This is a genomic window from Shewanella sp. M-Br (assembly GCF_036245925.1).
In the GTDB taxonomy this organism is placed as follows: Bacteria; Pseudomonadota; Gammaproteobacteria; order Enterobacterales; family Shewanellaceae; genus Shewanella; species Shewanella oncorhynchi.
Genome location: NZ_BJBV01000019.1, coordinates 1 through 112,327 on the forward strand (window position 1 = coordinate 1; position 112,327 = coordinate 112,327).

The 112,327-nt window shown below is 44.5% G+C and carries 91 protein-coding genes and 1 pseudogene; 39 read left to right on the forward strand and 53 right to left on the reverse strand.

All coding sequences use genetic code 11. The features are described from left to right. From AAA952_RS15720 to tagH, 22 genes are all read right to left on the reverse strand, one after another. Positions 1–2,771: DUF6531 domain-containing protein (locus tag AAA952_RS15720; RefSeq protein ID WP_338258374.1), on the reverse strand; the 2,771-nt coding region annotated here is incomplete at its 3' end. A 6-nt stretch (positions 2,772–2,777) separates the two neighbouring features. After that, the gene (locus tag AAA952_RS15725) at positions 2,778–3,773 is read right to left on the reverse strand and encodes a hypothetical protein (RefSeq protein WP_338258376.1); all 996 of its coding nucleotides are present in this window, start codon (positions 3,771–3,773) and stop codon (positions 2,778–2,780) included. Further along, entirely contained in the window at positions 3,758–4,789 is a 1,032-nt protein-coding gene (locus AAA952_RS15730; protein WP_338258378.1) for a hypothetical protein, read from the reverse strand. The genes AAA952_RS15725 and AAA952_RS15730 overlap by 16 nt, the downstream gene beginning before the upstream one ends. Positions 4,790–4,809: 20 nt before the next feature. After that, positions 4,810–5,100, reverse strand: coding sequence for a PAAR domain-containing protein (locus tag AAA952_RS15735; protein ID WP_113940351.1), 291 nt, complete (start codon positions 5,098–5,100; stop codon positions 4,810–4,812). A 37-nt stretch (positions 5,101–5,137) separates the two neighbouring features. Beyond that, positions 5,138–6,952, reverse strand: a complete 1,815-nt coding sequence (locus AAA952_RS15740; RefSeq protein WP_338258381.1) for a type VI secretion system Vgr family protein — start codon at positions 6,950–6,952, stop codon at positions 5,138–5,140. 75 nt (positions 6,953–7,027) lie between these two features. After that, on the reverse strand, positions 7,028–7,507 hold the full coding sequence (locus tag AAA952_RS15745) for an Hcp family type VI secretion system effector (protein ID WP_006081786.1): 480 nt from the start codon (positions 7,505–7,507) through the stop codon (positions 7,028–7,030). A 309-nt stretch (positions 7,508–7,816) separates the two neighbouring features. Next, positions 7,817–10,429 carry a type VI secretion system ATPase TssH gene (gene tssH, locus AAA952_RS15750; protein ID WP_338258384.1) on the reverse strand — a complete coding sequence of 871 codons (2,613 nt, stop codon included), beginning with the start codon at positions 10,427–10,429 and terminating at the stop codon, positions 7,817–7,819. A 19-nt stretch (positions 10,430–10,448) separates the two neighbouring features. Beyond that, the gene (gene tssG, locus AAA952_RS15755) at positions 10,449–11,447 is read right to left on the reverse strand and encodes a type VI secretion system baseplate subunit TssG (RefSeq protein WP_338258386.1); all 999 of its coding nucleotides are present in this window, start codon (positions 11,445–11,447) and stop codon (positions 10,449–10,451) included. Next, positions 11,444–13,273: a type VI secretion system baseplate subunit TssF gene (gene tssF / locus AAA952_RS15760; RefSeq protein WP_338258388.1), complete on the reverse strand. Its 1,830-nt coding sequence runs from the start codon at positions 13,271–13,273 to the stop codon at positions 11,444–11,446. Before tssF ends, tssG begins: the two co-directional genes overlap by 4 nt. Beyond that, complete coding sequence (tssE, locus tag AAA952_RS15765; protein WP_006081790.1) at positions 13,273–13,761, reverse strand: type VI secretion system baseplate subunit TssE; 489 nt, start codon at positions 13,759–13,761, stop codon at positions 13,273–13,275. The genes tssF and tssE overlap by 1 nt, the downstream gene beginning before the upstream one ends. A gap of 37 nt (positions 13,762–13,798) precedes the next feature. Continuing rightward, positions 13,799–14,596, reverse strand: a complete 798-nt coding sequence (locus AAA952_RS15770) for a type VI secretion system accessory protein TagJ (protein ID WP_263222985.1) — start codon at positions 14,594–14,596, stop codon at positions 13,799–13,801. Positions 14,597–14,611: 15 nt separating this feature from the next. Continuing rightward, on the reverse strand, positions 14,612–16,150 hold the full coding sequence (gene tssC, locus AAA952_RS15775; protein ID WP_338258393.1) for a type VI secretion system contractile sheath large subunit: 1,539 nt from the start codon (positions 16,148–16,150) through the stop codon (positions 14,612–14,614). 72 nt (positions 16,151–16,222) lie between these two features. Then, complete coding sequence (tssC, locus tag AAA952_RS15780; protein ID WP_113940345.1) at positions 16,223–17,716, reverse strand: type VI secretion system contractile sheath large subunit; 1,494 nt, start codon at positions 17,714–17,716, stop codon at positions 16,223–16,225. A 1-nt stretch (position 17,717) separates the two neighbouring features. Then, the gene (tssB, locus tag AAA952_RS15785; RefSeq protein WP_006081794.1) at positions 17,718–18,218 is read right to left on the reverse strand and encodes a type VI secretion system contractile sheath small subunit; all 501 of its coding nucleotides are present in this window, start codon (positions 18,216–18,218) and stop codon (positions 17,718–17,720) included. Between the two features lie 59 nt (positions 18,219–18,277). Then, on the reverse strand, positions 18,278–19,369 hold the full coding sequence (gene tssA / locus AAA952_RS15790; RefSeq protein ID WP_338258396.1) for a type VI secretion system protein TssA: 1,092 nt from the start codon (positions 19,367–19,369) through the stop codon (positions 18,278–18,280). Between the two features lie 46 nt (positions 19,370–19,415). Continuing rightward, positions 19,416–20,183: a PP2C family protein-serine/threonine phosphatase gene (locus AAA952_RS15795; RefSeq protein ID WP_113940343.1), complete on the reverse strand. Its 768-nt coding sequence runs from the start codon at positions 20,181–20,183 to the stop codon at positions 19,416–19,418. Between the two features lie 14 nt (positions 20,184–20,197). Beyond that, the gene (gene tagF, locus AAA952_RS15800) at positions 20,198–20,914 is read right to left on the reverse strand and encodes a type VI secretion system-associated protein TagF (protein WP_113940342.1); all 717 of its coding nucleotides are present in this window, start codon (positions 20,912–20,914) and stop codon (positions 20,198–20,200) included. Then, positions 20,896–24,432, reverse strand: coding sequence for a type VI secretion system membrane subunit TssM (gene tssM / locus AAA952_RS15805; protein ID WP_338258399.1), 3,537 nt, complete (start codon positions 24,430–24,432; stop codon positions 20,896–20,898). Before tssM ends, tagF begins: the two co-directional genes overlap by 19 nt. A gap of 24 nt (positions 24,433–24,456) precedes the next feature. Next, the gene (gene tssL, locus AAA952_RS15810; protein WP_338258401.1) at positions 24,457–25,767 is read right to left on the reverse strand and encodes a type VI secretion system protein TssL, long form; all 1,311 of its coding nucleotides are present in this window, start codon (positions 25,765–25,767) and stop codon (positions 24,457–24,459) included. Positions 25,768–25,806: 39 nt separating this feature from the next. Continuing rightward, entirely contained in the window at positions 25,807–27,135 is a 1,329-nt protein-coding gene (gene tssK / locus AAA952_RS15815) for a type VI secretion system baseplate subunit TssK (RefSeq protein ID WP_113940339.1), read from the reverse strand. A gap of 23 nt (positions 27,136–27,158) precedes the next feature. Then, positions 27,159–27,644 carry a type VI secretion system lipoprotein TssJ gene (gene tssJ, locus AAA952_RS15820; RefSeq protein ID WP_113940338.1) on the reverse strand — a complete coding sequence of 162 codons (486 nt, stop codon included), beginning with the start codon at positions 27,642–27,644 and terminating at the stop codon, positions 27,159–27,161. Positions 27,645–27,682: 38 nt separating this feature from the next. Beyond that, complete coding sequence (tagH, locus tag AAA952_RS15825; RefSeq protein WP_113940337.1) at positions 27,683–28,972, reverse strand: type VI secretion system-associated FHA domain protein TagH; 1,290 nt, start codon at positions 28,970–28,972, stop codon at positions 27,683–27,685. Between the two features lie 499 nt (positions 28,973–29,471). Between tagH and AAA952_RS15830 the strand changes: the two genes are divergently transcribed. The 9 genes from AAA952_RS15830 to AAA952_RS15870 all read left to right on the forward strand — a co-directional run bounded on the left by AAA952_RS15830 (position 29,472) and on the right by AAA952_RS15870 (position 41,244). Then, positions 29,472–31,526, forward strand: coding sequence for a serine/threonine-protein kinase (locus tag AAA952_RS15830; protein WP_338258406.1), 2,055 nt, complete (start codon positions 29,472–29,474; stop codon positions 31,524–31,526). A gap of 47 nt (positions 31,527–31,573) precedes the next feature. After that, a complete protein-coding gene (locus tag AAA952_RS15835) occupies positions 31,574–32,920 on the forward strand; it encodes a hypothetical protein (protein WP_338258408.1) in 1,347 nt (448 codons plus the stop codon). Positions 32,921–32,922: 2 nt separating this feature from the next. Beyond that, positions 32,923–33,741 carry an Imm49 family immunity protein gene (locus AAA952_RS15840; RefSeq protein WP_338258410.1) on the forward strand — a complete coding sequence of 273 codons (819 nt, stop codon included), beginning with the start codon at positions 32,923–32,925 and terminating at the stop codon, positions 33,739–33,741. Positions 33,742–33,999: 258 nt separating this feature from the next. Beyond that, positions 34,000–34,260 (forward strand): hypothetical protein, encoded by a 261-nt coding sequence (locus AAA952_RS15845; RefSeq protein WP_338258412.1) that lies wholly within the window; start codon positions 34,000–34,002, stop codon positions 34,258–34,260. 2 nt (positions 34,261–34,262) lie between these two features. Next, a complete protein-coding gene (locus tag AAA952_RS15850; RefSeq protein WP_338258414.1) occupies positions 34,263–35,081 on the forward strand; it encodes an Imm49 family immunity protein in 819 nt (272 codons plus the stop codon). 155 nt (positions 35,082–35,236) lie between these two features. Next, positions 35,237–35,557, forward strand: coding sequence for a hypothetical protein (locus AAA952_RS15855; RefSeq protein ID WP_338258416.1), 321 nt, complete (start codon positions 35,237–35,239; stop codon positions 35,555–35,557). Positions 35,558–35,582: 25 nt separating this feature from the next. After that, positions 35,583–35,993, forward strand: coding sequence for a hypothetical protein (locus AAA952_RS15860; protein WP_338258418.1), 411 nt, complete (start codon positions 35,583–35,585; stop codon positions 35,991–35,993). 867 nt (positions 35,994–36,860) lie between these two features. Then, entirely contained in the window at positions 36,861–38,522 is a 1,662-nt protein-coding gene (locus tag AAA952_RS15865; protein WP_338258420.1) for an MFS transporter, read from the forward strand. Positions 38,523–38,670: 148 nt separating this feature from the next. Further along, positions 38,671–41,244, forward strand: coding sequence for a glycoside hydrolase family 15 protein (locus tag AAA952_RS15870; protein WP_338258423.1), 2,574 nt, complete (start codon positions 38,671–38,673; stop codon positions 41,242–41,244). Between the two features lie 121 nt (positions 41,245–41,365). Here AAA952_RS15870 and AAA952_RS15875 read toward each other — a convergent pair whose 3' ends face one another. Further along, entirely contained in the window at positions 41,366–42,184 is an 819-nt protein-coding gene (locus tag AAA952_RS15875; protein ID WP_338258425.1) for an AraC family transcriptional regulator, read from the reverse strand. A gap of 80 nt (positions 42,185–42,264) precedes the next feature. Between AAA952_RS15875 and AAA952_RS15880 the strand changes: the two genes are divergently transcribed. Further along, complete coding sequence (locus AAA952_RS15880; protein ID WP_338258427.1) at positions 42,265–43,656, forward strand: SLC13 family permease; 1,392 nt, start codon at positions 42,265–42,267, stop codon at positions 43,654–43,656. Between the two features lie 115 nt (positions 43,657–43,771). Here the strand turns inward: AAA952_RS15880 and AAA952_RS15885 are convergent, their stop codons facing one another. After that, a complete protein-coding gene (locus AAA952_RS15885) occupies positions 43,772–45,646 on the reverse strand; it encodes a choice-of-anchor I family protein (RefSeq protein WP_338258429.1) in 1,875 nt (624 codons plus the stop codon). Between the two features lie 452 nt (positions 45,647–46,098). Here AAA952_RS15885 and AAA952_RS15890 point away from each other — a divergent pair, with 452 nt between their 5' ends. The 3 genes from AAA952_RS15890 (at position 46,099) to ilvN (ending at position 50,068) form a co-directional block, all read left to right on the forward strand. Further along, a complete protein-coding gene (locus AAA952_RS15890) occupies positions 46,099–47,322 on the forward strand; it encodes a multidrug effflux MFS transporter (protein WP_338258430.1) in 1,224 nt (407 codons plus the stop codon). 533 nt (positions 47,323–47,855) lie between these two features. After that, positions 47,856–49,574 carry an acetolactate synthase 3 large subunit gene (locus tag AAA952_RS15895; protein ID WP_105252618.1) on the forward strand — a complete coding sequence of 573 codons (1,719 nt, stop codon included), beginning with the start codon at positions 47,856–47,858 and terminating at the stop codon, positions 49,572–49,574. Beyond that, a complete protein-coding gene (gene ilvN, locus AAA952_RS15900; protein ID WP_028759823.1) occupies positions 49,574–50,068 on the forward strand; it encodes an acetolactate synthase small subunit in 495 nt (164 codons plus the stop codon). Before AAA952_RS15895 ends, ilvN begins: the two co-directional genes overlap by 1 nt. 100 nt (positions 50,069–50,168) lie before the next feature. Here ilvN and AAA952_RS15905 read toward each other — a convergent pair whose 3' ends face one another. The 14 genes from AAA952_RS15905 to trmJ all read right to left on the reverse strand — a co-directional run bounded on the left by AAA952_RS15905 (position 50,169) and on the right by trmJ (position 60,652). Continuing rightward, positions 50,169–50,612: an Hsp20 family protein gene (locus AAA952_RS15905; protein ID WP_028759822.1), complete on the reverse strand. Its 444-nt coding sequence runs from the start codon at positions 50,610–50,612 to the stop codon at positions 50,169–50,171. Positions 50,613–50,973: 361 nt separating this feature from the next. Further along, a complete protein-coding gene (ndk, locus tag AAA952_RS15910; RefSeq protein WP_011789197.1) occupies positions 50,974–51,405 on the reverse strand; it encodes a nucleoside-diphosphate kinase in 432 nt (143 codons plus the stop codon). Positions 51,406–51,602: 197 nt separating this feature from the next. Next, positions 51,603–51,770 (reverse strand): hypothetical protein, encoded by a 168-nt coding sequence (locus AAA952_RS15915; protein WP_006081849.1) that lies wholly within the window; start codon positions 51,768–51,770, stop codon positions 51,603–51,605. A gap of 217 nt (positions 51,771–51,987) precedes the next feature. Beyond that, on the reverse strand, positions 51,988–52,185 hold the full coding sequence (gene iscX, locus AAA952_RS15920) for a Fe-S cluster assembly protein IscX (RefSeq protein ID WP_028759821.1): 198 nt from the start codon (positions 52,183–52,185) through the stop codon (positions 51,988–51,990). 113 nt (positions 52,186–52,298) lie between these two features. Continuing rightward, entirely contained in the window at positions 52,299–53,204 is a 906-nt protein-coding gene (gene rimK / locus AAA952_RS15925) for a 30S ribosomal protein S6--L-glutamate ligase (protein ID WP_006081851.1), read from the reverse strand. A 157-nt stretch (positions 53,205–53,361) separates the two neighbouring features. After that, positions 53,362–53,700, reverse strand: coding sequence for an ISC system 2Fe-2S type ferredoxin (gene fdx / locus AAA952_RS15930; RefSeq protein WP_006081852.1), 339 nt, complete (start codon positions 53,698–53,700; stop codon positions 53,362–53,364). An 8-nt stretch (positions 53,701–53,708) separates the two neighbouring features. Further along, entirely contained in the window at positions 53,709–55,571 is a 1,863-nt protein-coding gene (gene hscA / locus AAA952_RS15935; RefSeq protein WP_338258442.1) for a Fe-S protein assembly chaperone HscA, read from the reverse strand. Positions 55,572–55,638: 67 nt separating this feature from the next. Beyond that, on the reverse strand, positions 55,639–56,163 hold the full coding sequence (hscB, locus tag AAA952_RS15940) for a co-chaperone HscB (RefSeq protein WP_263164781.1): 525 nt from the start codon (positions 56,161–56,163) through the stop codon (positions 55,639–55,641). A 16-nt stretch (positions 56,164–56,179) separates the two neighbouring features. Then, the gene (gene iscA / locus AAA952_RS15945; RefSeq protein ID WP_006081855.1) at positions 56,180–56,503 is read right to left on the reverse strand and encodes an iron-sulfur cluster assembly protein IscA; all 324 of its coding nucleotides are present in this window, start codon (positions 56,501–56,503) and stop codon (positions 56,180–56,182) included. Between the two features lie 14 nt (positions 56,504–56,517). Further along, positions 56,518–56,901 (reverse strand): Fe-S cluster assembly scaffold IscU, encoded by a 384-nt coding sequence (gene iscU, locus AAA952_RS15950; protein WP_006081856.1) that lies wholly within the window; start codon positions 56,899–56,901, stop codon positions 56,518–56,520. 37 nt (positions 56,902–56,938) lie between these two features. Then, positions 56,939–58,153, reverse strand: coding sequence for an IscS subfamily cysteine desulfurase (locus AAA952_RS15955; protein WP_338258448.1), 1,215 nt, complete (start codon positions 58,151–58,153; stop codon positions 56,939–56,941). An 80-nt stretch (positions 58,154–58,233) separates the two neighbouring features. After that, entirely contained in the window at positions 58,234–58,695 is a 462-nt protein-coding gene (iscR, locus tag AAA952_RS15960) for a Fe-S cluster assembly transcriptional regulator IscR (protein ID WP_006081858.1), read from the reverse strand. A 366-nt stretch (positions 58,696–59,061) separates the two neighbouring features. Further along, a complete protein-coding gene (gene cysE, locus AAA952_RS15965; RefSeq protein WP_028759817.1) occupies positions 59,062–59,883 on the reverse strand; it encodes a serine O-acetyltransferase in 822 nt (273 codons plus the stop codon). Between the two features lie 40 nt (positions 59,884–59,923). Next, the gene (trmJ, locus tag AAA952_RS15970) at positions 59,924–60,652 is read right to left on the reverse strand and encodes a tRNA (cytosine(32)/uridine(32)-2'-O)-methyltransferase TrmJ (protein ID WP_263205212.1); all 729 of its coding nucleotides are present in this window, start codon (positions 60,650–60,652) and stop codon (positions 59,924–59,926) included. 153 nt (positions 60,653–60,805) lie between these two features. Between trmJ and suhB the strand changes: the two genes are divergently transcribed. Further along, positions 60,806–61,609 (forward strand): inositol-1-monophosphatase, encoded by an 804-nt coding sequence (suhB, locus tag AAA952_RS15975; protein ID WP_028759815.1) that lies wholly within the window; start codon positions 60,806–60,808, stop codon positions 61,607–61,609. A gap of 276 nt (positions 61,610–61,885) precedes the next feature. Here the strand turns inward: suhB and lolE are convergent, their stop codons facing one another. The 3 genes from lolE to AAA952_RS15990 all read right to left on the reverse strand — a co-directional run bounded on the left by lolE (position 61,886) and on the right by AAA952_RS15990 (position 65,196). Further along, a complete protein-coding gene (gene lolE, locus AAA952_RS15980; protein WP_338258452.1) occupies positions 61,886–63,136 on the reverse strand; it encodes a lipoprotein-releasing ABC transporter permease subunit LolE in 1,251 nt (416 codons plus the stop codon). Beyond that, positions 63,133–63,828, reverse strand: coding sequence for a lipoprotein-releasing ABC transporter ATP-binding protein LolD (gene lolD, locus AAA952_RS15985; protein ID WP_028759813.1), 696 nt, complete (start codon positions 63,826–63,828; stop codon positions 63,133–63,135). Before lolD ends, lolE begins: the two co-directional genes overlap by 4 nt. A 135-nt stretch (positions 63,829–63,963) precedes the next feature. Then, a complete protein-coding gene (locus AAA952_RS15990) occupies positions 63,964–65,196 on the reverse strand; it encodes a lipoprotein-releasing ABC transporter permease subunit (protein ID WP_263205221.1) in 1,233 nt (410 codons plus the stop codon). Positions 65,197–65,290: 94 nt separating this feature from the next. On the opposite strand from AAA952_RS15990, the gene AAA952_RS15995 reads away from it, so the two are divergent. From AAA952_RS15995 to AAA952_RS16005, 3 genes are all read left to right on the forward strand, one after another. Beyond that, positions 65,291–65,932 carry a hypothetical protein gene (locus AAA952_RS15995; RefSeq protein WP_168827490.1) on the forward strand — a complete coding sequence of 214 codons (642 nt, stop codon included), beginning with the start codon at positions 65,291–65,293 and terminating at the stop codon, positions 65,930–65,932. Positions 65,933–66,017: 85 nt separating this feature from the next. Next, complete coding sequence (mfd, locus tag AAA952_RS16000) at positions 66,018–69,503, forward strand: transcription-repair coupling factor (RefSeq protein WP_338258505.1); 3,486 nt, start codon at positions 66,018–66,020, stop codon at positions 69,501–69,503. Further along, positions 69,503–70,504: a peptidoglycan binding protein CsiV gene (locus AAA952_RS16005; RefSeq protein ID WP_338258457.1), complete on the forward strand. Its 1,002-nt coding sequence runs from the start codon at positions 69,503–69,505 to the stop codon at positions 70,502–70,504. Before mfd ends, AAA952_RS16005 begins: the two co-directional genes overlap by 1 nt. A gap of 67 nt (positions 70,505–70,571) precedes the next feature. Here the strand turns inward: AAA952_RS16005 and AAA952_RS16010 are convergent, their stop codons facing one another. The 3 genes from AAA952_RS16010 to AAA952_RS16020 form a co-directional block, all read right to left on the reverse strand. Then, positions 70,572–70,847, reverse strand: coding sequence for an acylphosphatase (locus tag AAA952_RS16010; RefSeq protein ID WP_028759808.1), 276 nt, complete (start codon positions 70,845–70,847; stop codon positions 70,572–70,574). Positions 70,848–71,443: 596 nt separating this feature from the next. Continuing rightward, on the reverse strand, positions 71,444–73,144 hold the full coding sequence (locus AAA952_RS16015; protein WP_338258460.1) for a toxin-antitoxin system YwqK family antitoxin: 1,701 nt from the start codon (positions 73,142–73,144) through the stop codon (positions 71,444–71,446). 10 nt (positions 73,145–73,154) lie between these two features. Further along, positions 73,155–75,398, reverse strand: a complete 2,244-nt coding sequence (locus tag AAA952_RS16020; RefSeq protein WP_338258462.1) for a hypothetical protein — start codon at positions 75,396–75,398, stop codon at positions 73,155–73,157. Between the two features lie 912 nt (positions 75,399–76,310). Between AAA952_RS16020 and AAA952_RS16025 the strand changes: the two genes are divergently transcribed. Both AAA952_RS16025 and AAA952_RS16030 read left to right on the forward strand, forming a co-directional pair. Next, positions 76,311–77,048 carry a hypothetical protein gene (locus AAA952_RS16025; RefSeq protein WP_338258465.1) on the forward strand — a complete coding sequence of 246 codons (738 nt, stop codon included), beginning with the start codon at positions 76,311–76,313 and terminating at the stop codon, positions 77,046–77,048. Between the two features lie 402 nt (positions 77,049–77,450). Further along, the gene (locus tag AAA952_RS16030; protein WP_263138767.1) at positions 77,451–77,966 is read left to right on the forward strand and encodes a hypothetical protein; all 516 of its coding nucleotides are present in this window, start codon (positions 77,451–77,453) and stop codon (positions 77,964–77,966) included. 228 nt (positions 77,967–78,194) lie between these two features. Here AAA952_RS16030 and AAA952_RS16035 read toward each other — a convergent pair whose 3' ends face one another. After that, positions 78,195–78,785, reverse strand: coding sequence for a hypothetical protein (locus AAA952_RS16035; protein WP_263181315.1), 591 nt, complete (start codon positions 78,783–78,785; stop codon positions 78,195–78,197). Between the two features lie 27 nt (positions 78,786–78,812). Between AAA952_RS16035 and AAA952_RS22390 the strand changes: the two are divergent. Together AAA952_RS22390 and AAA952_RS16045 are read left to right on the forward strand one after the other, a co-directional pair. Continuing rightward, a pseudogene (locus tag AAA952_RS22390) lies at positions 78,813–79,571 on the forward strand (EAL domain-containing protein); the annotation flags it as partial. A 74-nt stretch (positions 79,572–79,645) separates the two neighbouring features. Beyond that, positions 79,646–79,828, forward strand: coding sequence for a hypothetical protein (locus AAA952_RS16045; RefSeq protein WP_338258507.1), 183 nt, complete (start codon positions 79,646–79,648; stop codon positions 79,826–79,828). 263 nt (positions 79,829–80,091) lie between these two features. Here AAA952_RS16045 and ycfP read toward each other — a convergent pair whose 3' ends face one another. Together ycfP and nagZ are read right to left on the reverse strand one after the other, a co-directional pair. Beyond that, positions 80,092–80,631, reverse strand: a complete 540-nt coding sequence (gene ycfP, locus AAA952_RS16050; protein WP_028759796.1) for an alpha/beta hydrolase YcfP — start codon at positions 80,629–80,631, stop codon at positions 80,092–80,094. A gap of 79 nt (positions 80,632–80,710) precedes the next feature. Next, positions 80,711–81,739, reverse strand: coding sequence for a beta-N-acetylhexosaminidase (gene nagZ, locus AAA952_RS16055; protein ID WP_113940581.1), 1,029 nt, complete (start codon positions 81,737–81,739; stop codon positions 80,711–80,713). A gap of 385 nt (positions 81,740–82,124) precedes the next feature. Between nagZ and AAA952_RS16060 the strand changes: the two genes are divergently transcribed. Next, positions 82,125–83,501: an L-serine ammonia-lyase gene (locus AAA952_RS16060; protein ID WP_263256204.1), complete on the forward strand. Its 1,377-nt coding sequence runs from the start codon at positions 82,125–82,127 to the stop codon at positions 83,499–83,501. Positions 83,502–83,619: 118 nt separating this feature from the next. On the opposite strand, the gene fghA is transcribed toward AAA952_RS16060, so the two are convergent. Together fghA and AAA952_RS16070 are read right to left on the reverse strand one after the other, a co-directional pair. After that, the gene (gene fghA, locus AAA952_RS16065) at positions 83,620–84,462 is read right to left on the reverse strand and encodes an S-formylglutathione hydrolase (RefSeq protein WP_263169024.1); all 843 of its coding nucleotides are present in this window, start codon (positions 84,460–84,462) and stop codon (positions 83,620–83,622) included. A 139-nt stretch (positions 84,463–84,601) separates the two neighbouring features. Further along, positions 84,602–85,741: an S-(hydroxymethyl)glutathione dehydrogenase/class III alcohol dehydrogenase gene (locus AAA952_RS16070; RefSeq protein WP_014610474.1), complete on the reverse strand. Its 1,140-nt coding sequence runs from the start codon at positions 85,739–85,741 to the stop codon at positions 84,602–84,604. A gap of 176 nt (positions 85,742–85,917) precedes the next feature. On the opposite strand from AAA952_RS16070, the gene AAA952_RS16075 reads away from it, so the two are divergent. Then, a complete protein-coding gene (locus tag AAA952_RS16075; RefSeq protein ID WP_263169021.1) occupies positions 85,918–86,796 on the forward strand; it encodes a LysR family transcriptional regulator in 879 nt (292 codons plus the stop codon). A 45-nt stretch (positions 86,797–86,841) separates the two neighbouring features. Here AAA952_RS16075 and AAA952_RS16080 read toward each other — a convergent pair whose 3' ends face one another. Next, positions 86,842–88,131: an NAD(P)/FAD-dependent oxidoreductase gene (locus AAA952_RS16080; RefSeq protein ID WP_338258474.1), complete on the reverse strand. Its 1,290-nt coding sequence runs from the start codon at positions 88,129–88,131 to the stop codon at positions 86,842–86,844. 475 nt (positions 88,132–88,606) lie between these two features. Here AAA952_RS16080 and AAA952_RS16085 point away from each other — a divergent pair, with 475 nt between their 5' ends. Further along, entirely contained in the window at positions 88,607–89,272 is a 666-nt protein-coding gene (locus AAA952_RS16085; RefSeq protein WP_338258475.1) for a DUF938 domain-containing protein, read from the forward strand. A 15-nt stretch (positions 89,273–89,287) separates the two neighbouring features. Here AAA952_RS16085 and AAA952_RS16090 read toward each other — a convergent pair whose 3' ends face one another. Continuing rightward, positions 89,288–89,866: a nuclear transport factor 2 family protein gene (locus AAA952_RS16090; RefSeq protein WP_338258477.1), complete on the reverse strand. Its 579-nt coding sequence runs from the start codon at positions 89,864–89,866 to the stop codon at positions 89,288–89,290. Positions 89,867–90,298: 432 nt separating this feature from the next. On the opposite strand from AAA952_RS16090, the gene AAA952_RS16095 reads away from it, so the two are divergent. Both AAA952_RS16095 and AAA952_RS16100 read left to right on the forward strand, forming a co-directional pair. Then, positions 90,299–92,287, forward strand: a complete 1,989-nt coding sequence (locus AAA952_RS16095; protein WP_338258479.1) for a TonB-dependent receptor domain-containing protein — start codon at positions 90,299–90,301, stop codon at positions 92,285–92,287. 534 nt (positions 92,288–92,821) lie between these two features. After that, positions 92,822–93,112, forward strand: a complete 291-nt coding sequence (locus AAA952_RS16100) for a cytochrome c3 family protein (protein WP_028759787.1) — start codon at positions 92,822–92,824, stop codon at positions 93,110–93,112. Positions 93,113–93,349: 237 nt separating this feature from the next. Here the strand turns inward: AAA952_RS16100 and AAA952_RS16105 are convergent, their stop codons facing one another. Beyond that, positions 93,350–95,359, reverse strand: a complete 2,010-nt coding sequence (locus AAA952_RS16105; protein WP_338258482.1) for an ATP-dependent DNA helicase — start codon at positions 95,357–95,359, stop codon at positions 93,350–93,352. A 444-nt stretch (positions 95,360–95,803) separates the two neighbouring features. Between AAA952_RS16105 and AAA952_RS16110 the strand changes: the two genes are divergently transcribed. The 13 genes from AAA952_RS16110 to AAA952_RS16170 all read left to right on the forward strand — a co-directional run bounded on the left by AAA952_RS16110 (position 95,804) and on the right by AAA952_RS16170 (position 111,029). Next, a complete protein-coding gene (locus AAA952_RS16110; RefSeq protein WP_338258484.1) occupies positions 95,804–96,304 on the forward strand; it encodes a GNAT family N-acetyltransferase in 501 nt (166 codons plus the stop codon). Between the two features lie 969 nt (positions 96,305–97,273). Next, the gene (gene hisG / locus AAA952_RS16115) at positions 97,274–98,173 is read left to right on the forward strand and encodes an ATP phosphoribosyltransferase (protein WP_006086295.1); all 900 of its coding nucleotides are present in this window, start codon (positions 97,274–97,276) and stop codon (positions 98,171–98,173) included. A 3-nt stretch (positions 98,174–98,176) separates the two neighbouring features. Next, positions 98,177–99,499 (forward strand): histidinol dehydrogenase, encoded by a 1,323-nt coding sequence (gene hisD, locus AAA952_RS16120; RefSeq protein WP_131525902.1) that lies wholly within the window; start codon positions 98,177–98,179, stop codon positions 99,497–99,499. Positions 99,500–99,527: 28 nt separating this feature from the next. Further along, complete coding sequence (hisC, locus tag AAA952_RS16125) at positions 99,528–100,709, forward strand: histidinol-phosphate transaminase (protein WP_131525904.1); 1,182 nt, start codon at positions 99,528–99,530, stop codon at positions 100,707–100,709. Between the two features lie 101 nt (positions 100,710–100,810). Continuing rightward, a complete protein-coding gene (gene hisB / locus AAA952_RS16130) occupies positions 100,811–101,902 on the forward strand; it encodes a bifunctional histidinol-phosphatase/imidazoleglycerol-phosphate dehydratase HisB (protein WP_338258488.1) in 1,092 nt (363 codons plus the stop codon). A gap of 31 nt (positions 101,903–101,933) precedes the next feature. Further along, positions 101,934–102,704, forward strand: a complete 771-nt coding sequence (gene hisH, locus AAA952_RS16135; RefSeq protein ID WP_338258490.1) for an imidazole glycerol phosphate synthase subunit HisH — start codon at positions 101,934–101,936, stop codon at positions 102,702–102,704. Between the two features lie 66 nt (positions 102,705–102,770). After that, positions 102,771–103,508, forward strand: a complete 738-nt coding sequence (gene hisA / locus AAA952_RS16140; protein ID WP_338258492.1) for a 1-(5-phosphoribosyl)-5-[(5-phosphoribosylamino)methylideneamino]imidazole-4-carboxamide isomerase — start codon at positions 102,771–102,773, stop codon at positions 103,506–103,508. Then, the gene (gene hisF / locus AAA952_RS16145) at positions 103,490–104,263 is read left to right on the forward strand and encodes an imidazole glycerol phosphate synthase subunit HisF (protein ID WP_006081894.1); all 774 of its coding nucleotides are present in this window, start codon (positions 103,490–103,492) and stop codon (positions 104,261–104,263) included. The genes hisA and hisF overlap by 19 nt, the downstream gene beginning before the upstream one ends. Positions 104,264–104,303: 40 nt before the next feature. Continuing rightward, positions 104,304–104,960: a bifunctional phosphoribosyl-AMP cyclohydrolase/phosphoribosyl-ATP diphosphatase HisIE gene (gene hisIE / locus AAA952_RS16150; RefSeq protein WP_338258495.1), complete on the forward strand. Its 657-nt coding sequence runs from the start codon at positions 104,304–104,306 to the stop codon at positions 104,958–104,960. Positions 104,961–105,494: 534 nt separating this feature from the next. Next, positions 105,495–106,682, forward strand: coding sequence for an aromatic amino acid transport family protein (locus AAA952_RS16155; RefSeq protein WP_338258497.1), 1,188 nt, complete (start codon positions 105,495–105,497; stop codon positions 106,680–106,682). A 305-nt stretch (positions 106,683–106,987) separates the two neighbouring features. Next, on the forward strand, positions 106,988–110,437 hold the full coding sequence (locus AAA952_RS16160; protein WP_338258499.1) for a YdbH domain-containing protein: 3,450 nt from the start codon (positions 106,988–106,990) through the stop codon (positions 110,435–110,437). A gap of 13 nt (positions 110,438–110,450) precedes the next feature. Next, on the forward strand, positions 110,451–110,669 hold the full coding sequence (locus AAA952_RS16165) for a YnbE family lipoprotein (RefSeq protein WP_028759774.1): 219 nt from the start codon (positions 110,451–110,453) through the stop codon (positions 110,667–110,669). A gap of 24 nt (positions 110,670–110,693) precedes the next feature. Then, positions 110,694–111,029: a YdbL family protein gene (locus AAA952_RS16170; RefSeq protein WP_338258501.1), complete on the forward strand. Its 336-nt coding sequence runs from the start codon at positions 110,694–110,696 to the stop codon at positions 111,027–111,029. Positions 111,030–111,167: 138 nt separating this feature from the next. Here the strand turns inward: AAA952_RS16170 and AAA952_RS16175 are convergent, their stop codons facing one another. Next, the gene (locus tag AAA952_RS16175; protein WP_338258502.1) at positions 111,168–112,091 is read right to left on the reverse strand and encodes a 5'-nucleotidase; all 924 of its coding nucleotides are present in this window, start codon (positions 112,089–112,091) and stop codon (positions 111,168–111,170) included. Positions 112,092–112,327 lie beyond the last annotated feature (236 nt).

Consider the following 112,327-nt stretch of genomic DNA (forward strand, 5'->3'; position numbering starts at 1 on the left):
AAGGTATTGTATTCATAATCCAACTGCCCCGTTTGGCTGTCATGCAACTGAACTAACTGATGGCGAGCACTGTAACTATAACTGCGTTCATGCAGCCAACTGCCCCGCTGCCATTGCTGGGCGATTAAGCGGCTAAAAACATTGTATTGCTGACTTAACACTAAGCCATTGCCATACTCGCGCTCAGTCTCCCGTCCTGCTTGATCGAACCGGCATTGCAACAGTGGGGCATTGTCCCATGCCAGTTGCGACACGAGTCCTTGTTCGTTATAGCGATAATCGAGCTGACTGCCATCGGGCAGCACAGTGGCGATTTTACGGCCTTTTTCATCATAGTGATGGGCAAGGTGCCAGTTGTCTTGCCAGAGGGAATGGACTTGTGCCTTTACTGTGCCAATACCACTTGGTAGATAACTAAAACGCAGTTTACGTTGACCATTATTGGCTCTAAGCATCCGCCCCAGTTTATCGTAATAAAAATGCTGACTCGTTAACTCTTGGCTGGCTAAATTAACCGCTTTTAGCTCTGTTGTTCGCCCTAGGGGATCACGACACCATTGAATGTAACGCTCATCACTATCTGTGATGCCAACAACTAAACCGTTAGCATCATACTCAAACTGTTGAGTACGGCCATCGAACCCCAGTAAACGGATTGGCCTCTCTTGACCATCATAATCCACTTGATAGCGGGCCCCATCACTGCGGGCGATGGCAGTTAAATTACGTTCATTATCATACTCATAATGCAAGCAACTCCCATCGGCTTGGGATAATTGCTGTGGCTGGCTTAACCCTGAGTACTGCCAACGACGCTGCTCACCTAACGCGTTAGTCGATGAGACTAAGCGGGAGGAACTATCGTATTCAAAGTGTTCTTCTTGGCTATTCTCGGCGGCATTAGCAGCATATTGACGGCGCTTGACGATTAACCCAGCAGGATTTCTGATGTATTCAGTGACGAGTCCGGCAGCATCCACTATGCCATTCACTAACCCCAATTCATCGTAACTATAGCGAGTTAGCCCTTGTGGCGATTGCTGAGCCAGTAGTTGCCCTTCTTTGTCCCACGCCAATTTAGTTTGCTGACCACAGGCATCCGTAATGCTCACTAGCTGTGATAAGTTATTGTATTCATAACGTGCTGATGCGCCATTAGGGCCGGTCTCTGCTCGGAGCAATCCCGCCGATGAAAACTCACGGCGCCACTCCTGACCTTCTGCATCAATCACACCGCTACGCTGCCCTAGAGCATTATATTGAAACTGGGTAATGCCCTCGTCGGCGGCAATCACTCGGCTTAACTGGCCGCGTCGGTTATATTCAAATGTGGTCACAGCCCCTGAGGGTTGTATTTCAGCGGTTTTCTTACCCTGTGCATTCCATTGGTATTGCCAAGTTGCGCCATCTGGAGCGATTTTTTTGATTAGTCGATTTTGTGCATCATGGTAATAATGCCAAACTTGACCTCGGCTATCTGTGCTAACGGCCAGCCGATCTGCTTCATGGTACTCAAAGTGATAATCGTAACAACCATCATCCCCCCAGTTACGGCGGCAACGGGCTAACGGTCCGGCACCATACCAAGTGAAATAATGCTTAAAGCCGCTCGCGCGTTCACGCTCAACGAGCAAGTGTCCATCATACTGATATTGCTCAGTTTGCTGAGTTCTATTTGTTGCAGTTCTGAGATCGTTTGCCTCATCATATTCATAAATAGCCAGTAAGATCCCTAAGCGTTGTAAGCCTTGATCTGTATGCCTAACCGCTTCAATACGACTGATATTACCATTGGCGTGATAGGTTAATTCAATACCCCGCTTAGCGGTATAATCGATACGGCTAAGTCTCTGATATCTATCATAGAAAAGTTGCAGAGTATGCCCAAGCTGATTAATCACTTGATGTAATACCCAGCATTGCGGCTTTTCTTTGCACGGAACAAATACCCAATGAGTATCATCAGACTTGACTAGCACTAAGCTGCCATTTGATTCGTGTCGTAGAGCGAGTCCTTCGGCAAGCTGATAGGTAATTTTCCCACGAGGAACAAAGGCAAATGGTAAGCGTCGACCTTCTTCGTCGACAAACCAAAATTGAGAATTGGCCTCGTCATCAATAATAAGATCAATATGCTGATGAAAATTACTCCGCCAACCAAAACCTAAGCCTTCATTCTGTGCACTTTGGCTTGAACGATAGGTGCGAGTCCAGATTAATGGCATAGCACCTTCTAAGCTAAAATCAGTTAACGCAAGAATTTCCTCACCACTACACATAGCCACAGGATCGCCGCAGGTGACTTTATCCTTATTGGGGGGTTCCGTTTGACCTGCTGCGTTTTGGCCCTGTTGATCATTTTGGCCATGCTCGGACGGACTTTGCGTCGGCTCAGCCCGCCCTCCAGGATTGGACGCTTTCGCTGTAGGAGCGGAACGAGACGAAGCCGGTGCCGAGGGAACCTCTACTGGCTTAGCCGGTAAAATTGCGGCAAATAGCTGTTGTTCAACTAACGCTTTTGCAAGCGTTTGTCTTAACGCCCCTGCACGAGCTTGGCTCCACGTTGTCGTAAAAGATGCTGACTGATTAAACCACGCATATACAGACACAATCGTATCGCCAGGTAAGTCCGATACAGAAAACATCGATTGCAAAAAGGCAATAGCACTCTGCTCATCACTAAAGGCCAGAGAGGTTCGCGTGGGCTTTGTCGTGCTGAATAGAATTAAGTCGCCTGAGCGCGCTTTTAAAGATAACGACTTGGCTTGCATGCTAGTTTAACTTCCTTGCTGTGATAACGAACCATTCCAGGTCCGCCAACTAAATAATCCTGCTGCTCGAAATGCCTTGGCAGAAATCTCACACTGTAAGATATTCCCCGATAACAAGCCGTTTTTAAATCCTTCAAATATATGTAAAAAGCGATACAAACCACCTGCAGCACCGATTTCACCTGTATGATAGGCGGGGAATAACAGCTGCGTATGTTGACCTATTTTGGCCGATAGTAACGGATATGCATCTAACCACTGCTGTGTGAGCGTTTCATCACCATTATCAGGAAAGTAAATCGCCTGAAGTGAATCACTAGACTCCGCACTGACCTGAGTAAATAAAGACGTTAACGCCTGTTTCGGTGTACCTTCTACATCAGCATCCATAGCCGAAAAATTAACGACTACACCCACATCAGACTTACCTAAACATAATCCCACGATCCCTTCGGATGGGCATAAACCCATGTGTTGTGCAGTGAGTAAGCGCAGCTGCTGTGCTAGCTGCAACAAAAGCTGTTTTTCTGCCAAACTATCCATGGCAATAATCCAAACCTGCTCTACTGCATCTACCGACAACAAACGGGATGCTTCAGCTAATGCCATTAGATTGCCACTACTCCCATAAGGGAAAATACGGCTTAAGCTATGCGTCAATAAATGGGGATATACCACAGCTATCTGAGCAAATAACGCGTGTAACAAATGATCTTGACCATTAAAAAGCTCTGGTAAAACGAGTAGTACACATTCATCCTCTGGACACTGCAATTGCTCAGAAAACAAACAGTCAAATAACGCCATAAACTGTTCAATCGATAACTGCCCTGAAGTATTGAATGTTAAAGACGATATGAAGTTAACTAAAATCTCTTGATTCTCACTAAGAGAAAACGCTTGCGGCTCAGGTGAGGTCATATCTAGCATCATCCCATCGATACTATTTTTAGCTCTACCAATAACAAGTCCTGATTGCAAAATCGTTATTGGAGATGCCATATCCCCCCCAATAAACGACAAGGTCTGGCTAAGGGAGTCTGCGGGTAGTGTACTTTAGCGCGATAGGCTGCAGCCTGACGCTGTCCCTGGCACTCTAACTGCCAAAACGTTTTTAACTCGATAGTGTCGATAACTTGCAGTTTAGTTAAGGATGGATACTTATTAACCACTAACTCAAGGCTCGTTTCATCAATGAGATCTAATTGCGAAAGTAATACTTCTGCCTCAACAGTACCGACTAAGGTATAAAGCACATCCATTGCGACATTTTCTGTCTCTTGCTCTTTTGTTAAGGCTAAAACCATAGGGATAAACTTGGATAGGCCACTAAAGCCGATAGCCCTAAAACTGGCTGATTTATCATTTGCTTCTGAGCAAATAAGGTTTAACAAACGGATCTTTAATGGCTCTGGCGCGCCACAAATCAATACAAAAAGATAATCCCAGTGGCTTATTTCATTCTCTATTGCACAAGAAAGTAATTCGAGTTCATCTGTCCGATCACCTAGCATATACAATGCAAGCTTTATCTCTACACTCAATCTTGGATCAGCATTCCGAATTGCGGAGTTCAGTGCCGCTTTTTTGGAAATACATCCCATACTCGCGAGATACCATAACATTGCAGAGGAAATATGTTGCTCAAGCAATTTGTCAGTATTGGGGATGGGGATATGCAGATAGCTTGCAAGAAGCCAATTAGCATACTCAGCATTGTCTTTCTGAGCTGACATGGCAATACCTGCATAATCCATATTATGCAACGCCATTTTTAGCTCAGTTAGCCATAGGGCATGGGGAGGATTAACCCCAAATGCTGAATCAAATGGGATTGGTGAACAATCTAAAACCCAATCAAGCCACCGATGCTCTGTAACGTGAACCTTGCGTCTAAGCAATTCGTTTAATCCACGCATCAATTTTTGGTCATGCATCATAAGTAGCTGTCGATTGGTATAACGACTCCGAACTAAGACATGTCTTTGTTCAAGTAGAGATGCGGTGATCTCGATCAATGACTTATCGGTTAGCATGATTAACCACCAATAAGCACCGTTGGAACACCGACCACAATTTTACCACCATGAGCAGTATCATCACCCAGACGGGCGGCATTTTTGCCATTAATAAAAACGGTAGACGAACCGCCACTGATCGTGTCAGGAGGGCCGATACAAACAAGTTTGTCGCCCTTGCGAGCGGCAGGAAGACCACAGATGGAAACATTTGGCGAGCCTTGAACAACAGGACCACCAACATGGGGAACCTGTCCCGTAAACTTAGGGCAAATATGCATTGAGCCAATCACAGAGGCAGGTTTACCCATTTCTTCTTTCTTCCTTGAATATCAATCAAATAATTAACTAGTTGATACTAACTTTACTGCCTTTAATCGTAATATTGGTGCCTTTAATGCTAATAGAACCATCACTTTTCATTGAAATTGAAGCCGAACCCGTTTTGATAGTAATAGCGTCACCAGCATCGATAACAAGTTTATTACCCACTTTTAACGTATCGCTACCATCAATCGTGCTTTTACGGTCCTTATTAACAGTGTGCGTATCATTACCTTTAATGACCGACTTTCGATCATTATCAACACTGTCTGACTGATCATTCTCTACATGCAATGTAAAGTTTTTTTCTGCATGCAGATAAACCAGTTCATTTCCTTTTTTATCATCAAAAGTCAATTCGTTGAAATTAGCCGCACTCCCCTTTTCGCTTGAACGCGTACGGATACCACTTTGAGTTTTTCCGTCTGGCAAGTTATAAGGCGGCATGTGGTCCGAGTTATAAACTGAACCGATAATAATCGGTTGATCGGGATCACCATTTAAAAATTCAACAAGTACTTCTTGATCTCGACGGGGCAGAAAATTACTTCCCCAATTCTTACCTGCCCAACTTTGGCTTACCCTTATTGGACAAGAACTTTCATGATCTTTAATTGCACTTCGATCCCAGTGAAATTTAACTGTGACGCGCCCTAAAGCATCTACCGAAATTTCCTCACCTCCTTTGCAAGTAACCGTTGCGGTTTGAACACCCGAGATCATCGGCTTGGCAGTGATAGGACGAGGACGATATGGAACACTTTTAGGTACACACATAAAAGTATTAGTGATTTGTTGACGTGAGTTTTGACTCGCACCAGTCTGATTGACAATCGCACAAGTTAAGACTAGCTGAGTTATCGCATACTGCTTACCGACTTCTGACTTATCCTCATGCTCACTAAAAGCAAAAGTTTGACCGGCAGTAAAAGTTCGACAATTACTTGAGCCTTTGCGCAATTGAATGTCACGTTGTAAGGCTTCTAATCTCGATGCAGCGACGGCCTTACCCCTTAGATGAGTGTCAGATTCAGCGTCATATGCAAACACTTCATAATCGGTATGCTTAGGTAAAAGCCCACCTTTATCATGTGTTCCCGTGGGTAATTCCTTTGGCTTTAATAAATTATATCCACGTTGAACAAATTTACCTGGCGCCATATTAATTGCAGAATGCCATTGATTAATATGAGCTTCAGCAATACTACCTGTATTAAATTTCACTTTATTTTCAATACAAGGCTCATAAGCTGTTGCTTTATCAGCCAAAACCAAAGTATGTTGCGAAGCTGTGTGCGTAAAATAATAAAAAATACCTTCTTGCTCAAGCAAGCGGTTTATAAAAAGTAAATCAGACTCTTCATATTGGACTTTAAATTCATAATCTGGATAAGATGAAGAAATCTTAGAGGCTATATCAACCTTAACACCGTGCTCTGCAGCGACTTCATTTACAATTTTAAGAACATTTTTCTTTTTAAAAATACGACTATTTACCCTATGTTGCATAAACCATGCAGCAGGCACAATAGTTAAAACGTAATCTTTATGTACTTTATCATCTGCTTCTTTCGCGACTCTTAGCCCTAACGATGTGACGTCAGAAACCATACCGTGAATAAAACGATTCTTACCACCACCTAATTTCAACGTTATGGTGACATCTTTACCAATTAACGCCTGTGAATCAATATCCTCACCATTAGTATAAACTTGCGCCTTTACATTAAAAAGTTCCGATATTGCCTCTTCAAACACAAAACGAGTCAAATAAAGCTTATCTTTCCCTAACGGAGTATCAATTTTGATACTATTCTCATCCTGAGTCGCCAACTGCATATCGAAGCCTTAATGGTAGAAACGAAATAAACAAAAAACTGATGCGGAAAAACCGCATCAGTTTGACCATTAGTCTTATAACTTTTGGCCTTTAACGCCACTGTAACCATAAACTTGTGGTGCAGATACGTTGTTTTTGTCATCTGTAGGTACAACTGTCATCATTAGCTCTGTATAACTAATAACAATTGTTTCAACTGGACGATCACCAGAAACTGACATGTGGTAGCTACTTACCATGGCGTCAGTTAGTTCAATTTTCATGATTTCTTCAATTTTATCACCTTGTTTAGTGATATGAAAAATTGCTTTCTTACCTTTACCAATAGTCGCTTCCTTGAAAAAATCAGGAGAAGATTTATCTTGCAACTTGGTAATGACAACATCGCTCAAACGAGTTGAACTAGCTTCACGATCCATAGCAGTACCAGTATGAGAAGAGATTTCACGTTGTGAACCCCAATCCATAGATAGAACAGTAATCATGTCTTTAAAAGCTTCTGCAGTTGCTTCGCCTTTAATCCCTTCGTAGTCCAAATATGTGTTAGCTTGCATTCTATATTCCTTTTACTAATTAACGGCTGTCCTTAATTGGACGTTCATATGCTCAGGTATTAATGACCCTGGTACACAAAAATACAAAGAATAAAGGAAAGCAAAATACATTAAGCATTCCTTGATTATTAGATATATTTTTGTCGGTGGACATTATACTACCAAAAGCGTTTCTCTCAATACTTGATAACGCGATTAAACATAGGTCACATCAGCAACATATCAAGCAAATCAGAGGCTTGCTGAGATCAACCAAAAAATTGGTCATCAAACTTCTCAATTTAATACTTTTGGACTAATATGATATTTTTATAAAATATCATATTTGAATTCATTACCATCAACCATTAGTCTGATATTTGATAGAGCTTTACTCTCTGCAACAAATTGTAAAATCTTGACTGACATCTCTGGCAATATTCTATTCTGAATAACGTTATGTATGGTTCTTGCACCACTATCAGCATTTTGACACTGCGAGACAATATAATTGACAACATCTTCATCATAATTGAATTCGACTTTATAATTATTCAACAACCTTCGAGTAACACGCTTGAGTTGCAAACAAATAATCTGTTTAAGTTGTTCATCTGCCAATGGCAAATAGGGAATAACATTTATCCGACCTAAAAATGCAGGTTTAAAGACTTGTAGAAGATCAGGTTTAAGTGCTTTAGCAAGTCCATTTGGCGAGGGAGATGTTGATTCATCCTCAAATAAACGCATAGTCGTATCAGTACCAACATTTGAAGTTATAATAATTATTGTATTCTTAAAATCAATATCTCTACCTTCTCCGTCCTTTATTGTTCCTTTATCAAAAACCTGATAAAAAATATCTTGAACGCCGGGATGAGCCTTTTCCATTTCATCGAGTAGAATTACGCTATAAGGTTTGCGGCGCACAGCTTCGGTTAACACACCACCTTCACCGTATCCTACATAGCCTGGCGGAGAACCGAGTAATAAGGATACTTTATGTTCCTCCTTAAACTCCGACATATTGATAATAGTGATACTATCTTCACTACCATATACTTGCTCTGCAACAGCAAGAGCGGTTTCAGTTTTACCTACACCACTTGGACCTGTGAGCAAAAAGATACCATTCGGTTTATTTTCGTCAGCAAGTTGTGCGCGTGATGTTTGTACCGTACGGGCAATTAACTCTAAGGCGTGCTCTTGACCAACAACCCTCTCTTCTAGAATTGACTTTAATGCCAGAATTGTTTTTATTTCATCAGCTTGCATTTTCCCTAAAGGAATACCAGTCCAATCTGAGACAACCTCTGCAACTAAGTTTTCTGTAACCTGCCAATGAACCATTGGATTTGGAATGGCTGACAATAATGCCTTTATTTCATTCAGTCGATGAAGTGATGCACTATTATCTTCCCCATTCTCCGTATGCAGTAATATCGCGAGTTCTTTTGCTTCTGAAACTAAACTTTTTTCATATGTCCACTGCTGCTGAACTTGTTCAAGCTTATTATTTGCATCGAGAATTTGATTAGTAAGCAAATCAATAGCAACTAAGTGGTCCGCACCTAATCTTAGTTCGCGTTGTAATAGTGCTATTTCGGCTTCAAGCTGCTGTACACGGCGCTGCTGATCTTCAAGCTGACCAGGAATAGCATCTTGACTCATTGACACTCGCGAACATGCGGTATCAAGTAAGCCAACAGCCTTATCCGGTAACTGTCGACCATTAATATAACGGTCGGATAAATGTACCGCTGCTTGCAGGGCTTTATCCGCAATATTGACACCATGATGCGTTTCCATAACAGGCAAGATTCCTCGCAACATAACAATTGCGAGTTCAGGCTTTGGCTCTTCTACTTTTACAACTTGGAAACGACGGGTTAGCGCAGCATCTTTTTCAAAATATTTTTTATATTCAGCCCAAGTTGTCGCGGCAATAGTCCGCAATTCACCACGAGCTAATGCAGGTTTTAATAAATTAGCCGCGTCATTCTGCCCAGCTTGACCACCGCTACCTATCATTGTATGCGCTTCATCGATAAACAATATTATAGGTTGAGCACTCTGGCGAACTTCCTTGATCACATTTTTCAAGCGGTTTTCAAACTCCCCTTTCATGCCTGCACCCGCCTGTAATAGCGCAAGATCAAGGACACGCAGAGAAACATTCTTTAGACGATCAGGAACATCGCCTGCTGCTATTTTAAGAGCTAAGCCCTCGACAACAGCGGTTTTCCCAACACCAGCCTCCCCCGTTAAAATGGGATTATTTTGACGACGACGGGATAAAATATCGATCATCTGTCGAATCTCGAAATCACGTCCAATTATGGGATCAATTTTTCCAACCCTAGCTTGTTTTGTTAAATCAACAGTAAACTGATCTAATGACGGGGTTTTACCTGCTGTAGTCGGTGCATCAGAAGTATTATTTGAACTTATATTTGCAGCTTGTTGTTCATGTGAATGCTGAGCCAGACTTGGCCAGACTCTTAGTATTTCAGCAGCATCAATTTTGTCGAGCTCAGTAACACGCCTACTAATTGGGGCGAGTAAAGTTTCATCCTTCAACAATGAATAGAGTAAATATGCCGTCCGAATACGCTCATCATTAAAATCAATACTTGTATTCAACCATGTTGCTTTTAACAAGTTAACAACTTGTACGGAAATAGCAGGTAAAGAATTGTTACCTGTCTTAAAGTTTTCTAATGCTTGTTGTAATTGATACTTCACCCTATCAACATCAATAGAGAATGCATTCAACAGAAGCCTAATATCTGAATCCTTCTGTTCTAAAATTGCATCCAGCCAGTGCTCAATTTCAACGCTATAGTGACTACGAGACTGACATTTAGCCGTTGCAGCCTCAAGTGCCATTTTTGATGATGGACTAAGCTTTTCAACAAGGCTCTTTAATGGGGTATTTGACATAATAGCTTCCTTTGCTTATTTAACTACGCGCTAATTTAAAACCAACTCTGTTAACTTCTTCCAACTTATGATTTCGAATACTTAATCTTCCAACCTGTCCCAACTGATTACTTCCCGCACCCAACCGAACAGCAGGGAAATCAATATAGCGGCCGACTAAAGTTACCCTCGCTTTAACTTGAGGCGCTAAATATTCCTTAACTAGTTTTTGCACTAATAAATTAAGAGATTGACTGGGTAGTAATTTTCTTAAAACTTCAGACGTAGCCTTAATATTAATGTCAATAATGGAGCTGACATCCCATACTTTCTGCCCTAACATCATGCTCTTCCCTAGCTCAGCATTGACACCTTCAGGTTTTACTCCAGATGCTAGATAGCTACATTCTGATGCATTTAACGAAATCCAATGCCCCTGCAATGATTTTATTTCAATCTCTGCGCCAAGAAAATCTGTCAGTATTTGCTTTAAAAATTGGGCACCTCTATTTTTAGCAACAAATGCACCTGCATAATAAGAGTTTAAATTTGAAGCAGAACCTACGAGTTTCAACACTACCTGACTAAATGGGTCTTGTGAAAACTGTTGACTGCCATAGTGACAAGCAAACTGATGTTTTTCCCAAGCTCTATAATACAGTGATATAAGTCTATGATTAAAAATATCGAAAAAATCTCGCATTGTACGATCTTTTAATTTCAACCTTTGTAACATTAATTCTGAATAATGTTGGGGCATAACACCTGAAGGGCCAGTCAACCCCATAAAGCTTACATGAATATTAAATGCTTGCTTATCTGCGGAAGCATAGTCTTTGCTTTCCACTTTACTGATTGCTTGCCCTGGAAAACCTAAATGCTGAACAGATTTAAATCTAATTAACTCCTGTTCAGGAAAAGCATCTCGCCCGACACTATGCCAATAGAGTTCTTGAGATGATAACTGCTTTTGCAAGAAGTATACTGCTTGATAAAAGTCAAAACTCTCGGGAGAGTCTTTCCAATCCCTAATACTCATAGCAACACCTGAGTACCGACTCTAGCCGGCCATGTATGATAAACCTGAGCCTGATCACGCAATTTAATTGAGAGTCGAGTGTAAGAATTTATTGCAGCAAACTGCGAAAAGAAAATATCTAAAATACCTGCAAAAAAATACACTCCCGTTCCTGCATAGGATGATTGGCTAAACTCAATAAGAATATCTGAGCCTGCACAAACAGCGACTCTTCCTTGCTGGTTAACTCTTGCCGTTCCATTGCTAATGGTTACTGCGGTTATTCCATCGATCAACGCTCTGGACTCTGGCGCTCCCCGAAAATCATATAACTTTAATGTTTCTTGTAACTGAGACAATGCATTTTCGCCACTGAAACTCATGAGTGTAAGGTGATTTACAAGCTGCCAGCGGGTGTTCTCTTTCAATGCGGGCCTAACTGGCGAGGTCGGAGCAATTAAACAACGGACATCTTTAATAATGTCTACATGACTACGAATACTAAAATGAGGCTCTCCACCTCCAAAAGGTAAATAGGAGGGCAAATTTCGATTGCTGCATAGTGCATTAACTTGAATGACCCAGTCTTGTTCTGCACCATCAATAGCCATACCTTTAAACTGACAGTCAATGATTGACAGATAAACTTCAGTTCCAGCCTCTGAATAACCACCGGCCCAATTCACAAATTCACGTCGACTATGCCAAAACATATTCTGCTGTTGGGAGAATGCGGGATGCCCTTGACTATAGTAAGGATTCAGGACCATCTCATTCCCAAAAGGATCATAAGCCCTAATATCTTGTATTGATATAATTTCACACACATCAGCATCTAAATAGCTTGCTGCAAGACGATATTCATATTGTGAAGACACTAACTTGATAGGCTCTAGCTTCTGCTGAAATAAGTTAATTACAGGAGTGCAGCCAAGCAAAAAACTATCGGCATTTATATGACGTTCTAATTCAGCAGCGCCTTCAGAAAGATAAAAATATAGATTAAATTCATCTTTAATCCCATGCCAATTTGGATCTAAATCAATTAGATCTATAAATAGAAATTTCTCAGGACACAAAAACTGTTCAATAAGCAATCGATAGCCTGAAAAACTTTTTTGGCTATATGGCACTACACTCTCATTGTCACCAAATCCTACTTGTTGTATATGCCGAGGTTGTAAATAACGAATACTTGCTTCATCAGAAGCAGATACCCCAATACTGATAACTTGACGATATAAAAGCTCATAGAGCGGATACACATGATGACGTTGTCCATTCAAATAAAATCGTAAACGCGTCACACCAAGCTCATGCATTTCCGTCGTATCAAATTCACATGTAAGTGTAAGTTTAACAAGCGCCTTAATAGGCTGTTTTAAGTTCGGTGTTGGAGCATTAAACGGAGCGTTTTTAAACTCTGCTTTTGTTACCTCTAAGGGAAGCACTTCCGTATCATAGCAAGATTGAAATAAACAGTTTTTAAGCCCTTCAGTTTTAGTTTCAAACTCTGTTCCCCGAGCAACTAGAACTCCAGAAGTAGAAAGATTCTGGCTCGTCAATTTAAGAATCGAGCAGGCCGGAATGGGTGCTTGATAATCTGGATATAGCTGACCCAATAATGCATCCGTTACTTCAGGAAAACTATCATCTAGTTTCTGCCTAATTTGAGCAGTGAGTAACGAAAAACCTTCGATCAATCGTGAGACATGCGGATCTTCTACATTCTCTTCCGATATACGTAAACGCCCTGCAATTTTGGGATATTGCTCAGCAAACTCTGCGCCCATGCGACGTATGAAAGTAAGCTCACGATTATAATACTTCAGGAGTTCATCATTCATTATTGATAATCCTTTATCGTTAATCCCAAGTGAACGGGCTCTATCTCTGAATCAAACATAATATGTTCAGGTTCAGGATCTGCATATAGTAACGCTTGGATTCTTAGCTTTAGCACACGGTCTATAACCTCTTCATTTTCGAGTAATGTAACTTCTACATCAATAAACCGCGGCTCAAAACGCCTTATCGTTTGTTCAACAGCTCGGCATAGCTTTTCACGCCCATGATCGGTATCTACAACCATCACTGAAAAATCAGGTAAACCATAATTCAATAAGCTTTGATTTAATTCTTGATAGCAATCAGGCCAAACATGCCACTGAACTCGGCTGTTGAGAAGATTTTCAAGATCACGCTTAACATTTGACCGCAAAGCGCGTAAATCAAAGTTACGCCGTGAACGAAGATCATCACTTTGTCCGGGAGCGTCATCGATCAACCGATCAATAAGTGACATTTGTAAAGATTGCTTATTATTAATTTTCAATTAATTAATCTCAAGATATCGCATTAAAAGAGGCTGATTAAGCTGAGCAAGATGCCATCTTTTCAAAACTACTTATCGCTGTAATTGGGAGTACTTCATCACCAACCAACCACATTTTAAGACCTGTCCCTGTGGCAACAAACTCCCCTTTTTGCAACCAATCAGTATCTTTACCTAAGCGAGAAGATTCATCCTCACTTGAAACATACGTTAATGGAAGAAATGCTTCGCCGCTGGGTCCATTTTCAATTGAAATATCAATACGTCGCCAAACACTATCGATAATTGATTCAGCCTTATGTACAGTAAAATGTTCAATTTCAGAAAACTTCGCTAAGTAAAATTTTCCATCAGTACCATATATTTCAACGTAACCCGCTAAAACATCATCTAGATCTCTAATATCATCAATAGAGTTGTTATTGACACTTGCTAATACTTTCTCTCGATCATTTTCGATTTCGAAAACTAACGATGTTGCAGCATCTATGTTGTTCTCAAGCATTGCTAAGTTGACACGTATTGTTTTCTCAAAAATATCGTCCGATTCCTGAAAGAGATTCGCAGTCATTCCGCCACGATAAAAATCTAATCGAGCTTGATCTGCGCGGATCAGTTGCCTTAAATTTACTGCACCCAATAGAAAGTCAGGATGTTGCCGAATAATCATGTCTAATTGATTATCTGCTGACTCTAAATCTCCATTGATACATAGTAACTCTACATAAATAGCGCGTAACTGAGCATTGATGGGATCCTCTCTTAACGCCTCTTTACAGTATTCGCAAGCCAAATTTAGCTTTCCTTGCTTAATTAAATAATTTAACTTTTTCATGTTATTCCTTTTCATTTAGATTGGATTTTGCTTTGGTGACAACTCAGCAACTAATCTTACAGTCGTTACCATTTGGTCCAACTGAAAATGTGGTTGCAAATGAATTATTGAATAAAACTGTCCTGGCTTACCACGTTTTTCCTTAACCTCTATCCTTGCTGCTCGCAATGGAAATCGTGCTCTAATTTCGTCGGATGCATCTTCAGTCGCAGTTGTGTATTTATGTAACCACTTTTGCATATCCTGCTCACATTCTTGTGCTGAATGATATCCACCGACCTTATCTCGCCCCATAACTTTTATATAATGGGCAAATCTCGCGACACATAAAATATACTGCAGCATTGCTGACAATCTATGATTAACATTAACGACCAATTTATTTGTTATTTTAGCCTGCTGAACAGAGGCATTATTATAAAATGCAAAAAAATCACTGTATGGAACGGCTGACAATGGAATAAATCCATTATCGGATAATTCAGCTTCAAACCGATGGCTTACAAGTAAACTTACAGACGGCTTATTAGATTTTTGATATATATCAGTTTCATACAGACATGCAGGCAACCCACTTACAAGACCAAAACTATGACTACCCGACTTAACTCCGCGTATTTGACCAAACCAACCAGATTCACAATATGCTCGTAATAATACTGTAGCAAAAGCAAAAGCCGCATTTCCCCAAAGATAATCTTTTTCTGGCCTAGATAAATTTTCTTTAAAAACAAAGCATTCTATTCTTGAACCGTCATCTTTATATGGGCTTCTCATTAGAACTTCAGGTAGCACAATACCAAGAAAGCGAGAATCGTCCATTTCTCTTAAAGCATGCCATTTTATATATTCAATTTGTTTAAATTGATTGCCAATATCTGTTACTTGTCCTAATTGGGAGAAATCATCAACGCCAAATAAAGATGGATGAGCTGAACAAATAAATGGAGAAAAAGCCGCTGCAGCCGTTCGAGTAACATCTTTTAAAATATCAAGATCATTTACAGCATGCCCTGGACGGATAATATGACTAACCTTATAATCCCCAACAATAACACCAAACGGTTCGCCACCTGGCATATCGAATTCATTGCTATATATCAGCTTAAAAAATTCACTTTGGTCAAAATCAATTGCTCTTGTAACATCCTTTGATAGCTCAGTCCAAGATAAAGAAATCAATTTTATCTTGGTCTTTTGTTCCCTATCATAGATGCCAGCTTGCTCGGTGAGATATAAAACCCCTCTCCAACTCGCTTCTAATTCTTGCAATATTGAATGATGCAATATCTCATTAAGCTGAGCGTTGATTAGCTCATCAATTGCAGAAATAGACCGGCATAGAGATGGAACGATATGTTCAATCTCTATGTTAGTCATATTTTCCACGTTCTCTAACCAATATACTATTGCTAGTGCAGGATTGTCTTCTCGTAAAAAGCGCGCAAGTACACCTCTTCGCGTAATATCAGAGTATGTGGCACGATTTTCAATCGGATCATTTGACTCAGATAGAAAAATATCTTCTGAGACAAAGTTAACCTCATTGAACATATAATCTCCCACATAAAAACAAAAAATAGGACTTAACTAAAGCTAAGTCCATATCAAACTCACAAGTGAGTGTTAGCCACCGATTTGTGGGATCTTTGCAACTAATCGTAAAGACGTTGACAATTCTTCAAGTTGAAGCCAAGGCTTTAACCATGCAACCGCGTTATATGATCCAGGACGACCAGGAATTTCTTTAACTTGTACTTTCGCATCAGCTAAAGGATAACGCGCTCTCACTTCCTGTCCGCCACCTTCTGAAGCATTCACATAGCTTAAGATCCAGCGATTTAACCAGACTTCAACATCTTCAGCTTCCATGAAGCTACCGATTTTATCTCGAGCTAAAACTTTCAAGTAGTGAGCGAAACGTGATGTCGCCATTAAGTATGGTAAGCGAGCTGAAATAGCCGCATTGGCCGTAGCTTCAGGGCTATCATACTTATGGGGTTTCTGAGCTGTTTGTGCACCAAAAAATACTGCGTAATCCGTATTTTTATAATGGCATAGCGGTAAAAATCCTAGTTTACCTAATTCAGCTTCTCGTCTATCCGTGATCCCTATTTCAGTAGGACACTTCAAATCTGGATCACCGTCATCACTCATAAAGATATGACTTGGTAAACCTTCTACTTTGCCACCACCTTCAGCGCCACGAATAGCAGTACAGAAACTATATTGAGAAAAGGCGTTAGTTAAACGGCTACCCAATACATAAGCAGCATTCATCCAGCAATAATCAGCATGATCAGCAGTTATAGCGACCTTTTTAATAGGGTCTAACTCAAACTCTTCAAAACCAAATTCTTCTACTGGACATGTCGCATTACCATATGGCAAACGACCTAATACTCGAGGCATAGTTAGTGTGACAAATCGAGAATCTTCACTCTCACGGAAAGAACGCCATTTCGTATATTCAAGAGACTCGAATATCTTCTCTAAATCACGGGGTTTAGATAATTCTGTCCACTCGTCAAATCCAAACATAGTTGGAGAAGCAGATGAAAGGAAAGGACAAAAACCTGCGGCGGCGACGTTAGACATATAGGTTAATGTCTCAATATCCTCAGGATGATTGGTAAATTCATAATCACCAATCAGCGCACCATAAGGCTCACCACCAGGAGTACCAAACTCAGCTTCATATACTTTTTTGAATGTTTGACTTTGGTCAAACTCAACAGCTTTACTTAAATCTTTATAAAGCTCTTTTTTTGTCATACTCATTAAACGAATTTTTAGCGTTGAACTCGTTTCTGAATTACTGACTAAATGATTCAAACCACGCCAAGAACCTTCCAGTTTTTGAAAAGCCTCAGTATGCATGATGGCAGATAATTGGCTAGAAATTGCTTCATCCAGCCTTTCGATTGCTTCATTAAAGGTAACCGTTAAATTTTTATTCCAAGATACAGTACCGTTAAGCGCTTCCTCCGTTAAAGTACGGATTAATTCCTCAGCACGAGTTGCTTCCGTTTGCTTGGTTGCGCCAATAGCCATCTCCAGTAAAGAGGACGTTTCCACTTGCGCATTATCGTGTTGTTCAGCTAATGCTTCCATGCTCATATTATTTATCCTCTAAACTCAGTTCCTGCGCTAACTTCTGCAGATCTTCGTTATTGTTAAGCACTCGTTCAAGAATGTTTTCAAGTTCTTCTGACCTATCAATTTTAGTCATGAGATCACGTAACTTATTACGAGTAGCCATTAACTTATCTAAAGGTGCAACTTGTCTAACAATCGCTGCAGGTTCAAAATCCTGCATCGATTTAAACTCAAGTTCTACTGCAAATTGGCTATCATCATTCGCGAGCTTATTATCAACTTTAAAATTTAATTTTGGATTCATGCGACGTAAAACGTCATCAAAATTATCCCGGTCTATTTGCACAAAACGGCGATCTTTCAATGGTTTCAAAGCCTCTGTATTATGGCCCGCAAAATCGCCCATAACACCAACAACAAACGGCAGTTCTTTTTTAACCGAAGCTCCTTCTGTTTCGACATCATAAGTTATATGAACTCTTGGCTTCCTAACTCGTGATAATTTACTGTGAATACTTTCCATTTCTTTTCTCCTATTAAACAGAATTGCCTTGGAATAACATCACCTAGGCATGATTAACATTACTTAGTTTCAGTTATGCCTGTTAGTTTAAAATACCCATTACGACTATTACTATCATCTATAAGCTCTTGCAATAACTCAGGCAAAGTTAAGCTACTCCAACGAATAACTTGCTCTAGTGAATAAGACATAGGCGAATGAGGTTCAGTTTTTCTAAAAAATTCAGCAGCCTGCTGTAAACTTCTAATAACTTGTTGCCGTGTTTGGAGCTGATTATCGACAGCACCGATTGTCTGCGTTTCGCCATCAATATTAATATCAATGCTATCATTAACTTCAGAACTAATAACTGCCAATTTATCGGCCGCAAGATATTTAACAGAATCAAGACATTTCTGTAGTGATTTGCTAATGGCTGTGGTAGGTTGCGGTTGTCCCATAACTCTATCCATATTTTTTGATAACTGTTCAAACTCATCAATAGCACTATTTAACTGTTCAACTAACTCCCCATAAAACTCTTTAGAGGATTCAGAAACAGCTCTATTAATTTGCTCGACACTTATAACACCATTATCTGTTTTTTTCCGTTGTTTATCTTCATTTTCTCTAGATAGGTCTAATGCTCGAATATATTGCCAAGTAGCACAACAACCAGAACTTGTATCTTGAGTAATCGGAATACTCATAATTGGTGTAATTAATGCACCATCACCATCATAGCCGTTAAGTCCAATTAAGGATGCAATGCGAAATTCAATATCGTCATCATCAGGACTCGGATATAAACTATCCCAAAAGTTCTCTATGATAAGGTGCGCAGTTTTAAAGCCAATCGCAAGCCCTCTGAAACCATAAACACGACACAATGCTTCGATTAACCAAGCTGCAAACTCTAGATCCTTTACCTCGTGCACAAGTGCATTTGGTATTTCATCAATAATGGGTCGCCAATCCCCAACTAAAGACTGAAAGTCATCTTCTTCTACCAGCAACTTCCGTTCATTCGCTCTAGCATTACTACGAATATCTTTTAATCGATAATACTGAGAACTCGGAGATATATCTGTGCGAGGATCGACCCCTGAAGGAGCCAACTCATTAACATTTTTTATCAGTAATGAAAAATCAATTATATCATCATAGTCCATTGTTAATTATTCCATATTAGTTTCGAAAAAGGCCAAAAGTCAGTTTTCAACGCTTAGAATACAGCGGGATCGTTTTGGCACATTCATAATCAAAATTAGAATCAAATATACTCACTAGAATGCTCGTGACATTATCCTTTGCACCTGAAACCAAGGTTGAATGGAGTAGCGCTCGATTAGCTTCATATACATTGTTATTGAGTAGATAATCACCAATTTCTCTATCTGGAATTTCTTTATTCAATCCATCGGTACATAAAAGATATATATCTCCGGGACTGCAACGACCAAATATATAGTCAACCTCTATATCAGCATCAACACCGATTGCACGCGTGATGACATTCGAAAGCTCATGATTCTCCGCATCACTCTCAGAAATTAATCCCTGTAAAATCATTTCATTAACTTGACTATGGTCCCTACTAAGCTGAATAAGATTAGCAGAACGTAACAAGTAGCATCGACTATCGCCGGCCCAAAACACGTGATATGTCTCTTTACTTATAAAAAGAACAACAACAGTTGTACCAGCAGTACTACCCTCTAATTTATCTTCACTAAAATTGCACACAGCACGATTTGCATCATACAAAGCCTGAACAATAATTTCAGAGCTAATACTTTCTTTATGTTTCAATGCAGTCTGCGTTAATACATCCATAACCAATTGACTTGCTATATCACCAGCAGCATGTCCTCCCATACCATCAGCAACAGCCCATAAGCCAAATTCCGGTAATGACAAGCAGGCATCTTCATTTATTTTGCGAACAAGTCCCTTATGTGTTTGTGCATCAGATAAAAATTGCATAATTACATCCAGTACTAAGACCTAATGGTCTTAAGTTGCCAATTCCATTTAGCCCAATTTCCAGCGATCATTCCCGCAAATTGACTAATTTGAGGTAAACCAGAAGTGACAAGCATACAGGGCTCGACCTGCTCCGATCCTGCCGTCCACCAAAGACAGTATCGTCCAAACTGCTGTACATAACTCTGGTGCAATAGTTCTAAAAATGATATGTCCTTATTTGACTCTATTACCCATGGTTGTTTTATATGTGTCTCAGTATTACCTGACGTACTTATTTTATTCACTGGCGTCCATGGGATCTCATTTTCCTGTAATTCTTTAAACCATGCAGTTAAATTAAAATCATCGTCTAAGCTTTGCAAAATTCTATTTTCTAATTCAAAAAACCAACTCTTTTGCTCCCATGCTTGAGCTGGCGAGATATCAATAGCTGCCGCTAATGTAAATGGAAAGTTTCGCCCAACTGCATCAACACTCGGAATAACAGTACCTATAATTGGAGACTCACCACAAACATTTGCAGAAAGAGCAAAGTGCCAAATTGGGCTTGTAAGGTACATAGGCAGCCAGGACTCCCCAAGTTGCTCACGGCTTACCGCCATTACAGCTTGTAACCACTCATTCCATCCATTAATAAAATCTGTAGGTAAATTTTGAGTAATAAAATCACCATGACTCGGAATTTTCCCATATATGCCTAATTGCGGTGTCAAAGGTTGTTCGGACATTTAAATGCCTCCAATGCACCACTTAAAAATGGATTGTCGACACTATCTGGCACAAGTTCGACTCTAGCCTTGTTTCCTTGGACAGATAAGTAAAGAATCCCATCGTCTTTCGTTTCAGGACGCTCCTTCACCAGTTCATCCAATAATCGGAACCATGACCACTCACCTTTAAAGGTATTACTTGAAAGTAAACCTGAGTTTGCCGGAGTAAAAACGAGTCTAGTCTGTAATCGACTTCTATCGCCGGGCCAAAAAAACTGCGTCATACGCGTTGGTCCATGCCTGTAAGATAACTCTTGCCCATCAAGTTCAACGAGTAAGTGGGTAATATGTTTATCTAAGTAAATTGGCTTTAATCTAAAACCAATTTTTAACTTTTGAGAACCAGGCTCGAAATACATTGTTCGAATATTTTGTGCCGTTTGAAACGTTTTTAACACTCTATCACTCACACCAATATTCTGCTTAAAGCGCCATTGTTCGAGGTTTGTATTAACAAATGGGCTCAAATAATCAATGAAAAATTGCTCTAATACGCCTCCATATCCGAAGAAACGTTCGAAATCCCGGATCTTAATATCAACTGAACTATTCCTATCAAGAGGATAACGTCCATGAATCGCTTTTTGATATTCAGAAACAACATTACTTTTCCAAGCATCGTTGATGTGTTGTCGACTACCTTTAGCAAATAGTTTTGATGTGTCTGTAGAGATATTACCAAGCCAATCAGAAAAAGGAGATGGCACATCACTACGCAATCGACGTAGCATAACGCTTAGTTCGCCCGCATTATTTTCTCTTTGATTTGCAAATGCCTGCATTGCCATACCACCGCTAGGTGCATATAACCGCTCTAAGTACGCATAATATTGCTGACTCGTTTGTGCAATTTGTTCCATTTGCGCGCTATTAATCGCCAGAAGAGGTGCAAATGCTAACTCAACTTCATGTCCTGGTAGCTGGTTACCAAAATCAGGAAGTTCGTCAGGAAGCAAACGTCCAATCCTTGATTTTTGTGAAGAAAACTTTGTATCAGCTACCTTTCCTGCAACATCAAGCGTCATATCGACGTTTGCAGACTCGGGCAACGACGATAATTTTGTGTTTTGTTGGAAAGCCTTAATCAAACTTTGGATAGGCTGCTCAGGTCCGGCGAGGACTTTAGTCACATAAAGACCTTGTTCTAAATCGTCAATTTTCTGTATATCTAAATCTGCAAGTAACTCTTTCCAGTAGTTAGTATAATCACGCAAATACTTTTCCGTAACTTGCGCTGACAATACTTTCTCTACTTCGTCATCTTCTTCAGCTTTAATGCCACCATATATCCAGTTATCTGCTAATAATGCTTTTATTATCCTTCGCTTCTCAATGTTGAATACCCCATGAAAACCTTGATATGTATAAAGCCCAGGGATCCCTTGTTTTAATGATGCGCCACTTTTTCGAACAATAACATTTGCGCTTTCCATCCCCAACACATCTGATAATTTGAAGTCCGGAATGTTATTTTTAATTAACTCATTCTTAACTTTTTGATATGCCAGATCTGATAAAGGCATAGTCAGCAATATATCTCGAGTTTCAGCGACTATTTTATCATTATAATTCTGGAGCTGTACTCCATTAACAATTAATGCATTTAAATGAGATAGCAATGAACTTCTTGTATCTGAGTTAACCTCACCAGGCAAATGTCTCTGTAAATATGCATCATACCATGCAGTAATTTGTTCACTCTTAAACTTTTCAGGGTGGTAAAGCATTAAATATGTTTTTAATGTCTCATACAAATAATCTCGATGAGTGCTATTCGTTCTCATTTCACTGGTCAAGCCATTAACGAGATCAGGTAGTAAGCTTGAATATAAAGCTTTACTATAAATAATCTTCGCTGACTGCCCTAATTTATCGCCTTGATATAAGCCAATACTTTTCAGCTCTCCATCAGGTAAAACGCCAGCATATCCTGCAGGCATATCACGTAGAATACTTAATTGATTATTTAATACTAATAGATCAGTGTTTGATTTAGAGGCAGCTTTGTAATGTTCAATTGATTTGGCAGTATTTTCAATCAATTGCTGATTCCAGCGATAGCTGTCGTACCAAGCATATAAAATCCATGTCGTGGCGATCAGGGTTAGCGCCGTAACACCGTGACGTAGCCATGTATTCTTAGTTTTGTGGCGAAGATTTACAGTCGCAAGATCACGCTCAGGGATAAGAATATTTTCAAAGAAACGGTGGATAAAATATCCTTTACCTTCACCTTTTTGCTGCCTTAATGGCGGTTCAGCTAAACCACTGCTTCCTCCAACTTGCTGCATTATCCTATCGATAGGAATACCTTGTTGTGTTGCACTTGTAATATATACCCCGCGTAACATTGTTGATTTTTCAAAAGGGTTTTGTGAAAAAATTTCTTTGAGAAAATCATCCGCGGCACTCTGCAACAAACGAAGCTGGCGAGGAAATTCATATATAGCACTTCGACTTTCAAGATCTCTTTCATGCTGTAAACAAGTAAACAATCGTTGATATAAACGATTAATCAGCGCGTGGAACTCTTTATTAAACTGAGATACGGCACCCGTTTCATCCCATGTTTGGTCTGCAGAGAATGTCACGCCCCAAACTTGCTCTCTTTCTTCCGCACTTAAATCTGCAAAAAACTCTGTAAAACCCGCGACTAAATCGGCTTTTGTAAAAATAACGTACACAGGAAAGCTCATGCCTAGTTGGCTTTGAAGCTCCTGTACTCGCTGCTTAATCGCTCTAGCATGAATATTACGCTCGGTTTTAGTCTGATTAATCAGATCTGACAAACTAACAAATACGAGCACACCATTGATTGGTCTACGAGGTCGATATTTACGCAATAAACCTAAAAATCCTTGCCATGCAGCTGAGTCCTGTGACGCATGACTATCTTGCGTTGTATATCGACCCGCTGTATCGATTAAGACGGCTTCATTTGTGAACCACCAGTCACATTGACGTGTACCACCTACCCCACTGATAGGATCAATGCCTAACTGCTCCATCAGCGGAAACTCTAGACCTGAATTTTGTAATGTAGTCGTTTTACCTGAACCTGGGGCGCCAATGAGCATATACCAAGGTAATTGGTATATGTCCCTTGCACGGCTAAAGCGTGCATTCTTCAATATATCAATAGCTTTTTGCATCCGCGAAGTGAGTATTTCGATATCGCGTTTTGCTAATTCGTCATGTTGCTGTTCATCACTACTTAATAGAGATTCTACAGCTTGATTATGGTTTTTTAACTCACGACTGCGTTTGATGAATTGAGAGATCATCCAAATCAGAGCGATTGATAATAATGTGATCAGTCGTGCACTCGTCGTTGCAAGGGGTTCTACACCTGCAATCGCAACGAGTGGTCCACCAAACCAAATCAGTAATGCTAAAGCGAGTAAACCGAGTACTGTAATAAATAATGACGACTTTATTACTCTCAGTAACATGCTAAGTATTGCTTTGAAGTTCATTAAGCTATCCCTTGCTAATACATCTTATTTCAATAAGTCTATTTCGACACGACGATTTAAAGCCCGATTTTCAGGGGTATCATTGGGTGCAACAGGCTCTGCCTCACCTCGTCCCTCTGGCTGTAAACGTCCATGTAAATCTGCTCCAGCAGCTAAACTGTCTGCCATCGCATTTGCTCTTGCTAATGAAAGGTGCCAATTTGATGGATATCTGCTTGTAAATATGGGTTGATCATCGGTATAACCATTCACTAAAATACGGCCTTTAGTCCCTTCTAGGGCCCTCGCCATTTTCACAATAACAGGCTGAAATCCTTCATTAATATCTGTTCCACCCGTGGTAAAAAGATGATGAAGTCCCACCCGAATTCTCACGCGATCCGGTAACTCAATAACTTCGAGTAATTGCATGCCAATTTCTGTTTGCAGTAACTGTTGCAAACGTGCACCTTCATGCACAGTAGACGCTGAAACCTGAAGCGCTTGTGGCGTATTATCTACAATTAAAGAATTCATCTGCCGATTGACTGCATCAGACTGTGAATTCAGTTTGTAACTTAAATACATATATACACTGAGTAATAAAACACCGACAAAGGAGCACATTACCCACAGTGGTACACGATTTTCTAGATGATTAGCATTCTTTGCATCGGAATGCCAATGTGGTGATAAATCTCTCGGAGGTTCACCTTTTTGACTACGTATAGCCTTATAAGCGCGGTCTTTTATAAGTTCTAATTTTTCATAGCCATTTGTTTCAACTCTCATTTTTCCAATAAAGCCAAGCGATAGACAAAGATATTGCAACTCTAACTGCATTAAATTTTCTTTTGGGGAAGCGATAGCACTTTCTAAAAGCGTAAAAAAATACTCTCCACCAAATGTTTCGTTATGAAAAGTAGAAAGCAGACTCTCGGTCCCCCAATCACTGTTCTCACCCCAGGCGGTGTTGAGCACGAGTTCATCCAGAAAACTGCATACACAGTAACGAGCTCGCTCTATTAATTCAGAGGATATTTGCTTAGCTCTCAATTGCAATTCGTACTGCTGAATTAAATAAATACAGTGTTTCTTAATTCCTAATACATCTTGATGCTGTTGAGTACTTCGGATTGGCGCGACTAAAGAAAAAAGAAGACCTGCCTCGTCTATTAGCACATTATCACTCACAGACAAGTACAATTGAGCACTTTGAAATGATGTTGGCGCCTTTGGTATTGCCATTTGGGTTTTGTCGCTCTGATGACTAACGTCATCACGACTTGCATTTGTGCCAACAGGATCAGCCTTTCTTGCTCCTGGTCGAGGCTTCATTATTGTCTTATCTGACATGACATACATCCCTGTAAATAGTCTTGAAATACAAAGTCATCAAGATTTAATTGCCCACAATTCCAGCTTTAATCCCGGATAATTACCAGATAAATGCAAAGCAATACCACCACTATTACTGAGTTTTTCCCAATATATTCCGCTCTTATCTAACTGAAAATAATGGAAACCTGCATGATAAGGTACTTGTCTTGGCGCCACCGGTAATCCTGTCACAGCAATGCCTGGTAATTGGTTATTGACCAGCTCTCTAATATGTTCAACGGGTCCAATTTTTAATCTCGCCGGCAAGTGTTTACGCACATCATCAGCGGGTAAATCTGCACTAACAGCCAATACAAATTGCGCATACTCCAACAGAGTTTTATCCGTCAATGGAGATACCATAATGCCAAACTTAGCTTGTTCAATTGGTAACGCAATGGCTGTTTGTTCTAATACAACACTTAACGTTTGGTTTAATATCACTGATAAGTTGCCAAATACTGTGGCCAAATCAGTATGGTTATACTGCGGGAATTCAGGTGCTCGCTTATCTCGGCTAGTAAAAGTCGCCAATTCTCCAAGCATGGTTATAGCATGTTGATAAAGGTATTCTGGATGCTGTCCATCACTTTGCTTTATATGCTGAAACATAGGCTCATATCGATTAAGCACCTGCAGCATTAAAAAATCGGCTATCGAGTTGGCGTTTCCTTGCCCCCTTGAGATACGAGCGGCCAACGCTTCAGCACGTTGTCTCAACATGCCTAACGTCTCCTGAATAAATCCTTTTAATTCACCGTTGCGCTGAATGTTAATCGTTGGTGGAATAAATTTCTTATCCAATTTAATTTCACCGTGCTCGCTAACCTCTTTTATTTTTGCAATTGGCATTGCAATATAACCGCCGCGGTCTTCACTCTCGAGCTTCAGCAATAAACGCAACTGTGCAACCTGTAGTAGCTCTGCACTTTCTTCTGATAATGTGTTATCCGAAACCAATTGGTCTGAAAATTGATAGCGAGTTATTGTTGTACTATCGGCGGTTGCAATATCAACGCTATTCACCTTCTCGAAGGCAAGACACAGAAATACCTGTTGCTCACGGCACGATTTAGGTATCTCAATAACAGATGGTATTAAGTCATTCATTGGCAACTCAAGCAATGTCCCATCCGGTAAAATCCCCTGTAATGAAGTAATACCAAACTGAGAAAATTTTGTTGCTTTGTCATCAATTTCTAAATCTGAGACTCCCCAAGGAAAAAGTGACAACATCGCATTGCACTTTTGCTGCATATTAGAAAAGTAACGTTCTTGCTGCTGAAAGTGTTGTGGACGTAGAAACGTTCCTTCAGTCCAAGCTATCTTGCTAAAATGACTCATTTAAACAACTCCATTATGAGATATTAGCGCTTCGTTGCCGCTTCGGTGTCTCGGTCTCTGATATAGACCGCTAGTTTATCGATATAAACATACGCATCATCATATCCAGTAGGATCCGCATCAATTACAGCATGCCAACGTGCGCCCTCTACATCCCTGTAGGCGACTAAAATCGCAACAGCTTTCGTTGTTGGTTGTAAAAACATTTCATACTCTAAACGAGCACCCGGCTCAAAAACTAATTCATCTTTTTTGATTAAGTCCGTTCTTAATGTTTCGCTCGCATTATCATATAGTGCAAAAAAGTCCTGATTCTCAAAGACCGTTTTTGATGCTAACTCATACACATTTACAATAACCGGCGAAGCTCGACCATCACTATCAGGATTAATATCGTTAGCAATACGAAAGTTCATCGTTGTTGAAGGCGGAAAAGCCGAATAAAAAGTTTGACATCCGATTAAGCCCATAGACATCACTACGCCTAGTAATGCTTTATAATTAAACATTAATTACAACTCCTTTGTTATTAATAACACTGCACTATTCATCTATTATTCATAAAAGCATCATATGCATTTACAAACTCATCACTTATGTTACTATTCTCTATATTGACTTCATCAACTAATCCATTATGTTTAAGTTGATAAATATTCCAAAATCTCGCTTTCCGCTGTGCAGGGTTTAACTTATCGAGTAATGATTCGCTATAATCTTGTTTTGCAATTTCTGTGGGTGACAATTGAATTAAAATACCATTCACAGCCCCTTTTGCACCTGCAATAATGGCAGACTCGTGACGATTAATATCGTTAAACGCCTCTTGTATCGCTTGCTTTGCAGGCATGAAACTTAACGTAGACCGATTAAACAAATTATGAAACGCATCATCAATTGAGGCAGAAAATTTCAGTGGATTATTTTCTTTCTGCTGAAACGTGGTTTGATTCACTCTAAAGTTACTCTTAACTTCAGATCTTGCTCGCATAATCTGGACCAAACCTGATAATGATTCTTGCAATGCAACACCTAGCTGTTCCCACCACTCATCAGAATTCTCAAGATACTGTTCATAATTATCGATTCCTAACCCTCTTAAAAATGCGACACTGGCATTACGTCCATCTTGTTGAGATAAGAATGGGCTAGCTATTTTCTGCCCTACTTTAATTTCTTCATGTTTCTCATCAAATGCTTTACTGCTCAAACTTTCAGGAATAGTGTCGAACTGCTCCTCATTACTGGTCCATTGCTGCTCCCACTCATCAGGGATCAAGGTACTAGGTGCCATAAAATGTTGTGCAAGAGGATCATTATCACTACGTTCAATAATTGACGATATAGCAATACCGTCAGGAAAACTCTTTATGGGGGCCTGAATACTATTAATTGAAACTCCATCTCCAGAATCTAATAATGACAGATTCTGCAATGTATTCTTTTGATTATGAATGGGTTTATTAACCTGAGGCATATCTGAATGGCTTTTTGTGTTTAGCTCACAAATAGAAACCTTAACTTCATAATCCCCGAGACAAAAGACATCTCCTTCTGCTAATGGAGTTTGATTTTCTTGCCCTATTGGCTCAACTGAACGATTGAGGAACAGTCCATTTGTAGACTGATCTTTAATATAAAAGCGCTCATTTTCAAAAATGATTAAAGCATGAATACCAGAAACAACACGCTCGGGATCAGGTAAGCACCAATCAGCCTTTTCAGAACGACCAAGACTGCCACCACTCGTGCCAAATCGCTTAACTGATATTTGGCGTGGTGAAAGTCGATGATAACTTACGACTGATAATTCGATGAATGTATCATTTTGATGCACTTAATACTCCTGTATTATAACTCCATCCCATGGGCTCAGCACAATAAGTATGATTTATTGTGCGATGGCAGAGACTAATTTTAAAAAAAGTTCATGTCAACAAAACTAGAGCACATAGGAAAATATTAGAAAGAGTATTCGCGATAATATGACTAAAATCATAAGTTAAATTATATGGTTACAAAATAAAATACATTAATACCATGCATCATTCTTTAGTATTAAATTTAAATACCAACTTTAACCCAAAAGTACCAATATTGATTAAAGTACTAGATGGCTAAATGCTATTACTTTTGTTAAAAGTTATAATTTCAAGAATACGGTATAACTGCGGTGGGTAATTAATTTAGGCGGAAATTTAACAAGTGCTATTTGACTACAAACAAAGCGAACTGTAATATGTTTCACTTTATTAAAAGTGATAAATCTATTCACCATTAATTCTTTGGACTATATGGATAATAGTTCTTTCTAAGATCCATAACAGGAGTGTGGCATGCTTGATTCTGGGAGAGTGGGACTGGCTGATGAAACTGACGAATCATCTGAGACTTCTACTCAAATAAACACTAACATTAACAACTCTTCAGAAGAATTAGACATATCAGATAAAACACTCTTTATTAAATCCCCTACAACTATTCCTTTCGTAGACACTCCCTCTGTTTCCCTAGAAGGTTCCACATTAAAAAATCGTTATTACTTAGAAAGTAAGATTGGTTCTGGTGGTATGAGTGATGTTTATAGAGCGAAGGATATTTTCCTTGAAAATGCTGGGATAAAAGATAACCACGTTGTTATTAAAGTACTGCAATCACAATTTGTAAATCAGCCAGAAGCATTACAACTCCTATTAGAAGAAGCGCATAAAACCCAGCTGCTGTCACACCCTAATATAGTGAGTGTGTTTGATGTTGATTCAGATCAAGACAGATACTTTATCGTTATGGAGTATCTTGATGGCGAAAGCTTAGACCAGATCATAAAACGTTATAAGCCCAAGGGTTTAAGTCTTACAGCTGCGATGAAGTTACTAGAGCAAATCGCAGATGCATTAAATTATGCACACAAAAAAGGCATAGTTCATGCTGATCTAAAACCTGCAAATATTATGGTTGATCGACATGGACATATTAAAATACTCGATTTTGGCGTTGCACATCGCATGCAACTAAATTATGACGCGTATGCCGCAGCCCCTTTATCACAGAATGCGCCAATTAATGGCTTTACACCTGCCTATGCAAGTACAGATTTGCTTGCAGAAAAGACACCTGCTGTCTCTGATGATGTTTTCTCGTTTGCCTGTGTAACCTATGAGCTTCTTACTAGCAAACATCCTTTTGATCGTATGCCTGCCGATAAGGCACAAGCGCAAAATAAAATTGCATCAAAGCCATCCCACCTAAATGCATTAAAGTGGTTAGCGCTAAAAAAAGCACTTAACTTTAATACTGCTGATAGAAATATCTCCATATCAAGCTTAATGACACACCTCAAGCGCGAACTCTGGAAACCTACGCTGGCAACAATAGCGGTACTAGCAGTATTAGGTGGCGTGAGTTATCAAATCTATTCGCAGGAAAACAAGGTTGCACAAGTACAAGCAAGACAAACACAATTTGAACTAGATAGTCGTCAGCTGTTAGCACTTGCCGATCTCGACGCCAAACAGTTTCTTGCAACCTTACCAAGCCTTGAGATGCAAGACCCAATCATCCGTGCTGGACTACTTAGACAGCAAAGAGAGAACATTTTTAGCTATGTTGAGCAGCAAGTGGATCTCATATTCACTGACAAACAACATGATTATCCAGATTACCCTAAGATGCAAAGCTTGCTCAGTGAAGCAAGAGCCCTCTATCCCGACTCCTATTTCTTACTCACGTTGAATAATAATATGGTTCGTGGGAAACAAACTGCGATTGATGTCTTACGTGAACAATTAGCGAGTTTCTTATTACAACAGAATTACTCACACCAAACGAATGGCAATGATATCTATAAAATTGCAGCTAATTTTGAACATATAGATCCACAATATAGCATTCAGCTACAAGACAACGAAATACAGGCTTTTATCCAAGCATTTGATCAAGCTAAGCAAGCGTTAGATCCCATTGTACTAGAACAACTTATTAATGCTGGGAACCTGCTTTTTTCAAGTACAGAACAAACTAAAGCATTAATATCTCAAGGTAATCAGCTTAAAACCGCTGTAAAAGCAATGTCTATTTACCATCAAGCCATTGCGAAAGGTCAACAAGCCGCATTTCCCTATTCAGATGCCACTGTTTTCTATCAAAATGCCTTTACTACTCTGGAAAACTTGTTAGTCACCAGTAAAAATAGTGCTGACGTGGATGAGGTTTATCAGCGCTTTGAAGCTTATACACCCATAGTTCCATCTGACTTTTCTCCCTACAATGAACTACGTAAGCAACTGGCAGATAAATATCTCAATTTGGGTAGCCAATTACTTGAAGTTCGGAAAGTAAAAGATGCTGAACGCCAAATACGCAGAGCCAATGAGCTGATGAATAACAAATAGTCACTTTTAAACGCGTTCAACAGTTTTAACATGGAGCAGTGAAACGGATGTCTTATGCAAATTACGACGGCGTAATGGTTGAGGATATATGGGGGAAAACGTACCTCATCAGCAATTGCCCCTTTGCCAGAATGGATTTGGGAGAGGATCACCTCTCCTCAGTTCAGGATGTTATTTTTGGTCGCCAATTTTTATATAAACTGCAACCTGAGTGGCAGCAGGATGCCGTGTTTCGAAAACTCTACTTGCAGGCCATGCCTTGGTGCCAGAAGCTTTCGAGCTTAAACACCCTGCAAGTGGTACAGGCCGTTATCGACTGTTTTATCTCTGGTAAGTTATTAGTCTGGCAATTAACCGACGGCTGGGCAAAACCGCCTGCTGGCTCCCCCGGCGTCGGCGGTTTAGTGCCGCTGGCGGGCAGTGTACTATCTGCCACAGTTAGCAGTAACACCACCAGTACCAATAAGAGCCGCTCAGCGTCACCGCTCGTTGCCGCCCCTATCGCACAAATTAAATCCCATGAATCGTCTATTGATACCATCGTGGGTGGCGCCAAACAAGTCGCTAATGATGTCATCGCGGGTCAACGCGCAGCGGAGGCGGAATGGTTAGCAGAACAAGGTATTATCAAGGTAACGGATACTCAGACGAATAAACTATTAACACCAGAGGAAGTCCGCGAACGTTATGCTGGCATAGTCACCTTCGATATCGATACCGCCGAGCAAGTGGGTGCCAATACGATTAAGGACATGCGGGGCTACAGCGCTGCGCTATTTGCTGTCGAATTGGCGAGTTCAAAGTTCAAGAAACTGCTCACCGACCCCAAAGGCCTATACAAAGAATTGACTAAAGTGGTCGAAGATGCAGTGAAAGATGCCCGAAGCCCCGCTGAAGCCTTGGGGCACCTTGGTGGCAACCATGCAATAGATCGTTTGGGTCTTAAGCCCGATGATCGCTTCGTTAACCGTTATCATGGCCCCGATGGCATGTATTATGATGCCAATGGTAAGAGAGTCGAAGCTGAGTTTAAAGGCTATAGCAAAGACAGTACCGTGCTGAGCAGTAACACCAACCGGCACAGACAGGGTTCCGAAGCGAAAAATCTTACCCGCGCAAAAAAGATGACTGACAAAAAAAGTAAAGTAGACCAGCCATCCAATCGCCAAGGTGGAGCTTATACACAAGATGAGCAAGCACTTTGGGATGATATTAAATTAGCTGGCGGTAAGAAGAATCATCTGGCGGTATTTACCAACACCGAAACTGGTCAGGTTCGCGCCTTTAGTCAGGATAAAGACGGTAACCTTATAGACAAGGTGTTGGATGAGCCTATCCCCGATTTTAATGATGCAAAAGCTATCATTAACAACGCCTTTTCAAGGAAAAAATAATTATGGCAGACAATAAAATCCCCCAAATGACGCTGGTTAAAATAGAGCAGGATATTGAATCGGCATTAGAAGATATCAAACAGCGGCGTAATGCAGAAGCTTCTGGTTATTATCAGATTAATGATATTGAAGCTGAAACTGTTTATTGCGCTTATGCAATGGAGTACGCCGGCCTCGGCATGGCCTATGCGTTGCATGGCGATTGGGCCTTAGCCAAAGACGCCTTTCAAACCGCCGCAGAATATAAAATTAAACCACTGTTAATGGCCTATGACCCTGACTACCCTGACTTTCTCGGTGATGCCTGCACTAGGGGCGCGCAAACGATTGATGTCGTTGATTGTTTCAACTATGGCATGGCCGCAGGGGATTTAGCCATAGCGAAGCAAGCTTGTGCGTTATTTCCTGCGGAGTGGCGCCCTCGCAATAGTAAACCAGATACGACTGATGACTTTGTGCATGCGTTACATGCGTGGTTTAGCGGCGATAAGCTTAGAGCTGCTGGTTTTTGTCAAAAAAGCATGGAAGCCTATATCGCCAAACCCAGTAAAAAAGTCACCTATCGCAGTAATTACTACACCCTACATTTGGCCTTATGGGGCATTATTATCAACGACCAAAGCGTGTTCGATACTGGCATTCAAAAGCAGTTGGAGATTTGCCACCATGAAGCCCGTTATGGTGAATGGAAGGGCATGGTTGAAGGTCATTTCGCAGAATATGCTTTGGCCCTTACCAACTTAGCGATTCAGGCGGGAATGAAACACCAGGTTATTGACCCTTTCATTCCACAAGGGCTTGTTTGGCAGCAACCGCTTTAAGCCATGCTACGGTTCACTCACGATTAAGATGTGGGCTTCACTGGTATTGACTACATGAAGCCTTAACATTTCTCGTTGACAAATTAAGCACACATAAGCCCTACTTCCCAAAGATTATGCGTGCTCATCTCATCAACTGCATCGATAAATACCAACCTCAAGCAATATGGCTAAATTTACGTTTAACCGCGTTGGGCAAATTTAGCCCTTAAGGTTAATTTCGAGGGGATGGGCGCAAAACCCCACCTACGCAGAAAAATGAAAAAGAAGCAAAGTCAACCAGCCAATCGTCAAGGTGCAGAATATACCGAAGATGAGCAAGCGCTTTGGAATGATATTAGATTAGCTACCGGTAAGAAAAATCATCTGGCGGTATTTACCAACACCGAAACCGGTCAGGTTCGCGCCTTTAGTCAAGATAAAGACGGTAACCTTATAGACAAAGTGTTGGATGAGCCTATTCCCGATTTTAATGATGCGAAAGATATCATTAACAACGCCTTTTCAAGGAAAAAGTAACCATGGCAGAAAAGAAAATCCCCCAAATGACGCAGGCTGAAATTGAGGAGGATATTAAATTTAATCAAGAGATTATTGAACGCGCAAAAAGTCTTAAAGAAGCCGGCTTTTACGAGCAGAATGAGATTGAAGCAGAGACGGTTTATGCGGGTTGGGCGATGAAATACGCCGGCCTCGGCATGGCCTATGCGTTGCATGCCGATTGGGACTTAGCCAAAGAAGCCTTTCAAACCGCCGCAGAATATAAAATTAAACCACTGTTAATGGCTTACGACCCTAACTATCCAGATTTCCTTGGTGATAATATCGCCGAAGGAGGGCAATCTCATAACGTTGTTGATTGCTTTAGTTACGCCATGGCCGCAGGGGATTTAGCCATAGCCAAACAGGCTTGTGCGTTATTTCCAGCCCAATGGCGCCCTCGCAATAGTAAACCAGATACGACTGATGACTTTGTGCATGCGTTACATGCGTGGTTTAGCGGCGATAAGCTTCGAGCTGCAGGCTTCTGTCAAAAAAGCATGGAAGCCTATATCGCCAAACCCAGTAAAAAAGTCACCTATCGCAGTAATTACTACACCCTACATTTGGCCTTATGGGGCATTATTATCAACGACCAAAGCGTGTTCGATACTGGCATTCAAAAGCAGTTGGAGATTTGCCACCATGAAGCCCGTTATGGTGAATGGAAGGGCATGGTTGAAGGTCATTTCGCAGAATATGCCCTCGCGCTCACCAACTTAGCGATTCAGGCGGGGATGAAACACCAAGTTATTGACCCTTTCATTCCACAAGGGCTTGTTTGGCAGCAACCGCTTTAAGCCATGCTACGTGCCACTAATGGCACCGTGTTGGAATATCTAGTGGTCGAAGCCAAGGGGCCTGAGGTAAGTTACAGCCAACTAGTCTAGAAGAAGCCGCCAGCATCCTGGCGGCGATCCTGACCCCAGACTTTTCCGAGGATTATGCCGGTTTCATGGCCAGTTATGCAGGTACCGGGAAAGATTTTCACAACAGAGATGCGGTAGGCCAATATGCCAGCAAGACCATCCAGGATCACGAGCTGCGAACATTGAGCCCTGCCAGGCACGTGATGCAGGAAGAATTCGGTGCCAATCCCCTGTTCGCGGGCAACGGCTTGACTAAGGTCGATAAGAACAACCGCTATGCCAAGGACATAGGCCAAAACTCCGGCGTAGTGGAGACCTTCACCTTCGAGCGCGATCCGCTCACCATAGACGAACTGCAGACTCTCGGCGCCGTAACCCTTATCCCGACCATCCCATTAAGGTGCTGATTAATAAAAGAATAAAGAAATCCCCATGCAGTTATTACACACAGACAACTTACCCGCAGGCCATAAGCTCATCGCCAAGCTCGACTATCTGTTATTCAAGGATGAAATTTTATACATAGTGGCCTCCGCCAACGACTTTTACTTCATTAAAAAAAGCCCAGCAATGTTTCCGGAAGATGCCGACGAACCCGGCTTCGATGTGTTTCAAACAGGCTTCCCACGGGCGGCTTGGATGGTCGACAATATCGAGAATAAATTGTGGAAATCTGCCGCCGAAGGCGGTTTACCCTCGGGCACTTATTTCATCGACGAAGACGTCGACGGTGAAAACCTCAAGATCCGCCGCACTATGCATGTGGGCGCAGATCAAGATAAGGGCTTTGTGTTGATCAACTTCAGCCGGCCTCACCTCAAATTTACCGAAAAGAACTTCTAGGAGGTAGACATCTCAGACCGCTTGTTGCTCGAAGGTGGTCTTCTTGATGTGCTGAAGCAACTTTAGCCATACACTCATTCCACTGGCAATTTAGCGATTTAGGCGGGGGATGAAACACTAGGTTGTTGGCCCTTTTATTCCACAAGGTTTTGTCTGGCAGACAACGCTTTTAGACTTATTCTGCTCAACTTTATAGATATAAAAAATGTTAAACTTTCGCCTATCGTCAAGCATCATACCTCCCATTAAGTACCATCATTCTTCTTCCTCGAAACCTAAAAAAGTCGAACATCAATACCATAGATGATCTCTTTAAAACCAAGCTTCAAGCATATTATCGAGAGTTTCACGCCCAATTTACAGCGAAACCGAAGTTAATCTAGCGTTACTCAAAGGATGCCACATCGTGATGAATACGTATGTAAGCAGTTGTGCAAAAATCTACGCCGAGGCTACTATAAATCCGCTCGTTTCACCCTCTGCTTGTGGGGTTTGAAATCTGTGAGGTCGTTTCTGATAGGGTTACATACAAGGATTGCTATCAGGCTTAAGTTCTTTCTGCTGACTGGCTTTAGGCCACTCACTTGGGCTAATCCCTTTGAATTAAGGTGTTAGGTCCAAATTTGAAATGAATTTATCGGCGAATATGCTTCTGAGGGAGGAGTATATTCGCCATTTTTTCACAGAGTACACTCATTCATGGCATGCGCGAAAGCACCATGAATAAGCCATGAATCTGACTCTTGGCTGTGATGAAATAGCTCACCACATAAAAGCAAAGTACAGTGCCAATCCATTGCTAGGCAAAACAATTAAAACAATAAGCACTCAAGGCAGAACGACTGCCGGCAACAGAAAGGAAGTTCAATGTCTTCGAATCACCAGCAAGATCCCCATCAAGCCGCAGCGCCTCAGTTGCCGCATGCATTCAAGCAACAACCTGAGCTGAGTTTCTGGCAAATTTTTAATATGTGTTTCGGTTTTTTGGGCATTCAATTTGGGTTTGCCCTGCAAAATGCCAACGTCAGCCGCATTTTTCAAACCTTAGGGGCTTCTATCGATGAAATTCCCATACTGTGGATTGCCGCACCACTGACGGGTTTATTGGTTCAACCTATTATTGGTTATTTGAGTGATAACACCTGGGGACGCCTTGGCCGTCGCCGCCCCTATTTTTTGATTGGCGCGATTTTTACTACCCTTGCCATTTTTATCATGCCGCACTCGCCTACCCTGTGGATTGCCGCCGGCATGTTATGGATCATGGATGCCTCGATCAACATCGCCATGGAGCCGTTTCGCGCCTTCGTCGGTGACAATTTACCGAAAAGCCAACGTACCCAAGGCTATGCCATGCAAAGCTTTTTCATCGGCATTGGCGCTGTGGTGGCTTCGGCCTTACCCTATATTTTGACTCACTTTTTTGATGTTGCGAATACTGCACCAGCGGGTGAAATTGCCGATTCAGTGCGTTATGCCTTCTATTTTGGCGGCACAGTATTATTGCTCGCGGTCACTTGGACTGTCGTATCGTCAAGAGAATATTCCCCTGAAGAATTAGCCGCCTTTAACGCAAAACAAGTCAATGCTGAAGATCAAACCTTAGCCCGCACTCGTACCCGCAAGGACTATCAATTTGCCTCCTTCGTGTGGATGGGTCTCGGCGCCCTGCTAACCTTCGCTATTTGGGCGCAGGATTTAGACAAGCAGCTGTATATTTTGAGCTTAGGGATTTTCGCCTTTGGCCCATTACAACTGTATTGCGCGCTGCGTTTGGGCAATTCACAACCCGCTGAACGCAATAAGCTCGGCATGGTATTTAGCGTGGTCGATGACTTGTTCCATATGCCCAAAGCCATGCATCAACTGGCGATCGTGCAGTTTTTCTCTTGGTTCGCACTGTTTGCCATGTGGATTTACACCACAGCCGCCGTGACGTCTTACCATTTTGGCAGCAGCGATGTATTGTCCCAAGCTTATAACGACGGCGCAGATTGGGTCGGCGTACTGTTCGCCTCCTACAATGGTTTTGCCGCCATTGCCGCGATTTTTATTCCTATGCTGGCTAAGCGTATTGGCATCAAGCTGACCCACACAGTCAATATGTTCTGTGGTGGTATAGGTTTGATTAGTTTCTTTTTTATTACAGACCCAAGCCTGTTATGGCTGCCTATGATAGGTGTCGGTATCGCGTGGGCGTCAATTTTATCTGTGCCCTACGCCATGTTGTCGAGCATGTTACCCCCGCAAAAAATGGGCGTTTACATGGGGATTTTTAACTTCTTCATCGTCATCCCGCAGCTTCTTGCCGCCAGTGTGCTGGGTTTAGTGCTCAATGGTCTGTTCGATGGTCAACCTATTTATGCACTGATCACAGGTGGCGTCTTGATGATGTGTGCAGGCATTGCCGTATTATTTGTCGACCAAGACGTTGTCGAACAAAATAACCCAAATAATCAAAGTACAGCAATGAACCACAAGACCCACTTAATCACGAAAGCCACAGACAAATTAACGAATAAAAGTTAGCTCTTTATAGCTGCGATACACATTAGGCGATATGCAGAAATGCATGTTAAGCGCGGTGAATTCGGTCATTTGGCTAATCACAGCAGCATAAAATATCTTTATCAATTCAATCACTATAAAAATAAAACCATTATTTGGGGAGAACGAGATGGAATCGAGTCCTACGCCGCAACAGGATCTGCACACAAGCCAAAACCGTCACACACAAGCGTTAACAAGACGCAGCCGCCTAGCGCTTGCCGTCGCCGCAAGCCTATTGGGGATAATAGGGTTAGCGGCCTGTTCACCCACATCGAATTCAGCAACAACTGCCACAAGTGTGAATGCCGCGCCAAGTGTGCAGCGGGTTGCGCCCGGCGCACCGGGTAAAGCGCCCACTTGGGCATTTTCGGGTAAAACTGGTATTGGGACGTCTTACGAGCCTTACACCCAAGGTCAATACCAAGATGCTAAGCAAAATCCCATTAGCCGCGTTTGGTTCTCCCTCGCCCAAGGTATTTTGACCGAAACCATGTATGGTCTTATTCACAACGCGCAGCTCAAAGAACTGCAATTTGTGGTCACAGGTAATGGCTTTGTTGATACCGAAAAAGAGAACACCATCAGCAGCATAGAATATTTAGATACAGATACTAATGGTCGCCCGCAATCCCTTGCCTATAAAATTATCAATAAAGATGTTGAAGGTAAGTATCAGATTGAAAAGCATATCTTTACCGATCCAGACCGAGACACTTTGATGATGCGCGTGACCTTTACCGCCTTTGAAGACGGCATTACACCGCATTTGTATGTCAATCCGCATATCGATAACGCAGGCGCCAATGATATTGGCCGCATCGACACTCATACTGACAGTCATGCTGACAATCATGCCAACACTCATGCTAATAATCAGGCGCTGGTGGCCTATACCGCCGCCAAAGACAGTAGCGTAATGACGGTAAAATCCGATCTGAATTTTGTGCAGGCAACCACTGGCTTTGTCGGTGTCTCCGATGGCCTAGCCGATTTGGCCGATAACGGCAAACTCGATACGCCCTATCAAACGACCAGTGCGCAAGATAAATCGACCGTCGGCAATATCGCCTTTACCGCGAGTTACCCTACGCTCATCAAAGCCAAACCCGTTACTTTTAATCTCGCCATCGGTTTTGGTAAAGATGAAGCACAAAGTTTAGCCAATGCCGATGCCAGCTTAGCCGCAGGTTATGATTCTGTGCTCAGCCATTACAATGCAGGCTGGCAGGGTTACCTAAGCTCACTGCCCGCCATCGCTAACATGGCTAACAACACCACAGATAACGGCAAGCTGCTGTATACCAGCGCTATGGTCTTGAAAGCGCAGGAAGATAAAACCTATGCGGGCGCACTGATCGCTTCGCTTTCAAACCCTTGGGGCGATACGGTTTCGGCAGCCGTGCCGAGCACTGGCTATAAAGCAGTATGGCCGCGCGACTTTTACCAATGCGCCATGGCATTCCTCGCCATGGGTGACACACAAACGCCCAAAGTGGCCTTCGAATACCTGAAAAAAGTGCAAGTGACCGAAAAGACGCCCGGCTATACAGGTACGCCAGGTTGGTTCCTGCAAAAGACCCATGTGGATGGCCAAATTGAATGGGTCGGTGTACAGCTCGATCAAACCGCCATGCCTATCATGCTCGGCTGGAAACTCTGGCAAGCGGGCGTACTCACCCCCGATGAGATCAGTCACTGGTATCAAGAGATGCTCAAAGGTGCAGCGGACTTTTTGATCAGCGGCGGTGACGTCAATCTGGATTGGAATCACACTCAAATCACCCCGCCTAAAACTCAGCAAGAGCGTTGGGAAGAACAAGCGGGTTACTCCCCCTCAACAACGGCCGCCGTGATTGCCGGTCTTGTTGCCGCGAGTGACATCGCCAAAGAAGCCAAGGATATCGACTCCAGCAGCCGTTATCTTGCTGCCGCTAAAAGCTTAAGTGACAGCTTGGAAAAGCATTTAGTCACCACCCAAGGATTATTGAAGAACAGCGCAGGCGTCAGCCCGCCTTACTATTTACGTTTAAGCCCGAATGGAAAGCCAAATACTAGCGATACACTGGCGGCAAATAACGGTAAGCAAGGTTTAGATCAGCGTCAAATCCTCGATGGCGGATTTTTAGAACTAGTGCGTTATGGCGTGCGCGGTGCAACTGACAAGCTCATCAAGCAAAGCCTTCAACTGATTGATAATACAGAGCTTGAACCAAATCTACGCATAAAATACGAGTTTACCGCCAAAGAGGGCAGCACTATCCCAGGCTTTAGACGTTATGGTAACGACGGCTACGGTGAGGATACGGTTTCTGGCAATAACTATGCGGAATCCGGCAGCAACAGCGCCGATCAACGCGGCCGAATCTGGCCATTCTTCACCGGCGAGCGCGGTCATTTTGAATTAGCACTCGCCCAAGCAAAAGGTGAGCTAACAGGCAATAACGCGCAGCAAACCAAGCAGCAATTGATCAACACCTATGTGCAAGGCATGGAAACGTTTGCGAATGCTGGCATGATGTTACCCGAGCAAGCGTGGGACGGTGTCGGCGACGCCACCCGTTATCATTACCAACTCGGACAAGGCACCAACTCTGCCACACCGCTTGCTTGGACCCATGCCGAATACATCAAACTGGTGCGCTCAATGACCGATGGCCAAGTCTGGGATTATTACCCTATCGTCCCAGCGGCATTGAAATGACAAGTTGAAATAGCCGATTAAAATAGCGCATTAGCTTAACAATACTTTGATAAATTGCAGGCTAGAACAGCATCCTAGATATTGTTCTAGCTTTTTTATAGACGGTTTTATGATGCCTGATTTAGCGCCCGCTTTTCATAGGCTTATGCTGCGGGTAATCTTGCGGCGTGCAACCAAATTGCATTTTAAAGGCGGCACTGAAACTGCTGACACTCAAATAACCTAAACTATGGGCCACCATAGTTGTGCTCTCCCCTTGGCTTAAGCTCTCAAGCGAATTTAACAAACGAAATCTTTGCCGCCATTGTCGATAAGTGAGCCCAGTTTCAGCTTTGAATAGTCGCTCAATCGTTCTCACACTCGCGCCGCCCATTTCAGCTAAATCGGTCAGTGAGTAACTCACTTTTGGACGTCGGATCAGCGTTTGGATCAAGCGGCTGAGTCTTGGATCTGAGCCAGCAGGTAAATGGGCATCCAGACTGCCCAGAGTTTGGAGCTCATCGATGGCAACCAAACCCAGCCGATGCAGTTGTCCACTGTCCATAAGATGTGAACTTTCACAAAGTTTAAGCACTAATTCACGCATCAGCGCTGTCATAGTCACCATCACCACTTGTGTATCCTGTGGCCTAACGCCATAACTAGGGTCAATATAAATATTGCGAGTATGGGCGTGGGTTTCACTGTTCACTTGATGGGGCAAATTGCAAGGGATCCAAACGGCATGGGTTGAGGGTACCACCCAGACGGCATTTTCACTGCGAACACGTAACAAGCCTTTGACGGCCCAAAGTAACTGACCCCGCGGGTGCGAGTGAGGCTCGATGCCCGCTTCCGCCGCCATATTGCGAGTATGGGTCAGCACGGGCCAATTGGCATCTATGATAAACGCCGCATCACTGGGTGTTAATAATGTCGCTTTAGGAACATGTTTTGACATATTACCCTCTTAAAACGCCAAACTAAGTCAGCTATCTTAGTAGACATCTTTTACGTATTCAATCCAATAGGTCGGTAAGCATGAAACGTTTTATTGGCGTTAAACAGCTAGCGTTTTTCAGTGCACTGTTGATCGCTACTTTACTTGCGCTTTTTCCGCTAAGTCAGCATCCCGCGGTGTTTTCCTACAGCGCAGGCGTAGTGTTAGTGACCTTGATGTTTTGGAGCACAGGTTTCTTCCCGCCCTTTATGGCGGGGTTAATCTTTTTTGCCCTTGCCACCATTTTTAAACTCATTGAGCCGAGTATACTTTTCTCCGGATTCGGCTCAACTGCGGTGTGGTTAATCATTTCGGGGTTTGTGATCGGCAGTGCCATCACTCAGTCTGGCTTAAGTCGCAGAATGGCCAGTTTGATTGCCCCCATACTGACCTCAAGTTATCCACGCTTGATTGCGGGTTTGGTCTTTAGTGCCGTGCTGCTTGGCTTTGTGATGCCCTCATCCGTTGGCCGTGCTGTGGTCATGCTACCAATTGGTATGGCGTTAGCCGAGCAAGTCGGTTTTGCTCGTGGTAGCCATGGGCGGATAGGCATTGCGACCGCCTTGGCACTGGCGTGTAACATGCCCAGTTTTGCCGTGTTGCCCGCGAATATTCCCAATATGATATTGGCAGGTTCCAGTGAGAATCTATTCAATATCCATTTTGGTTATACCGAGTATCTCCTATTGCATTTTCCAATCCTTGGCTTACTCAAATCAATATTGATTGTGGCGCTAGTCGTTTTCCTATTTCCTGCAAAAATTGATAACAACCAGCCTGAACGCGTTATTGAAAAAGAAGCTTATAACCTTGGTATGCAAAAGAAAGTTGCACTGTTACTGGCGATTACTTTGCTCTTTTGGGTGACTGACTCGCTGCACGGCATTAATCCCGCTTGGGTAGGATTAACAACGGCTATCTTGTTATTGCTCCCAAAATGGGGAGTGCTTGAGCCTAAGAGTTTTAATAGTTCAGTGGATTTGTCGACCGTCATTTTTGTCGCGGCGGCCTTAGGTCTGGGAGCATTGGTCAATCATTCCGGGCTCGGCACTGCGCTAGGTCAACTGTTCAGTGAATGGTTACCCTTGCAGCAAGGGGCATCGTTCCTGAATTTTATGTCGTTATCGTTAATCGCGACGCTAACAGGATTAGTGGCAACGGTTCCAGGCGTGCCGACTGTGTTATCCCCCATGGCGGCAGACTTTGCCAATGCAACTGGCTTCTCCACCCCTGCGGTATTAATGACGCAGGTGATCGGGTTTTCAACCGTGATTTTTCCTTATCAGGTGGCTCCTTTGATTTTGGCGATGCAATTATCCCAAGAGCCATTAACTAAAATACTTCGCATCACCTTACCTCTAGCGGCAATAACTCTAGTTGCACTTATTCCACTGGATTATCTGTGGTGGCTATGGCTCGGTTGGATAGCCTAAACCCTCACCATTGGCGGTATTCATGCCGCCAATGGTGGATTTTAGAGCGGTTATATCAAGAACTCACAAGGCCCACGTCCAAAGCGCGATGCTCAGGTGACTGAGTAAAACTCAATTACTTGATCTTGAGTTGGTAAACACTCGTTGTGCCACTAACTTCATTGCCTATTATTAACAAAGGATTACCGTTAGGGCTTTTATCGGCACTGACAAATTTCATCCCTTCTGGTCCCAAATCACCCGCCAATGTTGCATCACCTTTGACTGCACCTGTAGCGGTATCGACAACGAAGTCAGCTTCAAAATCACGATTCACAACATAGTCGACAAAATGCACATCGAAAGGATTAGTCACGTCATAGATCATAAAGCCAGAGGTACGTTCTAAACCAACAAAGGCATATAGTCGTTGACCAATTTGGCCTAGGGCTAAAGCTTCTGGCTCTGGCCCCTTGTCATCGCTGCGACTATCACCTTTATTTTCTTCGTTGTTATTGTTGAACTTATCCCCCAGTAGTGCGGCGGTAATACGCTCAAAATCACTGCCACTGTCAAACACTTGCTGGCCATCAGCATTCCAAATCGAGAAGGAACGAGCACCAAAGCTCACGACTTTGTCGTAGTCGCCGTCCTTATCGTCGTCACCCATGCTCGTCGTTACCTTAAGACGCGCTAATTGGGTTTTATCTTTTGCGGCGGCAAATTGTGGGTGATTCGGGTCGAGCACTAAATCCCCTGCGCGGGCTTCTTCCGAAAAAGCCGCATAGTCACGGGAGTCACCTTCATTCGCAGTCACAATAAAGTCAGTGTTATTCCAACGGTAGCTAGCAAGGGTATCGGGTTGATACATGCCGTACACCCCAGTGTAGCTTTGCAGGTTCACAAGATTGTCTTTGTCACTCGCATCAATTTTATTCACATCAAGCCCGTAATCTTTGAGGCCTAGCGGTAAAATCTTAGAGACTTTCGCATTGGCGATATCAATCACGGCAACAGCATTGTTCTCTTGTAAACTGACAAATGCACGGCGGTTATCATGGCTAATGGCGATATATTCAGGTTCTAAATCCTGCGCCACACTCGCCATTGGACCATTAATTTTAATGTCAGCGGTGATTTCACTTGCACGCGCACCGCCCTGATTAAACACACTAAAATCTATGATGGTCGCAGCGGCTGCAGGCTTACCGTCAGTAATCGCAATAAGCGCAACACTGCCTTCAGGATCTAAGGTATAAGCAGGATTAGGTTCGCCTTCATTGGCCACGAGTAAGGTTTTACCGTCGTGGGTGAACACCACATTATCGGGTAAAGCACCGACTTCTACGGCGCTGATAAACTGCGGAGCATCTGTGCCGTTAAGCTGATAAAAAGCCACAAAACCATTGGCTTGGGTTTTATTGCCTGCAGCGTCACCACGCTCAATGGCTGCCGCTAACAAGTTGCCTGAAATACTCACGCTGTTCACGCTACCCATAAAGGGTTGACCCACATCCTTAGCAACATCGAGTCCTGCTAATTTTTCGAGATTATTCAATGCTAAAGGATCTGTGGCGTTTGATGCAGTCGCTAATAAGCTGCCATCGATAATATCGACTTTGCCGCTGATCGCATTAACCACAAAAATACGGTTTGAAGCACTATGATATTCAACAATTTCGGCGGCACTTAAGCCATAAACGCCAGTCTGATGACGACCAATTAACTCAGCCTTTAAGCTTGCAGTTTGTGGCAGGCAAACATATTGGGTTTGCGCGACTGCAATTTCATTGTCATCCAATTGTCCATTATGGTTGGCATCTAGTCCGGTATCGATACGCTGACCACCGGCGGGACAATTTGTATCACCGATAGTTAATGCGGTCACTTTAACCAGTGAATTTAAGCCGTTGTCGCCTTTATCACCTGCTGCGCCATCATCACCGCTGCAGGCTCCAAGTAATAAGCTCGTCATAATGGCAGCGGCTAGCGGAAGTCGTTGTGTTTTCATCGTGTCATTCCTGAATATTTTATTTTTAGTAGGGTGAAGCTAAAGCCCACTAAACTAGTCAGCATAAAAGACACCTAGATGACAAAGCAGTGACACTCAGATGACAACTAACACTTTTGAATGAAGCATATTGGAGGATAACGGCTCGAGCCGCCAAGGTTATGCCTCGATTATCGATACTTGCTACTTAGTTACAATTTAATCGGTAAAATACGGTAAAGAAATCATCGCAAAGATTGGTTTATTTGTCCTAGCGCTTTACTATGCTATTGCTTAATGCCTTACCGTGAAAATTGATCTAAGCACAATTCACTTTGTCCCAAACACCGCCAATTAGCGCAAGATGCTGGCTAAAAATGGACGGGTTAGAGTGAATTGTCCTAGTACAATTTAAACCACGCCGCATAACCCTGAGAAATACGCTTTCAATTCTTTCGCCACCCGAGGTAACAGTGGACCCACAATCACAACCTTCTGCCCATAACGGTAGACGTATACCGAATTTAGCGCTGCTTATTCCCATGCTAGCGGCGATTGTCGCGATCACACCATTGGCCATCGACATGTACTTACCTGCGATGTCGACATTGGCCCTTAGTTTTCATACCGATATTACAACAGTGCAACAGTCCCTAAGTATCTACTTAGCAGGCTATGCACTGGGCATGTTGTGCTTTGGCCCCTTAGCTGACCGTATTGGCCGTCGCCCTATGGTGATAATTGGGCTGAGTGGATTTATGCTAACCAGTTTACTGATTGGTTTTGCTGGTCAATTCGAAGTCTTTCTTGGGCTACGCTTTTTGCAGGCCTTTATCGGCGCAGCAGCGACTGTGGTGGTACCGGGATACATCAAAGAAGTCTATGGCGACAATACCGCCAAAGGTATGTCTTACGTGAGTTTAATCATGATGTTAGCGCCATTACTGGCCCCTAGTATTGGCAGCGTTATCTTAGAACTCGGTGATTGGCATTTAATCTTCTTCATTCAATCTGCCTATGCCGCGACCCTGTTATTACTCGTGCTGTTTGCGCTAAAAATGCCCAGCGATAAAGATATGGATACCCGCAGCCAAAAATCATTTCTTGGTGCCTATGCGACCGTATTTTCCCGACCTGGCGTTAAGTTGAACATTGCCAGCGGCGTGTTAACGTCTTTTGCGTTTTTCTGTTATCTCACCGCATCCCCCTTCGTTTATATGGAAGTCTTTGCCTTAGATAAATCCTATTTTGCCATCTTGTTTAGCATCAACGTTGGCGCCTTGATGTTGGCCAATATCATTAATACTCGCATTGTCGGCCGCTATGGTTCGCTGCGTATGTTGCACGTATCGACCTTTTTTGGCGCTATTGCGGGGGCTGGTTTATTAACGGTCAACCTACTGGATATGAGCTATCATTTTACCGTGATCATGCTTATTCCTTTGATGGGCAGCCTAGGGGTGATGTCGGTCAACGCCGATGCGATAGTGCTGATGAAGTTCAAACAAGAAACCGGAACGGCAACGGCGGTTATTGGCACCTTAAGATTTGGCTGTGGCGCGTTAGCGGGGCCATTATTAGCGGTGTTCTATGATGGCACAGCAGTGCCCTTCTCCGCCCTTATGTTAGGCTCTATTGTGTTAGTCGGTATTTGCCAATTCAATCGTCCAAAACATCAAACGCAGCCGACGGTTTAAGGATTTATTTTTAAGGGTCTATTTTTAAGAAATCATGGATGCCAATGCCTCATCTACAACACATGTTTGATCGCGTGAAAACAGCGCATTGGCTTTCACTAAATATAGCAAATAAGTAATATTTAATCGCAATAGTTAAGTATCTGCTTATCTAACGTCCCACACCAAAACGGCACTTTTAGTGCCGTTTTTGCTTTTTAAGCATCTAAAAATCTGAAAAATATAAAATAAGCTCATAAATCAGCCTAGATTACTTGGCGATTCCAGCAAGTTATCCAGCCATTCAAACGTGAAATTGTTTCAAGTTGGTTATTTTTTACATAAAAGGCTTGAAATGTTGTTTTTTTTGAATATGATGAAATTCTGTTCATTGCAACAGTTGCTGCATCCTAAGGATGAGTCACTTGTCTTCTACGAAGTCAGTTCAGCATTTCGGAGTCTGAATTACCCTTCAGGCTTAATTTTTAGAGCGATTACCGTCGCTGTAACAAAATACTGTTTACCGTAACGGTACTATGCAATAGGAGTTCCACATGGAGATGTTATCCGGCGCCAGCATGATAGTGCGTTCTTTGATTGATGAAGGCGTAAAACACATTTTTGGCTATCCTGGCGGTTCAGTTTTAGATATCTACGATGCCCTGCACGTTATCCCAGGTATTGAACACATACTCGTTCGCCACGAACAAGCTGCCGTGCACATGGCCGATGGCTACGCCCGTGCAACGGGTAAAGTGGGCGTGGTATTAGTCACTTCAGGACCCGGTGCCACCAACGCGATTACCGGTATTGCCACCGCCTACATGGACTCTATTCCCCTCGTCGTATTATCGGGTCAAGTACCGAGTAACCTTATCGGTAATGACGCCTTCCAAGAATGCGATATGATCGGCATCTCTCGTCCAGTGGTCAAACATAGCTTTTTAGTTAAAGATCCCACTCAAATCCCTGAAACGATAAAAAAAGCCTTTTATATTGCCTCTACCGGCCGTCCTGGGCCTGTGGTCGTCGACCTACCAAAAGATTGCTTAAACCCAGCGCTGCTGCACGAATATATTTATCCCGAAAGCGTGAAAATGCGCTCGTACAACCCGACAACCTCAGGGCATAAAGGACAGATCCGTCGTGGACTACAGGCACTATTAGCGGCTAAAAAGCCTGTGCTCTATGTCGGTGGTGGCGCCATTATCTCGGGTTGTGATAAGCAAATTTTACAATTAGCTGAGAGATTAAATATTCCCGTCGTCAGCACACTTATGGGACTCGGGGCTTTTCCAAGTACCCACAAAAACAGCCTAGGCATGCTAGGGATGCACGGTCGCTACGAAGCCAACATGACTATGCATAACTGCGATTTGATCTTCGGTATTGGTGTGCGCTTCGACGATAGAACCACGAATAATGTGGAAAAATACTGCCCGAACGCGACCATTTTGCACATAGATATCGACCCCTCGTCTATTTCAAAAACTATCCACGTCGACATTCCCATCGTAGGGTCGGCCGACAGTATTTTAGACAGCATGTTGACACTGTTAGATGAATCGAACGAGCACAATGACAACGATGCCATCGCCACTTGGTGGAATGATATTGAGCAATGGCGCGGCCGCGATTGTCTGGCCTATGACAAAAACAGTGGTCGCATCAAACCACAGCAAGTGATTGAAACCTTGTATAAGCTGACCAATGGCGATGCCTATGTCGCCTCTGATGTTGGCCAGCACCAGATGTTTGCCGCCTTGTACTATCCGTTCGATAAGCCGCGCCGATGGATCAACTCAGGGGGTCTAGGCACCATGGGATTTGGCCTACCCGCCGCGATGGGGGTTAAAATGGCGATGCCTGATGCCACGGTTGTCTGTGTCACGGGTGATGGTTCAATTCAGATGAACATTCAAGAGCTTTCGACCGCGCTGCAATATGATACGCCGGTTAAAATTATCAACTTAAACAATCGTTTCCTTGGCATGGTTAAACAATGGCAGGACATGATTTACTCTGGCCGTCACTCACATTCCTATATGGATTCAGTACCCAATTTTGCCAAAATTGCCGAGGCCTATGGCCATGTAGGTATGACGATCAGCGATCCCGCCGAACTTGAGTCAAAAATGGCAGAAGCGCTAGCGATGAAAGACAGGCTGGTCTTTATCGACATCATGGTGGATGAAACTGAGCACGTGTACCCCATGTTGATCCGCGGTGGTGCGATGAATGAAATGTGGCTGACTAAGACGGAGAAATGCTAATGCGTCGAATTATATCTGTATTATTAGAAAACCAATCCGGCGCCCTGTCTCGTGTGGTCGGTTTGTTTTCACAGCGCGGTTATAACATTGAAAGTTTAACGGTGGCGCCAACGGACGATATCACATTGTCGCGGCTTAACATTACGGTCGTTGCCGATGAAATGGTGTTAGAGCAGATAGAGAAGCAGCTACATAAACTCATCGATGTGTTAAAAGTTTCGAATATTACCGAGTCTGCTTATATTGAACGCGAATTAGCCCTTATTAAGGTCCGCGCCCAAGGCGAGTTTAGGGAAGAAGTTAAACGGATGGCGGACATTTTCCGCGGCCAAATTGTCGATGTCACCGCCAATTTATATACCATCCAAATGGTCGGCACATCAGAGAAACTCGATGCGTTTATACATGCGCTAGGTGAAGTGACTAAATTGGTCGAAGTCTCTCGCTCCGGCGTGGTGGGTTTGGCTCGCGGAGAAAAGGCCATGAAAGCGTAGCTTTCTCACGGAAATCTCGCGGACATTTTTTGCGTGAACACAAAAACATCAAGGGGAGCATTATGCTCCCCTTGTTTTTAGGTGGTTACCACAGTGTCAATTATGACTGGCTGTCTAGCAAGCGCGATGAAGTGATCTCGATTTTGCGTGGTTTCAACGCTTCAGGGATTTCACGCACTAAATCAATATTGAGTAAGCCATTTTCTAAACTTGCGCCGAGCACAGTGACATAGTCTGCCAGTTGGAAAGTGCGCTCAAAACCGCGTTCCGCTATGCCTTGGTACAAGTATTTACGCTCGGTTTGGCTTTCAGCTTTATTGCCTTTCACCAGTAATTTCTCACCTTCACTGCTGATCTCAAGTTCATTCATTGAGAATCCGGCCACGGCCATAGTAATGCGATAGCGATTTTCGCCTAATAATTCAATGTTATATGGGGGATAGCCAGTATTGCCATTATTAGCGGCGGCATGTTCTGCCAGCTGAGCTAAACGGTCAAAACCAATGGCACTACGGTACAGGGGAGCTAGATCATAATTACGCATATTCATATCCTTGTCTTAAGCAATATGGAGAATTGGCGGACGGTTTTCACGATGAAAACGCTTGTAGAGTCTGCCGAGTTAAATCTTCTGTCCTTACGGCACAGAATTCACACTAGGATCCTCATCGAGCGGTCCTGAAATAGATATAAGGACGGGAGAGAAAATTTCAAGCAAGAAAATTAAAAAATGTGCAAAATTTAAAAAGACTAATAAAAACAAACTCTAATTAAGTTTTAACACTTTGAATTGACGTGTGATTTGTATAAAGGGATTAGCGTCATTGCAATACGGAAATCTATATTCACTAAATTGCAGCCAATAAAAAAGGAGCCTAGGCTCCTTTTTTAGTCTTAGCATCGAATTAACGAGTGCGTGGACACAATTCTTCAGCGCTGAAGAAGTAAGCAATTTCACGAGCAGCAGATTCAACAGCATCTGAACCGTGAGCCGCGTTTTCGTCAATGCTTTCTGCGAAATCAGCACGGATAGTACCAGGAGCTGCTTGAGCTGGATTAGTTGCACCTAAAATTTCACGGTGAGCTAAAACAGCGTTTTCGCCTTCTAATACTTGGACCATGATTGGACCAGAAGTCATAAATGCAACCAGAGCACCGAAGAAACCGCGCTCGCTATGCTCAGCATAGAAACCTTCAGCTTGTTCTTTGGTCAGGTGTAACATTTTAGCTGCAACGATCTTAAGACCAGCAGTTTCAAAACGATTGTAGATAGCACCGATGTGGTTTTTTGCAACAGCATCTGGCTTGATAATAGAAAATGTGCGTTCGATCGCCATAACTAGCTTCCTTTGTCAGCAAGTTTAAAAAATTCGCGCGGATTATACGAAATTTAAAAGCTAAATCCTATCTTTATAGCAAATTAGTCTGAGATATTGCGCACATTCGCTTTATTCGTAATCAGTTTGATCACACAAAATACCCCGCTAGGAGGATAAATCCTTAGCAGGGTTCATTAACTCATTAAAAAATGGGATTATTTTCTATTTTTTGCCCAAATACCAGCCCATGCAATCAAAGCGACTAAAATGACTGCAGGTGCAAGATCTAACAAGTGATGGAATAAACCGACACCGCCATGACCTGGATGAGCCCAAGCCATTGAAGGGACAAGCATACATAACAATACAAGCAAAAGTTTCATGTGAACATCCTTGCAGTTGCGATAATAAAGTTAAGCCATATAAATGCCTTAACCAATATACAACAAATTACGATATCCACTGAAAATGAACTTGACTGTGATCAAACTCTCGCCAAATATTCTCTGCGCCACTGCAAATACGTGAGATAAATCACCTTAGTTAATCTTCTGAAGGACAAGATGCCTCACATAAAAAGCCGTACCACAACTGTGCTCACTACTTTTCATCAATCCAACACTGCTGAATTGCTTCCAGTATTTTTTCATTGCAATGCTTAGGATCATCTGCAAAATCATTCAAAGCTAACACCCACTCATACAGTTGGGTGAAATGCAGCTGAGTGGGATTCACCTCTGGGTGTGCTTCGAGTAATTCCAACGCAATATCTAACGAATCTATCCAAGTTAATGTCATCGTTTTCCCCTATTCGGTTCGCTTCAATGGGTAAGCTAGTGCTTAACGCCGTTACCCATAAGGAGGTGAATCAAGTGTTGATATTCCGTAGTCAATACTCGACACCAAGGGTGTTAACCCTGTGCTTGCGTCACCTTTTTTACTTTAATCGCATTTTTTTCAACAAAATCAATAATAGCACCCGCCACATCTTTCGTGGTGGCACCTTCAATCCCCTCAAGCCCTGGTGAAGAGTTCACTTCCATGATCACTGGACCGTGGTTTGAGCGTAACAAATCAACCCCTGCCACATTCAATCCCATCGTCTTCGCCGCACGAATAGCTACAGAGCGCTCTTCAGGAGTCAGTTTGACTAAACTCGCCGTGCCACCACGGTGCAAATTAGAGCGAAACTCACCGGGCATAGCTTGACGTTTCATGGCGGCAATCACTTTATCACCGAGCACGAAACAGCGAATGTCTGCGCCGTTGGCTTCTTTGATATATTCCTGCACCATGATGTTGGCTTTAAGGCCCATAAAGGCTTCAATCACGCTCTCAGCCGCTTTGCGGGTCTCGGCTAATACCACGCCAATGCCTTGGGTGCCTTCGAGTAATTTAATCACCAGAGGCGCGCCACCCACCATATCAATTAAGTCAGGAATATCACTCGGTTTATTGGCAAAACCGGTAATAGGCAAACCAATACCGCGGCGTGACATCAACTGCATAGAACGCAATTTGTCCCGTGAGCGGGAAATTCCAACTGAATCATTTAAGGCATAGACGCCCATCATCTCAAATTGACGCAACACCGCCGAACCATAAAAGGTAATTGACGCCCCAATACGGGGGATCACGGCATCAAATGCAGGTAACTCTCGCCCGCCAATGTGGATACTCGATTGCCGCATGTTGATATTCATATAACATTCAAGGGGATTGATTACGTGTACTTCATGACCACGTAATTGAGCCGCTTCAACGAGTCGCTTCGTTGAATATAACTCTGGCCCTTGCGATAAAATCGCTATTCTCATTTGGTCTCCGGCAACCATTAATTTTGAGCGCATAATACGCCTGCGCAAGGATAAATCAAACAACTAGAGGCATAGACAAGATTAGTTGCACAAATGCTCAACGCCAAAAGCAAAAAACCAGTCACGTGGACTGGTTTTAATCATTATCGAAGCAATATTAATTGCCTTCGCTAACCATGTTAACCGTGTATTTAGGGATCTCAATCACCATGTCAGTGTCGACCACTTTAGCCTGACAAGATAGACGGCTTTCGGGCTCAAGTCCCCAAGCTTTGTCTAACATATCATCTTCTAGCTCATCACTTGGCTCAAGATCATTAAAGCCTTCACGCACGATACAGTGACACGTCGTGCAAGCACAGGACTTTTCACAGGCATGCTCGATATTGATGCCATTACGCAGCGCAACATCGAGAATGGTCTCACCAACATTCGCCTCAAGCACAGCGCCATCAGGGCACAACTCGGCATGGGGAAGAAAGACTAATTGGGGCATTACATCACCTATATGTTGTCGATCGACTGGCCTTTGAATGCCACTCGAATAGAATTGTCCATACGTCTGGCAGCAAAATCTTGGGTTTGCTCATCCAGTTTTTCAATCGCGAGCTTAATCGCATCGGCATCATCGCCCGCGGCAACTTGCGCCACATTGGCCATAGTAGCATCGATTTGTCCACGCTCATCGGCATTCAGCAAATCGCCATCCTTCGCTAACGCGGCATGTAAAGACTCGAGTACCCTTGCCGCCTCCACTTGCTGCTCGGCCAGCATACGACGACCGATATCGTCTTTGGCATACTTCATCGAATCTTTCAGCATAGTGGCAATTTCAGTATCCGATAAACCAAAAGACGGCTTAACTTGAATACTAGACTGCACGCCGGTGGATTTCTCCATCGCCGTCACGCTAAGTAAACCATCAGCATCTACTTGGAATGTCACCCGAATGTGCGCAGCGCCTGCAGCTAACGGCGGAATACCCTTTAAGGTAAAACGCGCCAGTGAGCGGCAATCGGCAACGAGCTCACGCTCGCCCTGCACCACATGGAATGCCATGGCCGTTTGACCATCTTTAAAGGTGGTAAATTCCTGCGCCCGTGCAACCGGAATCGTGGTATTACGCGATACCACTTTTTCCACTAAGCCGCCCATGGTCTCTATACCTAATGACAAAGGGATCACATCGAGCAATAACAAATCCGATTCGGGTTTGTTACCCACTAAAATGTCGGCTTGAATGGCCGCACCAATGGCGACAACACGATCGGGATCGATAGACGTCAGGGGTGGTTTACCGAAGAAAGCTTCGACCTGTTCACGCACTAATGGCACGCGCGTTGAACCGCCAACCATCACAGTTTCAAGCACTTCATCCGTCGTCACGCCCGCATCACGCAGGGTACGGCGACAGCTGGCAATGGTCTTTTTCACCAATGCCGTAATCATGGCATCAAATTCAGCTTTAGTAACGATTTGCGTGAGTTCAGTCCCATCGGCAAGGATCACTTTTGCTTCAGTTTCTGCGGCATCCGTTAAGGCTTCTTTGACTCGACGCGATTCAATCAACAGTTGACGGCTTAATTGTGAGTCGATGTCGCTAAGCTGCCACACTTGTTGCATATGTGCTTGCAGTAAATGATCGAAATCATCACCACCAAGCGCTGAATCACCGCCGGTGGCTAACACTTCAAATACACCGCGATTCAAACGCAAAATAGAAATATCGAAGGTACCGCCGCCTAAGTCATAGATGGCAATCACGCCCTCTTGCTTAGAATCTAAACCATAGGCAATCGCAGCAGCCGTCGGTTCATTCAATAGACGTAGCACTTTAACGCCCAGCAAAGCTGCAGCATCTTTAGTACCTTGGCGCTGAGCATCGTCGAAATACGCAGGCACGGTAATCACCACGCCTTGCAGTTCGCCGCCTAAGGTTTTTTCAGCGCGGGCGATCAGCGGACGTAAAATCTCCGCAGATACTTGCACGGGATTCACTTGGCCTTGGGGAGTCACAAATAAAGGTAAACCGTTTTCGCTTTCGGCAAACTCGTAGGGTAATGATTGCTCGCCAGCTTGAATATCCGCTAGGCTGCGGCCCATAAAACGCTTTACCGAAACGATCGTGTTTTGCGGATCCTGCGCCGAACTCAACGCCGCAAGTGCGCCGACTTCGACTGAATCTTGGGTATAACGCACGATAGAAGGTAATGAATGCTGTCCAAATTCGTCCGGCAGGGTTGCCGTCTCTCCACTTCGAACGGCCGCCACCAAAGAATTGGTCGTACCTAAATCGATGCCAACGGCAAGTCTATGTTGGTGCGGCGCGGCACTTTGACCGGGCTCAGCTATCTGCAAAAGGGCCATATATATCCAACTTAGTAATGCCAACTCAAGCGTACTTGAGTCAGCAAAGTAACATAAACACGGAAAATCAATCTAACAGAGCGTCTTCGACTCTGGTCAACTCGTCGTGTAATTTTGCCATAAATTTGAGTTTGCGAACTTGATCCGCCGCTAACAATGCGTCTTCAGCCTGCTCACTGGTTAACAGTTGAGTCAATTGCTGAGTGAGTTGCGCGCGGTACTCTGCAAACGATTGATATAGCTCGTCAATACTCGCTTGAGGATCGGCACTATCGCGTATATCTTCTAACGCCTCGCGCCATTCCATTTGCTGCATCAAGAAGCCAGTATCTTTCACTGTCGTGGTTTCATGGCTTAATTCAATTCCACGCAGCGACAACATATGCTCAGCGCGGCGAATGGGATCTTTTAAGGTTTGAAAACCATCATTGACTTGCGCCGTGCGCTGCACCGACAGCAATTTTTGCTGATCAGTATCATTGGCAAATTTATCGGGATGAACCGCCCGTTGCAGTTCGCGATAGCGTTCTGCAAGTAAGGCGGTATCAATATCGAAGGCAGGGGAAAATTTAAACAGCTCGAAATAATTCATGCGTCAACTTTAGCGGTTAAACAGTGAAACTCTCACCACAACCACACTCACCTTTTGCGTTAGGATTATTAAATTGGAAGCCTTCGTTCAGCCCTTCTTTAACAAAATCCAGCTCGATCCCTTGAAGATAGATAAGGCTCTTGGCATCTATGATGATTTTCACATCTTCGATATCAAACACTTCATCATCATCATTTAAAGAATCAACGAACTCAAGTACATAAGCCATACCAGAACAGCCTGATGTTCTTAAGCCGAGACGCAGGCCTACGCCTTTGCCTCGGTTGACTAAGAAAGATCTGACACGATCGGCTGCCGCTGGGGTCATTGTAATCGCCATCTTAACTCCAGATGTTACTTAGCTTGTTTCGATTTGTACTCGTCGATAGCAGCTTTAATGGCATCTTCAGCCAAAATTGAACAGTGGATCTTCACTGGTGGCAATGCCAATTCTTCAGCGATATCCGTATTTTTGATCGCCGCAGCTTGTTCGATAGTCTTGCCTTTAACCCACTCAGTTACCAGTGAGCTAGACGCAATCGCGCTACCACAACCGTAAGTTTTGAACTTAGCGTCTTGAATGATGCCATCAGCACCAATTTTCAACTGAAGTTTCATCACGTCACCGCAAGCAGGCGCGCCTACCATACCGGTCACGACCGAAGGATCGTTTTTATCAAAAGAACCAACGTTACGTGGATTCTCATAATGATCTATCACTTTTTCACTGTAAGCCATGGTACTGCTCCAAAATTATCTATTGTAAAGGTCAGAATTAATGATGTGCCCACTGAACTTGGTTCAGGTCGATCCCATCTTTAAACATTTCCCACAAAGGAGACATTTCTCTTAATTTATCAATAGATTGAGTAATAACTTCGATAGCGTGATCGATTTCTTCTTCGGTTGTAAAACGGCCGATTGAGAAACGAATCGAGCTATGTGCCATTTCATCATTTAAGCCAAGTGCACGTAATACGTAACTAGGCTCTAGGCTGGCTGAGGTACAAGCCGAACCCGATGAAACCGCTAAATCTTTCAGTGCCATCATTAACGACTCACCTTCAACATAGTTGAAGCTGACGTTGAGGCTACCGCTAACACGCTCAATCGCATCACCATTGATATAGGTTTCTTCAATGTGCTTGATGCCATTCCATAATTTGTCACGTAATGCACCGATACGAGCGGCATCAGAGGCCATTTCCGCTTTTGCGATTGCAGCCGCTTCACCTAAACCTACGATTTGATGCGTCGGTAACGTACCGCTGCGCATGCCGCGCTCATGGCCACCACCGTGCATTTGCGCTTCTAAGCGAATGCGTGGCTTACGACGAACATATAGTGCGCCTATACCTTTAGGGCCATACATTTTGTGACCAGAAATCGAGATCAAATCCACTTTAGTGGCTTGCACATCGATAGGCACTTTGCCTGCACTTTGTGCCGCATCCATGTGGAAAATAATGCCCTTTGAACGGCATAGCTCACCGATTGCATCGATATCGTGGATCACACCGATTTCGTTGTTCACGTGCATGATGCTGACAAGGATAGTGTCGTCACGCATTGCCACTTCTAAACGTTCCATCGGAATGATGCCGTTTGCCGCAGGCTCTAAATAAGTCACTTCGAAACCTTCACGCTCTAATTGGCGACAAGTATCGAGAACCGCTTTATGTTCAGTCTTACTGGTGATGATGTGCTTGCCTTTCTTGTGATAGAAATGAGCAACACCTTTTATCGCTAAGTTGTTCGATTCCGTCGCGCCAGAGGTAAACACAATTTCGCGGTGATCGGCGTTAATTAACTCGGCAACTTGGTTGCGAGCAATATCCACCGCTTCTTCGGCTTGCCAGCCGTAGCGGTGTGAACGTGAGGCCGGATTACCAAAGATGCCGTCCATTGTCATGCATTGGAACATCTTTTCCGCGACTCTAGGATCAACAGGCGTGGTGGCGGCATAATCTAAATAGATAGGAAGCTTCATAACACACTCCGTACTGAGCAGTCTCTGGTAGAGGCTACATACAACGTACAAAAATTATTTTTATATATAACAAAGTGCCGCTATAAACTGACTCTTTGTTCCTTTTGCATAGTGTCTTGCTTAAGTGAGATAAATTGCACATCTCGCTTCTGCATCAAGCCGGCAAGACTGATACCATCTAAAAAATCGGAAATTTGTTTGCTTAAATCGCCCCAAAGTGAATGGGTTAAGCAGCGAGTTCCACTCTGACAATTGCCAAGTCCTTGGCAACGAGTCGCATCGACAGACTCGTCTACAGCATGGACAACCATGCCGACTGAAATATCATTGGCTTCTAGGCCTAAGCGATAACCACCGCCCGGTCCACGTACACTGGCAACTAAACCGTGTTTTCTTAGCTTAGCGAAGAGTTGTTCCAGATAGGAAAGCGAAATCCCTTGTCTTTCAGAGATATCCGCTAAGGGAACTGGTCCCGATGCTGAGTGGATTGCCACATCTAGCATAGCGGTTACTGCATAACGACCTTTTGATGTAAGTTTCATAACTACCATAGCTCCCGAACAGGTATGCATTATTTCAACATACCCGAGTAATTCAGTCAAGTATTAAAACCTACTAAAACACTCAAGTATATGAGTGTGCACATAACCAATACCCTTTCATCTTGGTGGGGTATTTAACCTTTTTCTAGGCTAAGATTCAATGCTAAAGCGCCAATTAATCGACATCTAGCACGATATAAACGCAGGATAAAAGTGATCTCGGTACTATGGTGCGCTCAAACTCAGGTTTGATCACAATATGCGCCTTTACAACAGGATGAGCTAAAGTAAAACGCTAAACGAGACCCTTGTGAGGGTCAGCCCTTAAGCAAGTTAGACCGCTAAGTTAAACCATTTCGTTAAAACTTAGATACTCGGATCAAACTCATCTAATGCACTATGGCGTTTTTCCGCCGCCGCTTTTTCTGCATCATTAAACTCGCCCATATCAAGCTCTGGCAGCTTTTCAGTGCAGACATTGCCACCCAGCCCTTGAATGGCTTGACACAACTCTTGAACTTTCGAGTCCATCAAATGCATGTGATCGAGCATCTGCCCTATTGCATTGGCCACCGGATCGGGATTATCCGGTGATACCGCGTACGCATCGAAGCCATATTTTTTTGCCATCGCGCTGCGGCGTTCAGTTTTCTCTTTCGATTGCGGTGACGGTGTAGCCACCACGCGCCCAGGAATCCCCACAACCGTGGTATCTTTGGGCACATCTTTCACCACAACAGAATTAGAACCCACACGCGCACCATCGTGCATGGTAATAGGACCGAGGATTTTTGCCCCTGCGCCCACCACCACGTTATTGGCTAACGTAGGGTGACGTTTCCCCGCCTGCCAGGTGGTTCCACCAAGCGTGACACCGTGATAAAGGGTGCAATCATCACCAATCTCAGCCGTTTCACCTATCACAACGCCCATACCGTGGTCGATAAAAAATCGATGACCTATGGTTGCCCCAGGATGGATTTCAACCCCTGTCAACCAACGGGAAAACGTCGATAAACAACGTGCCGTTAAGCGCCAATCGCGCTTCCATAGCTTATGGCTTATCCGATGCAACCAAATGGCATGCATGCCTGGATAGTTAACCAAGATCTCAAACGCGCTACGCGCCGCAGGATCACGGTGATATATAGATTCAATATCTTCTTTTAGCCTAGCTATCACGCCCATTGTTTATCCTTCGCGATTAGTGTTAATTATTAAGGTTTGGCTATTTTTCGTTAGAACCCGCCACTTTCTCAATTGACGTCAAAATGCCCCTGAGGATATTCATTTCCTGACTCTCAATCCGTGCACGACTAAACAAGCGGCGCAGTTTCATCATCACTTGTCCAGGATGGTTCTTGATGATAAATCCAGTGGATAACAGTGTCGTTTCAAGGTGTGCGAAAAAACGTTCCTGATCGGCAGCCAAGGGATACTCAGTCAGCTCTTCTTCGGCAACATCTTTTTGCGCGAGATGGGCAACGCGGGTTTCATAACAAATGATTTGTACGGCTTGCGCCAGATTAAGCGAGCTGTACTCTGGATTCGCAGGAATCGCCACATGATAAGTACACTGTTGCAACTCTTCATTACTTAAGCCGTGGTTCTCACGGCCAAACACAATCGCAACAGGGCCTTTAAGTGCCTCGGTCGCTAATTTCACCCCAGCTTGTCTTGGCTCTAACATGGGCCAATCTAAGGTGCGACTGCGCGCGCTGGTTGCAATCACTAGACTGCAATCGGCAATCGCTTCAGCAAGTGAATCCACTTTCACAAGATGTTTCAGAATATCCGATGCACCCGCGGCTAATGCTATGGAATGACCGTCGGGCTCAACCCTGGGTTCTGCAAGATACAGAGTAGACAGACCCATAGTCTTCATCGCTCTGGCAGTAGAACCAATATTGCCGGGGTGCGAAGTCCCCACTAAAACCACTCGAATATTACTTAGCATGAAACAACTTAATTTAATTCATAAAACGTTGGGGACGAATATTATCACAGCCATTGCCGAATGCTTATATGAAAATCGGTATTTGATATAACTATCAAATCGAGTATAATACCGCCCGCTATTTTAACGTTCTTTAACATCCAGGGGATTGCAATGCATCCGATGCTGACGATTGCTGTACGCGCTGCCCGCGCGGCCGGCCAAACTATTATGCGCGCCTATACTGAACTTGACCGTATCGAAGTCAGTTCAAAAGGTATCAACGATTTTGTTACCAGTGTAGACAAGGAAGCAGAAGCGACAATTACTTACCAAATTCGTAAATCTTACCCTGATCACACTATCGTGGGTGAAGAGAAAGGCGAAAATCGCGGTGAGAATAAAGACTATGTTTGGATAGTCGACCCTCTGGATGGCACTAACAACTTTGTTAGAGGCATTCCCCACTTCGCGGTTTCTATCGCTCTGCAATACAAAGGTAAAACTGAAGTTGCCGTTGTTTACGATCCTGTCCGTGAAGAACTCTTTACCGCTGTACGTGGTAAAGGCGCCAAACTCAATGATTTCCGTCTGCGTGTTACCAACGTGAATGAATTAGCGCCTACCATGATTGGTACTGGCTTCCCATTCAAGGCGCGTCAACACACTGAAACTTACATGGCTATTTTCGGCGAAGTCTTCGGCCAATGTGCTGACTTACGTCGCGCAGGTTCTGCCGCATTAGATTTAGCCTATGTTGCCGCGGGTCGTTTGGACGGTTTCTTTGAAATCGGCTTAAAACCATGGGACATCGCTGCTGGCGATCTGATTTGCCGCGAAGCAGGCGGTACAGTGACTGATTTTACTGGCAACCATAACTATTTGGTTTCGGGCAACATAGTTGCTGGCTCACCTAAGGTGACCACAGAATTAGTGAAGATCATGCGTCCATTATTGAACGAAGGCTTAAAACGTTAATCGAGATTAACGCTTAGCTTTAAATAAACGCATAAAACAGATACAAAAAAGGCCAGTGGTAATCTCTTTAAGAGCGCCCACTGGCCTTTTTGTTTATGTGGTTTTCATTCTAAAGCCTTAAGTACTCGAGTCATCAAGTTCTCAGTCGCCACAATATCGTATTTAGAAATAGTATAGAAATAAAGCAATAGTCATTGGGAAGAAAGGAGTGTCCTGAAAACATCTGCACTGATTTCAGCCCACATCGGCTAACATGACGAACAGCCACTTATCCAGTTATCTACCCGCTAACGCTTGTGCTGGTGCAATTTGGCTCGCCTTCCAAGCGGGATACAAAGTCGCGATTAAACTCATCACAAACGCCATCACAATCACCAGTACCGCATCCGAAACATGCAATTCAGACGGTAAAAAATCGACAAAGTAAACATCGGCCGAGAGCAGTTGAATACCGAGTAATTGCTCAACTGAGCTCGCAATCGCACTTAAATTCAGCGCCACACTAATGCCGATAATGCCGCCAAGGCCACAGCCAAGCAGACCATTTAACGCGCCCTGCACCATGAAAATCCCCATCACAGCCAAACGACTCAGGCCCATGGTCATCAAAATCGCAATTTCGGACGCTTTATCCCGCACCGCCATGACTAAGGTGGAGACAATGTTAAAGCAGGCCACACCAATCACTAGAACTAAAACTAAATACATCACAGTACGAACTAACTGAATATCTTGATATAAATGCCCTTGCGTACGGGTCCAGTCACTGATATACACAGACTGCTTTTGCGCATAACCGAGTTCGCGCACTTTTACTGGTGCATCAAACACTTTATCGACGCTAATACGCACACCCGTTACACCGTTATTCATGTTCAAGATCTGCGCCGCGTATTGCAATGGAATATAAGCGGTTGTCAGTTCAAGCTCGCCGCCCAGATGATAGGTGCCTGACACCACAAAACGATGGCTCTTCGCAGCACGTAAACTACCTGCCGCGTCTAGATCGATATCCTGCACATATAAGGCCAGCGTATCACCCACCTCAAGCCCCAACTTAGTCAATAAACTCTCGCCAAGGACGATATGATTCTCATCTTGGCTCAGACTCTGCCAGCTTGCATCACTCATAAACTGTGACAAAGTTGAAACCTTCGTTTCTTCTTTCGGATCAATACCCACCACGGCTAAGCCTTGAAAACCACCAGGCTTCTGCACTAAACCTTGCATGCGAATAAAGGGGGCAGCACCACGAATACCTTCAATTTGTAGTGCACCTTGCGCAACACTCTGCCAATTGACGATAGGTTCGTCCACCCCGACAATGTCCGCCTGCGGCACTACACCCAGTAATCTTTGCTCTAGCTCGCGCTCAAAACCATTCATTGCAGACAGAACTATGATCAATACCGCCACACCTAAAGCGATACCGGCAGTCGATGCAAAGGAAATAAAACTAATAAAACTGTTGGATTGGCGGGCGCGATAAAAACGCCAACCAATGGATAGGGCTAACGGTCCTTTCATACTTGGGTTTCCGCCGCTAATTGCAAGTAACCGTTTTTCATCATCAGTTGGCGGTCCATACGGGCAGCCAATTTATGATCATGGGTCACCACCACAAACGCCGTACCTAACTGATCGGCAAGCTCGCGGATCAACTCATAAACCGCATCGCCACTGTTAGCATCTAAATTACCCGTAGGTTCATCGGCCAGCACTAACTTAGGTTTATTAATCAACGCCCTTGCGATAGCGACACGCTGACGTTCGCCGCCCGATAGCTCGGCGGGAATGTGGGTCATGCGATGGCCTAGCCCTACCCGCTCCAATAAGACTTTGGCATCGGCGAGCGCTTGTTTACGATCTTTACCTTGAATAAATGCCGGCATAGCGACGTTTTCTAGGGCAGTGAATTCAGGCAATAAATGATGGAATTGATAGATAAAGCCGAGATCTTGATTGCGGATCTGCGCTTGACGCGCACTAGACACTTGGTATAAATCTTCGCCTAGCAACAAAACTTTGCCCGCGGTTGGCTCATCCAAAGTTCCCATAATATGCAGCAGTGTGCTCTTACCTGAGCCTGAGCTGCCGACAATCGCCAACTGCTCGCCCTTAAACACCTGCAAATCGACATTAGACAACACTTGCGTGGTCACGGCGCCATCATGGTAACTCTTACTGACACTCTGCACTTGCAGTAACACGTCTTGCATTGAAGTTCTCTCTTAAACATGCTTTGGCATCAATTTATTTCATTAAATCAATGCATTAAATTATTTTCATCTTAGCAAACCATCACTCACGGATGAATACCCATGGGTGACGACTATTCGTAAAAGCTCACGGGTTTACTCGTATCTCAGCGCAGTTGCGGGTTGCACACTGGCCGCACGCAGCGCGGGATATAAGGTCGCCAACAAGGTGACCAATAGTGTGCCTATCACGATCACTGACAACTGCATCAACTCCAGTTTTACTGGCAAACTCTGTCCCGCACCTAAAATCGAAATGCCTAAGGTCGTCATAATGCCATTCAGATTCAAAGTGATAAGTATACCTACCGCGAGCCCAAGCACTAAACCAAGTACAGCATTGAGCGAACCCTGCACCACAAAAATGCCCATCACGGCGGGCGTGGTTACGCCTTGGGTTTTTAGCACTGCCACATCCGTGGTTTTATCGACCACCATCATCACTAGCGCCGAAACAATATTGAATGCGGCCACGGCCACAATCAGGCTCAGCATCAGTGACATCATGTTCTTTTCCATTTTTACCGCACCAAACAAGTGACCATAGGTATCGCGCCAATCGCTGGTTGTTACCTTAATATCTTGTTTAGCGAGAACATCCTGCACTTTAGACGCTAAAGCGGGCGCGCTGAAGGGATCGGCTAAATAGAGTCTAAGCTGATCAATAGCCTCACTCGGTTGACGCATTAGACGCTTTGCATCTTGATAATGGATATATGCAACGCCGGCATCAACCTGAGAGCCCATTTCAAAAATGCCAGATACCAAGAACTTACGTTGACTCGGCACTGGGCCTAATGGGGAGTACACCACACCATCGCCACTCAATAATCGTACCGTATCACCGGGAGCGACTTTGAGTTGCCGTGCGAGCTCAGATCCTAAAATCACCTTGAAGTCGCCACTCGCCAACTGTTCAAATGCACCTGAGTAAGTGTGCTGAGCAACGGAGGATAACTTTTGCGCTAATTCGGGAAACACCCCATAAACCTGCACAGCGCGAATATTCGACGCAGATTGCACCATGGCCTGCGTCGACACGCTCGGTGTAACGCCTAACACACCCGGTAAGGCTTTAAGCGCACTCGCCTGCTTTGTCCAATCGACTAACGGCGCTTCGCTATAAAGGGTTAATTGTGGCACTGCACCTAAAATACGTTGCTTAAGTTGGCCTTCAAGGCCATTCATCACTGAACTGACAACGATCAAGGCTGCAACGCCTAAAAAAATGCCCGACACGGCAAATAAGGTAATGAACGACGCAAACGCGTTCGCTTTTTTGGCCCGCCAATAACGGTAACCAATGTAGAAAGGGAATCCTGGATTCATTGAAAGAGGGTTGCGTCCTGTGTGCTGAACTTGCTAAATCATGAAGATGGGCACGATAATAGGGGTATTGGTCCTATAAATAAAGAGGCAAGCCTTGTTCACTGACACCAATCCGTATTTTAGTGTGCCTCACCACTTTACCGCCTACCTAAGCCAATGGCCGAGTTCCCAGCCATTACCCTCAGAAATGGCATTGAGATCAATGCAATCATTAGGCATTCAATTGCTCAGCGAAGTCAAAACACTCGAAGCTAACTGCTTGCTACAGCTGCGCCATTTAGATAACGAGGCAAAAGTTGTCGTGGATTTTTTAAAGCTGCAATCCCGCAAAGTAGATCTAGTGCTGCAACATGTATTAGAAAAAGAAACCCAAGAGGGCGAAAAATGCTTTGGTAACCAATTTGGTGGCAGTGGCCTGAGATTACTCACCCCAACAGCCTTAGACATTGGCTCCCACTATAAAATTACTCTGTTTATTCACGACGAATTAGTTGCCATTCTCTGTTTTGGCAAAGTCATCGCCACTCAAGCACAAAAAATAGCACAAGCCGAAGGCGATATGAGTCGTAATGACAGTACAGAGCAACATACTCAACCTGAACATCTACAATGGCAAACCGACTTTGAATTCAGTCAAATTCTTGAATCTGACGTGGAGCAATTAGTCAAAGCCAGCCTCAATGTACAACAGAAACAACTCAAGCTACGCAAACTCGCCAGAGACGAGCGTCAATAGCCGCTGACTTTTCTCTGGCACCTACGCCATCAAGTCTCTACAATGTCTGCAACTCTTTGTGAATGAATCAGTTTATCGCACGCCAATGACTCACATATCAGCCCTAACGCCGCCAGCCGTCAAAAATGGCACTCAAATTCAGACTCTGTCCACCGTGGGCGGGGTTTGCCAAGCCGTTACACTCGCCAATTTAGCGCGTCAACATAAGGGAACGACCTTAGTCGTCACCAGTGACACGCCAAGCGCCTTAAGCTTAGAGTTAGAGCTAAGTTATTTGCTCAGTAAAACAGGCATTAAGGTCAGATTATTCCCTGACCGCGAAACCTTGCCCTACGACAGTTTTTCGCCCCATCAGGATTTAATTTCCCAGCGACTCGAAACGCTATCGCAGTTGTCTCAGATTGAGCAAAATATCGTTATCGTGCCCGTCACCACCTTGATGATACGCCTGCCACCTAAGGCCTATTTAAGCGCCAACGTGTTTGTGCTCAAAAAGGGGGATAACTACAAGTTACACGATGTACGCCAGCATTTAACCGACACTGGCTACCATTCGGTGGAGCAAGTGTATGAACATGGCGAGTTTGCCATTCGCGGTTCGATTCTGGATATCTTCCCAACGGGGATGAATATGCCACTGCGCATCGAGCTATTCGATGAAGAAGTGGAAACCATTCGCCATTTTGATCCAGAAACCCAACGCTCATTGCAACCTGTCGACTCGATTCGCCTATTGCCCGCGAAGGAATTCCCAACCGACAGTTCGGCCATCGAAGGTTTTAGGCAAAGATACCGCCGCCGTTTCGAGGTCATAGTCAAAGAGCCGGAATCGGTTTATCAGCTAGTGAGCCGTAACTTGATGCCGGCGGGGATCGAAAACTACCTGCCGCTATTTTTTGATGACACCGCCACCCTATTCGATTACTTGCCCAAGGACACTCAACTCGTCACCTTAGGCGATATCGAAAAGTCGGCGCGCGCCCATCTGCAAGAAGTCGAGCATCGCTATCAAGACAGACGCGTCGATCCGCTGAGGCCATTACTGGCGCCTAAAGAGCTGTATTTACTCATAGAAGAGTTATTTGCCGCCTTTAAACCGCTGCCACGTTATCAAATGCAAGTGCCAACAGATGGCACTGAAACAACGAAAGCGGTTGTTATTGCCGCCAGCACCCTGCCCGACATCAGTGCCAATCATAAATTAAAGCAACCGCTGCTAGCGCTGCAAGATTATGCCAGCAGCGCCAAACGCATGTTGTTTAGCGCCGAGTCCGAGGGTCGCCGTGAAGCGCTGCTTGAATTGCTCGCTAAAATTCAGTTAAAACCTGCGCTGTTTAACCATTTTGATGAATTTATTCAAAGTGATGCCAAGTTAGGCCTTATCGTATCACCGCTGTCACGCGGTTGTTTGCTGCAGATCAGCGCCAAAGAAAGTATCAGTATTATTTGTGAGACTGAACTCTTCGGCCATCGAATTTCCCAGCAACGCCGGCGTGAAAAACAGCGTCAGATCAGTAATGATGCCCTGATTAAAAACTTGGCCGAACTCAAAGTTGGCCAGCCCATAGTGCATTTAGAACACGGCGTTGCACTTTATAGGGGCTTAGTCACCCTAGATACGGGTGGACTGGTCGCAGAATACTTGCAATTAGAATACGCTGGCGGTGACAAACTGTATGTGCCAGTATCTTCATTGCATCTCATCAGCCGTTACAGTGTTGGCGCCGATGAAGACGCCCACTTAAATAAACTCGGCAACGAGACGTGGGCTAAAGCCAAGAAAAAGGCGATTGAAAAAATCCGCGACGTCGCGGCCGAGCTGCTCGATGTCTATGCCCGTCGCCAAGCGCGTCCTGGCGAAAGCTGCGCAATTGACGAAGAAGAATACGCTCAATTCGCCCGCGGCTTCCCCTTCGAAGAAACCGTCGATCAAGAAAGCGCCATCATCGCCGTGTTAGCCGATATGCAATCGCCGACCGCAATGGACAGATTAGTCTGTGGCGATGTGGGCTTTGGTAAAACCGAAGTCGCCATGCGCGCCGCCTTTGTAGCCGTCAACGCTGGCAAACAAGTGGTCGTGCTAGTTCCGACCACACTGCTTGCCCAGCAACACTATGAAAACTTTAAAGACAGATTTGCCGACTGGCCCGTGGTCACTGAAGTTATGTCACGCTTTCGTACCGCCAAAGAGCAGACTCAAGTGCTGCAGCAATTGGAAGAAGGCAAAGTCGATATCGTTATCGGTACCCACAAGTTACTGCAATCTGAGGCTAAGTTTGAAAACTTAGGCCTGTTGATTATCGACGAAGAACACAGATTTGGTGTGCGTCAAAAAGAGAAAATCAAAGCGCTGCGCGCCAACGTGGATATCTTAACCCTGACCGCGACGCCCATTCCGCGCACCTTAAACATGGCCATGTCGGGCATGCGCGATTTATCAATTATCTCCACCCCGCCCGCCAAACGTTTAGCAGTGAAAACCTTTGTGCGAGAATCGGATCCCGCGACTGTGCGCGAAGCCATTTTGCGGGAAATTCTCCGTGGCGGCCAAGTGTATTACCTGCACAATAATGTTGAAAGTATTGAGAAATGTGCCCAAGGCATTATCGATTTATTGCCTGAAGCACGAGTCGTTGTTGCCCACGGTCAAATGCGTGAGCGCGATCTAGAACGGGTAATGTCAGACTTTTACCATCAAAGATTCAACGTGTTAGTCTGTACCACTATTATTGAAACCGGTATCGACGTCCCAAGTGCCAACACCATTATTATTGAGCGCGCCGACACCTTTGGTCTGGCGCAGTTACACCAATTGCGTGGCCGCGTCGGGCGTTCGCACCATCAGGCCTACGCTTATTTGATGACGCCGCATCCCAAACGTATGACCCCAGATGCGCGCAAACGTTTAGAAGCTATTGATGCTCTTGAAGATCTCGGTGCGGGCTTTATGCTGGCGACCCAAGATTTAGAGATCCGTGGCGCAGGTGAACTCTTGGGCGATGAACAGAGTGGCCATATTTCGAAAATTGGTTTTAGCTTGTACATGGAAATGCTCGAAGCGGCAGTCAAAGCCTTAAAACAAGGCAAAGAACCGTCACTGGCGCAAATGCTCAATCAGCAATGCGAAATTGAACTGCGTATCCCCGCCCTACTGCCTGAAGCCTATGTGAGCGACGTAAATATTCGTCTGTCGCTCTATAAACGCATCGCAGGGTGCGAAACACAGGCGGCGCTGGATGAGTTAAAAGTCGAATTGATCGACCGTTTTGGCTTATTACCTGAACCGACGCGTAACTTAATGGAAATGACCCTCTATAAACATGAGGCGACTCGCTTAGGTGCGACTAAAATAGAAGTGCACAGTAAAGGTGGCAGCATCGAATTTAGTGATGATCATGTCATAGATCCTGTGTTTATTATTGGATTACTCCAAAGCCAGCCACAAATCTATCGAATGGAAGGACCGAATAAGTTAAAGTTCAGCCTTGCAGCCGAAACCAGTAAAGACAGGCTCGCTTTAGTGAAACTCTTGCTAGAACAATTATCGCAACATCGTCTTGGAGATAAATAGTGTTACGTAAACTCGCGGTCTCTATCGCTACACTCATTGCACTATCACACAGTCAAGTCGTCCAAGCAGAAGCTTGGTTCGAGGTTGAAGTCTATGTGTTTGAACGCCAAAGTCAGTCAAGTGAACAATGGCCTGATGCGCCAAACAAGACGAAAACCGATAACGCAATAGACTTAATCTCCCCCGCTATCGCGCAAGCAATCACGCCGATACCCAGCGCATCTGCGCCTTGCACACTGGTATTTGATGCCGATGCAAATAGCCACTGCGCTGAAACCTTAAACGGTACCTCAACGTCAGAACCTATGCCTGCCGCGCCTGCGAGTGTGGACTATCGTTACCCGCCGGTGATCCCATCTGAAATCAGCAGCGCACAGATCAGTTATCCTACAGCCAATGGCAACCCAGTATTGTTAACCCGCAGCCAAAGTCAGTTCGGAAGCATTATCAATAGTATCTCCCGCGAACGTGGTACGCGCAGTTTACTGCACATGGCTTGGCAACAACCTATGCGTGGTAAGAGTGGCTCAGTACCCATACGCTTATTTGCGGGTAAAGATTTCTCAGGTACTTATCACTTCGATGGCAGAAAAATCATTAAGCAAGCTCAAGCAGAGCCTATGACTAATGCCGATGGCACGCCAATACTTGCGCCTGCTGTATCACCAGTATGGGAATTAGATGGCACGCTGAATATCTATTTAAGCCATTATTTGTATATTGAAACCGCATTGCACTTGCGCAAAGAAGGCAGAAAATTAATGCCAGCCGTACCCAGTGATGCTTCCGATACCAGCGCAACACTCACGGCGCCCAAAGTCATGACACCATTTTTAATGTCTGTGCCTTTGGAGCAAAACCGCCGTGTGAAGAGTGAAGAAATCCATTATTTAGATCATCCCGAAATGGGCATGGTGATCCAAATCCGCAAGATGGCGCAACCCAGTGCAATGCAAAATAATCAGAATGCCGAATCAATACAGACTGTTGGCCAATACTGAACAAACGCACAACCCGCACAATTCTTAAGTTAAAACGGTGCAGTTAAATTAACAAGGTACGTTTAAATTAAGACTGAACGATGGAGAAATCGAGGTAGATATCATCAGCCTCGTCTTCTCCTACCGTTACGGTTAATCCCTCAGTGCAGGGCACACCTACTTCGCACCAAGCAATTAAAGCATTAACAGCAATGTCACTGCCTTGGGCGAGAACTTCAACACTACCATCGCGGCAATTGGTTACATATCCTGTCACACCAAGGGCTCTGGCCTTAGTCAAGGTCGCATGACGGCAACCAACACCTTGCACTTTTCCCGTCAAATTAATTAATACTCGCTTCATCTCACGCTCCTTTTTCACGGAACCTTGTTATAGAAATAAGCATAGCCGCAATTATCCAACGGCTAAGTGTTAACCTATGGATTTGTAGAACAAAAAACAAACAATATTTAAATTTAGGCAAAAAAAACAGCTAACAAGACTGCTGCTAGCTGTGTCGGGCGACATACGCAAAGGGATATCCAATAAATGGACAAATAAAACAGCAACTCTGTATCATTTTGTTACAAAATAGCCAGGGTCGCTACTTTACACAATAAATAATTATTTTCAAGAGTTTGAAAAGTAAAACTATCCATCCCGAATGAATATAATGCTTTTAGCTGAAAATCAGCTCGTACATCCATCTGCATTGTTCATGTTTAAAAACACCCCCTGTGATAACCGAAGAAGTATAAAGACGTGTTGACGTTTAACGCTAAGATTGTGTTTGTTCTGGCAAGTTTGTAAACGCGAAACGAGGGGTTGAGAAGTCCCCCTCTAATGACAAGCGGCGCGTATGCCTGACGATAAAGCAAGGCAAGCAAACTAGATGCAAAAAGCAAAAAACCGGCCAATTAGCCGGCTTTTGCTTGATGGTGTGGTTAGGTGATGAAGTGCTACTCGCTGATCATCAGACCATTTTGATAGCGATACTCGGATGAGGGTTCACCATTAAAGTAGTACACCGACCTGCCGTGCAGTTGATTATCAAGATACTCATCACTTTGCAGCAGGCTGCCATCTTCGTTAAAACTATAGCCTTTGCCTTGCAATTGACCTTGATCATCATACTGGGCCTGCCCTAATAAATGGCCATTGACGGAAAAGGCTTGCCAGTGACCCACTTCGTGTCCAGCTTTATAGTTGCCATGCCAGAGCTTAACCATGCTGTAGCTGCTTTCATCTTGCAGCAGCCATTGGCCTTCGCGCTGACCGTTAACATACTGACCTTGGGCTTGCAGTTGTTTATCAAAGCCACGCAGTAAATACGCGCCATGTAACTTAGCGTTTTTATAAAACTCTCGGCGCATTATCGTGCCATCGGCTGCGATTTCTGTTTGTTCACCACTCAGCTCACCTTGTTGGTTAAACTGCTCATTGCGCGTCGTATCCGCGTTTTTTGTGACCCACTTGCCGGACTTTAACCCTAAGTGATATTGGCCACTGACAAAACCGCCGTCCTCGGCCTTGTCTTCTCGATATGCACCGTGCATTTGACCTTTGCGGTAGTTTATCCGCCTGATATAACCATTCCAGCCTGCACCGATATACAAGCCATCGTATCGTCCCTTGAGTTGTTCATCACGTTCAATCAGCTCATCTGCTGCATCAAAACGCTGACGTAAGCTCCAGTCTTTTGTAGTATCTTGCTGATATTGATAAGTTAACTTTCCCGCAGAATCGAAGCGCTGTTCAGTGCTAGTCTGACCTTTAGCGAGGTATTGCGTGTCGGTTTGGGTCGCAACGTTACCGGCATTATCATAGGTAATATGTTGAATTTCACGACCATCCTTATCATACTTTTGCAGCTCTGCTAACCGCCCTTGTTCATCAAAACGCTGCTGGTTTCCCACCTGTTTATCATGCTCATAGTGTTTAATCTCTTGCAGCACATCGGCAGCTCGGTAAATCAACACTTCGCCGTGTATTTTCCCCTTAAGATAAAACTCTTTAGTGTATAACCAGCCTTCTTTTGTCCAATACAGTCTCTCGCCTTCTCTTTTCCCCGCCACCATATTAACGGTTTGCTCCGGCTGACCATTGTTATGAAAGCTTTCATATAGCCCTTCCATACCGTTAGCGCCGTAGGTTACGCGTGTTTGCAACTGGCCATTGTTAAAATAACTTTGCGATAATCCTAATTCAGCCCCATTCACACGATGCTGAAGCTCCCTTAATTGACCATTAGTATGGTAACTTTTCTGATCTCCATGCAACTGGCCATGCTGGTAGTGGTACTCTCCCGAGAGCACTCCGTCTTCCCAATAATGCAGATGCGTGCCTTGATAACGCCCTTGTGCATCGCTACTGCCCTTGCGAGACAGTTGACCATCGGGATAGAAAAACTCGAAATCACCAACGATAAAACTCTCGGCTAAATTGGGACTGTTGACGCTGCCCTTAAAAACGGGTTTATCCGTCTCCAGATAAAAGAGTTGTAGCGGCCACTCACCATTTTGCTCTGTCGGCGCTTGCTCCTGATAATAAATGGCTTCACCAGGCACATCGCTAAGCCGCCATAGTTCGTCGAGTAAAATTCGCTCAGCCGACAGATTAAACGACATAAGTAGCGCAGATAATAGTAATAAGACTCTCATATTCTGCTCCTTAAGGTAACGCAGGGAATGTATTAACCCACTGTTTATTGACCGGTTCTCCGCTTATCGTCAGCTGCTCTATCTGTGCTGCGCGCCCCGCCAGTACAAACCAGCGTTCCTCACGTAATACTTGCTGCAACGGACGCTGATAAAAATCACTGCTGTCACCTTGAATAGCAGGAGCTAGCTGTAAATTTTGCGCATTTAAAAAACGATAGCGCCGCATAAAGTCGGCCACGGTTTGATGGGTATCAACATTCGGCAACTGAGTGATATCAATCAACCAGCTTTGCTCGGGTTGATACGCTAGCGCTTGCCATTTTGGCGTACCGGTACAGGCCAAAGTGCTGCTGACATTGATGTCGTAAAAATTGCGGCGGATCCCATCGGCGCTAGTCAGTTGGTACAGCACAAACTTATCCAGCCCTCCACCAAAACCCGTGTTGTTAGTGTTAGTGCTTGTGTTTGTCCATTGCAGTGTGTGCCCGTTGACCTTAGGTGCATCGACAACACTGAGCGTGCACACAGCTGCCTGCTCGGAAGTTAACAGCAAACTGACGCCGTATTTGGCCACGACTTGCGGCTCAAGTAAGGCGGGGTCTTCAGGTGCAGTAACTTGCGGCTGATTAACATAGGACGCATACATATCATCACTATAAAGCAGTTGTTGCTGCACCGGCGGATAGGCGACATTTTGCGCGTAATCTTGAGTCGGAATAAAACGAATGTTCTTAGTCAGTTCACCACTGTCAACCACAGTATTCACATAGAGTGTCAGCGTCGGCGGCGCTGCGGGAAAGGTAAACTGTGTGATCGATTCAAATTGTGCCGCTGAGGCCAACGCCAGCATATTTTGCTCTGCCGGGGTTAACCAATCCGGCCCAGTGGGCGGCGGTGAAAGATATTTCACCATAGCGCCTTCGGCACCGTCAAAGCGCCGGTATAACCAAGATTTGTCAGTGCTGCCTCGCGATTTCAGCAAATAACTGAATGGTTTATCTGGGATTGGCGAGAGTTCCAGCTGTATATCTTCATACTGCAAGGCCACAGTTTTGCTGGGATCGGGGGTCAGGTTAAGTTTGACTAATTTCGCGCCGCGATAATGGGCAGTCGCGCGAAACTCAGCAACCTGAGCTAAGAGGTCATTCGGCGCATTCCAACCGATAAGCAAATTCTGCTGCTCAGACTGATGGAAACCATCCTGTTCTGAATAACTGTAACTGCCTACCTTGCTCAATTGCAGCGGCAGTACTGTGCCATCCGCACTGTGTGCTGTGATATCGGTTAAGCTAAACCCGCCTTCGGGTTTAAAACCTGAAAAGTCATACTGATAAGTCAGCTTTAATAAATCATCTTGCTGGTAAAAGTAGCCCGCATCATAGGCAAATACAGCATCTTGGGTTAAGGTCTTATTGACATTATCCAACACAACGTCAGGTTGTTTTTGATACTCAAATACTGGGAAATCATAAAAACCTAAATACTGTGTCAGATCGCCCAATTGGCGCTCCTGCGGCAACATAATAACGTTGCTGCGCACAGTACCCTTATAGCCGTAGCGCTCAAACGGCGCTTCTGCCACTAAGGCTAACTGCGCTAACCACCCCCGCTCACGTTCTAACATCAGCTGACCGTATATTTTGGCTTGCTCGCCGCCACTTTCAACTTTGGCTAACACATGAGTATCAGTGACTTGCAAGACGGTAAGTTTTGCATTCGCGTGGCCTTGATAGGCAGGAAGCGCGACAACCGCCCCCGCTTTGGCGGGTATGGTGCTAAGAAAGGCCGATGAGCTAAAGAGCTTTTTCAGTTCCTGCTCAAGCTCTGCGCCGCGTTCAGCCAACAGCGCCTGCCATACAGGTTTGTTCAATGCACTGAATTCTTTAACGCTGCCATCGTCTAGATTTAAAGAAAATTCAAACCCCTGCGAGAAAATAGCGTGCATTTCTGGATTACGATCGGCCCGCTGGCCACTACTGACACCGCCCCCTTGGCCATCGCGCATGTTCATATAATCGACATGCACTTGAAACCGACTGTTTTTGCCTGTTTCGAGGACCTTATAACGCAGCAATTGATGTGACGTGGCGTTAACCGTTTCGGTACGACTACCATTGTCTACCGTGATGTTAGTGGTGCTATACAGCTGATAAGAGCGCTCTTCCCCTTTTTCAGGTGTAAACTCAACATCAGCATCCCCAAAAGAACAGGCCGATAATAAACAGCATGCAACTACGCTAACCAAGTACTTCATGGTTATTCCTTGTATCTCAAATAGTAAGCGCCGCATTATGCCCTTTCATGCCCAGTAAATAAAATGCTTTGGCTATTTATGCCTGTCCAGCGCAACACCAGAGTGCGCGACTAAGCATCCTTTTTAGATAGTCACAGGTACTGCAATACCAATCTTAGGCAAGTTTTTAATGACGAATTCCGGCATCAAGAACAGATGCAAACAGCTAGCTGTGCGGCATTAATTGTCATTAATGCCCAGTGACTCTTCGATTTTTATTTAATAAGAAGTATCCCTCTGGACTCGACGGTAACATCTGCAGCACACGGAAGTGTAAATACCGCGTTCACATGGTCAATGATGTTCCCGACATCATAGTGACATTTCCCATATCCCTATGGGTCAGATGTGAAAGAGCAGCCATATCGCCAACGGTCACTGTTGTAACAAGGTCAAGCTTAACTAAGTCATTAATACACAAATCAGCCCTAAACAGCTTTTGCCCCAAAGTGAGTTAACACGGGGCGTTTGACCACAAACTTGCTACCTCATTTCCCAACAAATTCTCATCTATTTTCTGCTTTCAGCAATTCACCATAAGTGGCCGAAACTGGAGCGCTAGACAGTCGTATTAAAAAATGCGTAGCTCTGAGTGTTTTTAAGTCAATTTTTGTGCGCGCCATCTCAATCATTAACATCTAAAACTATTTAAAATTAATTAGTTATATAAAGCGAAACTTAGATAATAGGTTTGTAAAACGCGCATGCGCGTTTTTCCGGATGGTGTATTTGAGAGAAAGCTGATAAGTTCCTTATATTACAAGTAATTAACTATTCGCGTTTTTACTGGTCTAATGAGGTAAACGCGCATGCCCCTCATAAAATGTTAGGCATCAATTTTATCGAACACTTTTTATCCTAAGGAATAATGTCATGGGAAGAATGTCAGATTTAATGATAGTGCTTGAAAATGAAAAGGCAGATCAATGGATAAGAGACCGTCTTGAGGATAAAGATGCAGATGAAGAATCCGAAGAGTATAGAGATTTAGCTGACGAATACTTTAATCTTCAAGAGCATTTAAGGGACCAATTTGAATTCGAAGAAGATCTAAAATGGTTACAAAAAAATGATTCTTCAACTCTTTACAGACTTTTTCTCGAAGAGATAAGAGAGCTTGAAAAACTTATAGTTAATAACCCACTAAAAACAAAACCATATATTATGTATAGAATGACTTATGCACATTCGGTTAGTTTGCTTGAGGCATTTCTCGGTGAAACTGTAAAATCTCTAGTAAATAATAATGATCGTTTTTTTGTGAATTCATTTAAAATCGAAGAATTAAAAAATGCAAAATATACGCTTGAGTTTTTAGCAGTAACAGAATCAAACCCCAAAGCGCTTGCTATAAAGGAACTATCTAAAATACTCTATCACAGCATGCCAAAAGTAAAAGTAATATTTGAGACCATACTTGGAAACAAAATTGATCTGAATATCTCTGAAGTAGATAAAATAACTAAAATTCGCCATGATATAGTCCATAGAAACGGAAAAACCAAAGAGGGTAATCCAATTTATTTGGACCAACAAGCTATTTTTAATATGTTTGTAGATATTAAAAAATTTGCAAATGAGCTTCAGGAAATCGTCAACAAAAATGCCTAACAAGTTGCTGCACGTGGACTTGATACAGTTGTCGCGCTTTTTGCTAAAACAAAATGCGGCAAAAACAGCACCAACTTACTCGTCGGTGAGCAAGGTGTTACCCATAGAAGTTTTAATTCGAGACTCTCTAATTCGAGCTAAAGTCTAACTCGAAAATGTCCAAAAATTAGCTAGTGAATCAGACTTTCCTAGTCTGGTTCATAGGGTAACATCCAGTAATAGATATCAACTAATTACTCTTCAAACGGTATAAAAAACGCTACCGCAAAAAAGCAAATTCCTATAGCATCATTTATACCAATTGACACGGATATGGCAGCGGCCAAGTCCGACAAGCGATTTATGCCCTGCAAACAGCGCAGCGCATAAATACTAAGACGTTAGCTTTTTGTAGGGATAACAATGTCAACAACAGCATCATTAAAGTGTAAGTATTGTGAAAAATATAATGAAGTCGATGCGTGTTTTTTTGATGACTTTATGACCAGCAATGAAATTAATCTTTCATTTCATTGCGGAATATGTGGTAAAGATAACATTTATAGCAATCTCACACAGTCAGAACTGGAAGAAATAATTAATCCTTCAAGTGAATTAGTAAGACAGGCGGAATTCTTAGGTATCTCTGCTGCAAAACTTAGTGCATATGTTTATCCTCCGGATGTAATGAAGGAGGCAGATTTAGATAGAAGAAAAATTCGTGGTTTGTCTATAAAAGAGTACCTAAAATCATGTCGTCAGAGCTACCCAAAAAAGGAAGGGCAGAATTGGTGGCTCGTTTATCAATTAAAGACATTAGATGCTGTTGTGCTCTTTCGTAGAGATTTTAAGTCATATAGGCTTCTAGATGGGAAAGGTATATATCTTGAATTTAGAAACATTATAGAATTAGGAGATTACGTACGTGAAAGAATCTAAAAGCACTGCGGGGGCTCGCTGTCTAGGAGCTGTTCACCGTGGTTCTAGACTGTTGCTATGATATTACCAAGTCATCTGCATTGTAGTGATCAATAATCTGTGGGTATTGACCTGCACACCAAGAACCTTGCCCAATATGTGTCCCGCATCAATATGCGCCTACAAAGTTGAGGGATGGATATACAAAAAAATTATGCCGAGGATGTTTAATAACCTCCTCGGCATTTATTATTTAAGAGATAGTGGTTTAAAATCAAGAAGGGAACTATCAAACTCCACAGACAACAATTTATCTTTGAAAGCTTCTGATATTATTATATTAAATGCACCACCCCACTCATACAAACGAAAGGCGTCTAAGTTTTCAGGTATTTTGTCCTTATAGACAACGGGTTCAATAAAAAATCGCCCACGCTTTGACTCCCAAACTTCTGGAATGTAGCCCAGAGGCCAGCGTTCAATTTTAGAACATTCCCAATCAACGCAGTCAGTATAATTAAATACATGCATCAACACATACTTTAAATTGTTATGCCTATTTATAAATGGTATTAACTGGACACCACTAACATTAATATCGTCCTCAAAAAAGACATCCTCATTAAACGCCAATAACCTGGTTCCAACCGAGACAACCGGAGGTGATTTACCTTCTTTTAAGGCATTGAAATATAAAACACCTTTGAATCCAGATTGAATCGCAGATAGTTTCACATCACTTAATTCATTTCCTTCGCCATCTATAAAAAATGAACTAGGATTCATATAATTCATCCATTTTTTACTTTCCGAATTTATACCTAATTTATAGTAATTCATTACTTGTTAACCTTCGTCAATATGTTAGTGCCAGCAGTAGTATCATTAAACTAGGATCCTATCTCTAAGCGCGGCGCCGCCTTCATTAAAGAAGGGAGATATTTATTAGACTCCTTTGTACAGCCGAATGTGTTTCCCAGCGCTGTTATCAATGTCGCTTTATCCATAACTGGCAACACGATCCCTGAATCACTCGAGTTTATAAAAAATAAGGTGATAACACTAGATTCTGAAGAGAACAATTTTTCAGTGTTATTAGAAATGTCCCCCGCATTTTTCTGGCATTTCTTATGGATATTTCTGGCCATTTCATGGCCAGTTAGCATCGTCTTACTTACGGGTTCTATCCTATTTGTACTCGATTCAAGAGTTACTCGCCATTCCCTCACCGATGACATTGTAGTGGAATAGAGAAAGAAGAGTTTTTCTTAGCTTATCAGCCAGTGATGTGCCGAGAAAGGTAAAGCTACGGGAGTCGAGGCATTAGTACGTTGGCAGCACCCGCAAATGGGCTAGTGCGGCCTGATTTGTTGATTCCCATTGCCGAAGAGGACAAATTAATTGTTCCATTAACTAACTATATTTTTGAGCGGGCATTAAAAGATTTTGCCGATATGAAGGTTGACTCGGGCTTTAGGATTGCGTTTAACGTGGCGCCAGCGTATTGAAAGCTTATGCCAGTTGCGGATTTTAGTGGCTATCGATGACTTTGGTACTGGGCAAACAACCTTATCTTTGTTACAAACCATGCCATTGTATTACTTGAAAATCGATAAGACGTTACTCCAAGAATAGCTAATCCGAATTTGGCTAAAAAGAGCCAATTATCTAACAAAGTTTTGTCCAAAAGTGTGTTGCGTATGTCTTTTAAATCTACAGGTTACGTGAATGCACAAAAGGTGCGCCATGGTGATTGGCGAGACGACCGTCCGCCCCCATGGACGGGGCCGGTCGAGCATCCAAGGATGGACTGGCTGCGTGTCGGTGAGTCAATGCCATGGCAAGCCTGTGCAAGTAGATACCAGCCAACGCTAATCCCCTAAAAAAAAACCAAAAGTCGCAGCCACTCGAGACTACTTTCCTACACATTTAAGTCCAAAACCAATACAGTCGATTTTATAATCTAGAGCCCTCAATATGCCCTACTGAAATATATACCCATAGTCACACTCATATTCAGAGTCGCAATGTGCGCGGCATGAAGTATTAAAAGCTAAAACCATAAGGCAGAATAATCGATAAGATAAAACCACTCCCCCTCTTAAATAGAAAAAGAGGAGTGGGACTTTTATCCAATCGATATCAATCAAGCCAACTTAAAGGCTTTTATTTTGGGCAGATGGGCAGCGAGTTGGGGGAATTTGTGGGGTTGAACGTCATCCCAATCAATCGAATAATAGGCGCTTAATTCACTGGCGAGTTGCTGATTATCGAACATCTCATCATTCACAGAAAATATGCACATGGCCTTGTGAGTATTCTTTTCACGAAATTGCGACACGCACTTATTGGCAATATCGGCATATTCTTCTGGGCGATCAATCTTGCCCTGCATATTATTTTCTGGGTGCAAATTAGGATTAATCAGCACTGATTTAAGACCATTCAAAAATCCAATCCGTTCGGCCCAATAAGCGCCGAGTCCCACGCCAACCATTAGCGGCGCGGGATCGTCGCTATGCTGCATTTGCTTGGCGACTTCCTTAAGCAAGTGTTGCATGTCGTGCTTAGGGTGCAAGGTGCTGTAACTGATCAAACGCACATCAGGGTCAATAAATTGCAACTGACGCATTTTTTCGTGATTACCTGGGCTAGTAGCATCAAATCCATGAAGATAGAAAATCATATCAAGGCCTTTTAATCATTTTTGATTACAGTGAATTAACTAACCCTAGCAAAAGAGTGATCTCACACCTTGCGCTACATCAAACTTTCGCCTGTTGAGCCAAACAAATTTGCTCGGCAAGCTGCTTGGCATTTTCCCAACGGGCCGTATTATCGAGCGCCGCTGCCGTTTGCGCGGCATTGGGTTTAAGTAAACTCGCAGGATACTGTGGCGCGCTCGCAGGCCAAGTAAAGCCATCGAGTAGCGACATTACGCCCGCATTATCATTACACACTAAAATCATGTCGCAACCTGCGGCTAAGGCGGCGCTGGCCCTTGCACGGTAATCGCCCGCAAACCCTGCGCCTTGCATGCCGAGATCGTCAGAGAAAATCACCCCGTTAAAGCCAAGTTCTTTACGCAGCACTTGTTTTAACCAGTATTCGGAGAAGCCCGCAGAGTTAGGGTCGACTTTAGGGTAAACCACGTGCGCGGGCATCACGCCTAATAATTTCTCTTTTGCGATCAATTCTTTAAACGGCAGGATATCCTTTGCAAAAATGGCCTCGGCATCACGATCATCAATGGGTTTCTCGTAGTGCGAATCCGCCACGACACTGCCGTGCCCGGGGAAATGTTTACCCACGGCGCCCATGCCAGCTGCGGCCATGCCAGCAATAAAGCTTTCGGCCAGTGTAATCACCTCGGCAGGCTCTGGGCTAAAGCTGCGTTTACCGATGACTTGACTCACGCCGTTTAAGTCCAATACGGGCGCGAAACTTAAGTCGATATCGCAGGCCAGTAGTTCAATCGCCATCAAGAAACCGAGCTCACAGGCCCAACGCTTGGCCAATACCATATCGCCCTTTGCTGCGGGTAAAATGTCGCCCATGGCGGGAATAATGGTAAAGCCATCACGGAAACGTTGTACTCGGCCCCCCTCATGATCGACGGCGATTAATATTTCTGGGCGTATTTGGCGTATCTGTTGTACCAGACGGATCAACTGATCACGGCTCGAAAAATTGCGGGAAAATAGGATTAAACCACCCACCTGTGGATGGCGTAGCATCTCAGATTCAGCCTCACTGACGTCCAACGACAGTAAATCCAACATTAAATAGCTCATACTTCTCCCTAAAAATATTCATTAATACTCAAAAAATAACCACTCAAGCCATAAGTAGTCCACGCTCACAAAAAAGCTAAAAAAAGCGAGCCACCTACCCTTGTAGCGCTATCGAAGCCTGTATTCTTGCCCATAAAATGGCCTGTAAAAAAGTCCCAATTAAGTTCAGCTTATCCGAACTATTACGAATAAAAAAAACTAATGTGAATTGTCACACTAATCTATGGGATACTGGCGTTAGAGTATCACACAAGCAGATTTCGCATGAAAGAATGCCGCCACTGACCAGAGTACACGCGCAAGATTAGCGTGCTTCAATCTACAGAGCGAGCAATCCCATGCACTCAGACTAAAATAATAAACAAGACACAACAGGACTTCTATCATGATTAGCGTATTTGACATGTTCAAGATCGGCATAGGTCCATCGAGTTCACATACCGTCGGCCCAATGAAAGCGGGCAAAATCTTTATGCAAAACCTGACTGACTCAGGACTCGTGACCCAGATTGATGAATTAAGAGCCGAACTCTTTGGCTCCCTCGGCCAAACAGGCAAAGGCCACGGCACGGGCAAAGCAGTGATTTTAGGCTTAATGGGCGAAGATCCCGAAACCGTGGACACTGACAGTATCGACGGTATTTTAGAACACGTCTCCAAGGACGAAACCTTAACGCTGCACTGTGGCAAAGTGGTTAAGTTTACCCGTGAGCAAGGCATTACCTATCACAGACGCAAAACGCTACCTGCGCATGCTAACGCCATGACCTTGTACGCTTACTGTAAAGGAGAATGCATTTTTGATCGCACTTACTACTCAGTGGGTGGCGGCTTTATTTTAGATGAAGATGAAATTAGCCAACGTAATGCATCGCCAGCCTCACAAATTGAATCGGCTCCTTTTGATTTTGTGAGTGCGGCTCATTTACTGGAATTATGCGGCGAGCAAGGTCTCAGCATTTCTTCTTTGATGATGGCGAACGAACTGAGTTTAGCCTCTGAAGAGGAAGTCAAAGCCAAGCTGTGGAATATTTGGCAGACGATGAAAACCTGTATCGAACGCGGTTATCAGAAGGAAGGCATTTTACCTGGCGGCCTAAAACTGCGTCGTCGTGCTCCTGCACTGTACCGTCGTTTGAAAGCCGAAGGCCGTAACAATGTCGATCCATTAACCGCTATGGATTGGGTCGATTTATTCGCCCTGTCGGTCAACGAGCAAAATGCGGCCGGTGATCGCGTCGTGACTGCGCCAACAAACGGTGCTGCGGGAATTATTCCTGCCGTTTTATGCTATTACGATACCTTCGTACAAGAAGTGGATATCGATGTCTGCGCCCGTTATCTATTAACTGCCGCTGCTATTGGTATTTTGTACAAGAAAAATGCCTCAATTTCGGGTGCCGAAGTCGGTTGCCAAGGTGAAGTGGGCGTGGCCTGTTCTATGGCAGCTGGCGCACTGACTGAGATCATGGGCGGTACGGTTGAGCACGTTGAAAACGCGGCTGAAATCGGCATGGAACATAACTTAGGTCTAACCTGCGATCCTGTGGGCGGCCTAGTGCAAGTGCCTTGTATCGAACGTAATGCCATGGGCGCGATCAAAGCGATCAACGCTTCTCGTATGGCCCTACGCGGTGACGGTAACCATAAGGTTTCACTGGATAAAGTGATCAAAACCATGATGGATACCGGCAGAGATATGCGCAGTAAATACAAAGAAACCGCCAAAGGTGGCCTAGCAGTCAACATTGTTGAGTGCTAAGTGCTGAGTGTTAGTTCACTCCCACTAATCGCTTAAATCGCACCATAAAAAATGCCGCAACTCACAAAGTTGCGGCATTTTTGTTTTAGCGCATCGGCGTGACTGCTGAATCGGCTATTTAAGGCTTAAAGTACAAGCTATGGAACTTAAGGTGCTCTTCAATAAAGCTCGCGATAAAGTAGTAGCTGTGATCGTACCCCGCTTGCATCCGCACATCCAAGGGATAACCCTTGGTATGGGCGATATCCACCAGCGATTGTGGCATCAATTGGGTATCTAAAAAGCTGTCAGCTTCACCTTGGTCAATCAGTATTGGCACTTCGCTAATCGCGAGCTTAAGCAACTCGCAGGCATCATACTGGCGCCAATGTTCACGATTTTCACCTAAATACTCACTAAAGGCTTTAATGCCCCAAGGTGCATTACTCGGATTCGAAATCGGGCTAAAAGCCGAAATTGAGCTATATCTGTGCGGATTACTCAGACCAATCACCAAAGCACCGTGACCGCCCATCGAATGGCCGGAGATAGCGCGCTGGGTAGTGACGGGAAAATGCGCTTCAATCAAGTTAGGCAGCTCATGGACTATGTAATCGTACATTTTGTAATGACGATTCCAAGGTGCTTTTGTCGCATTGAGGTAAAAACCCGCGCCTAAGCCTAAATCGTAAGCTTTATCAGCCGCATCGGGCACATCGTCACCGCGAGGACTGGTATCAGGGGCGACAATCGCCATCCCAAGTACCGCTGCCATGCGCTGTGCACCCGCCTTCTGCATAAAGTTTTCATCGGTACAGGTTAGACCTGAAAGCCAATACAGCACAGGCACAGGTTTATTCACCGCCTCAGGCGGCAGATAAATCGCAAAGCGCATCTCGCAGTTTAACGACTGAGATTGATGGCGATACTGCTTATGCCAACCGCCAAAACTCTTGTTACAACTGATATTTTCTATGGTCATACAAGTCCTTTTAAGCTCAATCTTTTAGTGTTTAGTCATAAAGCTTAGAGTACTCAGTTGGCAACACGGCAGACAGATTTGCACCTGTCTGCCCGTTAGTCACATCAAGCTGAAGCATCAACTTAGCGTGCAAAATCGCTTATTTATCAAAATGGATCACGCTACGGATGCTCTTACCTTGGTGCATCAGCTCGAATGCTTCATTGATTTGCTCAAGTCCCATAGTATGGGTGATAAAATCATCGAGCTTAAATTCGCCCGCCATGTAACGCTCAACAATGTGTGGCAGTTCAGAACGCCCTTTCACACCGCCAAAGGCAGAACCGCGCCAAACGCGGCCAGTCACCAATTGGAATGGACGGGTTGAAATCTCTTGACCAGCACCGGCAACACCTATGATCACCGACTCACCCCACCCTTTATGACAACACTCTAAGGCGCTGCGCATCACGTTGACGTTGCCGATACACTCGAATGAGTAATCCACGCCGCCATCGGTCATCTCAACGATCACCTCTTGGATAGGCTTATCGAGTAATTTTGGGTTGATGCAGTCGGTCGCGCCGAGTTTTTTGGCTAACTCAAACTTAGACTCATTAATATCAATCGCGATAATACGGCTGGCTTTGGCCATAGTAGCACCGATAATTGCCGATAAACCGATACCGCCGAGGCCGAAAATCGCCACGGTTGCGCCTTCTTCCACTTTGGCCGTATTCATCACAGCGCCCATACCTGTGGTTACGCCGCAACCTAACAGACAAATTTCTTCTAATGGCGCGCTCTTATTGACTTTAGCCAATGAGATTTCAGGTAACACGGTATATTCAGAGAAGGTCGAGCAGCCCATGTAATGGAAAATAGGCTTGCCATCGAGATAAAAACGCGTGGTGCCATCGGGCATTAAGCCTTTACCTTGAGTCGCGCGAATTTTTTGGCACAGGTTAGTTTTGCCCGATAGGCAGAACTTACACTCGCCGCACTCTGGGGTATAAAGTGGGATCACATGATCGCCTACTTGTACACTGGTCACACCCTCGCCCACTTGCTCAACGATACCGCCGCCTTCGTGGCCTAAAATCGCTGGGAATACGCCTTCTGGATCGTCACCGCTCAGGGTAAAGGCATCCGTGTGACACACGCCCGTAGCCACAATGCGCACTAAGACTTCGCCCGCTTTAGGTAACATCACATCCACTTCTTCAATCTTAAGTGGTTGTCCTGGTCCCCAAGCCACTGCGGCCTTTGATTTAATAAACTGCGGTTTTTCGTTCGACATTGTTACGTCCCTTGAATAGGTAATAGGAGTAAGTCATTGGTGTATCATAAATTCAATTCAGGCCAAGCAAACTCTTGCGCCCATTGCACTGATGCTACTGAATAGGAGGATTGTATTTGTTTCTCAGCGAGAGACAATCTAGTATTCAAGCAATTCATTTTTACTGAGTAACAACAATGTATCTCTGGGATGGCATTTCTGAATTTGTCGCAGTGGCCGAGGCCGAAAGTTTTACCCTAGCAGCGCAGCGGCTGAATATCTCCACCGCCCATGTTAGCCGCCAAGTGAGCACCTTAGAAAACCGCCTCGGCACAAAACTCTTTTACCGCACCACCCGCAAAGTGTCGTTAACCGAAGAAGGCACGATTTACTATCGTCATTGCCGCCAATTACAAACTGGGTTAGAAGAAGCCGAGCGTGCCATCTCAAACCTAAAGGACTCACCCCAAGGCTTAGTCAAGCTCACGGCGCCCGTCGCCTATGGCGAAAAATTTATCATGCCGTTACTCAATGATTTTATGGTGCAATATCCCAGTGTTGAGTTTAGCGTCGACTTGACCAATCGCACCTTGGACTTGATTGAAGGCGGTTATGATCTGGCGATTCGCCTCGGAAAACTTGCCGATTCAAGCCTGATGGCCAAACCGCTCAGCAGCCGTACCCACTATGTCGCCGCCTCACCAAGCTATGTGGAAAAATACGGCCAGCCCCATACCTTATCTGAGCTTAACCAGCACAATTGTTTGATCGGTAATCATAATTACTGGCGCTTTGTCGAAAATGGCCGCGAGCGCAATATTAAAGTCCGCGGTAATCTCAATTGTAACAGCGGCTACGCATTAAGGGATGCGGCACTAAAAGGCATAGGGATAGTTCAACTGCCTGATTATTATATTGAAGAAGATATTCAAGCCGGACGGTTGCTCTCCTTCCTTGACAGTCACCGCGAAGCCAAAGAAGGCATTTGGGCACTCTATCCGCAAAACCGCCACCTGTCGGCCAAGATCCGCGTATTGGTTGATTATCTTGCCGAAAAACTCGCCGAGCAGGATTAAATACTGTTTGAGCAAATTGATTGGTAGCAGACAACACGGCGCAAACTAGCGCCAGTTTTCCCGCAAAGTGTAATACAACATGCCTAATGCAAGCGCTTGATTGCCGAACCATTCATTTAACGGAATGCGGATATGGCGCATGGCCGCAAACAAATCAAATTCACGCAATTGCCCATCCATCGCATTAGCCATGATCTCGGCCATAATGTGCGATGTCGCCACTCCGTGCCCAGAATATCCTTGGCAATAGAATACATTAGGCGACACTTTGCCGAGCTGCGGGATACGGTTAATCACAATTCCTGCCATTCCGGCCCAGGCAAATTCGATATTAATGCCCTTTAATTGTGGAAACGTACGCTCAATCGCGGGCCGTAATTCCGCCGCCACATTTTTAGGATCGCGGCCGCTGTAGTTAGTGCCGCCGCCGAACATCAGCCGTTTATCCGCGGTCAGGCGATAGTAATCCAGTACAAAGCGGCAATCGTACACGGCTAAATCCTGCGGATTGATTTGCGAAGCGATCTCATCGGGCAAAATTGCCGTGGCGCAATTGCCCAAAGAGGCAGGGAACAACATACCGCGCAGCTTCGGACGGGCGAGTTTATGGTAAGCATTACCCGCGATCAGCACACTGTTGGCGCGCACTTTTCCCTTGGCGGTGACAACTGTCGCCACATCGCCTTCTTCAATATCGAGTACGGGAGAGTTTTCAAAGATTAATGCCCCAAGACCTGCTGCCGCGCGGGTTTCACCAAGGCATAGATTAACAGAGTGTAAATGCATATTGCGCCGATTGACTAAGCCACCGTGATACAAGGGCGAGCCTAAATAGGCGGGCATTTCATCGGCGGATACCAGCGTCATAAATTCACCCATGCCGCGGCGCTGCGCCTCATCATGCATAGCCCTAAGCTCTTGCATGTGCTTTGGCTGGTAGGCGGTTTGGATATGACCAAACTTTAAATCACAGTCTATGCCGTACTTGGCCACCCGGTTTTTAATAATGTCATGACCGCGCCAACGTAAATTCCACACATAATCTTCAGCTTCATTGCCAATTTGGCGGCGCAGCTGTTTTGTCATCGCAACATCGCCGGACAAACTGCCCGTCACCTGCCCACCGTTGCGTCCGGTCGCGCCCCACCCAATTTTATTGGCCTCAATAAGCGCCACTTTGTAGCCCTTCTCAGATAATTCCAACGCCGTTGCCACGCCGGTAAAACCGCCACCCACAATCGCCACATCGACTCGAATGTCGCCTTCAAGCGCAGGATAATCTGACTCTTGGTCAATGGTGGCATTGTAGTAGGAGGCGCAACGCTCTGCTGGCATGGTCATTCCTTGATGTTGAAAGTTAACTGTTGAAAGTTGATGGCTGAAAGTGAGTGTTAAGTCTTAGTTCTGGGCACTCAGTTCTTCTGGACACTCAGTTTTGGAGACTAGTTTTAACACGGCATCATACCGACGTTGTTTTATATTTTTTACAAGCGTTCAGAATTTGTGAGTATATCTGAGTTGAGATCGAGATCAACAGTGAATTGCGATAACTATTTTTGCAGGACAGGACAAAGGGAGTTGAGCTGGCTGCAGGCTCCTTCTTGAAGAACCTGAAATGGAGGTGCTTGAGATGGAAGCTTCTGAAATGGCGGTACCTAAAATTAAGGCACTAAAATTAAGGTACCTAAGATAGAGACTCCGAATGTTAAGGCGCGGCTCATTTTATCTTTTAAGCCTTATACTTTTTGCTGGTTTAAGATAGGCTTGTGCGGCGTCATCCTCTTTTAATCTCAGCAACCTAGAGTCCATTATGCCACTAATGCCAATTACCCAGCCACTTACCCAATTGCCGTTTTCCCAAGCGTGTGAAAACAACAAAGCGCCGATTTTAGCGGTATTAACACAAGCATTCTCACTCAACCAACATGTACTCGAAATCGGCAGTGGCACAGCGCAACATGCTGTGTATTTTGCAGCAAATCTTCCCCATTTAATCTGGCAAACCAGCGATCAAGCTGAGTATATTGAGGTCATTACCGCAAGGTGTATACATGAAGGTAAGCTACCCAATGCAGCGGCAAACCTACGCTTACCACTTACCCTTGATGTTACCGCGCCATGGCCGGTGAAGGGACTAACACCTGATATTGATGGCGTATTTACTGCAAACACTTTGCATATTATGAGCAAAAATATGGTTGAAGCGTTTTTTACTGGCCTTGGTCTGTATCTCCCCCAACTCAAGACCCTGTGCATTTACGGCCCCTTTAACTACCAAGGCGAATTTAGCAGTGACAGCAATCGCCAGTTTGATACCTTTTTAAAACAGCGCGATCCCGCCAGCGGCATTCGTGATATTGAATGGATTTGCAGTTTAGCCAGCGAGCAAGGCTTAACACTGAAGCAAGATGTGGCTATGCCCGCCAATAATCGACTACTGCATTTTGTTAAAGACTCGTTTTTTGTTAAAAGCTAGCTTTGGTTGAGTGGTTTAGTCCGTTTTGGCCTCGGCGGTTCTGTGTCCATAGCTCAGTACTCGGGTAGCTTTCCACTGTTCGTTCTGTTTGCGCCACACAATGACAAAGTCGGCTAGACCTTCACAATTGCCGGTTTCAAAGCTGCAAAAACGATGAACGCCTTGCTCTATCGCGCCAAACTCTTTCACCGGAAACACTTTCAGCGTGCCCGCAACTAACTCGCGGCGGTAATGGCCACAGGCATATTTTTCAGTATTAGCGATCATGTCCTTGCGGTTCCAAGTGACGCCGCCCGTGTCGTGGTAAAACTCTACATCTTCAGTGAAAAACGCCGCGTGTTTCTTGAGTTCAGCAGGGGCTGAACACTTATTGAAACTGTCGAACACAGCAAAATCCACCGCTGCAATTTGGGTAAATAAAGTGTCTGTAAGTGCAGCTACGGGCTGCGCAATGTCAGCTTGTGGAGCCCCTGCCGTTTTAACTGATGCTGCTTTAGCTAATGCGGGCGCATCTGTGGCAACAGCAGGTTCGGTAGTGGCGAGTGACAAAGTTAAAACAGCGACTGTGGCTAGGCTATAAAATGCTGGATTCATATTCTCTCCGTAAATATTGGCAATACATTTTGTATGGTGACGATTCACGTCACAAACATGAATGCACCACGAAACACAAAGTCACATCGCCAGCAAAGCTTATGCCAGTTAAAATATCCATATTAATCATATCGATATGGCTTAATATTACGTTATGCTGTTTTGTGCTGTGATAGTTTCTGATTATTCTCACTATTTTTTAGTGATTTATCCGACGACAGTCAGACTCAGATCGTCATACTCAGTGCCTTATGCTCAATACACTCAATCAGGATGACCATGCCAGCGAGCAACACGTCGAATATACGGGCTATCACACTGTTATTAAACACTAAAAATTTACACTGCCTTTACACAAAAGAGAGACATCCAAGCTTGAAGCTATAATTAAGAATAATTATCATTCGCCAAAATTACCGAAGGAAGAATGATATGCCCCGCTTTATCCGTCGCACTCGCCAAACCTCGCATCTATCTCATGCAACACAGACACCTATGTTGAGCCAGCTATCGCGCGCTATTGGTTTATGTTTGTTATTACCTGCAGCATGGGCTAGTGCTGCAAACACGCAAGATACCACTCCAGAAATGGAACGCATGGTGATCACAGCAACACAAACTAAACACTCGGAGCTTTCGGCGCCAGCTTCAGTGTCCGTGATAAACCGCAGTGAACTTGAAGCGCTAGTCATAGACGATCTTGCTAGCGCAGTCCGTTATTTACAGGGTGTGAACATCAGCGAAGGCACGCCCTATGGTCGCAATGAAATCAGCCTGCGAGGTTTAGATTCAGATTACACTTTAATCTTGATTAATGGCCGCCGCATTAACTCCCGCGAAGCATTAACTTCTGGTTATGGCAACGATTTTGACTTGTCCTCTATTCCAATGTCTGCCATTGAACGTATCGAAGTTGTGCGTGGGCCTATGTCATCCCTATACGGCTCAGAAGCTTTGGGCGGTGTGGTTAACGTCATACTGCGTCAACCAACTGAGGACTGGCAAACCAGCGTTGGCGTGCAATACGATGCACCTACCAGTGGCAAGGGTGGCGATAGCACTAAGTACAATTTCTACAGCAGTGGCGCGCTGATCAAAGATAAATTACTGGCAAACTTAATCGTCGACAGCAATAAACGCGATGCATGGCGCTCGGACTTAAAACCCACTATTGATGCGTTAGAAGACAGAGATGAAATCAGCGCCCTCGCCAATTTACAATGGCTGATTGATAACCAGCAAGATCTGCAATTTGACTTAAGTTACGCCAACGATGAACGCGAGTCTGATTGGAATAACTACGGCACGATTCTCACCAATAACCAACAAGCGGAGCGGATAAGTTCAGGTCTGACCCATAATGGCCACTGGATCTGGGGCGACACTCGCCTGCGCTATTACTATGAAAATGTTGAGGTGACTGACGACTCAGCGTTAATCGCCGAGATAGGTAATATCACCCAAACCAACCACAATCTCGACGGTCAAACCACTGTCCTGCTTGGCGATCACATGTTAACCAGCGGTGCAGAATACCGTTGGACCCAGCTCGAAAATAGCCGCAATATTTTAGGTGATGGCACCTTAGACGACAGCCAATCGGCATTGTATCTACAAGATGAATTTAGCTTAGGCGAACTCAATATCACCTTAGGCGGGCGCGTCGATCACCACGATGTGTACGGCACCGAATTTAGCCCACGCTTGTATTTGGTGTATAACTTAAGCTCTGAATGGGTCATTAAAGGTGGTGGCGGCAAAGCCTTTAAAGCGCCAAATATGGCGCAATCCCAAGCCGATTATATTATCCCCGCTTGTCGTGGCGCCTGTACCGTTGCGGGAAATCCTGATCTACAACCCGAAACCTCAGTGAACTACGAGTTATCGACCCAATATCAAACCACGGATTTTGGTGGCTCGATCACCTACTTCCATAACGATGTAGAAAATAAAATTATCACCGAAACTTGGAATAGAGTCCCTGGTACAGTATTAACTTACCAAAACGTGAACGAAGCTAAGATCACTGGTTGGGAATTACAAGCTTGGTACAATTTAACTCAAGATCTCAGCCTAAACGGTAATTACAGTAAAACCGATGCCGAAGATAAGCAAAATGGCGCGCCTTTTACCTTAACACCGGACGACAGCTATAACCTAAAACTGCAATGGCAGGCACTCGATGGTTTATCCACCTTTATCGCCTACCATTATACTGGCGAGCAGTATTTGCGAGCCAATGTCAAATCAGAGGGTTATGGCTCGCTCGATATAGGTGCGAATTATCAAATTAATCCTATGTTTAGACTGAAGCTTGGCGTGACTAACCTAACGGATTCTGAACGTGACCAAGTTGCCACCGACCTTGATTATATTCAAAAGAGTCGCAGTATTTATGCAGGGGTAACAGCAAGTTTCTAAGCTTCACAAGCCAGAAATTAATGTGTAATTGTAGCTCTGCTACTCAACATTAAACATCATAGGCGAAGCTCGTTTTGGCTTCGCCTATTGTTTAAGAGCAAAATGAATATCACACATCCGACTAGAAAAAGTAAAATCAATATATTTTCTAAAATAGAGAATTTTTAAATAAACATTAAAAATATAAATTGCATAATCCAGATTTAAATCATTAGTCTTTTACATTCTGCAATATAACCTTGATCATACTTTAAAGCTAAAAAATAACTCACCCGTTAACCTTTGATAACGATCAAGGTTTTGTCATATTAAAAAACTATTATACACACGCAAGACTGCTAAAGCTTGAGGTGTAAAATTCTCGACTATTAAACTTACGCACCAAGCAAAAGCGATATTATCTTTCCGTTTATATCACTAATAAAACAGCGAGAAAAATACAGTTCCAACTTCAAGTTACATATTTCATAGCTAGATATGTGATTTACTCGCTTCAGAATGATGATTTAACCAACAATAAAAAAGGAAAATAACATGCTTAAAAAGATGATGCTAATGTGCGCACTGTGCTTTTCAACGAATTTAATGGCGGTATCACTTGCCGACAGTCATTCTGAAAGATCTGACTGTGAATCCTGCCATAAAGATAAAAAACCTTCAGCGGATTATGTTTTTGAAAATCAGCAATGTGTATCATGCCATGGAGAAATGAAAACTCTCGCAGGTGAAGCTCATACTAAACATGATGGCGTTTTAACATGCACCAATTGCCATATCGCTCATCAAGAAAAAGCACCAGCAGATGCTTGCAAAGAATGCCATTAATTCACAAAAAATCTAAAACCAAAGGCCGAAGAATTATTTATTTTGAATGGAACCATTAGGCAGGATGCCACTTGACCCAACCTCCAAGGGTGTTTGCCACCTATTGCTCACAGGTGGCAATTTTTACCTCCGTTTTTATATCCTTACAATATGTGTAACGGCTCAATACTTAGCTCAGAATTCCATATCCGGCAAATAGGACAAGTTTACGTATGCTAGGTAAGCCATAGACGACTCTCAGGGGATTGTTCTCAAAAACGCCAATGCCTTTTCTAGGTCACGGGTGCGCGCCATCGGTGGAAGCGAGTTTAAAAAAGCTTGGCCATAGTAGCGATTCACAATGCGATTATCGCAAAGGATCAGCACACCGCGATCTTTTTCATCGCGAATGAGACGGCCAACACCTTGTTTCAGCGCAATAATCGCCTGCGGTAACGACACTTCAGTAAAAGGATCGAGTCCCTGACGACTCACATTGTCGGCTCGGGCGCGATACAGGGGCTCATCGGGCGACACAAAAGGTAATTTGTCGATAATCACGCAGCTTAACAATTTACCGCGCACATCCACCCCTTCCCAAAAACTACTGGTGCCGAGCAATACCGCATTGCCAAGTTGGCGAAACTTAGTCAGCAGACTCTGTTTACCCGCTTGGCCTTGTACCAGCAGCGGATACTGAGTGCGAGTTCGCAGTGCCAGCGCCGCTTGTTCGAGCATTTTATGGCTGGTAAATAAAATAAAAGTCCGTCCCTGCGCCGCATCTATCGCTTGCACGCACACATCCACCAGCTGCTTTAACGCTTGCTGTTGATTGGTCACGCTCCCAAGTTGTCTTGGCACACAAAATACCGCTTGGCGGGGATAATCGAAGGGACTGTCGAGAATACTTTGCTGCGCATCGACGATACCCATTTCTCGGGCAAAATGAACAAGACTGCGGTTAACCTGCAAAGTTGCCGAGGTAAATATCCAGCTGGTTTCGGGCACAAATAACTGTTGGCACTCACGGGCAATATTGATTGGTGAAATTCGCAGCACCACAAAGCGACTACCAAATTCGATGCTGTAGGCCGCCAGATTATTATCGCAGTTAAAAAACACACTGAGCTTGTTATTCAACTCAGCCAACTTAATGGCGATATCATCTAACAATTCACTGCGGCCAATATGTGCCATTAATAAATTCTGCAGCGCGGTTAATTCCGCTAATAAATCCCATGACGCCGCCGCGAGCGCTTTATTGCCCAGCACTAAACGCCAATCGGATTCGCCGCAGGAATATAACTGATTATGCCAATCACTTAATTTAGCGAGGCAACGCTGGCAAAATTGGGCGAGTTGCCCAGTATCACTGAGTTCAGTCTGATAAATAGCGAGTAGCTTTTGAATGAAATCATCGATAGTACGACTCGAACATTGCTGGCCAAAATAGTTAACGCAAATATCGGGTAATAAATGCGCTTCATCGAAAATCACCACATCAGGATCGGGTAATAACTCGGCAAAGCCCGTGTCTTTCAGTACGCTATCGGCGAAAAATAAATGGTGGTTAACCACAATAATTTTGGCATCCATGGCACGGCTGCGCGCCTTGCGGGTAAAGCAGGCATCGTAAAAATCGCAGCGCTTACCAATACAGCTTTCCTTAGTGCTGACCACAAGCGGCAGCGCCGAAGAATTCTCAGGCACTGAGGTTAAGCCGCCAATATCACCATCTTTACAGGTGCTCGCCCACTGATTAATTTTCAACAAATCATCCAACAAACGCGCATCGATATGTGTCGCCTCACTCATTTGCTTATCGAGTCGCCACTGGCACAGATAATTATTGCGGCCCTTTAGTAGAGCCAGTTTAGGCTCAATCCCCAACATGGCGACCAGCGCGGGTAAGTCTTTAAAAAACAACTGCTCTTGCAAGTTTTTACTGCCCGTACTGACGATGACTTGCTTACCGCTCAATATCGCGGGGATCAAATACGCAAAGGTTTTACCTACCCCCGTACCCGCCTCAATCACCAGATTGCCCTTCGCAGCTATCGCCTCACTCACTTGCTGCGCCATTTGCATTTGGCTTGTTCGCGCACTAAACCCTTGAATATGTTTAGACAATACTCCATCGGGCAAAAATGCGCGTTGCACTTCGGACGCGAGTCGACTCACCGCAGCGGCGCCTTTTAAGGCAGAAGGCTTAGCGACGGTTTCTTTAGAGGAAACATGCTTTGATGTCGGTTGGCGAGAGCGAGTCAAAGGGAGAATCAATCCTTTATCAAGGTGTTAGGGAGCGTTATAAAACAATGTAGTAAGGCCACGCTATAAGCTGCTGCGGGGCTGCTGAGCGAGTGCATAGTGATACTTTAATTAACCACAAGCACTGGTTAGTGCCGCAAGCCGCGACCGTAAACAATAGCGTTAAGCTTAACGGCTCGAAGCATTATGCTGATTTGAGATAAGACTACAAGTTAGCCGCGTAATTAACACCAATTTAAACGTCGGTATTTGCTAGCATCCGCCAAAGCATGTGCGCTAGCTGTAACGGTTCGCAAACTTCTGTCGATTTCAGCCTGCCACTAACCATTTGAAATAAATAAGCTACCTCAGCAAAGCAAAACTCTATACCATTATATACGCTCGATAACAGGATGTTTCAGTGCCCAAGCATCAATACTTAGACGCAGGTAATCAGGATGAATGATGTCAAACGTCAGTCTTATCAATTTAAAAATAAGTGACACCACAACGCTACAACGTCTTCTCCAACTTTATTACTTTGATTCAACACCTTGGAGTAAAGAAGATATAGGCATTGATGGGTTATATGATGGATCTACAGCCTCAGATCTTGAATCCTATGTTAACTCACAAGAGGCAAAAGCCTACCTCATTTGGGTAAATGAAGTATTGGTAGGCTTTATTCTACTAGATAGGGTTGAAGTTGAAGAAAGGCTTATCTGGGAACTGGCCGACCTCTTTATTCTTCCTAAATATCGCGGTGGTTGGATTGCGCTCGAAGTAGTCCGTCAAATATTTGAGCAGATTAGCACACCAATGCTGGTCGCTACGTTCAAAGAAAATGAACTGGCTTTGCGCTTTTTTAAAGCGGTATCAAAACGATTACAGCTTAATTCAGTACGTGAGTTAATCGAGGATGAAACTACTCCGTTTTATACATTCATCATAAATGAACACATCTAACAATCGATGTCATTCAAGTTTTTCTAAGCCACCCATTGTTTGTAGTGGTACGGTTAATTTGGCCATCTAGTTAGAATTGACCTCAGCAATGTCTACGTTTTTTGACCTTCGCCATACTTATCGTAATGTGAACTAGACGATTGTGAGTAATAGATCTTCCGCGCTTTTGTCCAAAAGCGTGCTGCGTGTCTCCTTAAAACCTACAATTTATGCTAATGCTAAAAAGGTAGGCCATGGTGATTAGCGAGACGACCGTCCGCCCCATGGACGGGGCGGTCGAGCATTGCGAGTCGGTGAGTGAACACCATGGCAAGCCTGTATTAATGAATATCAGCAAATGCTCACAACTCAAGTTACAGTTCCCCTGCACGACTTCCAACACATTTCCATCTACTTTCAACATCACACCAACAAAAATGCTCAATAACTTTATTTAAAGATAACCACCTGCCTTTCACAAAAAACGCATAAATATTCTCATTTAATTCAAAATTTCTGTTGCAAAGGCTCATAAAAGCGGTTAGTTTAAATCCACTTATACGGATAGACGTCCGTAACAACGCATTCAACGCTTCACTGTATTTCGAGCAGTTGAGCCAATAAAGCTAAATACCGAGAGAGTAAAATGAGCCCACTACTGAACGCTATTCACCACCATCACCACCATATGCGGTAGCCTTCGGACGCTCACTGCCGGAGGACTATATCCTTCTGGCGAACTGATTCAAGATGATCATAAACCCCTGGAAGGAATTCCGGGGGTTTTTTGCATTTAGGCGTTAATTTTGGTTTTAATTTTGATTTTAATTTAATAAGAAATTTTAGATATTTTACAAATTATCAATACGTTAGCTAGAGCTCTTAGCAAGATTACTTAGCTAGAGTCCATTAAACGGCAAGACGTATTAAACCGATTAAACAACACATTTTGAATCTTTTAATTTTGATACTTTTGAGCGAGATAACACTATGACTGAATCGAACCGTTTACGCATCGCCATCCAAAAATCTGGCCGTCTTTCTACTGACTCTCAGCAACTGCTAAAAAGCTGTGGTGTTAAATTTTCCATTAATGAACAACGCCTTATTGCTCACGCCGACAATATGCCTATCGATTTGCTGCGTGTTCGTGATGATGATATCCCAGGATTGGTGATGGACGGCGTGGTTGATATGGGGATCATCGGTGAAAACGTGCTCGAAGAGGAACAAATCGAGCGTCAAACACTGAACAAGCCCGCAGATTGCCTCAAACTGCGTCAGTTAGATTTCGGATCATGTCGCCTCTCGTTAGCCGTACCGACAGAATTCAGTTACGCCGATGCCTCCTCTTTAGAAGGATTACGCATCGCCACTTCTTACCCGAACCTGCTGCGCCGTTTTATGCAACAAAAAGGCATAACTTATCGCGACTGTATGTTAAAAGGCTCGGTTGAAGTCGCCCCACGTGCCGGCCTTGCCGATGGTATTTGTGATCTTGTGTCGACGGGCGCAACCTTAGAAGCCAACGGTTTATACGAAACCGAAGTAATTTACCGCTCTATGGCCTGCATCATTCAATCGACCCAAACCCAAACGCCGACGAAACAAGCACTCATCGACAAGATTCTTTCCCGCGTCAACGGCGTTATCCGCGCCCGTGAGAGCAAGTACATACTGCTACACGCGCCAACCGAAACCTTAGATCAAATCGTCGCCCTACTGCCCGGCGCTGAAAACCCAACCGTATTGCCATTAAATGATGATACTAACCGCGTTGCTATCCACGCCGTCAGTACCGAAGATTTGTTCTGGGATACCATGGAACAGTTGACTGCACTCGGTGCCAGCTCGATTCTGGTAATGCCAATCGAAAAAATGATGGGGTAATCTATGGAAATCCTAACTTGGTCAACCTTATCAACCGCCGAGCAGAAAACGGCGCTGAAACGCTCGCCTTTAATTGGTGACAGCGGCTTAGAGCAAAGCGTTCGCGCCATTATCGATGCAGTGGCAACGCGGGGTGATGCCGCCATTGCCGAATTTAATCAAAAGTTTGATGGCTTCAATAGCGCGACCAAAGATTTAAATGGACAAGGAAGTGGCAAGCTGCGCATGGGTGAAGCCGAGATTGCTGCGGCAAGCGCACGGGTATCACCAGAGCTTAAAGCGGCGATAGCCAAAGCCATGGCGAATATAGATGTGTTTCACAGCGCCCAGCAATTTCGTCCGATTGATATGGAAACCGAGGCGGGAGTACGCTGCGAGCTACGTAGCGAACCGATTGAAAAAGTGGGTTTATATATCCCCGGTGGCAGCGCGCCATTAATTTCTACCGTGATGATGCTCGCCCTGCCCGCCAAGATCGCCGGCTGCGAACAAAGAGTATTGGTCAGCCCACCGCCGATCAACGATGCCATTATCTATGCCGCCAATGCCTGCGGGATCACTGAAATTTATCAAGTGGGTGGCGCGCAGGCCATTGCGGCACTGGCCTTTGGCACAGAAACGATTCCCACGGTCGATAAGATTTTTGGCCCAGGTAATCGCTACGTGACTGAAGCTAAACGCTTAGTGTCACAGGATGGCCGCTGCACTGTGTGTATCGATATGCCGGCTGGTCCTTCTGAGGTGTTGGTGATTGCCGATAGCGACGCCAATTGCGAATTTATCGCCGCCGATTTGCTTTCACAAGCTGAGCACGGCCCTGATTCACAAGTGATTTTAGTAACGGATTCGCAAGCTATCGCCGATGGCGTGAATGACGCACTGACAAGACAGCTCGCTGCACTGCCGCGTTGTGATATCGCGGCAACGGCGCTCCTCAGCAGTCGCACTTTTGTTGTTGACGATATGCAGCAAGCCGCGCAGGTTTCTAATCAATATGGGCCTGAGCACTTGATCATCCAAACGCGCTTTCCCCGTGAGGTATTGAAAAATATTCGCGCCGCGGGGTCGATATTTTTAGGCGCTTATACACCTGAATCTGTTGGCGATTATGCCAGTGGCACCAACCACGTGCTGCCGACTTACGGTTACAGCCGCGCCGTGTCGAGCCTGTCATTAGCCGACTTTAGCCGCCGCTTTACCGTGCAGGAACTCAGTGCTAAGGGCTTAATCGGATTGGGGCAAGCGGTCATGACGTTAGCCAGTAACGAATTGCTCGATGCGCACAAAAATGCCGTCGCAGTACGTTTAGCTAGCCTAGAGAAATGATCCGCTTAATGAGATGTGAGTGAAGAAAATGAGCCAAGTGAGCAGCATGGAAAAGACAGCAGAACCCGTAGCATTAGCATCGACGTTAGCACCGGCGCCGCTAACGTTAGCTGAGCGCCTAGCGCGCCCTGAATTACTGGATTTAACGCCCTACCAGAGTGCCCGCAGACTGGGCGGCCGTGGTGATATTTGGATCAATGCCAACGAATCGCCGTTCAATAATGTCGATACGGCAGCGCTCGATTTATCAAAATTGAATCGTTACCCAGAATGCCAACCGCCGCAGCTTATCAGTGCCTACAGCGAATACAGCGGCGTAAGCGCCAGCAAGATAGTTGCCAGCCGCGGCGCCGATGAAGCGATTGAACTGTTAATTCGCGCCTTTTGTATACCAGGCGTCGACAGCATTGCCTGCTTTGGCCCGACGTACGGCATGTATGCCATCAGCGCGAACACCTTTAATGTGGGCGTTAAAGCGTTAAATCTCAGTGCAGAATATGGCTTACCGACAAGCTATGCCGAGGACGTTCGCGGCGCAAAACTGGTGTTTATCTGCAATCCCAATAATCCAACCGGGACTGTGATCGACAAAGCCATTATCGAGCAAGCAATCAAAGCCCTGCCCGATGCGCTTGTGGTGATCGATGAGGCCTATATTGAGTTTTGCCCCGAATACAGTGTGGCGGATTTGCTGGAAAGCTATCCGAATCTGGTGGTACTGCGCACCCTGTCAAAAGCCTTTGCTCTCGCCGGCGCACGCTGTGGTTTTATGCTGGCAAACGAGGCTGTGGTCGAAATCATTATGCGCGTGATTGCCCCCTATCCAGTGCCGCTGCCCGTGAGTGAAGTCGCCACCCAGGCGCTATCAAACGCAGGCGTTGCGCGGATGAAAGTGCAAGTTGCTGAATTAAATGAGCAAGGCGCCAGACTCACCGCGGCGATCAGCGCTTATTGTTCAAAATCGAATAGTTCAGATTCGCGCGCCCGCGTGCTTAAGCCTAACGGCAATTATGTGCTGGCTGAATTTGATGATGTCGCCAAGGTCGCGGCGTTACTACAAGGCAGCGGCGTTGTCGCCCGCGCCTACAAAGACCCAAGGCTTGCCAAGGCTATCCGCTTTAGCTTTAGTTCAAAGGCGGATACCGATGTGTTAGTGAATTTATTTGAATCGCAACACACTGAGCAGTCACCAGAAACGAATAATAAGTAACTGAACATAAAAACTAATAAAACCAATAAAAAGCGAATGCCGCGCTGAAGGTAAAATCAGCTTAAGCATTAGCTAAACGAATTGAATTTGAAGGTAGAGCCATGAACCCACAATTTGTCCCGAACGTTGCACAAAAAATTCTGTTTATCGACCGCGATGGCACCTTGATTGAAGAGCCCATCACCGACAAACAGGTCGATAGTCTAGCGAAATTAGTGTTCGAGCCACAGGTGATCCCCGCTTTGCTACGTCTGCAAAAGGCAGGGTTTCGCTTAGTCATGGTCAGCAATCAAGACGGCCTTGGCACACCGTCTTTCCCGCAGGTAGATTTCGACGCTCCCCACAATATGATGATGCAAATCCTCAAAAGCCAAGGGGTTAACTTTGAAGATGTGGTGATTTGCCCGCACTTTAACGATGAAAATTGCAGCTGCCGTAAGCCTAAGCTTGGGCTAGTGAAAGACTATCTCACCCAAGGCTGTATAGATTTCACCCAATCGGCAGTGATTGGCGATCGCGAAACCGATGTGGAACTGGGCAATGCCATGGGCATTAAAAGCCTGAAATATCAACGCGACACTTTGGGCTGGAACGCCATCGCCGATGCGCTGCTCAATAAAGGCCGCACCGCCACTGTTGTGCGTACCACCAAAGAAACCGATATTCGTGTGACTGTGGATCTCGACAGCCCAGTGAAAGGTAAAATCGACACTGGCATTGGCTTTTTCGACCACATGCTCGATCAAATTGCCACCCATGGTAATTTTAGAATGGATGTGAAAGTCGATGGCGACTTAGAAATCGACGATCACCACAGTATCGAAGACACGGCGCTGGCCATAGGTGATGCCCTGCGCCAAGCGCTCGGTGACAAACGCGGTATTGCCCGTTTTGGCTTTAGTCTACCGATGGATGAAGCCAAGGGTGAATGTCTGCTGGATATCTCTGGCCGACCTTTTATCAAATTCTCAGCCAATTTTGAGCGTGAGCACGTAGGCGAAATGGCCACTGAAATGGTGCCACACTTCTTCCGTTCCTTTGCCGATGGCCTGCGCTGTACGCTGCATGTATCGACCGAAGGCGATAACGATCACCACAAAGTTGAAGCCCTATTTAAAGTGCTCGGCCGCGCGCTGCGTCAAGCGGTTAAAGTCGAAGGCGATATTCTGCCATCGAGCAAAGGCGTGCTTTAAGGCATCAGCATAAATCGTTTAAGAGGTTAGGATGCAACAAGACACTTCATTAACAGCTGGCCGGCAATTAACAGCTAGCCCGCAATTAACAGCAAATGCATCATCAGATGCTGAAACCGTCATCATAGATACGGGCTGCGCCAATTTAAACTCAGTACGTTTCGCCTTCGAGCGTTTAGGCGCTAAGGTATTGGTCACAGACGATAAAGCCAAAATCAAAGCGGCAAAACGTGTGGTGCTGCCAGGTGTGGGCACAGCGGGTGCCGCCATGGCATCCTTGCATGAAAAAGGCTTAGTCGAACTCATTCAAGGCCTGACTCAACCTGTGCTGGGTGTGTGCCTTGGCATGCAAATGTTGGCAGCGATTTCTAAGGAGCGCGGCGGAAAAGGTCAAGATTGCGAGTGCTTAGGCATAATCCCCACCGACATTTGCGAGCTGGATACTGAACTACTCAAAGCTGAAAACTTACCTTTGCCGCACATGGGCTGGAACCAACTTAAGCTAACGACAAACTCACAAGGCGCCAAAATCCCTAGCGTTCACCCGCTGTTTGCGGGCATTGAAGATGGCAGTTATGTGTATTTCGTCCACAGTTACCGCGCGCCGTTGAGTGAATTTACCTTAGCCCAATGTTCCTATGGTGAAGACTTTAGCGCCGCCATCGGCAAAGGCAACTTTATGGGCGTGCAGTTCCACCCCGAAAAAAGTGCCGCCGTGGGCGCGCAAATTCTGCGTAACTTTTTACAGATGGATGAAGCGCTGATGGACAAGTTGGCGCAGAAAAGACTGACCAATGAATAAATTACTTATTAAAAAACCAGTTATTAATAAACAACTTACAAATAAATCAATCGAGGATTTAAGCATATGATTATTCCTGCGATTGATTTAATTGATGGCAATGTCGTCCGCCTTTATCAAGGCGATTACGGCCAGCAGACCACCTTTGATTTAAGTCCTTTGGCGCAGCTGCAATCCTACGAGGCACAAGGCGCTAAGTGGTTGCATATCGTTGATTTAACGGGCGCGAAAGATCCCGCGAAACGCCAAACTCGCCTTATCAGTGAATTAGTGGCGGGACTAAACGCCAATATTCAAGTGGGCGGCGGTATTCGTACTGAAGAACAAGTCACTGAATTATTAGCTATCGGTGTAAAACGCGTGGTGATCGGCTCACTGGCGGTGAAAGAACCTGAGTTAGTCAAACAATGGTTTATCAAATACGGCAGCGAAGCGATTTGCCTTGCACTCGATGTCAATATCAACCAGAGCGGTGAGAAAATTGTCGCCGTATCCGGTTGGCAAAGTGGCGGTGGTAAGAGTTTAGAATCCCTTGTAGAAACCTTTAGCGCGGTCGGCTTAAAGCATGCGCTAGTAACTGATATTAGCCGTGACGGCACCTTAACGGGCGCGAATACCGCGCTTTATCAAGAAATTGCTGCAAGTTATCCCGATATCGCTTGGCAAGCCTCCGGCGGTATTGCAACTCTTGAGGATGTTGCCGCCGTGCGTGATAGCGGCGCGGCGGGCATCATTATAGGCAAAGCCTTGCTTATCAATCAGTTTAACGTGGTGGAGGCAATCCAATGCTGGCCAAACGACTAGTCCCCTGTTTAGATGTGAAAGACGGTAAAGTAGTGAAAGGCGTGCAGTTTCGTAACCACGAAATTGTCGGTGATATCGTGCCCTTAGCCGCGCGTTATGCCGAAGAAGGCGCCGATGAGCTGGTGTTTTATGACATTACTGCCAGCGCCCACGAACGTGTGGTCGATAAATCTTGGGTGAGCCGCGTGGCGGAGCAGATTGATATTCCCTTCTGCGTGGCAGGTGGCATTAAAACCATTAGCCAAGCCCGTGAATTATTAGCCTTTGGGGCGGATAAGATTTCGATTAACTCGCCCGCCTTGACCGATCCAAGTTTAATCTCACGCCTGCAGGACGAGTTCGGCCGCCAGTGTATCGTGATTGGCATCGACTCCTTTTTCGACGCCACCAGCAACAGCTATAAAGTAAAGCAATTTACTGGCGATGAAGCGGCGACTAAGGATACTCAGTGGTTTACCCAAGACTGGGTTGAAGAAGTACAAAAACGAGGTTGTGGTGAAATCGTGCTCAATGTGATGAACCAAGACGGCGTGCGCGGCGGCTATGATATCAAGCAGTTAAGTCTTGTTCGCGCCATCTGCGACGTGCCTTTGATTGCCTCGGGCGGCGCTGGAACTATGGCGCATTTCCGTGATGTGTTTATTGAAGCCAAGGTCGATGCGGCGCTGGCAGCGAGCGTATTCCACAAGGCGATTATCAACATTGGTGAGTTAAAAGCCTATTTAGCGGCCGAAGGGATCGCGATTAGACGCTAGAGCGGTTCTAGGTTCTACAAACAGATTAAGAGTGAATACTATGTCAACCCAAACAAACACTAAGTCGGATTTTAGCCCTGTTCAAGTTAATGAGCTGGATTGGAACAAACAGGATGGGCTCATTGCTGCCGTTATCCAAAATCATTTATCGGGCAAGGTATTAATGCTCGGTTATATGGATAAGGCCGCGCTGGAAAAAACCTTGAGCACAGGTGATGTCACCTTTTTCAGCCGCTCAAAACAGCGCTTGTGGACTAAAGGTGAAACCTCGGGGAATACGCTAAGGTTGGTCGCTATCGATAAAGACTGCGATAACGATAGCCTGTTAGTGCAAGTGATCCCCAACGGCCCAACCTGCCACAAAGGCACCGAAAGTTGCTGGTTAGATGACAATGCGCACCCTTTCTTGAACAACCTCGCGAGCTTAATCACCTCACGTAAAGGGCAAAGTGCCGATTCCAGTTACACGGCGTCTTTGTTTGCGCGCGGCACAAAACGTATCGCCCAAAAGGTCGGTGAAGAAGGTCTTGAAACCGCCCTTGCCGCCGCGACCCACGATAAGGAAGAGCTGGTTAACGAAGCCTCAGATCTTATCTATCACTTGCTGGTATTGCTTGAAGATCAAGATTTAAGCCTTAGTGACATTACAGCAAATTTGTTGGCAAGACATGAAAAGGCGCTGCAGAGCAAAGCATAATCTGCTTACTGATTCTGATTTCACACTAGTCACTGACATCTAGAAATGCCGCACACTTGAGCCAAGTCTGCGGCATTTTTTTATCGCGCGATTCCCTCAAGTGCTATTGCCGCAATGTGAACAATGAATATCTTGCGCCTTAATCCTGTGACAAAAAATAATCAAAATACTGTTGTAATGGTTGACAAGTACAGTTCAGTTCCCTATGGTAACCTCCGTTGCCGCTAGGTTATTAAGGCAAAGCATCAAAACACTTATCCGTTTTTACTCAACACACGCTAAGGCAAGTTTTATGTGTTTCACAGCATTTTATACTCCCTATCTGTAGCCGCAATGGCATAGATAGGCTCCCTCGCCTGACCTTCCATTGTGGCCATATCCTTTCGGATCCGCTGAGCGCCACTGTCTCATTTGCTTAAATTATTTTGTGCTTGAATCATTTCATTATTGAATCGCATCAAAATCCTTTAAGACAGTTGCTTTAGGATCAAGTCTTTATCTCTTTTTCTTGCAACACGCTTTTGAGATCATGTTATGACACAGAATAAAATTTTCGGCAGTTTACTGCTTATCGCAGGCACCACAATCGGCGCGGGTATGCTGGCTTTGCCTATCGCATCGGCTGGACTCGGTTTTGGCACCTCCTCCGCCATTATGCTCATCCTATGGGCGCTGATGGCCTACACGGCACTGCTTATGGTGGAAATACATCAATTCGCCCCCAGCGATGCCAGCCTTAATCACTTAGCGCAGCGCTTATTGGGTCGTAAGGGCCAGTTGATCGCCAATAGCGCCTTGATGTTTTTACTGTACGCCCTCTGCGCCGCCTACATTGCTGGCGGCGGCGAGCAAGTGAACCAAAAGCTGAGCACTTGGCTAGGACTAAATTTGCCACCGCAGGCGGGTGCAATCCTATTCACCCTGCTGGTTGGCGCCATTGTGGGCATGGGAACCCACTGTGTGGATCTCATCAATCGCGGTTTATTTGCCCTTAAGCTATTGGCATTATTGCTTATGTTGGCCTTGTTACTGCCGCAGGTTGAAAGCCCACATTTACTCGAGCTTCCACTTAACCAAGGGCTGATTATCACGGCTATCCCGGTAATATTTACCTCCTTTGGTTTCCACGGTTCGATTCCCTCAGTGGTGCGCTACTTGGGCGTTGAGGTCAAAGCCCTGCGCAGGATCATGTTGTTTGGCTCGGCTTTGCCATTAGTGATTTACCTTTTGTGGCAACTGGGCAGTCAAGGCGTATTGAGCCAAAGTCAATTGCTCGAAAACCAGAGTTTATCGAGCTTTATCAATCAACTGGCGAGCGTACTGCACAGTGAATACTTAAGTAGCGCTATTAGTCTATTTGCCGATCTCGCCCTTGCGACCTCGTTTTTAGGGGTGAGTTTAGGTTTGTTCGATTTTATGGCCTCAAGCTTAAGGCAAGAAGATAATGCAACAGGTCGCAGCTTAACCGCGGCTATCACCTTTTTACCGCCCTTAGGTTTTGCCCTCTTCTACCCTCAAGGTTTTATCACAGCGCTGGGTTACGCGGCGATTGCGCTGGTGATCCTCGCCATCTTTTTACCTGTGGCCATGGTGTGGACACAGCGCCAGACAAGGGACGCGGCCAATATGCCGACGGGATATCGGGTCGCGGGCGGCAAGTTTGCCTTAATGCTCGCCACACTTTGCGGAATTGTGGTGATCGCCGCCCAGATATTTAGCTAGCCGCAATTCACTCACCAAGAGTGAGTTAACTAAAAGTTAGCTAGCCCGAATAAAAGATGAAGTACAAGAGCCTGTAAAACCTCAACTATTGACATCAGGCTCTTGTCTATTCGATGATCCTTTCACATTAGTCAGCTAAGCCCTTGAGTGTTAAACTACCTCAGGTGCTCGTGCGCGATATAAGAGCTCCGAAGTAACCGAACCGAAGTAAAAGTGCCGATGAAATATACACATTCGTGTATTTGTGCACCGCTAAGGCACGAGTTTGATCAGGGCTTAGTGAATAAGGAAAGAAGTCGAACCCAATGCCAATCCACAACAAGCCAAGCCGTAGCAGTGCCTCCGATAGCAAGGCACCTCAACACGAGGCAACGCAGATATCCGCTGGCCCTCGCAGTGGTGCTGCAGGTTCTGGAACAGATACCACTGTAGCAACACAAAGCCGCCGTAAATTCCCCCTGAAAAAAACCTTATTGGCGACCAGCTTAACGGGCATCTTGGCGGGCGTGGCGTTAACTGTGTGGATTGTGAATACCCAGGCTGAAAAACTGATCATGCAGGCGGCAAATTTTGCCCTCACAGGTATGGACAGCGAACTGATTGACATTGAATTAGGGGAAAGTCAGTTAGAACATTGGCGAATTACTTCTGCCAATCTTAGGGTGCATGATAGCCATATCAAGCTTAATGATTTGAATATTCAGCTAAAACTTGACTGGCCACAGAGTTTTGTCGAACTTAAACAGTTCAGCCAAGCCTCTTACCTCACTCAAAAAATCACCCAAATCTCCACAGGTGATATTGAGGTCGAGTTAGGGCAATCACTGTTTTTGCCCAATCGGAATGCCATCGATGAACAAGGCCCCGCATTGGCCTTAGATATCAAATCATTACCACTCATCGATATCGGAAAAACCAGTCTTATTCTCAAAGCCCACCATCTCAATACCCAAAATGATTTACCCGCCTATCGTTTGGTGATGGACAAGTTGAGCCTCAACGGCGCGGGGGAAATCAACAGCGAGTTTAGCCATGCAGGCGAAAGCATCGCCACACTTAAAGCAACACTCGAAACCAACAAATGGCAACTCATGAGTCAAATCCAGCTCGCGCCGCTGCTTGCGAGCTTGCATCAAATCAGCCTGAGGCAAGCGCAAGACAGTGTACTGAGTCCGTTAACTGAGCTTGATAAAGAGTGGCAAGCGTTAGCGATTGATCTACAAGGTCAATTGGTGTCCAACAGCAGTATCACTTTAACCTCAGGCGAACTTATCAGTGAGCATCAATTAATCGATCCAAAGCTGACCTTTAATCAACTAGCTGCACTAGAGCTTGCGCCTAAACCCGAGCTTGCACCTAAGTCTGAGTTAGCATTTAAAATTGCCGGACATTTAGCTGAACTTGACCTAAAACTAGAGCCCTTTAGCTTAGCGCTGAGTCCAAATACAGAGCAGCAACAGCGATTGATGCAGCTACTCGATAAGTCGCTGGCTAAGCCTTTAACTCAACCTTCGTCTCAATCTTTAACCCATCCGGCAGCCAAGACTGCTTCAGAGCAAGTGCCTGATCCGCTAGCGAGTCAAATCGCTAAGCTACTATCGGGGCTCAAAAGTACAGATACACCTGTGGGGATCGCACTGACATTGCCTGAAGCCCTGCACTATCCGCTGACTCAAATTCCGCAAGATGTGCACTTAGCTAATCCCCTTGCGATTAAACTTCCTCGAGTGAAGCTTAAGACCTTAGGCAGTAAGCTAGATACCCAAGTCGATTTGGCCAATGTTGAAATAACAAAATCAACCAAAGCACTGGCCTTCAAAACAGATTGGCGCCTTAATACGAGGCAAACAGGCTCAATGCAATTATCTGAATTGTGGGCAAATCCGCCGCATGACTTTAGCTGGAATAATAGTCAGTTAACGACAGCAGGCACATTTAACTTAGTTCAGACGCCAAGTTCAACCGATTGGCAATTCATCACTGCCACTACCGAGTCGACTGAACTGACTCAATCAACAAAACAAAATACTGGCAACACGCTACAGTTCGCAGTGGGTGAGCTTAAGCGTATTAGCATGCAAAATAAAAATGCGGCTAAACATGCAGAGTTTAGCCTTGGTAGTATCGCGATAAATGCCCTCGCGCCGCTGAACATAAGCTCGCAGCAAAGCACTCATACTCAGAGTTCTGGTATTCAAAACGCTAGCATTCAGAAAGTCAGTCCAGCGCAAAGCTCAGTGCCCACATCTGATACCGCAAACAGGTTAACCCTTGCCATACCACCTTTAACCTTAGCACTGGAGCAACTGTATTTTTCGCAGACCAAACAGACTTTAGTGACAGATGATGTAGTCACTGAGGCTAATGCTGATAAAAATGCTAGCACTAGCATCATAACGAAAACCGATATGAATGCGGGCAGTTTCTCGATTGCATTACAAAAAGCCATGTCATTTGAGCTTAAACCCGATATCGAAGCGCTGTTCGATTCACTACTCGCTACCACTTGGCGTAATCAACTCGCATGGCAAGCCAGTCAGCTAAATATCGAAAAACAGCTCAGCAGCAAAGGCCGCAGCCGCAAAGAAACCGTACTCAAGCTGGACAAGTTAACGCTGGTACAAAGCTTAGATTGGAAAAATAACACGCTCTTTGGTGATGAGCACTGGCAAGTGGGCACGGTTGAGCTGCAAAGCCAACACAAGCTGAACCTTGCCACCGCGAGCAAACCTCTAGTGCTGACGGGGCAATGGGTTGTCGACACTAGCATGACCGAGGCGCTAGCCTTGCTCAATCAAACCCAACCCTTACCATCTGAGCTTAATGTCACAGGTAATAACCAATTACAGGCGCAGTTTAATTTAACCCAACAGCGCGATCAGACCCAATTTGCCATGCAAATAACTCAATCGATGACAGAACTTGAAGGCTTTTATAAAGACATCATTTTTGAGGGGGGAAAACTGCAAGCGCAATGTGAGTTCACTTGGGGGCAATCTTATAAAAAAGAGTCTCATAACAAGCCACAGGATAAAGGCTATTTTAGCAGCCTCAGTAAGCTCAATTGCCCGCAGACGCTGATGACCTTTAACTTATTTGATCCAGGCTTCCCACTGACCGATATCGAAGTGGAAGCCGATATCGCCCTTGGCAAAGATGCACAAAAATTGCCCGACAATTGGATACAACAACTCACAGGCTTAAGTGACACCGATGTTTCCATGACCGCCAAAGGCAAAGTGCTCAGCGGCCAGTTTCTGCTGCCAGAATTTAATCTTAAATTACAGGATAAATCCCATGCCTATCTGTTACTGCAGGCCATGAGTCTAGAAGAGGTCCTGCGTATTCAACCGCAAATTGGCATCTATGCCGACGGCATATTCGATGGCGTGTTGCCCGTCGATTTAATCAACGGCAAAGTGTCGATCACTGGAGGGCAATTAGCCGCGCGCGCACCCGGCGGCCTCATCGCTATCTCGGGCAACCCCGCCGTTGAGCAGATGCGCCAATCCCAACCGTATCTAGACTTTGTCTTTTCGACGTTAGAACACTTACAATACAGCCAATTATCAAGCAGCTTTGATATGGACCAAGCCGGTGATGCTAAACTACTCGTCGAAGTAAAAGGCCGCGGTGAAGGGATTGAACGCCCTATCCACTTGAATTACTCCCACGAAGAGAACATGCTGCAATTATTTAGAAGTCTGCAAATTGGTAATGACTTGCAGGACAGAATCGAAAAATCAGTGAAGTAACAAGGAAACCTCAGTGAAGATAATTCAATTACAGCAAATTAGCATAGGTACCCGAAGCGCACTTATCGCATTGGTAGCCCTAGCCTCATTGCAGGGCTGTACGCCCACAGTCAAAATAGAACCGCCAGATAAACCTATCGTTATCAATCTCAATGTGAAAATTGAACATGAGATACGGATCAAAGTAGATAAGGAATTAGACCAACTCCTATCAGACGATAAGCTGTTCTAATTAAATAAGAATTGAGGAATCACCATGAAATCAATCCGACTAAAAACAAAGTTATTATTGCTATTAACCCTCAGCTTCTTAAGCCTAAGCGCCTTTGCCATGTCACTTCAAGAAGCTAAATTACAGGGCTATTTAGGCGAACAAGCCAACGGCTACTTAGGATTAGTGCAAGCCAATCCCGAAGCCAAAGCCGTGATGGACGACGTAAATAACAAACGCCGCGCCCACTACGAAACCATCGCCAAGAAGAACAAACTCTCCCCTGCCGACGTCGCTAAGCTCGCCGGCGAAAAAGCCATAGCCGCCACAGATAAAGGCAACTATGTGCAAGATGCCAAAGGCAAATGGATTAAAAAGTAGTCCGCTTTTAAAGGGCTCTAGCGCATAAAAGCAAAACGAATAGACATAAACAAAACGCCTGCAATAGCAGGCGTTTTTATGGGTAGATTTTCCGTTAAAAGGCAGATAATTGAGATACCTCCAGCTACCCGGTTCAATTTACTTATTGGCAATGCCAAATGGTATATGTACCATCGGTATGTCACCAGCCTTTGACTCCAAATGACTTCTTTGGTCATCGAAGAACATATGGGGTTTAAGCTTTGACAAAATTCTATCTTTTTCCATACCGCCAAGAAAAAACATCTCGTTGGCACTTACCCCCCAGTCCTCAAGGGTTGTAATAACACGCTCATGGGCTGGTGCATTTCTAGCCGTAACGATAGCTGTAGTTAGAATCCGTTTGTAATTTCGATCTTTTTCAATTTCACGATCTTCAAGTTTTTGCAGGAAAGCGAGCTTTTTGAAAAGATCGGCCAATGGCCCTGGTTTGTGTGGTATTTCAGAATTAGCCACTTCATAAGCGTGGAATTCTGGAAGATCTCCCCCTTTAAATATTGCCTCTGCTTCGTCATCAGCGATAACTCCGTCAAAGTCAAATGCAATCCTTAGCTCATCATTTTCATCATCATTAACTATCTGACTAGGTAAAACCAACCCACCGGGATATCCAGCGTCAATAGCATTTTGCACATATTCCTCGTTTGCTGACAGAAATAATGATGCATTAAATGCTGGGATATACTCAAATGGTGATTTCCCTTCCATGAAAGCTGCTCTGGAAATATCAAGATCGTAATACTTAATCGATCTAAAGACTCTTTTTCCGGTAACCGCTGAATTTCTTGATAATAGTACAACTTCAACAGGTAATTTTTCAGGAAAGCGTCGATTAATTTTCAGAAACCGTTTAATAAAAGGAAAGGCAACACCTTTATCAAGAATTTTGTCTAGGTTATCTTCTTGAAATTTCTTATAAGCTTTTGGTCCTTCTTCCACAAAAACAGCATGCGATTCAGACAAATCAAATAAAGCACTTGATGAAACTGCAACAACTAACTTCCTTTCAATGGGATATGGCATATAGATCCTCTGAGAATTGAACGCTGCCAGTACGCACGGCTTTGTAGTGAAGGAGAAGCCACAACGAAAAAGACGTCGCCGTGCCTAGCCTTGTTTTCATTTTTCGAACTCCGAAAGCATATGGCCCATTTTATGGGCTTTTGTCTCAAGGTAAGGAGCTGAATGCGGAGTTGATTTAATTTCTAACGGCTCACGATTAACAGATATTTGTTTCGAATTGATTCCCGCAACTTTAC

Coding starts and splice junctions, on each gene's coding strand:
- AAA952_RS15725 (WP_338258376.1), bottom strand. CDS start 3,773: ATGGCATCTCCAATAACGATTTTGCAATCAGGACTTGTTATTGGTAGA.
- AAA952_RS15735 (WP_113940351.1), bottom strand. CDS start 5,100: ATGGGTAAACCTGCCTCTGTGATTGGCTCAATGCATATTTGCCCTAAG.
- AAA952_RS15740 (WP_338258381.1), bottom strand. CDS start 6,952: ATGCAGTTGGCGACTCAGGATGAGAATAGTATCAAAATTGATACTCCG.
- AAA952_RS15745 (WP_006081786.1), bottom strand. CDS start 7,507: ATGCAAGCTAACACATATTTGGACTACGAAGGGATTAAAGGCGAAGCA.
- tssH (WP_338258384.1), bottom strand. CDS start 10,429: ATGTCAAATACCCCATTAAAGAGCCTTGTTGAAAAGCTTAGTCCATCA.
- tssG (WP_338258386.1), bottom strand. CDS start 11,447: ATGAGTATTAGGGATTGGAAAGACTCTCCCGAGAGTTTTGACTTTTAT.
- tssF (WP_338258388.1), bottom strand. CDS start 13,273: ATGAATGATGAACTCCTGAAGTATTATAATCGTGAGCTTACTTTCATA.
- AAA952_RS15770 (WP_263222985.1), bottom strand. CDS start 14,596: ATGAAAAAGTTAAATTATTTAATTAAGCAAGGAAAGCTAAATTTGGCT.
- tssC (WP_338258393.1), bottom strand. CDS start 16,150: ATGTTCAATGAGGTTAACTTTGTCTCAGAAGATATTTTTCTATCTGAG.
- tssC (WP_113940345.1), bottom strand. CDS start 17,716: ATGAGCATGGAAGCATTAGCTGAACAACACGATAATGCGCAAGTGGAA.
- tssB (WP_006081794.1), bottom strand. CDS start 18,218: ATGGAAAGTATTCACAGTAAATTATCACGAGTTAGGAAGCCAAGAGTT.
- tssA (WP_338258396.1), bottom strand. CDS start 19,369: ATGGACTATGATGATATAATTGATTTTTCATTACTGATAAAAAATGTT.
- AAA952_RS15795 (WP_113940343.1), bottom strand. CDS start 20,183: ATGCAATTTTTATCTGATGCACAAACACATAAGGGACTTGTTCGCAAA.
- tagF (WP_113940342.1), bottom strand. CDS start 20,914: ATGTCCGAACAACCTTTGACACCGCAATTAGGCATATATGGGAAAATT.
- tssM (WP_338258399.1), bottom strand. CDS start 24,432: ATGAACTTCAAAGCAATACTTAGCATGTTACTGAGAGTAATAAAGTCG.
- tssL (WP_338258401.1), bottom strand. CDS start 25,767: ATGTCAGATAAGACAATAATGAAGCCTCGACCAGGAGCAAGAAAGGCT.
- tssK (WP_113940339.1), bottom strand. CDS start 27,135: ATGAGTCATTTTAGCAAGATAGCTTGGACTGAAGGAACGTTTCTACGT.
- tssJ (WP_113940338.1), bottom strand. CDS start 27,644: ATGTTTAATTATAAAGCATTACTAGGCGTAGTGATGTCTATGGGCTTA.
- AAA952_RS15830 (WP_338258406.1), top strand. CDS start 29,472: ATGCTTGATTCTGGGAGAGTGGGACTGGCTGATGAAACTGACGAATCA.
- AAA952_RS15835 (WP_338258408.1), top strand. CDS start 31,574: ATGTCTTATGCAAATTACGACGGCGTAATGGTTGAGGATATATGGGGG.
- AAA952_RS15840 (WP_338258410.1), top strand. CDS start 32,923: ATGGCAGACAATAAAATCCCCCAAATGACGCTGGTTAAAATAGAGCAG.
- AAA952_RS15845 (WP_338258412.1), top strand. CDS start 34,000: ATGAAAAAGAAGCAAAGTCAACCAGCCAATCGTCAAGGTGCAGAATAT.
- AAA952_RS15850 (WP_338258414.1), top strand. CDS start 34,263: ATGGCAGAAAAGAAAATCCCCCAAATGACGCAGGCTGAAATTGAGGAG.
- AAA952_RS15855 (WP_338258416.1), top strand. CDS start 35,237: ATGGCCAGTTATGCAGGTACCGGGAAAGATTTTCACAACAGAGATGCG.
- AAA952_RS15860 (WP_338258418.1), top strand. CDS start 35,583: ATGCAGTTATTACACACAGACAACTTACCCGCAGGCCATAAGCTCATC.
- AAA952_RS15865 (WP_338258420.1), top strand. CDS start 36,861: ATGTCTTCGAATCACCAGCAAGATCCCCATCAAGCCGCAGCGCCTCAG.
- AAA952_RS15870 (WP_338258423.1), top strand. CDS start 38,671: ATGGAATCGAGTCCTACGCCGCAACAGGATCTGCACACAAGCCAAAAC.
- AAA952_RS15875 (WP_338258425.1), bottom strand. CDS start 42,184: ATGTCAAAACATGTTCCTAAAGCGACATTATTAACACCCAGTGATGCG.
- AAA952_RS15880 (WP_338258427.1), top strand. CDS start 42,265: ATGAAACGTTTTATTGGCGTTAAACAGCTAGCGTTTTTCAGTGCACTG.
- AAA952_RS15885 (WP_338258429.1), bottom strand. CDS start 45,646: ATGAAAACACAACGACTTCCGCTAGCCGCTGCCATTATGACGAGCTTA.
- AAA952_RS15895 (WP_105252618.1), top strand. CDS start 47,856: ATGGAGATGTTATCCGGCGCCAGCATGATAGTGCGTTCTTTGATTGAT.
- ilvN (WP_028759823.1), top strand. CDS start 49,574: ATGCGTCGAATTATATCTGTATTATTAGAAAACCAATCCGGCGCCCTG.
- AAA952_RS15905 (WP_028759822.1), bottom strand. CDS start 50,612: ATGCGTAATTATGATCTAGCTCCCCTGTACCGTAGTGCCATTGGTTTT.
- ndk (WP_011789197.1), bottom strand. CDS start 51,405: ATGGCGATCGAACGCACATTTTCTATTATCAAGCCAGATGCTGTTGCA.
- AAA952_RS15915 (WP_006081849.1), bottom strand. CDS start 51,770: ATGAAACTTTTGCTTGTATTGTTATGTATGCTTGTCCCTTCAATGGCT.
- iscX (WP_028759821.1), bottom strand. CDS start 52,185: ATGACATTAACTTGGATAGATTCGTTAGATATTGCGTTGGAATTACTC.
- rimK (WP_006081851.1), bottom strand. CDS start 53,204: ATGAGAATAGCGATTTTATCGCAAGGGCCAGAGTTATATTCAACGAAG.
- fdx (WP_006081852.1), bottom strand. CDS start 53,700: ATGCCCCAATTAGTCTTTCTTCCCCATGCCGAGTTGTGCCCTGATGGC.
- hscA (WP_338258442.1), bottom strand. CDS start 55,571: ATGGCCCTTTTGCAGATAGCTGAGCCCGGTCAAAGTGCCGCGCCGCAC.
- hscB (WP_263164781.1), bottom strand. CDS start 56,163: ATGAATTATTTCGAGCTGTTTAAATTTTCCCCTGCCTTCGATATTGAT.
- iscA (WP_006081855.1), bottom strand. CDS start 56,503: ATGGCGATTACAATGACCCCAGCGGCAGCCGATCGTGTCAGATCTTTC.
- iscU (WP_006081856.1), bottom strand. CDS start 56,901: ATGGCTTACAGTGAAAAAGTGATAGATCATTATGAGAATCCACGTAAC.
- AAA952_RS15955 (WP_338258448.1), bottom strand. CDS start 58,153: ATGAAGCTTCCTATCTATTTAGATTATGCCGCCACCACGCCTGTTGAT.
- iscR (WP_006081858.1), bottom strand. CDS start 58,695: ATGAAACTTACATCAAAAGGTCGTTATGCAGTAACCGCTATGCTAGAT.
- cysE (WP_028759817.1), bottom strand. CDS start 59,883: ATGGGCGTGATAGCTAGGCTAAAAGAAGATATTGAATCTATATATCAC.
- trmJ (WP_263205212.1), bottom strand. CDS start 60,652: ATGCTAAGTAATATTCGAGTGGTTTTAGTGGGGACTTCGCACCCCGGC.
- suhB (WP_028759815.1), top strand. CDS start 60,806: ATGCATCCGATGCTGACGATTGCTGTACGCGCTGCCCGCGCGGCCGGC.
- lolE (WP_338258452.1), bottom strand. CDS start 63,136: ATGAAAGGACCGTTAGCCCTATCCATTGGTTGGCGTTTTTATCGCGCC.
- lolD (WP_028759813.1), bottom strand. CDS start 63,828: ATGCAAGACGTGTTACTGCAAGTGCAGAGTGTCAGTAAGAGTTACCAT.
- AAA952_RS15990 (WP_263205221.1), bottom strand. CDS start 65,196: ATGAATCCAGGATTCCCTTTCTACATTGGTTACCGTTATTGGCGGGCC.
- mfd (WP_338258505.1), top strand. CDS start 66,018: ATGACTCACATATCAGCCCTAACGCCGCCAGCCGTCAAAAATGGCACT.
- AAA952_RS16010 (WP_028759808.1), bottom strand. CDS start 70,847: ATGAAGCGAGTATTAATTAATTTGACGGGAAAAGTGCAAGGTGTTGGT.
- AAA952_RS16015 (WP_338258460.1), bottom strand. CDS start 73,144: ATGAGAGTCTTATTACTATTATCTGCGCTACTTATGTCGTTTAATCTG.
- AAA952_RS16020 (WP_338258462.1), bottom strand. CDS start 75,398: ATGAAGTACTTGGTTAGCGTAGTTGCATGCTGTTTATTATCGGCCTGT.
- AAA952_RS16025 (WP_338258465.1), top strand. CDS start 76,311: ATGGGAAGAATGTCAGATTTAATGATAGTGCTTGAAAATGAAAAGGCA.
- AAA952_RS16030 (WP_263138767.1), top strand. CDS start 77,451: ATGTCAACAACAGCATCATTAAAGTGTAAGTATTGTGAAAAATATAAT.
- AAA952_RS16035 (WP_263181315.1), bottom strand. CDS start 78,785: ATGAATTACTATAAATTAGGTATAAATTCGGAAAGTAAAAAATGGATG.
- AAA952_RS16045 (WP_338258507.1), top strand. CDS start 79,646: ATGTCTTTTAAATCTACAGGTTACGTGAATGCACAAAAGGTGCGCCAT.
- ycfP (WP_028759796.1), bottom strand. CDS start 80,631: ATGATTTTCTATCTTCATGGATTTGATGCTACTAGCCCAGGTAATCAC.
- nagZ (WP_113940581.1), bottom strand. CDS start 81,739: ATGAGCTATTTAATGTTGGATTTACTGTCGTTGGACGTCAGTGAGGCT.
- AAA952_RS16060 (WP_263256204.1), top strand. CDS start 82,125: ATGATTAGCGTATTTGACATGTTCAAGATCGGCATAGGTCCATCGAGT.
- fghA (WP_263169024.1), bottom strand. CDS start 84,462: ATGACCATAGAAAATATCAGTTGTAACAAGAGTTTTGGCGGTTGGCAT.
- AAA952_RS16070 (WP_014610474.1), bottom strand. CDS start 85,741: ATGTCGAACGAAAAACCGCAGTTTATTAAATCAAAGGCCGCAGTGGCT.
- AAA952_RS16075 (WP_263169021.1), top strand. CDS start 85,918: ATGTATCTCTGGGATGGCATTTCTGAATTTGTCGCAGTGGCCGAGGCC.
- AAA952_RS16080 (WP_338258474.1), bottom strand. CDS start 88,131: ATGCCAGCAGAGCGTTGCGCCTCCTACTACAATGCCACCATTGACCAA.
- AAA952_RS16085 (WP_338258475.1), top strand. CDS start 88,607: ATGCCACTAATGCCAATTACCCAGCCACTTACCCAATTGCCGTTTTCC.
- AAA952_RS16090 (WP_338258477.1), bottom strand. CDS start 89,866: ATGAATCCAGCATTTTATAGCCTAGCCACAGTCGCTGTTTTAACTTTG.
- AAA952_RS16095 (WP_338258479.1), top strand. CDS start 90,299: ATGCCCCGCTTTATCCGTCGCACTCGCCAAACCTCGCATCTATCTCAT.
- AAA952_RS16100 (WP_028759787.1), top strand. CDS start 92,822: ATGCTTAAAAAGATGATGCTAATGTGCGCACTGTGCTTTTCAACGAAT.
- AAA952_RS16110 (WP_338258484.1), top strand. CDS start 95,804: ATGTCAAACGTCAGTCTTATCAATTTAAAAATAAGTGACACCACAACG.
- hisG (WP_006086295.1), top strand. CDS start 97,274: ATGACTGAATCGAACCGTTTACGCATCGCCATCCAAAAATCTGGCCGT.
- hisD (WP_131525902.1), top strand. CDS start 98,177: ATGGAAATCCTAACTTGGTCAACCTTATCAACCGCCGAGCAGAAAACG.
- hisC (WP_131525904.1), top strand. CDS start 99,528: ATGAGCCAAGTGAGCAGCATGGAAAAGACAGCAGAACCCGTAGCATTA.
- hisB (WP_338258488.1), top strand. CDS start 100,811: ATGAACCCACAATTTGTCCCGAACGTTGCACAAAAAATTCTGTTTATC.
- hisH (WP_338258490.1), top strand. CDS start 101,934: ATGCAACAAGACACTTCATTAACAGCTGGCCGGCAATTAACAGCTAGC.
- hisA (WP_338258492.1), top strand. CDS start 102,771: ATGATTATTCCTGCGATTGATTTAATTGATGGCAATGTCGTCCGCCTT.
- hisF (WP_006081894.1), top strand. CDS start 103,490: ATGCTGGCCAAACGACTAGTCCCCTGTTTAGATGTGAAAGACGGTAAA.
- hisIE (WP_338258495.1), top strand. CDS start 104,304: ATGTCAACCCAAACAAACACTAAGTCGGATTTTAGCCCTGTTCAAGTT.
- AAA952_RS16155 (WP_338258497.1), top strand. CDS start 105,495: ATGACACAGAATAAAATTTTCGGCAGTTTACTGCTTATCGCAGGCACC.
- AAA952_RS16160 (WP_338258499.1), top strand. CDS start 106,988: ATGCCAATCCACAACAAGCCAAGCCGTAGCAGTGCCTCCGATAGCAAG.
- AAA952_RS16170 (WP_338258501.1), top strand. CDS start 110,694: ATGAAATCAATCCGACTAAAAACAAAGTTATTATTGCTATTAACCCTC.
- AAA952_RS16175 (WP_338258502.1), bottom strand. CDS start 112,091: ATGCCATATCCCATTGAAAGGAAGTTAGTTGTTGCAGTTTCATCAAGT.